Source organism: Mesorhizobium sp. A623 (assembly GCF_054489405.1).
Map to the genome: position 1 here is coordinate 1 of NZ_JBTMXB010000017.1, position 86,350 is coordinate 86,350.

Genomic DNA, 86,350 nt, shown 5'->3' on the forward strand with positions numbered 1-86,350 from the left:
GGATGCTGTCGCCCGTCGAATTCGAACGGCAGCAGAAAACGTAACCTGGGAGCGTCTACAAAACACGGGGCTATTCAAGGCGGTATCTGACAAGATGGGAGTAGCTTGCGGCATTGGTCACGTCCCCGACACGCGACCGGCTACGGCCATCGTGGAAACGGCAGACCAGCTCGGGTGCAGTCTGATTGTCATGTCGTCGCATGGTCGGCGTGGTATCAGCCGATTATTGCTGGGTAGTCAAACCACCGAGGTGCTGGCCACCGCCAAGGTACCTGTGCTTGTCGTGCGATAATGCCTTCAAATTCGGCGTGCCGTAGGAGAGTCCGACATGGTCATTTTGGAATTGAACAGATCTGAATGCGCGGCCTTGCTGTCGCCGACACGACCGGCCCTTATTGGCGATGCTGGTATGCTCATAACTTCGCCATGACCATACCGACGGTCGCTATGCTGAATCTGACTTGCGGCCAGTTTTAGCTTAACTCAGTGATGTGCGACGAGGTCACGGAACGATCCGGGGTGGCCCAGGCAGATTATGCCCACTTTCCAACGCATCGGCAAAGCTATGGTTGATGTCCCTGTGGAGAGCCTCGTCTTCCTGGATCGCAGCAATGGCATCGCTCAACTGCGCCTCGGGCGGCAGGTTCCAGTAGGCAATCGCCAACGCAGGCGCCGGCGGGTTTTCCTGCCGGCCATCGCGAATCTCATCGAGATACTGACCGTAGCCGCGCACGGCATCTTCGGCAAAGTAACCGGCGATGCGGTGGCCGGTGCGCGGGGAGAATAGATAAAGCAGGAAGTGGGCGTTGTAAAACAGCCCTTGCGCGATCAACACCACAAGGCGCTCGAACAGGTTAGGGCGGTCTATCGATACGAACACCATCAGATGGACCCGCTGGGTCTCGGCCTCATTCATCAACACCCGAATCCAGCCGCGATCGTCGATCATGAGGCGCAGGCATTTGAGATGAAGCAGTGTCGCCGCCACCATGCCGGGAACCGCCGTAATGGTTTCGAGCACGATCGTTCGGTGTCGGTAGCGCCGGCCGAACAGCGCACCGGCGACGAACTGCACCATGCGGACCAGACGATAGGCGATCCGGTCGGAAACAGTCCGGGGGACGTGATGGCGCGACAGATCTGTCTTGTCGATGGTCAGCATGGTTCGCAACAATATCCTTTGTCGTTTCCACATTATAAGCAGATCGACTGCCGAAAAAGGCCGACAACGATTTTTCGGGGCAACAATTGTTAACGCAGCAAGGTGGGATGCACCATGGCGGCACTACTAAGGCATCGTAGCGTATCTGGTTTTGCGGCAAAACAAGATATGCTGTTTATGCCGTGCGAAGCACCGCGTCGGGCACTGACCGCATGACCGTCATGTCGGATGGATAGGAGATCGGAAGCGCAGACGATGATGGACGGGCAAGCGGACCTGAATATACTGGCGGGTACCGAGATTTTCCGTTCTCTGCCGACGGAGATCCTCGACGAGGTGCGCCGGGCGGCTTCGCGCAAGCGCATTGCCAAAAGGGAGGTGCTTTATCACCAAGGCGATGCGGCGGCCGATTTATATGTCGTCATCGTCGGTCGCTTGCGCGCGACGCAGACCACGCCCGACGGCGTCCAGGTCGCATTGCGCTATCTTGGCCCCGGCGAATTGGCAGGCTATGCCGCGCTCGCGGGGATTCCCGACTATCCCGGGACGGTTTCCGCCGTTGACGACACACATCTGTTTGCCTGGTCCGCGAATACCATCCGGCAGTTGATGAGCAAGTATGCGCAGATCGCGATGAATGCGGTTGCGGTGCTTGGCACGCGCTACCAGGAAACACAGACCCGGCTGCGCGAGCTTTCCACCGAGACCGTCGAGCGCCGCATTGCCCACACTTTGACGCGCCTCGCGCATCAGGCAGGGCGACGAACGGCTCAAGGCGTCGAGATTTCCTTTCCGCTATCGCGCCAGGATCTGGCGGAGTTGGCGGGAACGACCCTCCACACCGTCAGCCGGACCCTGAGTGCCTGGGAGAAAGACGGCATCGTATCGAGCGCTCATCGATACGTCGTCATCCGTAGGCCGGATGCACTTGCAGAAATCAAGGAAGCCATATCCTAGCCGTCAGCGGTCCTGCTCTGTGTTGGCCGCAGAGGGTCGCGCCCGATGCGGCAGGGCGTCGCAGCCGCGAACAGGGTCGAAATGTTGCTCTGCAACAAAGAATCTGGAGGGGGCAAGCGTACGTCTGGTGACAATAAAAGCCACGAAGGAGAGTGGAAATGTTGACGAGACGCGAAGCCCTGTTTGGAACGATGACCGGGGTGGCCACGGCGGCCCTGCTGACGGCGGTGGCGGCAACGCCCGCAAACGCACGGTCCCCAATAGCGGATATAAGCACCCTGCCGCGCGAACGCGTAACGCTGGTGACCCCACCCTTCGTGCATGCGCATGAACAGGTCGCCAGCGGCGGCCCCAAGATCGTCGAGTTCCAGTTGATCGTGAAGGAACAGCCGATGATCATCGACGAGGACGGAACGACCATGCAGGCGATGACCGACAATGGCTCGATCCCGGCACCGATGATGGTGGTCCACGAAGGAGATTATGTAGAGCTGACGCTTATCAATCCCGAAACCAATGAAATGCCGCACAATGTCGACTTCCATGCCGCAACGGGCGCGCTGGGCGGTGCCGCGCTGACGGAGGTCAACCCCGGCGAGCAGGCGACGCTGCGCTTCAAGGCAACGCGCGCCGGTACTTTCGTCTATCACTGTGCCCCTGCGGGGATGATCCCCTGGCACGTCGTGGCGGGTATGAGCGGCACCGTCATGGTGCTTCCACGCGATGGGTTGAAGGATGAGAACGGCAAGCGGCTGAAGTACGATCGCATCTTCTATATCGGCGAGAACGAGTTCTACATCCCGCGCGACGAGAACGGTAAGTTCAAGGAGTACGCATCGCTTGGCGAGAGTTATGATGAGACGCTCAAAGTGATGCGCGGCCTGATCCCGACCCATGTGGTGTTCAACGGCAAGGTCGGCGCGCTCACCGGGGACAACGCTCTCAAGGCCAATGTCGGCGAAACGGTCCTGTTCGTCCACGCGCAGGCCAACCGTGACACGCGCCCGCACCTGATCGGCGGCCACGGCGACCATGTGTGGGAGTTGGGCAAGTTCCACAACCCGCCCGCCAGGGACCTCGAGACCTGGTTCGTACGCGGCGGTTCGGCCGGGGCGGCGCTCTACACCTTCCGGCAGCCGGGCATCTACGCCTACGTCAACCACAACCTCATCGAGGCGGCTGAACTGGGCGCTACCGCGCACATCATGGTGGAAGGCGAGTGGGACAACGACCTGATGGCGCAGGTGAGCGCGCCGGCTCCGATCGCCTCCCTCTGACGGGCAGAAGCGATTAGGCAAATGACGGCCCGGCGGGTTCCGGCGGGCCGTCATGTCTGGAGGATACGGTCATGCGATTGATGATCCCGGCGGCTCTCGCGGCCACGGCCGTGGCATTGGCCTTTGCCACCGGCCCGGCCCTGCGTCAGCACATAGATCAGGCTGCCTCGACTGTAGCGATGGTGTCTGTGGCCCCCGGTTCCTTTGATTTCCGGCTTCCGGGCGAATATCTCAAGGCCGACTGGCCGGTAGATGCGCCGAAGCGCAAGGTAACTTTCAGGCGCGGTTTCGAGATGATGAAATATCAGGTCAGTGCGGCCGACTATGCCGCCTGCGTCGCCGATGATGCCTGCGAGGCGCCGGATAGCGGGCGTAATGCCTACGGAGATGTTCCGGTCACCGGCGTCAGCTATCGCGACGCCACGGCCTATGCGGCCTGGCTGTCCCAAAAAACCGGAGAAAACTGGCGCCTGCCCAGCGATGAGGAATGGGCCTTCGCGGCCGCCGAACGCATGACCGACGATGCGCTCGGCCTCGAGCAGGACAACGCGAACCCGGCTGTCCGGTGGCTGGCCCGCTATCGCGCCGAAAGTGGTGTCGGCGAGCGTGACGCCGAGCCCAAACCGCTCGGTCATTTCGGGCTGAACAGCAAGGGCCTGGCCGACGTCGCCGGCAATGTCTGGGACTGGACGGCGACGTGCTACGTGCGTGCGACGGTGGCCGTCGATGGGCAGATCGCACAGAGCACCGAAAATTGTGGCGTTCGCGTAGTCGGTGGCCGTCATCGCGGCTACATGTCCAACTTCATCCGCGACGGCAAGAGCGGAGGTTGTGCGGCGGGCTTGGCACCAGACAATCTCGGTATTCGCCTCGTTCGCGAGGCACCTTCCCTCGTCAGTTTTGTCCGGCTGCTGTGGACGAGAAGCATGGGCTAAGCGCAGTGTTGCAGTGGGCGAACCTGGCTGATGTCGCCTAAATTCACGGGCGATCAGGTAGCCGTTCTTGATGGCAGTCAGGTGAGCGCATCCACTTGCTCCGCTGACACTGTCTTGATCAACATGGCGCCTTAGTCGTCCATGGATAAGCCGCCCATCCCACTCCTCGGCAACTTGATCAGGTTCTCGAAACGCTCACGTAGCCAGTCATCTGTTGTGCGCGGAACATGGCGAGGAAACCGCTCGGCCAGCACCCGCTTTTTCTCGGCAATGGCTCGCTGCAAGATATCGGGCTTGCCTTTCTCGTTCCATTCCTTGGGCGAAAAGCGATCGCCGACGGCGGGGTAGAAATACTCCGTCTGCATCAGCTTCAGCGTCTGCTCATGGCCGAGATAGTGGCCGGGGCCGTTCAGGCAAACATCTGATATGGTGGCGACCGAAAGCGCCTCATCCGTCACCTCAATGCCGCGAACGCAGCGCTGGCAGTGCCCGAGCATGTCGTTGTCGATAATCAGGCTTTCCAGGCAGAAGCCCAGCAGCGAAGCGTGCATCCCCGCCGATTCGTAGACGAGATTGAGGCCCGCCAGGCCGGCCATGACGTCGGTGATACCCTTTTCGTAGCCGGACTGGATGTCGGGCATTTTGGAATCCGTCATGCCGGCGGCAGAGCCGCCCGGCAGGTCGTAGAACTGCGCCATCTGTGCGCAGGCGGCCGTCAGCACGGCTTGCTCGGCCGAACCGCCGGACATGGCGCCAGTCCTGAGGTCCGACACGAACGGCCATGTGCCGAAGATGGCGGGATGGCCGGGCTTGATGGCGTTGACATAGACCAACCCAGCCAGCACCTCGGCCACCGCCTGGACGACGGCGCCGGCAATTGCAGCCGGAGCCGTAGCACCAGCCTGCCCGGCCGAGAGCAGCAGGATCGGAATGCCGCCCTCCACGCAGGCTTCCAGCACGCCGCAGGCATCCTCCGCAAACTTCATTGGCGGCACGACAAAGCAATTGGAATTGGACACGAACGGCCGCGCGCGGAAATTCTCCTCGCCGCCGGCAATCGCATAGAGCATCTCCAGCGCGGGCGCCACGTTCTCGCGCACGGTAAACGACGTACCGACATGCTTGGAGGTTCCCATGACACAGGCATAGAGCGTGTTGAAATCCATCTCCAGCGGATCGGGAATGTCGCGCGGCACCATCGGCCGCTGGAAGAAATGAATATTGTCCAGCCCTTCGACGAGGCGGGCGGCGTCGTAGATATCTTGCAGCAGCGATTCCCTGTACAGGCGCTTTTCGACATCGACGAGGTGAACCGCCGCACCCGCTGTGCCGTAATGCACGCGCTTGCCTTGGATCACCATGTCGTGCCTCGGGTCTTGCCCGTAAAGCGTGAAGTTGCGGGCGGCCTTTTGGATCGTTTCGAGAACAAGGTTGCGCGGGAAGCGGATGCGACCGTCCTCGCCATAGGTTGCGCCGGCACGGGTCAGCGCCTCGATGCAGGAAGGGATAGCATTGGCGAAGCCTACCGTCTCAAGCAGCGTCAGCACGGCTTCGTGGACGCGATCGAGGTCGTTGGGGCTGAGCGGCGCATAGCGGCCGCCCTCCATTCCGGGGCGCACCGGCCTGATGTCATCGGCGAGCGGTGCCGCTCGCATGGCGCGCCGCGCCTCGCGCCCACCGGAGCGGCGCGAACGGCTCTCAGGTGACGGTCTTTCCAACACTTCAGCGGACAAGCTCATTTTGACCTCCAAACGTCCCTGTCCCTGCCAATTTACCCAGCCATCAAGACAGTTGGGCACGCCCTGCCTGGACGAGATCGACAGTAGCCTCCTTGAATACCGGATTTTGTCCGTCCTGTTCCACGTGCTAAAAGGCCATGGAATCATACGCTGAGGTTATGATGCCTTCCATCCTTCCGTCTTTTTCCGACCTGTTGGCCTTCGATGCGGCAGCGCGGCATGGCACCTTCACGCATGCCGCGAGCGAGTTGAATGTCTCCCAACCCGCCATCAGCCGCAGGGTCGCCGCGCTCGAAGCCGATCTTGGCGTGCCGGTATTTTCACGAGCCCGCAGGCCGTTACGGCTGACCCCGGTTGGCCAGAGACTGTTCGACGTCCTGCGATCAGGCCTCAGCCGCCTGGAAGCCGAGGTCATGGATATTCGCTCGCGGCATGATGGCTCGAAGATAACGATCGCCGCCGCCCCCGGGTTCCTTTCGTTCTGGCTGGTGCCCCGCCTTACCGAACTGGAAGCCAGCTTTCCGGAATACAAGCTTAGCCTGATGACAGGCGACCAGATCGGCGAGGAACCCCAAGCCGACATTCATGTGCGTTTCGGAACAGGGAACTGGCCGGGCGTGACCTCAAGCCGGATTCTCGGGGAAAAAGTGTACGCCGTGTGCAGCCCGATCTATCTCCGTGACCGTCCCAGACCGATCGAACTTGCCGTGCTGAAGCAGGAACGCCTGTTGCAACTCGCCGATGGATCGGGACGGTGGCATGATTGGCAGACATGGCTGGAAGCTACCGGAGCGCCGGCTGTTGCAAGGCTCAACACCATCGACTTCGATAGCTACGCCTTGCTGATCAGCGCAGCACTCGCCGGCCAGGGAATCGCCCTGTGTTGGTCCGGCCTTCTGGATCAATACATCGAAACCGGCGCTCTGCTGCGCGTATCCAGCGAAGTCGTCCGATCGGATCGAGGCTACTATGCCACGTCTCGGAAAGGCACTGACCCTGAAAGCGCGACAAGCCGCTTGATGCGCTGGCTCGAACAGTCGGAGCCGACAAAGGCGTGAGAACGATGGAACCGCCGGTGACCGGCGGTGTTCATCTTGCCACCCAGGGCAAGATCACCATGCTGGTCGGCGGCGACAACGACCTGTTCGAGCTGCATCGCCCGGCTCTTGAAGCCATGGGCGACAAGATCTTCCACATGGGCCCGCTCGGCAGCGCATCGGTGATCAAGGTTATCACCAACATGCTGGCTTTCATCCATCTCGTCGCCGATGGCGAAGCCCTGATGCTGGCTAAGCGCGCCGGGCTGGACCTCGGCCAGGCGTAGGCGGCGATCAAGGCCAGTTCCGGCAGCAGCTTCGTGCATGAAACCGAAGGCCAGCTCGTCCTCAATGGAAGCTATGACGTCGCCTTCAGCATAGACCTCGCGCTCAAGGACCTTGGCTTCGCCATGGATTTCGGCCGCGAATTCGCCCGTCGGTCAGGTTGGTGGTATCGAGAGAAACCTCGGTCGGCAAGTCCCGGTCGACGATCGGCTGCGTCTCGTCTTCGAGGAGTAGCCACGCTCGTTTGCGGCATTCAGGTAAATGGCCAACGACCACCCGCGGCGCACGGTGACATCACGTGGGCTGTCCGATCGCTCCTCGGCTGCATTACATTCTGTCCAGAAACGTTATCTCGGGTGTTTCCGTTTGGGTGGCCGGCGAGCGACCCTACCCAAACCACGTTGCGCCTTTTCCGTGAAGACATGGAGATTCACCCACAGGGAGCAGGCGCAGGGCAAGAAAATGCTACTGAAACGCTCTCCGATGCGGGAACGCGCCTTTTGCGATATAGGCCTCCTCGGCAGCGGCCGATATCCGGCCGAGAACCGCATTGCGATGCGGGTGGCGGCCGAACGCTGCAATGACTTTGCGAACGTCGTGGGCTTGCATGACCAGGGACGCATAGATCGGCCGCAGCGGGACCGGAGTGTCTGCCATTATTTTCCCGCGAACACCGATCAGGCGGTCGAGGCGTTGCAAATGGTCGGGACCTTCGCAATGGCCTAACGGCAAACCAAAAACCACCTGAAACCACGGGGTTTCCAGCGAGGAATAGTGACCGTTCGAAAACCCCTCGGTCGCCAGCGCCAATGCGCGAACGTCGTGCGAATAGGCGCGCGCACTGTTTCGCCAGACAGAACGTGAGAACTGATCGAGGATGACGATCAGCGCCAGCCTTCCATGCGGGTCCAGCGCCCAGTGATCAAGCACACCTTTGGCCGCCTGCTCGGTAAGGCTGGCAAAGCGCGCCACGATCTCGTCATCCGCGCCGCCCTGCATCCTCCAGAACCAATGCGCGCTGTGCGCCTGCGCATCGACATCCAGCGAGCGTCCTTCGGGAAACCAGAAATCGAGAACATTGTCCCATTCACGACGATCTTTGACGGGCTTCATATCAAATTCCGGTTCCAAATTTCTGGCGCCATACCTCGTAACATGGAACCCGCACCGATGCGGCGCGGGTTTTAAGGCTTGTGCCGGCTCCTCTAGGCGGTAGCGCGTTCGGCTGTCGGCGCGATGGCCGTGCTTTCCCTCGCCGCAGATGGAACGCGCAGCAGGCGCATGCCGTTGAGGATGACGATCAGCACCGACAGTTGATGCACCAGCATGCCGCCCGCCATGTGGATGGAGCCGGTATAGACGCCGACCAGCAGGCCCAGCACCGTCAGGACGGCGATGACCAGGTTCTGGCGCATATTGGTCAGCGTAGCGCGCGAGATTTCCATCGCCTCGGCGATCTTGCCCAGATCGTCGGTCATCAGCGCGATGTCCGCTGTCTCGATGGCGATGTCGCTGCCGCTGGCGCCCATAGCGATGCTGATATCGGCGGCCGCCAGAGCCGGGGCGTCGTTGATGCCATCGCCGACCATCGCTACGCGAAAACCTTCGGCCCGCATGGCCCGGATTTGGTCGAGCTTGTGGTCAGGCATCATGGCGGCATGGACCTCGTCCACGCCGACGGCGGCGGCAATCGCCTCGGCGGCCGGGCGCTGGTCGCCGGTCAGCATCACCACCCGGCGCACGCCGAGCGCATGCAGCCGGTCGATCATCGGCTTGGCGCTGGCGCGTGGCATGTCGGCCAATCCCAGCAGGCCAACTATCTCGCCGTTATGCGCCACGATGACCACGGTGTGGCCAAGCCCGTGCAGGCGGGCAATGCCGGCCTTGGCCTCGGCGTCAAACGCAATGCCGAGATGGTCGAACAGGCGGTGGCTGCCGACGGCGATCTGCGCGCCGTCGTGGCGGGCGATCAGGCCCATGCCGGCGATTTCCTCCAGCGTCTCGGCGGTGGGTAGGTGCCCCTCTGCGCGCGCCGCCTCGATGATCGGCCGGCCCAGCGGGTGGTTCGAGCCTGTCTCGGCAATCGCCGCCCACAACAAAACGTCTTGCCTGCTCTTGCCCGCCAGCGCTACGATTTCCGCCAGGCGTGGCTGGCCTTCGGTCAGCGTGCCCGTCTTGTCGAGCGCCAGCGCGGTGATGCGCCCGGCATTTTCCAGATGCTCGCCGCCCTTGATCAGGATGCCGGCGCGAGCTGCCCGCCCGATCCCGGCCACCACGGAAACGGGCGTCGAGATCACTAGCGCACCGGGGCAACTGACGACGAGCAGCGTCAGCGCCAGCTCGATGTCGCGCGTGACAGTGTAGCTAACGACCGCCATCACGAACACGCCCGGCGTATACCAGCGACCAAAGCTTTCAATCATCCGTTGGGCCGGGGCCTTGGCCTCCTGCGCCTCCTCGACGCGGCTGATGATACGCGCCAGCGTGGTGTCGGCACCAACGCCGGTGGCGCGCAGCTGCAGCAAGCCGTTTTCAGCCAGCGTTCCGGCAAAGACGCGCGAGCCGGGCGCCTTTTCCGCCGGGATCGGCTCGCCGGTGATGGCCGCCTCATTGACGGCGGCGGTGCCCTCGATCACTTCGCCGTCGACCGGCAGGCGCTGGCCGGCTTTGACCAGGACCGTTTCGCCCAGCATCACCTCATGGGCGGCGACCTCGACCGGTTGGCCATCCCGCAGCACGGTTGCAGTCACGGGTGCGGCGTCAAGCAGCGCCTTCAGCGCGCCACGGGTGCGGCTCATGGTGCGCGTTTCCAGCCATGCTCCCAGCATGAACAGAAAGGTGACCGCGGCGGATTCCCAGTGATTGTCGATGAACAGTGCACCGATGGCGGCGACGACGACCAGCAGTTCGATGCTGAGATGGCGCAGTCGCAGCGATGCCCAGGCCCTGAGCGCAATGTCATAGCCGGCTAGGACCGCGGCAATCGTCATCAGCGGCGCCCAGGGGGCGGCCAGCCCGAAACCGTAAAAGGCAACCAGCGCGGCGGTGATGAACAGGCCACTGGCAATGGTCAGCCATTTGCGCCGATCGGCGGGGTTTCGGTAAACGGCGATCAACCGGGATAACATGGAACGTCTCCTTCACAGGTAAGCCCTGCCGCAGGAAACGACAGGGCTCGGAAGTATTGGGTAAGAAATGGAGTTCGGCTTTCGCGCCGCTGCTGGCACAGAAATCTGATCAGAATGCCGATGGCTTGGCGACATAGCCCACCTTGGCGACCGAATTGACCAGAGCGGCCACGTCGCTGAGTGCTGGATCATGCTCGATCTCGATGCGCCCGCTGGAGAATTTTACCACGGCCTTGGTTACGCCAGGCAACGCCAGCAGCGACTTCTCGATCTTGGGCACACAGCTTGGGCAAGACAGTTCGTCGCTGCGCAGCAGGGTCCGAATGGGTGTTGCGGTCATGGCTTGATCCTTTCGATTGATCGGCGTTGTTTGTGAGCTAAAGATAGGTATGCAATCCGCGCACAAGGATTGGCAAAAGCCGAAAGGTAGCTTTGCATGAATGCACAGGTTGCGAACTGGGACGATTTGCGGGTGTTTCTAGCGGTCGCGCGAACCGGAAGCCTGTCGGGCGCGGCGCGCAGCCTTGGCGTCAACCATTCCACGGTGTTTCGCCGGATTGCCGGCTTCGAGACGACGCTGGGCGTGCGATTGTTCGAACGGTTACCGAGTGGCTATGCGCTGACTCCGGCGGGCGAGGAAACGCTGGGTATCGTCGAACGTATTGAAGCCGACGTTGCTACTCTTGATCGTACCGTCACAGGCCAGGATCTGCGGCTGAGCGGTACCGTACGTATCACCGCCACCGACATTCTCGCATTCTGGCTACTGCCCGACCTCCTCGCCCGGTTCCGCACTGCCTATCCGGGTATCGAGATCGAGATGGTGGTCGGCAACGAAGCGCTCAATCTGTCACGGCGCGAAACCGACATCGCCTTGAGGATCGGCAACACGCCACCCGAAACACTGGTGGGGCGGCGGGTCGGGCGGTTAGATTTCGCGATATACGGTGCACCGGCCTACTGTTCCGCCCATCCCGATATGGAACTGTCGCAGCATGACTGGATCGGCCTCGACAGCGCGCATGCGCCCCTGGCCGGCCGCTTCGAGCAATTCCTACCGGGTGTGCAGCCGGTCGTCCGCTCGAACTCGGTTGCCTGCACTGTAAGGCTGGCCAAGGCGGGCCTCGGCCTGGCCGTGTTGCCCTGCGCCATTGCCGAGCAAAAGCCCGACCTGATCCGCGTCGCCGAGGTGCCCGACACGTTCAGCCTCGATCTATGGCTGCTCACTCACGAAGACCTACGCCACACCGCCCGCATCCGTGCAGTAGTTGAATTTTTGGCAACAACTCTTGCCGAAAAATTCAAAAATACTGGCGAGAACCGCAGAGCGTAGTTTGGTCAGAACGAGACAGAGGCAACCACGCCATTCAGATCGTTATGCAACACTTCGTCCGCTGCTTGGTGTGCTCGAGGTCGCTGCAGACTTGCATCGTTCGGGCATCGGGCGAAGTCGATGCTTCAGAACCCGCTGATCAACTCGATCTTCGAGCCGTCCGAAAAGCGGGAGAAGCGGAAGCTTTTCGGGTCGACCACGGGCGGGCGATCGGTGACGAGGTCGGCCATGAGCCTGCCCGCCGCCGGACCGATGCCGAAACCATGGCCTGAAAATCCGGTAGCGATATGAAAGCCGGGGATGCCGTCGATCTTCGAAATGACGGGTACCGCATCCGGCGTAACATCGATGTAACCTGCCCATCGCTGCGCAATCTCGGCCTTTTCAAACACTGGAAAAGCCTTTTTCAAATTGGCGAGAGCCATATCCGAATGCTTCGTCGCGGGCTTCGGATCGAGCACGCGGCAGTATTCGAACGGGCTGGCCTCATCCATCTTCCAGCGGTTGGCGATACGCGCTTCGTCGAGGAAGCGTCCGCCGAGCCGGAAGTTCAGCGACCGCCATTCCTTGCGCAAGGCGGGCAGGAAATCGCGCGCATAGCGGAAGGATTTCGGCACGATGTCAACGACGTTTTCATGGCCCGACGCAATCGTGTAGCCACCGTCCTGGCGCTTGCGCAAGGCAAAGTCGCTCGCCCATATCGCCTGCTCCGGGCCACCTTCGAGCGGCTTCGTTCGCAGCACCGAATTCATGACTTTCAGTTGCGGCAGATCGATGCCGAGCATGCCCGAAAACAAACTTGACCAGGCGCCGCCTGCCAGAACGACCGCCTTGCAGGCGATCGGTCCACGCTCGGTGACGACCCCGCTGACCGCGCCGCCGCTCGTCTCGATGCCGCGCACCGCGCATTCGGTCAGAACCGATGCGCCCTTCGCGCGGGCAGCCTCGGCGATGGCGGGCGCGGCCTTTTGCGGCTCCGCCCGCCCATCGGCCGGGGTGTAGAGCCCGCCCTTGAGTTTCATGGTCGAGTCCGGGAACATTTCCTGGAATTGTGATGCGTCGAGCATGCGCGAATCGAGCTGGTAGCCGTCGAGATTGTGGTTCCATGCCTCGTGATCCGCGTATTCCCGGTCGGTGGCGCAGGCAAAGACGATACCGGCGCGCCGGTAGCCCGTATCCCTGCCGGTACGCTGATCGAGATTGCTCCACAGCCGCAACGCTTCGGCCATCAGCGGCACTTCGCGCGGATCGCGCCGAGAGATGCGGACCCAGCCCCAGTTGCGGCTCGATTGTTCCTGCCCGATGCCGCCTTTTTCACACAGCGCCACGCGCAAACGCTGCTCCGAAAGTTCCAGTGCCGTCGACGCGCCAATGATCCCTCCGCCGATGACGACGACATCCACTTCCTTGGGCAATTCGGCATCCCCGTGGACGGGAACAACATAGGGTCCGGGCATTCAGAAAGACTCCTCCAACTGGTAGTTGACCGCAAACTCGGCGATGCTCGCGTCGCTTGGCAATTATAATATTTTCACTGGTAATGGTCGGTCTTTTGGAATGGATTGTGAACATTTACATTCCAGAGAAATCTTGACTGGTCATGGCCATCCCAATCGGTTCGCTCTGGCAGCAAAGGCTACGCGCAATGCGGTCTTGGTCGCTTCCGCTTATTCCCTACGCAGGTGCTCTAACGATGAAGAGGACAGAAGCCCCGAAAGGAAACACGTGTGAATGGCTGCCCGACAACACCACTTCGGCCTGACGCTTGATCGGTTCTGGATCGATGACGGCGCCGCATAATCCCGCCGTAAATCCGTCTGGCGTACTGAAACCAGCCCCGCCTCGAACCACAGCGTGATACCAGATCGCCTTGCGCCTGTTTGGCGAGCAACATCGCAAGTGTGTCCCGCTCGAGGCTCTGAAGGACGGCCATGAATGGTGATGGTCCGCGATCACACCGGGAGCATCGAGATAGTTCAGCAGAACGGCAATGGCATGCTTGTATGAGCCACCTCAATCGTAGGGGCAGGAGCGGCGCGCGCGCGCCGCCAACCAAAGGAAAATTGCCGCTTCCGCAGGTGGTCCGGCAGTCAGAGACTCTCGGCACTCGGGGTGACAACGGAAAATATGGCGCATCTGCGCCTCCGACAACCAGATCAGTTACGCATGGGTAACACGTCTTTGCGCAGCCAATGAATCAATCAGTCCCACCTTCGCAAGAGACGCTAAAGGCGAAATCCCAACCCTAATCAAACGAACCCCATAAACGACAGGATGACCACCAAGGCAACGGAGAGGCCGCCCAGATAAATAACGTAGTTCATTGCATCCCCTTGATTTCAAGTCGCGCATTTTGGAAAGCATTAGCTGCTCAGCAACAGAGTCGCTTTGCGCTGAGGCAAAGAAAAAAACAACGAAACGAGGCTGGAGTGTTGTGAACATCCGTGTGCCCAGTGGCCGGTGACACCCGCAGGTCCGCCCGAACTGGGATCATCGGCGGTCCAGAACATCAATAACACGCAAAGACCGACATTGAATTGGTCTCCAACCCGCACGTACCGGCTGCCACCAAGATCGAGCTCGATCAGGCCGGGTCGGCTACAGCCATTCGACCATCATATCGCTGGACGTCTCCGTCGCGGTACTCTTGTTGAAAACTCGCACCGCAAGAGCACGCAGGGTTTTTTGGCCCTGCCCCACCACACAAATTCGAGGCCCACCTATACACCGTGGAGCGATCGACGTCGTGGTGTCGCGCCGCCTCAGTCACCGTGCTCTCCACCGTGACGAGTTCCGAAATGATCTGCTCCTTATCGCCGCTGATCAGTTTCGTCATCGACCAGCCTCGATAATGATTTCCGTCCGGCGAATGGACACGTGGTGGTCCTCGTCGCTTGTATTGTGGCAAACGCTCAGAGGGAACCATGCCTAACATCGTGACGCACCTCGGAGCACACGAACGGAGGCGGAAGGAAACCAAGGCCGCGTTGAAGTGTGCCCTGAAGCGGAAGCTCCTCAGAGGCCCCATCTTCTGGCACGGCTCTCCCATCATCGGACTTTTCGAATATCTGCTAGCAATTGATGTTCTGCCCACCGTCATCACGCTCTATTGATTAGCAGCGCAGCACCACGCGACACACGCTCCCTGCCAGGACAGCAATGCGGCCGGTCTGCAGAAGGATGTCTCCGACCAGTTGCGGCAGAGGAAAAGCTTAGTTTATCTCGAGGCCGCGTGACTGGCTTGTGAAGGGTTTGAGTTCGCCCGTTCTCCCGGTCATTCTGTAGCAGGTGCGTGATGACCGTTCGACACGTCCCGTGCTAGCCGCTACGTGTCGAGGCAGGGTTGCAAGGAATAGGAAGGCAACGAAATGGAATCGGGAAAAAGTAAAATCGATCGACGGACCGCGCTTCTGATGGCGATAGCGGCAGCCGCCGCGATATTCGGTGGCTCTACCCAGGCCGCGGAAGTGAAATTCACGACGCTGACGAGTCTTCAGCTGGCCGTGATGCTGGAGAAAAAAGACTTCTTTTTTGTGAACGTCCACACGCCATATCAGGGTGAAATTAAAAATACTGATGCCTTTATCGTCTTCGATAAGATTGCAGACAACCTTGATAAATTGCCGAAGGATAAATCGGCAAAGATCGTCCTCTATTGCCAAAGTGGACGTATGAGCGAGATAGCAGCACAAGAATTGACAAAACTTGGATTCACCCAAGTGTCACACTTATCGGGCGGGATGATCGCTTGGAAAAAGAGCGGCTACGAGGTCATTGACAAATAACTCCTATCCGGAGAAACGCAGAGGCGGCCCCCCTAACAAGCACCGCTCGCTGCTAAACTGTCCAGCCAAACCGAGCTCTCTCCCCTCGATGGAAGCGCGTAATCGTCAACGGTGAAAAGCGCTGGCGAGGGCGGCTTTGGCATTACCGAAGCGATATAAGGCGGCTTGCTTGCCATCAGCACGAATGCTGTAACCCTAGACAACCATTCGTGGAACCGGAAGAAGCGCTACAATTCATTGAACGAGTATCTCGTCACATGCGACCGATAAACTAAATGTCGGATACGCCGGGGAGGCGCGGTTGTCACCAAGACGAAGGCTGGCAGCCGGGCGTTGTTCATCAATGCATTGGGCCGGCGAACGATTATCGTCCTCTGCCAGCGGCCTGACCGGAGAAGAGCGCGAAAACACGTTGCTTGTCATGAAAATTGCCCCTATCCTGCACACAACACTGGAAGCCCGGCGGCACTATGGCGACGTGCCTACCCTCGAAACCTAAGCTCCACGTAACCGCATCGGCTTCAGTCGAAATCAGCCCATCATTTGCCGGCACTTTACTTTCAAACCGATCGCGCCGATCAAGCGGTCTTGGGCAACGCCGATTTTTCTATTTGCTCAAGCGCGAGCGCGGAATGGGCATAGGCGCCGCCTGCCCGCATTTCCGCGGCGACCCAGATCGCTTCCATCAATTCCTGCTCGCTGGCGCCATGGCGCAACGCAGCCTTGGTGTGCCCCTTGATGCAATACGGACACTGCGTGACATGCGCCACGGCCACGGCGATGAGCTGCTTGACCTTTACCGGCAGCGCACCTTCGGCAAAAACTTTCTGGCTGAACGCCTGGAACGCCGCCTCGGTGTCCGGCGCGAGCTCGCGACGTTTCTTCGCAAATTCCCCGGTAGCAGCCGGATACAATCCCTCGGACATTTGTGTTTCTCCTTTCACGGCGCCATGAATAGTTGGAGGCCATGCGGCGCTTGGCGTCTGCCGTCATCGTAGATCACGCGACGCTATGCCACCAGGCCTCTATGCTCGGATGCAGGTGACCAATCCCTTCGCCAATCGTCGGCGCTTTATTCCTCGCCCGGCTTCTCGCTAAAGTAGGCATCGAACTTGTCGGCCACGCCATTCCAGGCGTCCGCATCGGCAGGCGGTATCTTCTTTCGAGGAATGTTCGGCCAGATCGATGCGTATCTATGATTTTGCTCAAGCCATTTAGGCTCGGCACGCAGATCGGTATCGGGAAAGATCGCTTCGGCGGGGCATTCGGGAACGCATACGCCACAGTCGATACACTCGTCAGGGTGAATGACGAGCATGTTCTCGCCTTCGTAGAAGCAGTCCACTGGACACACCTCGACGCAATCCATGTATTTGCACTTGATACAGTTGTCGGTGACGACATAGGTCATGGCTTACGCTCCGGGAGCAGCATACCGGGCGGCCGCTGCCTCCCGCTCGGCATCATTCCAGCACAAGGCGCGCAGCGGCTTAGAGTACAGGCGACCGTGCCGTCCCGCCGCGCTCGGCAACTCGATCACTCAGCGGCGACCAGCATCGGCGCCGCTTCGCGAAGAGCCTCGGCCCGGCCAGCCGCGATGGCCATCCAGTCGCGATAGAGGCCTTGGTCCTCCCTGGAGAACGGCATCCGCCGCTTCATATCGGCAAATGTCTCGCCGACGCGGCACCGATCGTAATCTTCACGGATAAGGGATTCCAGATATGTGCGTTCGCCGTCGTCTACCGGACGAACGAAATCATGGGAGTTGCTTAGCATGACAACTTCCTTTCTTCTACCTCCGCCACATGAGGGTCGCGACCCTCGGCCTGCCCGATTGCGATGAGCACCCATGAAGGGCATTCGCCAAGGGTCTGGCCGGCGACCCTGAAGAGCGTCTCCAGTTGCTCGGGGCGAGACGGTTCGAACCCTTGGCCCGCCGGAGCGAAGATCGATCGCGGTATGTCCAGGGTCCGCCGCATCGCGGCCATGACGGAGGCAGGCGAGCTACGCATTTGACGTCTCCTTGACGCGCTTGTTGCAAAGCCGGACGCGCCAGACATCCGGCCCCTCTTCCAGGTAGGTCCACCGGCAAATGGCCCCGTGTTTCGTCTCGAGCTGGAACCGCAACGGCTTGGGATCGTGATCCGCAACGAGCTGCATTGTCCGACTGGCAGGCAGGTGCTCGAACAGTTGAAGAACGACCATGTGGCGGTGCTGTGAATCGATCTGCCTGACGTCGATCACGCGCTCGTCGGCGGAAACCTGCTTGGTCATTGCCCTTACCCTTTAAGATGCATTACATATATATCTTTGAAGGCGTAACACTGCAAGGCAGGAGAATCAATTCTTCATCCACACGTCATGTGCCGCCGGCCAGCCCAATGGACACGCGCCTCGATGCCGGCCGCGCCCAGCCGCCAGTGCGCCGCGCAGGCGGGATCACGCAGCGGTCGTGGACCTACGCCGCCGGCCGGATTCCGAAGTCTTGCGGGCTGAGCATGAGGTCAGCCAGCGTATAGCGGTCGACGGTCGCCGAGAAAGCCGCCAGCGCCTCCGTCAGCACGCCGCGCAGGCGGCAGCGCGGCGTGATCAGGCAGCGATTATCGCTGCGAAAACATTCGACCAGGGCGAAATCCGGCTCCGTCGCGCGCAACACGTCTCCCAGGCGGATTCGTTCGGGCGGCATCGCGAGGGTGAGGCCGCCCGAACGGCCGCGCACCGCCCTCAGGAAGCCGGTGCGCGTCAACTGGTTGGCCACCTTCATCAGGTGGGCGCGCGAAATCCCGTAGAGGTTCGCGGTCTCCTCGATGGTAACCAGCCTATCGCCCTGCGCGCCGGCGTACATCAGCAGGCGCAGGGCATAGTCTGAAAAGTCGGTCAATCGCATCTCAAATTCCTCGGTAGTCGCAGGCACAGAACGATAGCGGCCGTGAGCAGACCGAAAGTCGAAAGCTTCGACATCCGGGAACCCCGGCAGCAGGCATGTCGTTCAAACATGCGTCTAAGCTATATGTTCTCGCGCGCCAATGCCGGGCCGGCTTCACCGCTGTCCGCTCTTATATGCCGATCGCGGACATTGACCGGCTTTGTTTATCGCTCAGTGGTGCCATTGCAATTGCCCAGCCATCGCTTAAGATGTAATTCAGGTATATCTTAAGAGCAATCCTCAAGGACAATGGCAAAGCATCTTGCGTTCCGAACTGGAGACGTTTCGACTGGGGCCCTGAGCCAGCGAGCGTTCATGAAGCCGGAGCCCAGTGGGACGAAGTAGTCCAGGCGTCGTGGTCCGTACCAACCCTCAACGTGGGCGGGCGCCCATAGAGAGCGTGAAAACGCGACCCGGACAGGGTTATCCATGGTCGGCAAATTCGGACAGGAGAACAGGACAATGACATCGAACGCTCGCCTGAAAACGGTTGAGGAAATGAGCCCCATGCCTTCGCCGGTTCAGACCGCGCTTGAGGCCCCGATCAGGACCTCGGTGCTGGCCTGCATCGGCAATACGCCGTTGGTGACGCTGTCGCCGGGCGTCTATGCGAAAGCCGAATATTTCAATCCGTCGGGTTCGATCAAGGCGCGAATGGCGAATTACATGATCGAGCGCGCCGAAGCCGAGGGCCTGATCAAGCCCGGCTATACCATCGTCGAAGCGACCAGCGGCAATACCGGTAATGCGCTGTCGATGGTCGCGGCGGCCAAGGGCTACAAGATGATCGTGGTCATGCCGGACGGTTACAGCAACGAGCGGGCTTGCATTTCGCGCGGCTTCGGTGCCGAGATCCGTCTCGTCGGGAATTTCCAGGTCAATGAAGCGCGCGCCGAAGCCACGCGTCTCGGCAAGCAGCCTCATCACTTCTGCCCGGCGCAATTCGATAACGAATGGAACGTCGATGAAAACCGCGATTGGCTGGGCCGCGAAACCATCGCGCAATTGCCGGCAGGGTTGAAGATAGACGCCATCGTGCAGGGCGTCGGCACCGGCGGCACGCTGATCGGGGTGGCGCAGGCGCTGCGCCGGTGGCACAATCCGGCCCTCAAGGTCTTCGCGATGGAGCCGAGCGAAAGCCGCACCATTGAATGCTGCATCGCCGCCGATCACAGCATCGAAGGCATTTCCGACGGCTTCATCCCGACGATCTACGAGCGCCACCGGGGCGAAATCGACGAGGTCATTTGCGTCGACAGCGCCATCGCCATTGAGGAAGCAAAAAGACTGGCAAGCGAACAGGGCCACTTCGTCGGCCCGAGCAGCGGCGCCAATTTCTGGGCGGCGCGGGAGGTGCAGCGCCGCCACCCTGCCCTGAAGAACGTCCTTACGTTCCTATGTGATCGTGGCGAAAAATACCTGTCCCTGATGTATGCGTCCAAGACGCCGACGAAAAACTGAGGACCGGCTAAAAGCTCCGGTACACTATCCAAGCCGGCCGATTTCACGGGGATTGTGGATTTGACCATGCAGGTTACCTTTGCCGAAGAAGATATCGTCGTCGATGCGGCCCTTGTCGGTAGCTTGCTGAACGTTGCGCCGCAGGAAATCCCGGAACTGAGGTGAATTCCGCGCCGCCTCCAGATCTTTGTGCTGTTCCTGCACACGAATATCGCCGACGTGCTGATACTTGTTCTCAAACGGCCACCTGTAGCAAAATCGCAATTGTTTGCGTTGGCGCAAAGCGATCCGTTAGAGTTTTGATATCTCTAGTCCGTTGTATGATTTGCGGTCGACCGTTGGGTCTCTTAGCCGACCTTCAGAGAAGTTTATCATGATAAATACTCAAGGTTTCGACATGATCCCAATTTGGCAATCCATAACTACGTTTGTAGGCCGCCTACGACGTAGCAATAAGGCGCGAAGGGAATTTCAGTCTCTCGACTATGACGAGACCAACCGGCTTCTGCGCGATTGCGTGATAACGCCCAACGAGTTTGTGGCCGCACTTCGAAATCCATTCTTCTCAGAGGACCTCCTCTCGCCCGCTATGCGGGCCGTTGGCCTCGACCCTAACTTGGATCGAACGAAACACGCGGCATGGCGCCGCGATATGGAGCGTACGTGCATGGCTTGTGACAGTCGGCGACGCTGCCTTCATGACATCTCGTCTAATCGTTTTGAATCCAGGCACAGAGGCTATTGTCCAAACGCCGAGAGCTTTGACGAACAACGACGCTCATCTCTTAGTACCGAGGGTTGATCGCCCTAATCCCCTAGCTATGACATGCCAGGGGGCCTTCCATTGACTCTACGTTGCGCTCAAGAACACGCGGAGTGCTACCGCCCCAACCAACGGCCGACGGTTAGTGTCGCTGATAGCCCGTCATTTCGAGATAGCCTTTGCCCGCGTGGGTGCCGGTTACCCGCATGGGACCCTCCCAATAGGGGATGCTAAGTCCCATCCAGGCCTGAGTGTTGAGCGCGCCGACGGTGACGTCGAGCGCACGGTCGGGCAAGGTGAGCCGCCAGCGCGTCGGGACGTCGTGTCCTTCCACCCGGCTCGTCTCCAACGGGATGGCGACGAACTTTCCGTTGCCGTAAGGTGTCGCGGTACCGTCCGCCTCGATCCAGGTAGCCGAGGTGAAGCTGCCGCCAGCGGCGCCGCGCAGGCTGAAACCCATCAGTTTCTCGCCTGTGTCGAACGAGAGCGAGAACCAGTCCCAGCCGGCCTGGTCCTGCGCCAGAGGTTGCGACGACCATTCGCGGTCGAGCCACGCGGTGCCGCGCACCGACACCTCGCCCTCCGGCAACGTGAGCGTTCCCTCGACCGTGAAGAAGGGCTGGGAATAGTAATAGCTCGCCTGCCCCTTCGCCGACTTCACCGAGTAGCCGTGGTCGCCGTGGAGAACGAGCGGGCCTTGGGCGTGCATCGCGATGTCGTAGGCGAAGTCCTTGCCGGCTGCGGTTAGCCGCAGACGGTCGAAGCTGTCGCCCGTCATTTGCCAGTCGTCGATCCAGGCAGCGAAGGGCGCGGCGGTCACGCCCGCCTGGCCTGTGCCGCCACGCGCGAAACGCTCCGTGGCGCGGTGGGTCGAGATGCTGGTTACGGCAGCATGGCCAAACCATAGTTGCGGACTCTCCCAGCCCTCGGCCCCGCCCGGCGCGAGCGCCGAGCGGAACAGCGTCCATTGCAAGCCGTAGTCTGCGCCATCGGGCCCGGTAAGGTTGGCGGTGACGTACCACCACTCGACCCGGTAGTCCGGATGGGATCCATGATCGCGCGGAAATTGGAACCGCTTGCCCGCTTCCGGAGCGGCAAAACCTCCGGCGTCGGTGCCCAGTCCGGCAAAGCCTTGGGCAAAGGCATTTCCGAGTCCCGACACCAGGAAGATGAGAGCTACGGCGCAATTCCAAGAAAAGTGCGCTGCGGTTTCCCGCCTGGAGTTGCGCGAAAGTAATAAGTCGGATCGTTTCACCGTTTCCGTGAAACCCTGAAACGAACTAGCGTTCATTGGCGAATATCCTGAGCAGCGCGGCCGGCTCCATGCGCGCGAGCCGCCAGGCAGGCCAAAGTGCCGCGAGCAACGCGGCGGCGAGCGCGAAGAGCATCAAGCGGGTGTATTCGGCGGGAAACAGATACATGGGCAGGCGCCAGCCGAACGCCTCGACATTGACGATGGCAAGCAGCACCCAGGCGAGTGCCAGGCCCAACGGCAAGGCCAGCACCGCAGTGACCCCCCGGCAAGCAGCACGGTGCGCAGGATCTCCAGCCCCGCGAGTCGGCGCTGGGTCGTGCCCATCGCCCAGACAGGCGCCATCTGCGGCAGACGCATCGCCGCCAGCGTGAGCAGGCTCATCAGGATCGCGAAGGCCGCGACCGCCAGCGTCAGCACGTTCAGCGCCCCGGTCACCGAGAAGGTGCGCTCGAACACCGATTGCGAGAACGCCTTCAGCGCCGCCTGGTCGACGATGCTGGCGGGCGGGAGGCCGGCCTCCTCGATCAGCGCATGGCGCAAGCCCTCCGGGTCGGAGGTGCGGACGCCGTAGCGGGTGGGCACGATGCCGGGGAAGCTCTGCCGGAACAGCGCCTCGCCGATGATGGCCTGGCCGATCGGGTTTCCGTAATCGCCGACGACGCCCGCGACCGGCAGCGACAGTCCGGGGCCAAGCGCAAGCATGGCGCCTACGCGCAGGCCAGCACGGCGGGAGAACTGTTCGTTGATAACCACCGCCTTGCCCTCTTCGACCTCGTCCCAGACATTGAGGACAGCGTCGAGGAAGCGCCAGTTCTCGCGGTAGGTGTAGCCTACGCGCGCCCCGAAAATCTCGGCCGGCAGGTCGGCGAGCGTCGCGTCAACCGACATGATCGGCAGCACGGCGTCGGCGCGCGCCGCAAGAAAGCGTTCCAAGCCCGCCCGGTCTGTGGTCGCATCCGCATTAATGTAGAGTTCGGCCGACAGGCGCTGGTCGAGAAAACCGGTAAAGGTCAGGCGGAAGCTCGAGACCATGGTGGAAACGCCGACATTGGCGGCCATGGCGAGAAGCAACGCCATCAGCGCAAGCCCGAGGCCGGGCAGTTGCTGGCGTGTGTCGGCCCAGAACCATTGCGCCATGACTCGGACGGCCCGTCCTTCACCAAGACGCAGGATCGCCGCCAGGCAAGGCGGCAGCGCAAGTGCCGCGCCGAGCAGCAGGCAGGCAAGCAGGACGAAGCCGGCGACCAGCCCGCCGCCGGTGATCGCCAGCGACCCTGCCGCTGCGAGCAGCACGACAGCGACTGCTGTTTGCAGCTTGCGCATCCGACCCGAGGCCAGCGCCCAGGCGCGCGCACCAGCGCTTACCAGGACCGGCATTCGCGCCAGCCGCCATACCGCGCTCGCGGAAGCAAACAATGTGCCGCCGAGAGCCATGGCCATTCCCGAAAGCCACCATGCCGGGCGGATGTGCAGCGTGCCTGCAACGTCGGCGCCATAAAGCCCCCGTATCGTCGCGGCTACGTCCGGCATCAACAGCGTTGCGATGAAATAGCCGAGAACGATGCCGAGCGCACCGGCAAGTGTCGCCAGCACGACAAGTTCCAGCACCATCAGGACGATCAGGCGCTGGAGGGGGACACCGAGTGCACGCAGGGTACGGACCATGCTGCGCCGCTGCTCGAAGGCAAGACCGATTGCGCCATGGACGATGAAGATGCCGACCGCGAAACTAAGGAAGCCGAAGGCCGTGAGATTGAGGTGGAAGCTGTCGGTCAGCCGGCCGACATCACTCGCGCCGTCCGCACGCCGGAGGACAAGGTCGGGTGCGATCTCGGCCAGCGGCCGTTGCCGCAGAGGCTGCTCCGGCAAGACAATCAGGCGGCTGATGCGCCCGGCACGGCCAAGCAACTTCTGGGCGACGCCGATGTCGGCGAGCACGGTGCCGGGCGCAACCGCCTGATCGCGCAGCACCGGGTTGGGCAAGTTCGCCACGAGCAGCGCCGCTGCCTCCGGGCCAGCGACCAGCGCGTGTGCGCGCAAGAAGCTGGTGAGGTCGGTGCGCGCCAGCGCAGCGCTCGCGGCCGAACCGGACGGCGCGGTCAGAGGATCGATCCCGACCAACCTCACCACCGTGCCGCCGACACGCAGCCTTCCATCCACCACCGGACTGACCAGCCAACCAGCGCGGCGCAGCGCCACGAAAAGCTCCTGCGCCATGGAATCCCCTTCGCGCGGCAGCAGTTGGTCGAAGCGGCCTTCGGCCAGCGTGGCGGCAGCCGCATCATAGCTGGCACGGGCCTCGGCGTTGATCGCCTGCACACCCGACCACAGGGAAGTCGCCAGCGCGAGGCCGAGCACCAGCGTCAGCAATTGAAGCCGGTTGCGCCGCCAGTGCGAAGCCAGTGCCGGCAGGATCGCGCCCGTCATGCGAGGCGGCCTTGCCTGAGATGCGCCTGCTGCCCAAGCCGCGCGGCAAGGCGCGGGGAATGCGTGACCATCAGAAGCGCCGCACCCGTCTCGGTCACTAGCGCCAGGAACTGCTCCATCACCTCGTCCGCAGTCGCTTCGTCGAGGTTGCCGGTCGGCTCGTCCGCGAGGATCAGCTTCGGTCGCGCCGCGAGCGCGCGGGCAATCGCCACGCGCTGCTGCTGGCCGCCGGATAGTTGTTCAGGATACTTCCGCAACTGTGCCTCCAGCCCGAGCGCACGGGCCAGTCGTGACAGCTCCCGCGGCTCCGCCGAGCCGTTCAGACGCGCCTGGAAGGCGATGTTGGCGGCGACGTCCAGAGAGGGAATGAGGTTGAACTGCTGGAAGACGATGCCGACCGCGCTTCGCCTGAGCCTCGCGCGGCCGTGGTCATCAAGCGCGGTGACCTCCTGCCCGTCGAGCCGGACGCGCCCGCCATCGGCAGCGTCCAGCCCTGCCACCAGGTGCAGCAACGTGCTCTTGCCCGAGCCGGATTCGCCGGTTAGCGCCAGTGTCTCGCCGGCGTCGAGCGAGAGCGTCACGCCGCGCAGGACGGGAACAGGGCCTTCAGGGCCGGGATATGATTTCTGCAAATCTTCAATCGAAAGCAACATGCACCACAGCTATCGTCTGTGGCGGACGGGGGAAAGCCCGCATAGGGGGTCACCACGGAAAATGGCTACTGGCTTGGCAATTCATGCCTTTCCATCTTAATGCGGTGGTCGTCAGCAGCGATTTCGTGGCCGGTTTGAACGATCTCTTGACGAGGCGGAAATCTCGAGCGTGTAGAGGCAGCTTACGGCTCGATCTACCTGCAACGCGCGATGCGTAAGCCAGCGCCGTTAACGCCGTCCGCTCGGTCTATGAGGCCTGTCGGTTTTTAATGTTGTGCCATTGCTATTTGACGACGAGCACCGGGATTTTCGTAAGTGCGAGAACCTCGGAAGTCTGGCTGCCCAGCAGAGCTCTCTTGATGCCCCGGCGCCCGTGGGAGGCCATGACAATCAGATCGCATCCACGTTCTTGAGCGGCACTGACGATAGCGACCGCCGGCAAGGCATCGGGAACATAAACGGTGGTGGTATCGACACCTATCCCCTCGGCCGAGGCCTTTGCCGTCGAGAGAATACTGTCCGCTAGTTTCCTTCGGCTGTCATCGTACCTCGCGAAATCCGTAGACGAACCCGCCCAACTCTCCACCATTCCAACAGACGGTATCGCCATCGGCTGGGTCGTCGTAATGATGGTGACTTTGCTGCCGAGCGCTTTCGCCAACGAAAGTCCATGATCAACGCCATGCTGTGCAAGTTCAGAACCATCGGTCGAGATGAGGATATGGGTATACATGGCGCACCTTTATGTTCCGGGGGACCGCCGTCACAGTAGCCCCCGAAATTTCCCCAAACAAGGCGGTGCAGGAAGACGTAGAAGCCAGACGACCAGTGACGATTCCCAATTTCGGGCCTATTACCGCGACGATTCTGGTAGTGCTGGCCTCATCAACTTGGACATTCACGAGAAGATGCGGCTTCGCAGCATGGCCTCACACCAGCACGGTAAGACGGTCTCCGTGCGGAAAGCAAAAACAGAAGCTTGGTGAGACGTCCCAAATGAGTGAACGAATACGGCGCCGTCTGCTGATCACTGACCCAGCCGCGCCAAACCGGATGACACGGACTCGGCAATGCTTGATAGCTCAATGCAAATTTAAGCTGGAGAACCCAATGAAAGAAACCCGCTCAGAGGCTGTTTTTCCATTCCTGTGACGCTTCCGGCACGGATGGCATAACCTCCGGCTCGGATGTCGCCTTCCTAAAGGAAACGCGCTCGTCCTCCAAAGAATGTACCTCAACCGGTGTGCCGTCCAAATCCACGCTGAGAATTCCGACGAGATCAACTGGAGCCGCGAGAATATAGCGCTCTGCTGAATCGAGCGTAGTGACAAGTCGCTCGCGGATGTAAGCGGCATCCCAGTCCGCAGGCAGCCCTCTCACGGTATCATACTGCTCATTCGAAATGGAAAGCCCACGACGCCTGATTTCGTCAACGATCTTCTGAGGGGAGAAGTGGGGCGGTTTTCCGGCGGCGGCCATGACGAGCGGACCCAGCGCGCACATGTTTTCAGCGATTGTGATGAGGTCGACGAAATCCCTCGGTTTGGTTCTCGAAGACGAAGCAATGATCTTGTTGACCGCAAGGTCAGTCTGGTGCAGACGCGCGCCCCACTCGTCGTCGCGGACCAAAGGGAAGTATCTGGTTCTGGATTCGCTCATCCACTGGATCAGAGTCGACTGCCCATCTTTCGACACCATAGCTTCGACACAACCGTATATCTCCACCTCCAATGACACGTGGTAGCCTGCGTTTCGGAGGGCATCAATGTCCGCGTCCGCTGCAGCCCCGATTTCCTCGTCGGTGTCATGGAAGATGTCCATGTCGTCCGACTCCCTCGGCCAATCCCGGTTCAGAACAAGTCCACCCGCGACATAGCTGGTGTCAGATCTGTTCACCGCGATGCATTTGACTATGCCTTTCTGAAGTGGTGTGAGTGCCATGTCTTACGGCTCCAGTTCCGCAAGAATCCTTCGGCCCATCGCGAAGGCCCTCGCGTCTCCGCGTTCCATAAGCGCGCCGGCGATCACCGGGGCCTGCCGGATAATATCCGGTAGGCGGCTGAGATCGACATTATCGAAGAGGCGGACTGCATAACGATCCATTGCCTTTGTACAGAGTGCCTGAACCCGCTGCTTTCTTGCCCGATGCTCTGCCCGCAGACGAGCTGCGTCGGCCACGATATTTGCACGCATCGATGAAGGCACCAGTACTTCTACCCTGATTAGGTCGGAAGCACCGCCAACCTCCCTGTACCTGCGGACACGGTCGCGCGCTGACATGACGAATTCTCCTTACGCGAAAATATAGGCGTATCCCGGTTACGGATCAAGGGTGGCGATCACAAGGGTATAAACAGACATTTCGAATTGGATTTCATCAGTCGATTACAACCTCCCTACTGAAAGAATATCAGGCGGTGCTGGATCGCATCGTCATAAGCGGAAGGTCCATCGAATTGGTTGCGCATTTCTTCGAAACGATGCTCGATCGTCGCTGGCGGTGATTTTGTAGCACCGATAAGAAGAGCATCTACGCTACTATGCTGCCGACTTTGAATGGCCTTCGGTAGACAGTCTGCCCCGTCGCGAACCGCCGGCCCGGAATTCCAGCCAGTTACAGATGCCATTCCAAAGCTTCGGTACCTCGACGATATTGTCACAGATCATGGTCGGCGTCTCGCCCCGGCCCTCGGGAGGCGCATGCTCGTCGCAGTAATTGATTTGTATCAAGGCGCAACCAGATCTGCGACTCCATACCTTGTTAACCTTCAGCTATGGAGAAGAACGTGATGAGCGAGCCTTCGAAGAACGGGGTACCCAGAAGGCTGCTCCTCGCCACCGACCTGACGTCAGCGTGTGATCGCGCCTTTGACCGGGCTGTTCAATTGGCCTCCGCATGGCGAGCAGACCTTACTATTTGTCATGTCGTCGCGTCCAGCTCGGTACGACCTTTGGGTGTGCACCGGAGAATTAGGAATGCTGAAATAGAGTTGGAGCGCCTTGTTCGACACAGCCCATCGGAGCAGAAAATCCCGCGCCATATTATCGTTGGTGATCCGGCCGAGCGCATAATCAAGCACGCCCGGCAAATAGAGGTCGATCTCTTGTTCACAGGGCCAGCCCATAGCAAAATTCTCGGAGAGAATTTGCTCGGCAGTACAGCGGCACGGATCATCCGGTACGTGAATCTACCTGTTCTTGCCGTGCGTCGTCGGGTAGACGGACCATATGCGACGGCCGCAGCGGGCATCGATTTCTCGACAGGGTCGCAGTCCGCATTGCAGACCGGAATGGCCTTATTTCGGTCGGCACAATTCACCCTGGTTCATGCCTATCAGGTTACGCCTGACTGGGGCGGCCAGAACGCCGACCGATCTGTTGATGTGATCGAGGCTGAGGAGAAGGAACGTGTTATACGCGCAGCAGAGTATGAGCTGACCGAGATCATTGCATCGGCCAGCCACGCAAACGGCGGGATCGGAACTTTTCTGCAGCAGGGAGAGCCTGAGGCAGTCCTGGCAGACTACGTCGACAAACATTGGCCCGGTCTTGTCATTGCCGGGACGCATGGTCGAACGGGCGACCAGCATGCAGCTATAGGAAGTATCGCCGAGCAACTGCTTAACTCACTGCCTTGCGACGTCCTCGCTGTGCCAACGCGCAAGTAATCCTGCCGGTAGCTATTGTGGCCAAATTGGCGGAAACAGGCAGATTAAGAAAATGTTGATTACTGTGCGTAGACGCGCTGACATTCAAGGGAATGCAGCGAACCAAATATGATCCGATCTAACGTCCGCATTTCAATTTGCCTTCAAACCACCCCTCTCGCGTCGAGGAGGGGCTTAGGTTGTACGACAGTTGAGAGGGTTTGTGCAGATGACGATTCGAAATCTGGAACACGCCGATCATGCCAAGTCGGTATCCGTCAACGTTGGTTCGGTCGGCCGCGTAGCGATGAACAACATCGTCGCAGTCGGCTTCGAAGGCAAGGTATTTCCCGTCAAACCGAAATACAAGGAAGTTGACGGAAGACGCTGCTTTCCAAGGGTCGCGGACATCCCAGGTGTTCCTAATCTGGCAGTCCCCGAGATACCGAAGGACGCCCTTGAAGTGTCGGCGGACTCGAAAAACAGATGTTATGGTCTCTGTCGTGGCCGAATGGCGGTTCTCGATGAAGGCGGTGTACGAGACACTGGGTGTTGCCCGCTCCAACATTGCAGAGCATTCCACCAAGTGACGCGATCCGGGACGGATTGGCCGTCCTCCCAAGCCAGACGGCGAAATGGTCGCCGCGTCGAGGAGGTCATCGCGACGCTGCCAACCTGTGGCTACCGCCGCGCTCATGCTGTGCTGCGCAGGAAGGCGCAGCACGTCGGAATAGCCTTCGAGCCACGGAAGGGGGGCCGGGTCCCGGGAAACACCCTGCCCTGGATCGCTGCGGTTGGGAGGAACGGCTGTCGCCATCCTCGGCTATCGATGGAGTGGGTCCGGTTGTCGCCCAATAGTAGAACGTGGTGTTGCGGAACGGCGAAGGTGCCAGCGGGCCCCGCTGGAATCGCGACAGAAGGCTCGACAAGGGGAACCTGATTGACCTGGATGTGACCGCGATCGTCAATGATGACCTGATCTCCGGGTTCTCCAATGACTCTCTTGATGATCATCTGGCCGAGTTCGGCCGAAGCGACGATAACGATATCTCCGCGGGCGACCGCTTTTGCCCGACGGACACGAGTGGTCAGGCACCACTCGCCTGGTTTCAGCGTTGGAAACATCGAACAGGACCGGACCATCGTCACGGAGACGATCCGCTGCCGCACCACCAGACCGACAGCGATAGCGCCAAGGACGGCCGCGATCCCAACAATCAGCATCGCACTCACGAGGACGATCCCTTCATTCACTCATCTGGACGTCAGCACCCGAGGGTGCTGACGTAATTCTAATGGTGGTGGGCGCCATGACCGTGATGGTGGCCATGGTCGTGATCCTCGCCTTCGGCAAACTTGAAGAAGCTTACGTAAGCCTGGACATAAGCGCGGCCAGCGTCGACATTGTCGGAATCATAATCTTTGAGTTTCAGAACCTTGACGAATCTTTTCTCCAGTTCAGGGACCAACTCCGAGGTCATGAGCTTAGCCAGCGGTGCAAGATCACCAGTTTCGATGCTCTTGTCGGCGGCGGAGATCTTCTCGTCGACGGGGACACCCGAGGGCTTTAGACCCTCAAAGGGAGCGCCCTCACCAGCGCGGTGAATTCTCACCAGGCTCTCCAGGAAGTATTGGTCGGCCAAGTCCCGAGCGTCTGGACCAAGGGCTCGCACCTTGATGCTTTGATCGAAGATTTTGCGCAACTCCTCCGCGCCGCCTGCCTCGATCCATTTGAGCGCGTAGTTGAGGTTCTTGCTCTCCAGCGCCAGCTTTCCGTCTTTGGCGGTCGGCCCGTCCATGGTGTCACAATGCGCGCTGGCCTGTTGCGGGTATAGTACGACGAAAGCGAAAACTACGATCGCCACCGCGATAATCATCAGCAAAGTCGGAGGGTCGTCTCCTATGATTCCTGAAATTTTACGAGGAGACGCGCCGGACCATATTGAGGTAGATCAAATCCGGTGAAAAACCATAGCGGCGCAGTATCAACCAGTCGATTGCCAAGCCGCGTTTCGAAGTTTCGCTATTCGATGATCTTGCCGTCTGATTGTCAGGCCACGGATCGGCACAGCGCTCGCTATGCTGCTCTGACGCGATTGCTAGTGGACCTGCCGCCTGCTGCGCTGACCGCCACGCGGCGAACCGCGCCGCTGCAGTGACGGCATCTGAAGCGACCGCCTCGGCATGGGCATCCAGATAGGTCTCGAGTGCACGAAATTCCAAACGAGATGGAGCCAGTCGGCCTACTGACGCAGCAGTTTCAGCAGGCTTGACGAAACTTCGCCCAGTGGAGCATCCGTGTCTACCCTGCGCCAATCGGGTACCTCCGCTTTGCACTGCAGCTGGCGCGATAGCACATCCACAGTGGCATCGGAGGGGCCACTACGGCGCGTAGAGACGCGCTGCCGCAATAGTTTCGGGTCCGCGTCGAGCCAGACGCCTTGAAACGAGGCGGCTGTGTCGCGTGCGGCGTTCTCGATCAGTTCACGGTCCGGCTTGCGGTCAAAAACCGCATTGGCGACCACCGTTCCCCCTCCCTTCAGAACAAGGCTCGCCCGCGCCGCCATTTCCCTATAGACCTTGGCCGAAATCTCGGGCCCATAGGCCTTGTCTGGCAGTCTTGTCTCAGCGGGAACACCGTGCATTGCCTTGCGGATGCGGTCGCTCTCGATGATGCGTGCGCCGGGAGGCTGGCCGAAATTCGCCGCAAGCGCCTCAGCAAGAGTGGTCTTGCCTGAACCGCTAAGGCCGCCGATCGCGATAAGGTGGGCGAGGCTTGGTTCAAGCAGAGATCCAGCGAGCTCGAAATAGGATCGAGCCTCGGCGGATAGCTTTCCGGACGGGTCCCCGGTCTCCTGCGCCTGCGTGGCTGTCACATGTGCGCGAACGGCCGCGCGAACCGCCATGAAGAACGGTAGGAGAATGAAACCATCCTCGTCGTCGGTCTCGTCCAGATAGCGGTTCGCCACCAGATTGGCAAAATCGTTCAGTCTGCTGTGCCAGAGGTCCATCAGGAGAAAAGCCAGATCGTACAGCGTATCAACCGTCGCGATTTGGTCGTTGAATTCGATGCAGTCGAACAGGCGCGGCTCGTGTTCGAGCATGCATATATTACGCAGATGAAGGTCGCCATGGCAGCGCCGAACCTTGCCCGCCCTCTCGCGTCTGTCGAGCAGATCCGCATGGCGTGCCAGAGCGTGCCGGAACGCGGCGCTAAAGGATGCCAGTTCCGATTTGTCGAAGACATCGCTAGTTGCGAAGCCGGCATCGTTGATGTCGAGCACGCCGGCCATGTTTTCCGCGCCGCTGCCAGCGTGAATGATGGGCGCTTCGCGGTGAAAATCCACGATTATGCGCGCGGTTTTGGTCATCAGTAGCGGAGTCAACTGGCCGGCCGCCGCCATCCGGTCAAAAAGGCATTCCTGCTTGAAGCGGACCATCTCCACAACCGCGTCGACCACTTCGCCATCGCCTTCGAAAACGATCCGGCCGTCATTTTCACGTGTGATGCGCCGCACGCCAAGATAGAGATCGGGCGCGGTTCGAGCGTTCAGCTTGACCTCCTTCCTGCAGGCTGCAACGCGCAGATCTGGCGTTGAAAAATCGACGTAAGGCAGTTTTACGCCGCGCTTCATCTTGAAGGCACGTTCGCCGGTCAGGAAAATCCGGGAGATGTGCGTTTCCATCGTCTCTACCTTCGCGGCAAGACCATAACTGGCCGGATCCATCAGGAATGCTGCCGTGGCAGTCTGCTCGTCCTCGGTCATTTGCCTCAGCATTGCTACTCTCCGGTGCCCACACGCACCCAGACACCATATCTGAGCCTCGATGCAGGGCGTTGATTTTGCTCAAATTAGGCACCGCAGCTTCGGAATGCCGATTCCTGACCCTCAGGTCCTTTATTTTCACGAACGGCGCCTGTTTTGCGCGAGATCAATCCCTCGCTCGTAGGCCTGTCCTAGTTTGCCGCAAGAGAAGGGGCATCGTCCCTTTCTCTGGTTGGCAGACTTGGGGGATACCATGAGCACTACTTCGCAAGAGACCGCAGCGCGACCATTCCGCTTTCCTTCAGCCTTCACGATCCTGTTTGGTTTGATCATTCTGGTGGCTGCGCTGACCTGGATCATTCCCGCCGGCCAGTATCAACGCGTGCATAATGCTGCGCTTGACCGTGATGTGCCGATCGCCGGTACCTATCAAGTCGTCGATTCGAGCCCGCAAGGCGTTTTCGACATCATCATGGCTCCGATCGCCGGCCTCTACAATCCGGCCACCAATCAGGCCAATGCCATCGATGTCGCTCTGTTCGTTCTGATCATTGGTGGCTTCATTGGCGTCGTCGCGTCGACGGGAGCCATCAATGCCGGTATCGGCAGCGCAATGACCTCGCTGAAAGGTCGGGAGAAATGGATGATCCCGGTGCTGATGGGATTGTTCGCGTTCGGCGGCACCACCTACGGAATGGCCGAGGAGACGCTGGCCTTCTACGTGCTTCTCCTGCCGATGATGATAGCGGCGCGCTACGACGCTGTGACTGCGGTCGCTATTATTCTACTTGGCGCGGGTGTCGGCGTGCTCGGCTCTACCGTCAATGCATTTGCCACAGTCATTGCTTCTGATGCCGCCGGCATTCCTTTTACGCAAGGGATTGTGCTGCGCTTCGTCATCCTCGGTCTCTGCTGGCTTGCCTGCGTTATCTACGTGATGCGCTATGCCGAGCGGGTGCGGCTCGATCCGACGCAGTCGCTGGTCTTCGACCGGAAAGCCGAGAATGAGGCACATTTCCTGGCCGCCCATCAGGGCGAGGGGCTCGACTTCACGGCCCTGCATAAACTCGTGCTCACGATCTTCGGCCTCAGCTTTGTCGTTATGATCTGGGGCGTTCTCAAGGGTGGCTGGTGGATGGGCGAAATGAGCGGTCTGTTCCTTGCGTCCGCCATCCTCGTCGGCCTTGTTGCACGCCCCGGCGAACAGGAATTTGTCGATTCGTTCGTTAATGGTGCGCGCGACCTCCTCGGCGTGGCGCTGATTATCGGGCTCGCCCGCGGCATCGTCGTGATCATGGATGCGGGCAAGATCACCGATACCATCCTGCACTGGGCCGAGGTCTCAGTTTCCGGGCTCTCAGAGGTCGTCTTCATCAACGTTATGTACTGGATCGAGGTGCTCCTCTCGTTCTTTGTGCCATCCTCCTCGGGGCTGGCCGTGCTGTCGATGCCGATCATGGCCCCTGTTGCCGACTTCGCCAATGTCGGGCGCGAACTTGTCGTCACCGCCTATCAGTCGGCCAACGGACTGGTGAACCTGATCAATCCGACCTTCGCCGTAGTGATGGGCGCGCTCGCCATCGGCCGAGTACCCTACGAGCGCTGGCTGCGCTTCATGTGGCCGCTGCTCGTGGTTCTTACCGTCATCATAATGGCGAGCCTCAGTGTCGCCGCCCTGTTTGCTTGAAGGAGAAGACCATGTCCATCACCTATGGCGTCCACTCGGAAGTGGGTAAGCTTCGACGCGTCCTCGTCGACCGGCCGGGCGCGGCTCTCGCCCGGTTAACCCCGTCCAACTGCCACGAATTGCTGTTCGATGACGTCATCTGGGTCAAGGAGGCCCGTGTCGAACACATGACCTTCGTCGATGCTATCCGCTATCGGGGAGCGGAGGTTGTCTTTCTGCGGGAAACCCTAGCCGAGACGATGCGTGATATGGAGGCCCGTCGCTGGCTGCTCGAGCGGCGGGTCAATGAGAACACGGTTGGCGTTGGACTCGCTGACGATCTCGGGGCCATGCTGATGGAGGCAGACGCCGACGCGCTGTCTCTCATCCTCATGGGCGGTATGAGCAAGGCCGAACTGAAAATCGATACGAAGGGTGTGCTTGCACCGGTGCTCCGGCCGGAGGATTTCATCCTGCCGCCGCTGCCTAATCATCTGTTCACGCGCGACACCACCTGCTGGATTTATGGCGGGGTAATGCTCAATCCGATGCACTGGAACGCCCGCAAGCTGGAGACCGTCAACATTGCCGCTGTGTACAAGTTCCATCCGGATTTCCGTGATGCAGACTTTCCAGTCTGGTGGGGCGATCCCGATAGCGACTACGGTCTGGCAACTGCCGAAGGCGGCGACGTCATGCCCGTCGGCAACGGTTTGGTGCTAATTGGCATGGGGGAGCGCACCACGCCGCAGGCAGTCGGGCAGATCGCGCGCGAGCTATTTGGGCGAGGCGGGGCTGAGCGGGTCGTGGCCTGCAGACTCCCGGAAAAGCGGGCGAGCATGCACCTCGATACGGTTTTCACCTTCTGCGACCGCGACCTGGTGACGCTCTTTGCCGATGTCGTCGACGGCATTACCGCTTATTCGTTACGCCCCGGCGAGAAGGAATGGGAGATCGACGTGCGGCAGGAGGGGGGACACCTGACTGAGGTCGTCGCCGAAGCGATGGGGTTGCCGAAATTACGCGTCGTCCCGACCGGGGGCGACGCTTATATTGCCGAGCGGGAGCAGTGGGATGACGGTAATAATGTCGTCGCTCTCGAACCCGGCGTTGTCGTCGCTTACGACCGTAACACCTACACTAACACCCAGCTTCGCAAGGCAGGCGTCGAGGTCATCACGGTGCCGGGTTCGGAGTTGGGGCGCGGACGAGGTGGCGGCCATTGCATGACCTGCCCGCTAATCCGCGATCCTGTATAGCCAGAAGGAAATCAGATATGCCGATCAATTTGCGCGGTCGCAGCTTCCTGACGCTGCTCGACTTCACGCCCGACGAGATCCGTTTCCTCCTGCGTCTGTCCGCCTCGCTCAAGCAGGCCAAATATGGCGGCTACGAAGAGAAGCGGCTGCAAGACAAAAACATTGCACTGATCTTCGAGAAGGATTCCACCCGCACCCGCACCGGCTTCGAGGTCGCCGCTTTTGACCAGGGTGCGCATGTCACCTATCTCGGGCCCTCGGGCACTCAGATAGGTAAGAAGGAATCCATGAAAGACACGGCCCGCGTCCTCGGTCGGATGTATGACGGCATCGAATATCGCGGCTTCGGCCAGGAACAGGCCGAGATACTTGCCGCTCATGCCGGCGTGCCGGTCTATAATGGGCTGACCGATGAGTTCCACCCGACGCAGATACTCGCCGATTTCCAAACCATGCGGGAATATACCCGCAAGCACCTGTCGCAGGTCGCATTCTGCTTCCTTGGCGATGCCGGCAACAACATGGGTAATTCCCTGCTGACGGGCGCGGCGCAGATTGGTATGGACGTTCGCCTTGCCGCACCAAAAGCCTGCTGGCCGGACGCAGCTATCGTGGACGAGTCACGGGCAATCGCCGAAAGGACCGGTGCCAGGATCACGTTGACAGAGGATCCCGAGGAGGCGGCAAGAGGCTGCGACTTCATCTATACTGATGTCTGGGTGTCGATGGGTGAGCCGGATTCCGTGTGGGAGGAACGCATAAAGCTGTTAACGCCTTATCGCGTGACCTCCCAGATCATGAAGGCAACCGGCAACCCGCACGCCAAGTTCATGCATTGCCTGCCTGCGTTCCATAACCGGGAGACGCAGGTTGGTGAGAAGATCTTCGAGCAATTCGGCATCGATTGCATGGAGGTGACAGAAGAAGTGTTCGAATCGGAAGCCTCAGTCGTTTTCGACCAGGCGGAGAACCGGATGCACACGATCAAGGCTGTGCTTGTTGCTACGCTGGGAGCCTGAGATGAGAATCGTCGTAGCGCTCGGTGGCAATGCCCTTCTCAAGCGCGGCGAGCCGATGACCGCCGATATCCAGCGTGCCAATGTGCGCAAGGCAGCGCTAGCGCTCGCCGATCTCGCCTGTGACCATCAGATCATTGTAGCACATGGCAACGGACCCCAGGTCGGCCTGCTCGCGCTCCAGGCCGCCGCCTATACGGACGTCCCGCCATACCCGCTCGACATACTCGGTGCCGAGAGCGTCGGTATGATCGGCTATCTAGTCGAGCAAGAGCTTGCCAATGCGCTTCCGAAAGGTGCTCGGATTGGCACGCTACTGACCCAGATCGAAGTTGATCGTAACGATCCGGCGTTTGACGATCCCCGAAAGCCCATCGGTCCAATATATGAATCGAACGAGGCGAGAGAAGTCTCGCGCCTTCATGGCTGGCCGCTCGTTGAGGAAAGCAAAGGCAAATGGCGCCGCGTCGTTGCCTCGCCCTTGCCGGGCCGGATCACGCAGGTCGAAACCATCCGTCTTCTCGTGGGGAACGGAGTTGTCGTTATCTGCGCCGGCGGAGGCGGCATTCCCGTAATCAGGAATGATGAAGGAGACCTCGTAGGCATCGAGGCGGTAATCGACAAGGATCGTGCGGCAGGTCTTCTCGCCAAGGAGTTGGCTGCCGATGCTTTCCTGATGCTCACAGATGTTGAGGCGGTTTATGAGAACTGGGGAACCCCGAGGCAGGCTCCTATTCAAGAGACGACGCCGGCTGCTCTCTCCAATATGTCGTTTGCCGCTGGCTCAATGGGTCCCAAAGTCGAGGCTGCATGCGCCTTTGCTTCGACCGCTGGCCGTGTCGCCGGCATCGGCCGGCTCGAAGACGCTCGGGCAATCCTTGAGGGTCGAGGGGGAACAACAGTCCGACTGCCGGAGGCTTGATGGTGGACTTACCGAGAAACCATCCGGACGGCAGCCGGGTCAGTGATGATTGGCATATTGGGCGCTGGTTCGACTTTTCAGCGGGATGAAGCTAGGTTTGGCCCGTTGGACAAGAGGTATAATGAAGCGAACGGAGCTTGGAGCTTTCTGACTATTGTTCGAAGCAGGTAGGGGCGATCTTCATGACTGACAGGGTGTTTCCCCGTTCCACCTTACTACCATCGCAGGCGGGCGGCAGTAGTCCCTCACGGGCACCGAATGTGCCTTTTGATGCCCAGCCCGCTGCCATGCAACGCGAACGTGCGACCCATCGACTTGCAGCTATCGGTGAAATGACTGGCGGTATAGCTCATGACTTCAGAAGCCTTCTGTCGGTGATCGATTCCGGCCTGCGCCTCATTGAACGGAGCGTGGACGATCCTGAAAAGATTCATGCCCTTATTGCTTCGACGCGCGAGGGTATTGATCGCGGCGTGGAATTGACCTCGCAACTGCTGACATTCGCCAAGCATCAGGTTCTCGACGCGCATGCCGGCAATCTGAACGAGTTCCTCAGAAGCTTCGAGCCGTTCCTAAGGTATGGCGCCGGGCCTAATGTCCGCGTCCGGCTCGTACTCGGGCCCGATATTCCAGCCTGCCTCATCGACCCCGCCTTTTTCGATGCTGCGATACTCAATCTTGTCGTGAACGCCCGGGACGCTATGCCGAATGGTGGGGAGGTGCGTATCATCACAGAGCTGTGGGAGCAAAATTCGACGGTACCTGGTTCGGCAGCGCCGAGGAGATATGCGCGCGTTCGCGTCGAGGACAACGGTTGCGGTATGCCGGAGGAGGTTTTGCGAAAGGTGTTCGACCCATTTTTTACTACCAAGGGCGAGACCGGCACCGGTATTGGCCTGTCGCAAGTTTATGCATTCGCCACGATGGTGGGCGGCCAGGTCAGCATCGTGAGTGAGAGCGGGCTTGGAACGATGGTCACACTTTTGTTTCCAGCCGTTCAGAAGGAAGTCTGAGTGCTGATCTCGAACCGGTCGGCTAGAGCCGTGGTGTTCTCCGATTTCGGGCATGAATATATCAGCGCGATCCACTGGTCTTCCATCGGCACAACTATCTACACGGCACACGGTACTGTTCGCCTCATGGCCACCGGCTTCGCGTTGGGTCATAGTGAATATGTCGTCGAGATGAGGTTTGCATGAAAAAGAACACGCAGTTCCATATCGGATATTGGATCGCGGCTGCGGCCGGCCTGCTGTTGTTCCAATACGTCGCGGCTATGTCGCAGCAGGTCGCGGAATTGCCCTACAGCGAGTTCGAGACTTACCTCAAGGATGGAAAGATCGCCGAGGTCGCCGTTTCCGACAATTATCTCCAAGGCACTTTCAAACAACCCTTGTCGACGGGCGCGACACGTTTCGTGACGACCCGCGTCGATCCTGATTTCGCCAAGCAGTTACAAGACAGCGGCGTGAAATTCACGGGCCGGATCGAAAGCAACCTTCTCGGCAATCTGCTGTCCTGGGTGGTTCCGATCGCACTCTTCTTCGGACTTTGGTATTTTCTGATGAAGCGTATGGGCGCCGGCGCCGGCGGACTGATGCAGATCGGCAAAAGCCGGGCGAAAGTCTATGTCGAAACCGATATCAAGGTCACTTTCGATGATGTCGCGGGCGTTGACGAGGCCGTGGACGAATTGCGTGAGATCGTTGAATTCCTTCGACACCCGACGGAATACGGCAGGCTGGGTGGGAAGATGCCGAAAGGCGTGCTGCTCATTGGACCTCCCGGTACCGGAAAAACGCTCATTGCGAGGGCTGTGGCCGGGGAGGCCAAGGTGCCGTTCTTTTCAATCTCCGGATCGGAATTCGTCGAAATGTTCGTCGGCGTTGGCGCAGCCAGGGTACGCGATCTCTTTGAACAGGCGCGGGCCAAGGCTCCTGCCATCATTTTCATAGATGAACTCGACGCGCTCGGCCGCGCCCGCGGCGCTGGCCCTATGATGGGCGGCCATGACGAAAAGGAGCAGACGCTCAACCAGCTTCTTGTCGAGCTCGATGGCTTCGATTCATCTACCGGCGTGGTCCTGCTAGCCGCCACCAACCGCCCCGAAATTCTTGATCCGGCGCTCTTGCGTGCTGGGCGCTTCGATCGTCAGGTGCTGGTTGATCGTCCGGATAAGCCCGGACGAATCAAGGTTCTCGATATCTATATGAAGAAGGCGAAACTAGCCGCCGATGTCGATGCCGAACAGGTCGCGGCTCTGACGCCTGGGTTTACCGGCGCCGACCTTGCCAATCTAGTCAACGAGGCCACGCTGCTGGCGACGCGACGTAAAGGCGACGCCGTCGCTATGGATGATTTCAACAACGCCATCGAGCGTATCGTGGCGGGTCTGGAAAAACGCAACCGCCTGCTCAATCCGAAGGAGCGAGAGATCGTCGCCTACCATGAAATGGGCCATGCGCTGGTAGCCATGGCGCTTCCTGGCTCCGACGTCGTACATAAAGTCTCGATCATTCCGCGCGGTGTAGGTGCGCTTGGATATACGATCCAGCGCCCGACCGAGGATCGGTTTCTGATGACCAGGGAGGAGTTGGAAAACAAGATGGCGGTTCTGCTTGGTGGGCGAGCCGCCGAAAAGGTCGTCTTCGATCATCTTTCGACAGGCGCGGCTGACGACCTGGCCAAGGTAACGGACATCGCGCGCGCCATGGTGATGCGCTACGGCATGTCGGAGAGGTTGGGGCATGTCGCTTTGGAGAAAGACCAGCGCTCTTACCTCGGCACCAATCTGATGACCGGTGCGAGCGAGCGTGACTATGGCGAGGCTACCGCCAATGAGATTGACGACGAGGTACGCGAAATTATCGAAAAGGCATTTCAACGCACCGTGTCGCTGCTGGCGGAACGCAGGGAAATCCTTGAGCGTTCCGCTCGTCGCCTGCTGGAGAAGGAAACCCTGGATGAAGCAGACCTGACCGCGATTGTAGCGGGCCCAGCCTCGCCCGGCGCTGGCAAGCCGTCTGCTGCACCAGATGCACCGGCTGCGCGCCGTCGACGTTGAAGGTTTGATCTGTCGCGAATGAGATGAGGTGCCGTTTTCAACGGCACCGGTATGCCGAGCCGGTCGGAGATCTGGCTACGAACTGGGCCGGCGGCAGCGTCGTGTCGATCCTTTCCAAGACGGGATCTCTCGCATGCATTCCGCGGTAGGCCTGACGATCCAAAACCATAGAAGGCACTGACATGTACACGCATATCCTCATCCCCACCGACGGTTCAGAACTGGCACAGATAGGGGTTGCTCACGGTCTTGCGCTGGCCAAGCAGCATGGCGCTAAGGTCACGATAGTGACCGTAACGGAAGCTCCCGGTGGCCAGTTCGCTTATTCCTCCGAGCTGTGGACACCTGACGAGGCAGGGATCGCAGCCTATGAAGAAGCCCAGGGCCGCGCGGCGCAGACCATCCTGGCGCCGGTCAGGGCAATCGCCGAGCAATTGGATCTTGAGATCGAGACGGTACACGTCCCTAACCGCCGGGCAGCACCCGCCATTCTCCACACAGCCAGCCGTTGTGGTTGCGACGCTATCGTGATGGCGTCGCATGGCCGCAGTGGCATGAGCCGGATTCTTTTCGGCAGCCAGACGGCCGAAGTGATGGCCAATGCCACGATGCCGGTGGTTGTCGTTCAGTAGCAAATGCGATCCGTCAACGAGCACCAAGATCAGCCACGATTCCGGAGCCGGCGCGAGGAAGTGTCGCGATGACGGCAGGGTCCGGAGCACCTGGTAGCTTCCGCTCATAGTGCAGTAAAGCCGACAGGCAATGCCGTCAGATTCCAGGTTGATCATCCAGGCATCACCCCCAAAGCCGACATCGCGAATGTTACGATATGGCCCACCGAGCCTCGGCGAGACGGGGCGCTAAATCCGGTAAGGGCTTGCGACGGACGGAATGATCGAGGTTGCGTATCGTCATTGAGGGTCGGCACGCCTGCTGCCATTGCCGAGGTTCGGCTTCGCCTTTGATATCGATCAAGGTAGCGCAAGGTTGAAAGCGCTATGCGAACGAGTGGAAAGGGTATTTGCCATGATCAGTCTAACGGACCTCACCCCGAATTTCCGGCATGTACGCTTGCTGCGCGCACGGGGAAAAACCAAACCAGCGGGGGAGCCCGATGAGGGTTACGACCTGCTCGTTCCGCTTGATGCGAGCGGATATCTCCATGCCAAGGACTGGGGAACCCATCGCGCCTTTTGCCGCGTCAGACGTTTCGCACGCGGCGGCGAGGAGCGCGTGGGCCTATTACAACATACGCCTGACGGGCAATGGTTCTTCGACTACGAAGCGGGTGAAGACGACGATGAAATCGGCTTTCGGCTCGGCGAAGAACAATTTGTGACGGGCGAATACGTTTCAATCTGGCATGACGATGTGATGCGAACGTATCAGGTCGCGCGCGTTGAAAGACCGTAGCTAATTCATTGCTCGAGGAAATATTGATATCCTCTTGATATAGCATTGATAATGCGAAGGAATATAATATGTACAAGCATATCTTGATTGCGGTAGACGGATCCGAGCTGGCCGACAGGGGCGCTCGGCATGGGCTGACATTGGTAAAACAGCTGGGGGCGAAAGCCACGATCCTGACCGTGACGGAACCGCTCAGTTCTGTCGCCAGGGAAGCAGCACTTGCCGGTGGCGTTCGCGATCCATTGGTATCGTACGACATGCAGATGGACGAGCACGTCCGAAAGATCACCAGCGTGGTTGCCTCGCATGCCAAGGAGCTTGGAGTGGATATCGATCTTGCGCGGGAGTCTGACGATTCCGCCGCTGATGCGATCTTGCGGGTCGCTCAATTGAAGAATTGCGACCTGATTGTGATGGCCTCGCACGGACGTCGCGGGCTCAACAAGCTCTTGCTCGGTAGCCAGACCGCTAATGTGCTTGCGCACACGACGTTACCGGTTCTGGTCATACGCTGACCGATCCGTGAGGGCACCAAACGCCCGTCACCATTTCCCACAGAATTGGCCAGCTCCGCTTCGATCGGAGGATGCCGGTCCTCAAAAGTATATCAGAAAGAGTACACATGCTTTACGTCGATATCCCGACCCACAACGATATTGTTCATCTAGGCAAGCAGCGCGCGGATGGGTGTGTTTCGATCTATCTCGAGACGACACCGCAAACACAGCATATCGATGCAGCTCGTATCAAGTTCGGCAACCTAACAAAGGAAGCACTGCAGCAGCTGGAGGCTATTGGTTTCGATAAGCGCAGTAGCGCGGCGATCGCCGATCAGTTGCAGGATATTGGCGCCGATGACGATTTCTGGGCTCATCAGGCACATAGCCTGTGCGTGTTTGTGACGCCTGTGAGCTTGCGCTCCTATCGGGTGGCCAGTCGCCTGAGTACCGGCGTACATGTTTCGGACCGCTTCCACCTGAAACCGCTTCTGCGCAGCGTGACTTTCCATAACGGTGGGTTCGTGCTGGCGCTGGCGGAAAACGGCGTGCGGCTGATTCAGGTTCATGCCGACCTGCCGGCTGAGGAAGTCCGGGTCGCCGATATGCCGAAGGACGCCGCCTCGCATGCAGGTAAATCGACATTGAACGACCGTACGGACTTTACGCGATCCGGCGGACCGGACGGCCAGAAGATGCGCCTGAGGCAGTATGCGAGAAAGATCGACGAAGTAATGCGGCCTGTTCTGCGGCGAGGAGAGATGCCGCTTATCCTGGCCGCAACCGAGCCCCTGGCCTCGATCTATCGTTCGATCAATTCCTATCAGTACCTGGCGGAACAGGGGCTTGCAACGAGCCCCGGCGAACTGACGCCAGCGCAGCTTTCAGACGCTGCGCGTCCGCTACTCGACGCAATTTTCGTCGAGGACGTAGCGGCAGTTCGCAACCTCATGGACGAACGCTCCAGCCAGGGTCGGACCATTCTGGATGTGGCGCATGCCGCGCGCGCGGCGGTGGCCGGGGCTATCGACACGCTGTTGGTCGATATCGACAAGGTAGTTCCAGGTTTTGTCGACGATGCGTCAGGTCTCGTGACTTTTGCGCAAAAGGACGATGCACGCGCCTATGACATAATTGACGAGATCGCGGTTCGGGCACTTCTTGCTGGCGCGCGAGTTATGGCCGTGCGGGCGCAAGATCTTCCCGACGGCGCTGTCGTCGCGGCGATCACCCGGTATGCGATCTGATGGCGTGACGCTGCAGGAGCGGATGAAATACGCGTTGCGCCAGACGACAGTTTATGGAGGTTTGAAAAATGGTGGACGGCAACCGGTTTCGGAGCCTGCTCGTTGGAATTGCCGCCGATGAGGAGCACGCACAGGATCCGGCGTTGAACCATGCAATGGATCTGGCGCGGGCATATCGGTCCAGGCTGACCGTCTATGTGTTCGCGCCGGCTTTGTTACAACCGTTTCCATTGACGCTCGGCTCCTCATCGGTGTGGATCGCGCAGGAAACGGATCGGATCGAGCAACTGTCAGGACAGACCGCCCAAACGGTACGGCAGCTTGCATCCCAGGCAGGCATACCCGTTACGGTGGAACATGCCCATTCACCGTTTGATGGGCGCTATCAGCGTTTCATCGACCTGGCGCGCCTGCATGACCTGACAATCTTGCAGGCCGCAATATCATCCGGCGCCGGGGATAGAATAGCTATCGAGCACGCGCTTTTTGACACGGGCCGCCCGGTGCTTGTGACACCGCAAAAGAACTTTGCAGTGCCCAAAAGGGTCGCGATCGGATGGGATGGCAGCGCACGGGCAGCACGTGCGGTTCGAGATAGCCTGGATTTCCTGATCGGCGCCGATCATGTGGCAATTGCTACCGTCATCGACACCAAGGGTTCGCAAGGGCTGCGATCGGCTGACGGACTTGCGCTATATCTCGCTCAATACGGGATCGGGACGACTGTATGTGTAATCGCGGATGAACAAGGTGACGATGAAGGTCATCCTTTACGGCAATTCGTGGCCAGTGAACAAATAGAATTGTTGGTCATGGGTGCGTTTGTGCATTCCCGTCTACGCCAGGCAATTTTGGGCGGCATGACGCGATCACTGCTCGACGAGTGTCCCATTCCTATCATGATGGCTTACTAAATTTGTCGGCAAATTCATCGGTTTATCGAGGCAGAAGGGATTGACAATGGTTCAGAAAATGAAGGCGGCGGTATTCGTCGACAAGAACAGGATTGTTCTCGATGAAAAGCCCATTCCAGACGTTGGGCCGCTCGATGCGTTGATGCGTATCACGACGACCACGATCTGCGGCACGGATGTGCATATTCTCAAAGGCGAATATCCGGTCGAAAAGGGACTTACCATCGGGCATGAGCCAGTAGGCGTGATCGAGAAGCTCGGCTCGGCCGTCTCGGGCTATGAGGAGGGCCAGCGGGTGATTGCCGGAGCCATTACCCCTTCTGGCTACAGCTACGCCTGCCTGTGCGGGTGTTCTTCGCAAGATGGCGCCGGCACGAAGCACGGTTTCAAGGCGATGGGCGGCTGGAAGTTCGGCAATACCATCGACGGGTGCCAGGCGGAATATGTTCTGGTGAAGGACGCGTTGGCCAATCTCAGCCCTATTCCGGACCATCTCAGCGACGAAGAAGTGCTGATGTGCCCCGACATCATGTCGACTGGATTCTCCGGCGCCGAAAGAGGCGAAGTGAAGATCGGCGACACGGTGGTGGTCTTTGCCTTGGGGCGATCGGCCTGTGCGCGGTTGCCGGCGCGCGCCTGATGGGTGCGACGACCATCATCGGGGTGGACACGCTGCCGGGTCGCATGGACGTGGCGCGGCAGCTTGGCGCGGATCATGTGATCGATTTCAAGGCAGGCGACCCCGTCGAGCAGATCATGGCGCTTACGGACGGCCGCGGCGTGGATGTGGCCATCGAGGCGCTCGGGACGCAGGGCACGTTCGAATCTGCCTTGCGCGTGCTGCGTCCGGGCGGAACGCTGTCCAGCCTCGGGGTCTACTCCAGCGACCTAAAGATTCCGCTCGGGGCCTTCTCGGCCGGTCTTGGCGATAACCGCATCGTGACGACCTTGTGCCCCGGCGGTAAGGAGCGCATGCGGCGACTGATGGAAGTATGCGGTTCGGGGCGTATCGACCTGAAACCGCTGGTCACCCATCGTTTCAAGCTGGATGACATCGAAGAAGCCTATGATCTTTTCGCCAATCAGCGTGATGGCGTTTTGAAGGTGGCGATCACGCCTTGAGCGGACACCGATCTTCACGATGTTGATACCGACAAACCACCGGCGCTTAAACGGATCTGCAAGACGCTTTGAGGGCAGCGCGACCAAAGCCCAGGAGAGAGTGATGTACAAGCATATTCTGATTTCGACTGACGGCTCAGACGTGGCGCAGAAGGGCGTAGATCACGGCCTGTCGCTGGCCAAGAACCTCGGTGCACGCGTGACCATCATCACAGTTACCGAGCGTCTTCCAGGTTATGCCGGGATGGGGGAATGGATTCCGGCGCCCCAGGAAATAGCTGGATACGAAGCGAGCCAGAAGGAGATGGCTGAAAGGATATTGGCTGCAGCGAAGGCTTTGGCTGACAGAATGGGCGTCGCGGCTGAAACTCTTCACGTTTCCGACACGGGGCCTGCCGATGCAATCATCGAGACCGCAGAGGCGAAGCACTGCAGCCTGATCGCCATGGCATCCCATGGCCGTCGCGGCCTCGGACGGCTCCTGCTGGGGAGCCAGACGGCCGAGGTCCTGGCACGCAGTCCAGTTCCGGTCCTGGTGGTACGGTGACACATCAAGGGTAGATCGAGGAGTATAGCTGATCCGGCCTGCATCAGCCGCGCATGCGGTGGCCTCTTTTTCACTCCGCTTCTCGCAAGCCTTTTGTTGCTTACGTCAAGCTGATGACGATTGCCGTCTTTCTTCAGGGGCGTGTCAGCTTCGAGGTACAGGGTTTCCTGTGTGAATAAACGTAACTCAGGAGTCGGACTCATGAAAATGACACTGGCAATGCTTGCCTTACTTACAGCTCTGCCGACAACCGCTGCTCTGGCCGATGACGAATGCCCTGTCCCGACCGGGCAGAGGCAGTCCCGAGAAGCCCTGACGAAGCTTACGGACAGCTTTGGCTGGACCATCGACAAAATGAAGATTGACGACGGCTGCTACAAACTCCGGATAATGGATGTCAGCGGCAACGTTCTCAAGGTAAAGATCGACCCCGCGACGCTGGAAGTCATCGACGGCAAAGTCATAAGCTTCGCGGACGACGGCAATACGCCAACGGGTGAGATGAACGATGGCGCTACGCCGTAGAAGGGCCAGGCGGACTTAGACTGGGTGTACCGTGACGTCTGCCGGATCACGCGACCTCTCAAGCGGAATCCGCCGCGGTCCGCCATCGCAGGACATCCATACAGAGACCCCCGCTCTATCGGCGGGGGTCCTTTCGTTGCCGACGATAATCGCCACCGTTCTTGGGTGGCGCGTCAGCTTCGAGGTACAGGGCTTCCAAAGTGGATAAACGCAACTCAGGAGTTGGACCCCTAAAAAAGCACTGGCAATGTTTGCCTTGCTTGCCGCTCTACCGGCTACCGCTGCTCTGGCCATTGATGAATGCCCTGTCCCGACCGGGCAGAGGCATTCCCGGAAAACCCTGACGCAGCTTGCGGGGCGGCTTTGGCTGGACTATCGACAAAATGAAGATTGACGACGGCTGCTACGAACTCATGGTTGTCGGAAGCGACGTTTTTCAAGGTAAAGATTGATCCTGTGGCGCTGGAAATCGTCGATGGCAAGGTCATAAGCTTCGGAGGCGGCGGCAATGCGCCTGGGTAGGATGAACGATGGCACCACGCTGCAGAGAGACTAGACAACCTGTTAAAGTGGTCGTGTCGGCAGACTGATTCTTACGGACAAGCCGCCAAGATCGGATCGGCCGAGCGATAGCGTCCCACCATAGGCCTCCGCAAGGTCCCCGACGATCGCAAGGCCCAGCCCGGTCCCCGGCTGGGTCTCGTCCACCCTGCCTCCGCGGGCGAGCACCGTCACCACCTGGCTTTCCGGAATGCCCGGCCCATCGTCATCGACGGTAAGGATGAGCGCGTCAGCTTCATGCCGGCCGGCGATGCGTATCTTTTCGGTGGTCCATTTCATGGCATTGTCGATAAGGTTGCCAAGCATTTCGGCAAGGTCCTGCGTGTCGAGCGGGCCCGCCAGGGTGGGCGCGATCAGAATTTCCCACTCGATGCCCTCTCCTTTCGGGATGCGGCGCAGCGCGGCGACGATCCTCTCGGCCACCGGTCGCACGGGATGCAGCGGATCGGCCCAGCCGGTGGCGCCCGCTCTGGCCCGCGCCAGCTCGCGTTCGATATGGCGCTGCATGTCGTCGGCGATGGATTCCACCTCGTCGGCAATGCGGGTCTCACCTCTCCGGCGCAATTCCTCCATGTCGGAACGCAGCACCGTCAACGGCGTCTTGAGCCCATGCGCCAGGTTCGCCGCGCGTTCGCGCGCCCTTTCGATAGCCGCGTCACGGGCGTCGAGCAGATGATCAACCTCGGCCGCTAGCGGTCGGATCTCGTCGGGAAAGGCGTGCCCCAGGCGGGCGCGCTGCCCGGCCCTCACTTGCGCCAGCCGGTGTCGGACAGCGTCCAGCGGCTTCAGCCCGATCGAGGCCTGGAAGCAGGCGGCGACAACGAGGAGGACCGCTAGTACGGCCAGCGACGGCGCAAGGTCGGCGGTAAAGGCGAGGCCGGCGGCATGCACTTCAGCGCGGTCTATCGCAACCACCGCCCGGATGCTTCGGCCGCCGGCCAGAGCGGAAAGCTCGATCCGCCGCTCGACCGCGAGCAGCGACGACCCTTGCGGCCCGGACAAGCGATGCACCTGCATCTGGCCCGGTTGTGGCATGTCAACCGGCAGGGCGAGCGTTTCGCCGTTGAGCGAGCCCGAGCGCAGAACGGCCCCTGAGGACGCCAGGCCAATTTGCCAGTAGAGCCCGCTGAGCGGCTCGCCAAAACGCGGCTCGACGGGCTCGCGGCCCAGCCGCAGCGTCCCGTCTCCGGCCAGTTCGATTCCGCTGGCAAGTGGGCGAAGATGCGCGTCGAGTTCCAGGACCATCCGCCGCTCGACATGGCGCTCGAACAGGAGCAGCAGCCCCAGCCCCGCCACGATGGCGATAAGCAGGGCGGCCGCGACGCCGACGGCCAGCACCCGGAACCGGAGCGAGCCCCTGTTCATGCGTCTTCCGGCACGAAATAGCCAAAGCCGCGCCGCGTCTGCACGACGCCGGCGCCGATCTTCTTACGCAGGCGCGCCAGCAGCGCCTCGACCGCATTGGCGTCGCGGTCGTGATCGTGGGCGTAGAGGTGCTCCATCAGTTCGACAGCCGACACTACTTGCCCGGCATGGTGCATAAGATAGCTGAGACAACGGAACTCTAGCGGCGAGAGGTTGATCGGCTCCCCGTCCACCAGCACCCGCATGGTACGCGTGTCGAGTGTCACCGCGCCCGCCTGCAGCACCGGCACGGCACGGCCCGCCGCGCGGCGCAGCAGAGCGCGAGCGCGCGAAAGCAACTCTTCCATGGCGAAAGGCTTCGTCAGATAGTCGTCGGCGCCGGCATCGATGCCGTCCACCCGCTCCAGCCAAGTCCCTCGCGCGGTGAGGATCAGGATGGGAAAGAGGCGCCCGCCCGCGCGCCATTTCTTCAGCGTCGCCAATCCGTCCATCCTCGGTAGCCCCAGGTCGAGAATAACGAGGTCGTACTCGTTCGTATCGCCCTGGAACCAAGCCGTCTCGCCATCCGTGACATGGTCGACCGCATAGCCGGCCTGTTCCAGCGCGGCACATATCCTGCCGGCGATACGGGCATCGTCCTCGACAACCAGAATGCGCATGGACTTGCCCCTCCGTTCCGCTCGCGTAAGCCAGGCCTTGCCCTGCGGCCCATCTATCAAACATGCCTTAACTGACATTTCGCTGACATGGATCAACGGGATGGTGACATGCAGCCTGCGCTAGGTGACGGGCAGTCCATTTCGGACCCTAAGTGCACAGGAGACAGAAAATGCTCGTATCCAGAACCTTCGCCGGAGCCCTGCTCGCCTTATCTATTGCGTTCGTCCCGGTGAGTGGCGCGCTTGCCGAAACCGCCCATGACCACAGCACATCCGCAGCTCCGCCCGAACTGGTGCTCGACAACGGAAGCAAGTGGCAGACGGACGACCCTCTGCGCACGGGCATGAGCGCAATCAGGACCGCACTCGAAAGCTCGCTGCGCGCCGTTCACGACGGCAAGTTCGCGGCCCAGGACTATGTCACCCTGGCAAGCAGCTTGGAAAAGGAGGTGGACGGCATTGTTGCCAACTGCAAGCTGCCCGAGGCGGCGGACGAACAGCTCCACATCGTCCTGGCCCAGCTTCTCGAAGGCACCGGAATGATGAATGACGCAGGCGGCCAGGAAGAGGGCGTCGTCAAGGCGGTCGAGGCCGCCAATGCCTATGGCGAGCATTTTGATCATCCGGGCTGGCAGAAGTTGCCGCTTTGACAGTGGCAATAACGGGAGCGGCGGACGACCCGCCGCCCCCGGTCCTAGTTTCCCCATCCTGGTTCCCAGTCCTGGCTCATTGCAGAATCGCGAATGACGAAAGGATGATTTGCGGCGCGCGAAGACGGCCAGTCGCCATGCCCACATTCCCAGCTTGCAAAATCCGTTCGTGACAAGCCGGAGGCCGAAAGCGCAGTCCGGCGCAGACAAATATGCATGAGGCCCTGTGAGCAGATATCCAGCGCAACCCCCGTAATCCTGGATATTGTGAGATGGGTCGCCCTATATCAGGCGAACATGTAGTCTAGGTTGCAAGTTGAGAATACTAGCAAAGAAGGCCGTCTCGTTCCTCAGCTTCTCCAAAATTGCTCAGAGTTCGCTTTAGAATAGCCAGATATTGCAATACCCTCTTCCTCGTTGGACATCTGGCAGAGTAGAACCTGTGCGGCTCGCCTGGATAATTCTGCGAACCATCATCCGGACCGTCAGCGTAGCGGCAACAGTTACAAACTAAAGATCGCGCTGAGATCAGGTCGCAGCTCTCCGGAAAAGAGCGACCCGACCGCTTCGGGCCGTATCCCGGCTTCACCCTCGCGCAGGAGGAACAATGCGTCGAGACCCAGGCGACGCGCAAGCTTCGCTCCGGCTTCCGGGCCGAGAACCATCAATGCAGTTGCCCAGGCATCGGCCTCGGCGCAGGTTCGTGCTACGACGGTGACTGAGGCAGGCGGCGTCAGAAGAGGCGCGCCGCGGCGTGGGTCCATCGTGTGCGCCAGGCGGCGGCCTCCGACGAGGGCCCAGTGTCGGTAGTCGCCCGAGGTGGCGACTGCGGCATCCTGTAGCGCGAGGATCGAATGCGGCGCACGGCGGTCGAGGTCGGGCTCCTCGATAGCGATTGTCCAGGGGCTGCCGTCAGGACGAAGGCCAAGCGCCCGCATCTCGCCGTCTATGCCCACCAGTGCGGAAGAAATGCCGAAGCTATGCAGCGTCTCGGCCAGCCGGTCCACACCGTAACCCTTGGCGATGCCGTTGAGGTCGAGAGTGATTAGGGCCGCCTTGCGCGCCCTCACGTTTTTCGAATCCAGCTCCAGTACCTCGTGGGCGGGCCGGCGTGGCGCATCGAGTGCCCGGCGGATAAGGCGCTGGTCGGCCGCCGCCGGGCCGAAGCCCCAGGCCTGCACTGCGTCACCCATGCCGATGTCGAATGCGCCGCCCGATGCGCGACCGATGTCGAGGGCGAGACGCAGCACGTTCATCAGCCGATCCGGCACGGCCATCCATTCGCCGACCCGTCCGACGTTCAGGCGCATCAGGTCGCTGTCGGGTTTCCAGGTGGACATCTGTGCGCCTACCTCGTCCATCGCCGCTTGAAGCGTATCGCGGACCGGCCCGGGATCGAACGCTTCTGCTGCATAAAAGAGCGCCGACCAGCGTGTGCCCATGGTGTGGCCGTTCAGCGCCTGGCGCTTCGGTTCAATAGATATCTTCGACATAGCGTCCCTGAGCCTTGAGCAGGGCCGGTGTCAGCCCTGCGGGAGCGAGGATGTCGGTGAGCGCGGCGGAGACACCGGCCGCCATGTTGCGCCCGCCGCAGACCATGATCTGCGCGCCCTTGGCGACCAGGCGCGCAATTTCGGCAGCTTCCTCGCGCAGCGCGTCCTGCACATAGCGCGGCATGCGCTCGCGCGAGCAGGCCGTGACGAGTTGTCGGAGACGGCCCTCCCGCTGCCAGCCTGCCAACTCCTCACCATACAGAAAGTCGCTGTCGGGATGGCGCATGCCGAAGAATAGGTGGATGGGGCGGTGCCGCGCATTGGCGCGCACAAAGCCCGCCAGCGGCCCGATCCCCGTCCCAGCGCCGATCAGGATCAGCGGCGCGCGGCCGCGGCTGGCGTGGAAGCCGGGATTGCGGCACAGGAAGGCGGTGACCGTGTCGCCGGTCTCCAGTTCAAAAAGCTGGCTGGAGCACAAGCCGGCCAGGTGCTTCTTCACGACGATTTCGATGAAGCCGTCGTGACGCTCCGAGGCGAACGAATAGAAGCGGGGAACGGTCGAGCCTTCCGGCAGAATGCCGAGGAGGTCGCCCGCACGGAAGCGGCTGAAGCTACGACCTGCCAGCCGCCGCCACAGCGGGATTTTAGGCAGGGCAAAGCGCAGGATGGCCGTCGGGGCCTGCACCTCGGCGCCGTAGTCGCGGCGCGAAAGCAGCGTCAGCGGCAGGGCGGCCGGCGGAACCGGCTGGTGGGTGAGAGTCAGATCGATGCGCATCGCCGCGCCGAGCGAGCGGCCCCAGCGGGCAAAATCCTGCGTCGATTGGCGGTCCACCGTATCGAACGGAACCAGCGTGAGCCACCCCTGGGCTTCCGCCGTTTCCGCCACCGCCTGCGCGAAGGCGCAATAGGTGAGGAAGCCGCGATCGCCGAAGCCGAGGACCACTAGCGGGAGAGCCGGGGGCGCCGGCTGTTCTTTCAGTCGGTCGAGGAAGTCCCCGGCCGAGGCCGGTGCGTCGCCGTTGCCATAGGTGGCGGCGAGGACCAGGATGCGCCGCGCCTGCCGGTAGCGTGCCGGGTCGAAGGCCGACAGCGGCGCGGCATGCACTGTCTGGCCGGCGTTCGACAGCGCGGCATGCAACGTCGCAGCAAAGCCCCAGGTGCTGCCGCCTTCGCTGCCGACCAGCAGGATCGTCTCGGCATGCCCGGCGGCAACATTGCCGCGGATGCGCGGCCGCCCGCGCCGGCGTGCGAACCACAGGACAAAGCCCGTGCCTGCCATCGCCGGTACGCCAAGTGCCATGAGCCCAAGAACCAGGCCCAGCAGGGAAGCCCCCTGCCCGGTGTGCAGCATGTAGATGGTTTCTGAGACGCGTTGCCAGCCGCTCAGATCGGCCCATGCCAGCAGCGCGCCGGTGCCTTGGTCGAGATAGCCGGTGCCGCGATCGGTCTTGAGGGTGAAGACGTCCGTCGCGTCGCCGGGGTCGGGGAACGACAGGCTGCGCAGTTCAAGGACGGGCGGCCGCTTCAGCATGTCCAGTGCCGCGACAGACGCACCAGTTCGGCCGCTTGCATCGTTGAGGAGGGCTGGCGATGTTGGCCCGTCGGGCAAAAGATCGAAGGTCGAGGCGGTCATCCATAGGGCCGTGGCCGAGGACAGCAGCAGGCCGGCGACGGCGACACGGGCGATCTCGACATGCAGCCGTCCCGAAAGCGACCCACGCAGCGGTGCGAACCAGCGCCGCCAACCGCCGGCCCGGCGCGCCACAAGGCCCACGCCGGACAAGGCCAGCACCAGCATGGCGGCGGCGCCGGTCGCCATCGCCATGCGGCCGCTGTCACCGAGAAAGAGCGATCGATGCAGGCCGGTCAGCCAGCGTTCGAACGGGTTGGGGTCGGCGGCGGCAATGCCTTGTCCGGTCGCCGGATCGATGGCCGCCGCCTGCGGCGCACCGTCCTCGAACCAGTAGGCGGTGATCTTGCCCGAGGGCGCCCGCCGGATCTGCTCCACTTGCGGGTGGGCGGCTTGAATGCGCATCGCCAGATCGGCGGTCGAAAGCGTGGCGGCCGCCTGCGGCGAGGACAGCCGCTCGGCGGCGGGGAACAGCGACAGGGCCGCTCCGCTCAGGCTCAGCACCAGCAAAAGAAGTGCGGCCAGAAGGCCCGGCCAGCGATGAAGGGCGCGCATCATGGCCGTCTCCGGCTACATAGCGTAGGAGAAATTGGCGATGTAGCGCTGCCCGGGCACCGGCGTGCCGACTCCATCGGACGTCAATGGCACGGCGACCTCGTTCGGGCTGTCGCGCATATCCTCGACAGCGGCATCGACATGCAGCGTATAGCCGGCGTCGAACAGCGCGTCGGCCAGATCGAGCGTGATTTCCAACGTGCGGCCCGCGCCGACGCTGGCGCCGGTGATGCCGTTGATCTCCGCGACATTACCACCGGTGGCGCGATACCAACCGGACAGGTGTTCGTAATATTTCGATTTGGCCCCGGCCATCCACAGGCTGCCAACATACGCACCCCGCGCATCGGTGACATAGAGCGCGAGATAGGCGCCGTCGCCGCCATAATTGTTCAGCGTCGTAGTCAGCGTGACAGGTTTGGCCATGGCGAGGCCGGGAAGCGTAAGCGCTGTGGTCAGGGCGAGGATTGCAAGAAAGGATTTCATGTCGGCTCCATCTTTTTCGCACGGCGGTGCACGGGAAAGTACCGGCCGATTTTCGTTGAACCGGACCCCAGGCACTCTTTCTGCCGGTCTGATATCCTCAACGTGAAGCATGTGGCTGAGCGTTTGCTGACGGCATGGAAGCTTTTGCTTCAGCTCATCGTCAGGAAGGGACGGTGCATCCGGCAACGTCTCGCCGCTGCCCGGCGTATCAGCCAAAATGTTCGGCCCTGCCCCGTCATGCCATATCGGCACAAACAGAACAGGGCCGTCTTGAACGGAAGGATGCGTTCGCTCAGCGTGGGCTCATGCGCTGGAGGGTTCCATCGCGCAGCACGAACTGGTGCCAGATGGCCATCAGGGCGTGCAGGCCGGCAAGGATCAGGATAAAAGTGCCGGCATTCTCGTGGAGGTCGGCGATCAGGCCGGGGTGTCCCTGGACCGGCACCGTGAGCGCCGGAAGCTCGACGCCGAGAAATGAGACGGACACACCCATGCGCGATGCGGCATACCAGCCGGTGATCGGTAGACCGATCAGAAGCAGATAGAGCAGGCCATGACCGGCCTTTGCCGCGGTCGCGAGCCAGCCGCGCTGCGCATTCATATCAGGTGCCGCGCCAAACAACCGCAGGATCAGGCGCGGTACGACTAAGGCCAACACCGCCAACCCCATCGCAAAATGCAGCACGGGTGGATTCTGGATCACCTCGCGGCCGCCCTCAGCAGTCAGCCAGGCGCCGAGCACCAGAAGGGCGGTCAACCAGTGAATGACGATCATGCTTTTCGAATAGCGGGTGGGACTGCGGGACATGGTCTGCTTTCCTGTCAATGAGAGCGGCGTTCGCAGGATATGCGAACGATATCCGGTCACTTCACGACGCTTTTCGGCAGGTTGCCTGTCTCGAACAGCTTGTTCGACGGCAGCGCGCCGGTGGTGCCGCTCATACCGGGTTCGTATGATTGGCGTCGCTCACCTTCGTGATCGTCATCAGGCCGGTCTTTGCGCTTCATCTTGACGATCGAAAGCGTAGCCGGGTCGATCTTGGCCTTGAATGCCTGCCCGGTTTCGTCGAGGCCTCTGACCTGATAGCAACCGTCGTCGATCTTGATCCGGCCTACCTGCCAGCCGCGTGCTTGCGCCATCTTCTGTACCGCTTCGCGCGACTGCCACTGATCCATTGGCACAAGGCAATCATCGTCGGCCATAGCTGTACCGGCTCCGGCCATGACGAGGAAAAGCGAAGCTGCTGCAATATTTTTCATCATGTCATTTGTCCTGCATCAGCGTTTACATGAAGAAAGAGTGGCATTCATTCCTGACGAACAGCTGAAGCTGCAAGGTTCTCTCCGTCAGCTGGCTGACAGGTTTCGCAGGCAAGAGGTTAGAAATACGCAGGGTGACCCACTCATGAGAATCCTTCTGGTGGAAGACGACATGATCCTTGGCGCGGCGGTGCAGGATCACGTCATCGCCGACAATCATTCGGTCGATTGGGTAACCCGTCTCGATGCGGCGTCTGACCATATCGACAGCGCCGCCTACGATCTCGTCCTTCTCGATCTCATGCTTCCTGATGGGCGAGGCATCGCGTTTCTGCGCGATCTGCGGCGGAAAGGCAGCGTCACGCCGGTCATCATCCTCACGGCGCTAGATCAAATCTCGGACCGCATCAACGGGCTTAATGCGGGAGCGGATGATTACCTGACCAAGCCCTTCGATTTGTCCGAACTGTCGGCGCGGCTGAACGCGGTCGCGCGTCGCTACAGCGGTAATCCCAACCCGCTCATAGGGTTTGGCGATCTTCTGGTCGATCTGTCCGCAAGAACGGTCCTGCGCAATGGCCGGGCTATCGATCTGACGGCGCGTGAGTGGGCGCTGTTCGAGGCTTTCGTCCAGCACCCCGGTCAGGTTCTGTCTAAAATGCAGTTGGAGGAGCGGCTCTATGCCTTCGGCTCGGAAGTGGAGAGCAATACGATCGAGGTCCATGTCAGCCGCTTACGCAAGAAACTGGGGCGCGCGGCCATCGATACGGTGCGTGGCATCGGCTATCGCCTGGGAGGGGCGCGATGATCGCGCCCCACAGCCTGCAATGGCGTCTGTCGCTCTGGCTGGGGTTGGGCATTGCTATTCTCTGGGCGGTCGCGGCCGCGGTGACATCGCAGAAGCTGCACCATGACATGGACGAGGTCTTCGACAGCGCGCTTGAGGAAACCGGGCAGCGTCTGCTGCCGCTGGCCGTTCGCGACATTATCGGCCGGGACAGCGACGACGACGCCAGCCAGAGCGTCGCGACGATGCGAGAGCACGATGAATACTTCACCTATGTGGTGAGGGATGCCGAAGGCCAAGTACTGCTGCGCTCACACAAAGCCGACTTGTCCGTCTTTCCACCATTCACCGGCATGGGATTTGCAAATACTCCCACCCACCGCATCTATTCCGATGCAGCGCTTCAGGGCACGATTACCATCTCAGTTGCCGAGCCGTTGGCCCGCCGCCATACGGTGGCACAGGAGATATTGCTTGGACTGGCGCTTCCCTTGGGCCTGCTTATCCCGATCAGCCTGGTCGGGGTCTGGGGCATCGTGCGCCTGTCGATGATGCCGCTGCGGCGATTTCGCTCCGACATCGAGGTCCGAGGTGCGGGCGACCTGACGCCCATCTCCGCGGAAGGCTTGCCTTCAGAGATCCAGCCGAATGCGCTGGCGGTGAACCACTTGCTGGAACGGCTGAGGCGCACGCTGGAAGCCGAGCGCAGCTTCACAGCCAATTCCGCACATGAACTGCGCACGCCGGTCGCTGCGGCGCTCGCGCAGACGCAAAGGCTGATCATCGAAACATCGGACAAGGCCGCACGCGACCGCGCGCGCGAGATCGAGACGGCATTGCGGCGGCTTTCCAGACTGTCGGAAAAGCTGATGCAGTTGGCAAGAGCTGAAGGTGCGCGCCTCCAGGCGGCAGAAGCGGTTGATATCGTGCCGATCCTGCGGATGCTCGTGCTGGAGATGACGACAAGCGCCGACGGCGCGGACCGTATCGAACTGACAATACCCGACGCCCCGGTGTTCTCCCGCATTGATCCCGACGCCTTCGCAATTCTGACACGAAATTTGATAGAGAACGCACTGAAGCATGGTTCTCCGCACGAACCGGTGTCCGTAACGCTCTCAGCCGAAGGTGCACTGCGCGTCGCTAACGCAGGGCCGGTTGTGCCGCGGGATCTGCTTGCCCGCCTGTCCGAGCCGTTCGAACGCGGCCGTGCGCAGGCGGAGGGGGCTGGGTTGGGGCTGGCCATCGCAAAGGCGATCGCCGCCGGCACTGGTGGCAGAATCGAGCTGCACTCGCCGCGAGAGGGGCAGCAGGACGGTTTCGAGGCCAAATTCTTCATCGACAGTTGACGTGACCATACACCTCGACAAACTGTGAACCAGCGTCCTGGACAATTACGCTGCAAGCAGCATCATAATGACTTCTCTTCGATTTTGGATACCCCTACAGGGCCGCTATCACGCTCTTCATCGGCGCGATCCAAAGAGTGTCGTGCAAGCCATTACTACCGATCGGCAAAGCGCATTTGTGCAAACATGCCCAGAGTGTCTACGCTGTATCAACGCACCGCCGAGGCGGCACTGTGTGCGATCCACATAATCCACTCGGCACTTCCTCAATACGATCCCTCCGAGCAACGCTCATGGCCGATGCCGCTTATACCCTTTGCTCAGACCGCCTTCCAAAAATGCGTTCCTTCTGACCTCCGAGCCAGATAGCGCATTTATCAATTCAACGAAGCGATTGTGATTTGTTCTGTCTGGGGCGGGTAGAGCTGACAAATTGACGATTTCGATAGCACCGTCTGCGATTATCTTCTGCACTGCCGCATTCGCTTCGTCGATCGACCCTATTCTTGCGCGCGAGCCGCCGATGTGGCTCGAGATAGCAAGTGCGCGGTCATCTGTGGAATTGAGCACAATCATCGGACGGGCTAATGGCCCAATCGTATCAACCTGCCGCTTGAAAAGATCGACGTCGATATCCGGAGCGGCCAAAACCACCTGGTTTATTCGGTGAAGGACGTCATCTTGACCTGAAATCTTGAGTTGCCGGAGCGCTTCGACAACAAGCCAGGCTCCCATACTATGTCCAAACAGCGTAACGTGGCTCTTTGCCCGATGCCTCTCGAGGTCGCGAAGCAGTTTCACAAGGTCGTCGCGCGCGTAGATAGCGGCGTCCTTGTCTGCAACATATCCCGTGACTGATCCTTCCGATGGCCAACTGAAGAGGATCGGCGTTTCCGTCAACTTTCCGTCCGCGACGACTTTCGCAACCTGAAACAGCGACTCCTGGAAACTATAATTGTACCCATGGACGTAGATAAGGATATCGTTGGCCAAGTCGATATCTTTGGCGACGATCGGTTCCCGCCCCATGACGGTGTATCTTTGGTGAGAGTTCGCCTGCATTTGTGGTTGAGCCTTGTCCAGCTCTTTATGGGCGGCGGGTATTGCGACTGTAAAATTTTCAAACCGCAACTGCGGCGATCTCGCCGCAGTGTACCCAACACCAGTGGCGTCTCGTTGGCGATCGGTCGCCGTGATTACCGTTATTTCTTGATAAGTTTCGGAGCCTCGTACCTGACGGTCAAAGTGTCGGCACCGGGTCGTGCAGCGCATGCCGACAGACCAACGGCCACGACGAAACAAATCGGCCATTGCCTCACCCCGGCAACGGCTATCCTAAAGAGATTATCCATTAGGCGTTTGATTGTCGTTGGCTTGGCGAGAAGCTGCCTGTCCGTCATGAATGGAATTATTGAACGCTAGATCGTTGTGTTTCGTTGACAGCGCCGCCAAGGAGCGACCTCGGATGACTGAAACGGCACTGACGCTCCACCAGAACGCTGCTCGCAGGCTCATAGCGGCGACGGTTCGCATTTCATAAGCGTTGCCTGCCAATATCCAGGCTCCAAGACCTACAAAGACGACCGTGGTTGCCAAGGCAATGGCGACTGCAAATGAGGGTGACCATGGGCGGAACAGGATCAATCCTGCTCCGGCAACGATATATGCGAAGCCCGCAGCAAAGTTGAAATACAATACAAAAGGTACGATATTTGCTGTGGGCTTCGCTATTCCATGCAGTACAAAAAGCGCATTTCCCCCGGAAATAAGCGTGACTATTCCGAACAGGATTGCAATCCCGCCAAGCACTTTGATCACCAGCTTTGATACCCAGGCCGACATCCTGCTTCCTCCTCCCCGCCCCATTTCGAAATGGTGCTCGCTAACGTTCCAGTTTGAATATCTGCTTGCTGCCTTTCATGCCGAGATAGCCATTTTCGGATCGAACCAACTTCACGCACCGTTCGGGGAGCAGCGCCCCCGGCTTGAGACACAGTCCATTCGCTGTCGGTCTCCATTTCGGAGACAAATCCATGGGCCCGCCGGTCATCTTGCCGGTTCCGTTCTCGAAAAGCACAAGGGTTCCAACGCGGCCATTCTCCATGGCTATTTTCCATGGACGCCCATCTGTGATCGTTTGGACCGCAGACGCATCGTCTGCCTTGCCCGGAATTGGCGTCGCTACCACTATGGCGGCGAGCGCAAGAAGTGAAAGCGGCAACAAGAATTGTCTCTCTTGCCTGTCTGCACGCCGATTTCTTTCTGGCTTCTCCATTTATCTGCTCCCGTGACTGGAACCGGGATAGGGGCTTGGTGCACGCTACCGATCGGGAGCGCGCAGGCCGTACCATTTATCCTTGACTGCGTAGTAATGGTCTTTGGTTCGTATCTGAACGCTTGTTTCCACTGTTTTGAACTGATGATACTCCGCTGTGATCGGCACCGAATCAGCGGGCCGGATGATCAATCAAAGCCGCGCCCCTCTCCTGCTTCTTCATGGGTTACGCCGTCCCGGATGTGATAGATGCGCTTGAAGGTCGGGATGATCTTCTCATCATGCGTGACAACGATGATCGCCGTTCCAAATCTGGCTGCCATGTCGTTGAGAATCCGGACCACAGCGAGCGCCCGTACGCTGTCGAGAGGCGCAGTCGGCTCGTCGGCAAGGATGACCGGCGGCCGGTTGACCAACCCGCGCGCGATCGCAACCCGCTGCTGCTCACCGCCGGAAAGCTGTGAGGGCATGGCGGCGGCGCGATGCTCGACATCGAGCGCCTTCAGCAGATCGCGCGCACGCCGTCGCGACTCATTATTGGGAACACCCGCCAGCATCGGCAGCAGGGCGACGTTGTCGGTGACGTCCAGAAAGGGAATGAGATACGGCGCCTGGAAGACAAAGCCAATCTTGTCGCGCCTCAGCGCGCGAAGATCGCGGATCTTCCAGCTATCGTCATAGATTACAACGTCACCCAGCGTCATACGCCCGCCACTCGGGTCGATGACCGCCCCCAGGGCTTTGAGCAGCGTACTTTTGCCGGAACCTGATGGGCCGATGAGGCCGACTACTTCGCCAGGGGCGACCTGCATGTTAACATTCTTGAGGGCATCGACCGCAGTATCGCCACTGCCATATCGCTTTCTGATCCCTTCGATGAGGATTCCGCCGCTGCCCATGTCAACCTCCAATCGCTTCGGCGGGGTCGATCTTGAGAGCCATACGGATGGCGACGACGCTGGCGAGCGCGCATATGACAATGACTGCGACAAGCCCGATCATCGTGTCTTCGGACAGAAGCAAAACAAACTTCGGAAACAGAGGCGCTGCAAAGGTCGCCGTGATCTTGCCGACGACGAAGCCGATCAGCCCGAGCACGAGTGCCTGCTGCAAGATCATGGACGCGATGGTTCGATTGCGAGTGCCGATCAGCTTCAACACAGCAATCTCACGTATTTTGTCCATCGTCAGCGTATAGATGATGAAAGCAACGATAGCGGCGCTGACAATGGCCAGGATGGCCAGGAACATGCCGATCTGCTTAGCCGAGGTTGCGATCAGCTTGCCGACGAGGATTTCTTCCATCTGCGGGCGCGTATAGACCGTCAGCCGCTTCCATCTCTCTATATCCGATGCGATCAATTCCGGGTTGTAACCGGGTTTGATGCGCACCAGAACAGCGTTCACATAGGGGTTGATGTTTTGCGAGGCGATCACGGCGTCCAGTAGACCCGGCACTCCAGGCCTGTTGAACTCCGGGTTTTCGCTGGTGCGCCGGCGCTGGCGGACAATGGAATCGTTATCCTTGACGAATTGCGCTCCCTGCGCGTCCTTCAGCGGAATGAAGACCATCGGGTCGCCGCCCGACGATACCGCCCGCCGCGTCAGTCCGACAACAGTATAGCGGTTCCGCCGGATCGTGAGGGTATCGCCGAGGATGAAGCCGGTCGCGGCATCCGCCACAGCCTCGTAATGACCACGCGTGATCTGGCGCCCGGCCACCAGAAACCGCGGCCAGCCCGGTGTCGTCATGTCGCCGGGAGCGATGCCTACCACCATCGCCCGCACATCCGTGTTTCCTTTTCGGACCTGCATCGTCAGATAGGTGACGTTGGCAACCCGCTCGACGCCAGGGGTGGTCAGGATCATCCGATAAATGTCGTCATTGATGCTCGAGGCTTCGGCGTAGGGGCCGAGTGTATTCTGCTGGACGACCCACATATCGGCACCGCTGTTGTCGAGCAGCACCTTGCCGTCGTCAACCATGCCCCGATAGACTCCGGCCATGGTGAAGGTTACGCCGATGAGCAGGCCAAGCCCGATTCCGGTGAAGACGAACTTGCCCCATGAATGCAGGATGTCGCGGCCGGCGAGGCTGATCATTTGAGAAGCTCCGTAGGATTGCCGGTCACGTGGATGCGGCTCACACTCGTCAGCCTCGAGGCGCTGTGAACAAGGACCTCGTCACCGGCCTGCAGACCTTTTGTGACCTGGACGGTACCCTCCAGATCCGATGCGCCGAGTTGAACGGCGGTGAAGCGAACTTTTCCGCCCTCGATTCTCCAGACACCGGTCTTGCCATCGACATTCTGGACAGCAGCGTTCGGGATTACCGGCGTGACGGGAAGATCGGGCAGAGCAATCGTCACTTCGGCCAGTTCCCCGATTGGAGGCAGCGGTTCGGGTAGCGTTTCGAATTCTACCTTGGCCAGGGTTTCTTCTGTCACCGAGTCCGCAAGCACCTCCACGCGAGAGACTCGTCCTGCTACGCTATTGCCGCCATGAGACCGCAGCGATATCTGGGCAGGAAGCCCCTTGCGCAGGCCGTTTGCTGCAATTTGATCGAACCGCGCATTGATCCAGAGGTTCATGGGGTCGATCATTTCGATGACTGCCTGACCAGCTACCATGGTCGTTCCCGCCTCCGCATTGCGTGCGGCAATCACCCCGTCGACCGGAGCACATAGAACCAGATTTTCCTGCTGCTTGACCAAGCCATCGCGATCCGCACGGTTGCGCTGCAGATCCTGTTGCGCACCCACGAGATTCGACTGAGCCGCCGCAAGAACGGCGTTCGCCACCTGGCTGTCCTGCCGCTTGGTTTCCACCGCGACTTCACTGACAGAGCGGCTCTTCCACAGTTGCTCATGGCGACTGGCCTGCGTATCGGCATAATCCTTACGCGCCAGAGCATCGTCCACCTGGGCTTCGGCAGTTGTTACCGATGCTTCCGCACGGCCGATCGCCGCATCAAGCGCAGCGATACGCTCATCAAGGTCCACAGGGTCCATTTTCGCCAGAACCTGCCCGGCATGCACCTTGTCGCCAACATCGACAAATATCTTGCCGATACGTCCCGCGCTGGTAGGGCCAATCTTGTACGCGAAACGGGCCTCGACCGTCCCGATACCGAAGAGCGCAGGTGAGATCGTCCGGCTCTCAACACTGGCCGTCATGACGGCGACCGGTGCCAGCGGTCCTGATCTCAGCACCACGTAAACGAATAGGGCGGCGATTGGAATTGCGACTGCCAGAAGCATTAAGGTGCGGCGCTGTATTGAAGGCAGTTTCACGGCATTGCCTCCACACATGCGCGATGTGAAATGAACTCACCAGGAGCCGCATCGCGGAGGCTACCGATCTCTCCAGAGATCAACGCCCGGAACATCAAGTGCTGGATTGTCGCGATGAACAAACGAGCAGCCATTTCCGTGTCGAGTGTGGGGCGTATTTCGCCGCGCTGCCGTGCTTCTTCAATCACCCCGCAAAGACGGCGCTCATAGCGTTGGATAAGTGCCTTGATCATCAGTCTGAGACCGGACTGGTCCGCCCTGCCGAGCGCACCGAACAACAGGCGGGGGACGCTTGGATGATCTGCAACATAGGCGACATCAGCCATGAACATGGCTTCGAGAGATTGCATTGGAGATGCGGCGGCTGAGGAATGCGAATGGGTCATTACATCGCCTCGACCGCGCGGCGATACAATTCAAATACCCCCGGTGCACTTGCACGAATGCGCTTCACGTCGCCAGCGAGAAGGGACTGCATGACAAGACCCTGGATAGTGCCGATGAAGAGCGTGACAGCGGCCTTGTCATCTAGCGACGCAGACAACTGACCGCACTCCTTACCTTCCGTGATCAGCCGGCCGAGACGCTCGCCATAGCGCTGGATCAATGTCTGCGCCATACGTTTGGCCACGGTCTGTTCCGCACGCTGCAATTCACCAAACAACATCCGTGGAACGCCCGGGTGCTCCGAGATGAACTCGATATGCGTCATGAACGCGGCTTCCAGAGCGTCAAGCGGAGAGGTCGCGGCGGAAGTCGCCTTGTCGATGCGTGCCAGCAAACGTTCCGAAACCCATTCCATGACGGCTTGGATAATGGCGTCCTTGGACGGGAAGTGCCTGAACAAGGCGCCTTGGGTTACTCCCATTCGCTTGGCGATAGCCCCGGTCGTGATGTCCGCCGGGTTCTGTTCTGCGGCAAGGTCGATAACGGTTTCGACCGTCACTTCACGCCGCGCTTCCGCGGGAAGGTAAGCAGGTCGCGAGATCATAACGTCACTCTCCAAAGATAGTAATTAGTTACTCACTATTTATATCGGGAACTCGGGGTTCGCAAGAGGGGAATTCAGAAATTAACCCGCTGCGTGCATGCAATGTCACGGCGACATCGTCCTGCGGCAGGAGGATATGGAAGGGTCCGGCCCCGTGAACCCCACAAGCTCCCAGTGATCGGCTCGCCGACAATCGGGGTGCCGCTAAAGTCGATCAGAGATCAGCCCGGTGCCCGGTCCCACCAGCGTCTCAGGCTTTTCCGAACTGGTCGAATGCTTCCAGCGCATGGCCTGCATACATGACAGCCGGCCCGGCGCCCATGTAGATCGCCATACCGAGCGTCTCCAGGACTTCCTCACGGCTTGCGCCCCGCTCGACAGCCGCCGCAGCGTGAAACCCGATGCAGTCATCGCAACGAATGGCCACGCTGATGGCAAGCGCGATCAATTCCTTGGTCTTGGTGTCGAGGACATCGGCCTTCAAGGCCACCTGCGATATTGCCGAGAACCCTTTCATCACCTCTGGCGCGCCGCTACGCAATTCTCGCAGCCCGCCAGAGAGCCCATCGATGAACGCCTTCCAGTCGTTATGCATTCCATATCTCCAGGGTGTTCGTTTCAGAGCCGTTCGATAACGCCGATCAGCATGTCGCGAATCTTTTGTGCGGAGCCGCGCAAGACTTCGTTTTCGATCGCTGCCATCGATGCCACCGGATCAACAGCGGCAATCTCGATCTCGCCATCCCCGAGTTCCTGAGCGACGACATTGCAGGGTAGCATCGTACCGACCTTGTCTTCGATCTCGAGCGCCTCGTGTGCCATGGCTGGATTGCAGGCACCCAGGATGCGGTAGTTACGGAAGTCAATGCCGAGCTTCTTCTTGAACGTTTCCTTCACGTCGATCTCGGTGATGATACCGAAGCCGGCTTCCTTCAGCGCAGTCGTGACGCGCTCGACCGCTTCGTCGAAGCTGCAATGCAGGGTTTTGGCAAAGTAATAATTCATGGTTTTCGTCCTTTGCGGGTTCAGGCGGAAGAATGGTCGGCGCCGCGCCGGCGCGATACGTTATTGATGTTGCCAGGAGGGACGTCTTCTTTCCCCCTACCTCGCAGCACCACATAGATAGCCGGGATGACGAGCACGGTAAGCGCTGTGGATGAGATCAGGCCAAACAGCAGCGAGATCGCCAGGCCCTGGAAGATCGGGTCGGTCAGGATCACCGCCGCTCCGATCATGGCGGCGAGCGCCGTGAGCAGGATCGGCTTGAAGCGGATGGCGCCAGCCTCCAGCAGAACCTCCACCAGCGGCCGCTCCGGTGTGCGGGCGTGGCGGATGAAGTCGACCAGCAGGATGGAGTTGCGCACGATGATGCCGGCGAGCGCAATGAAACCGATCATCGAGGTGGCAGAGAAAGGTGCGCCGAACAGCCAGTGACCCAGCAGGATGCCGATGAAGGTGAGCGGGATGGGCGTGAGGATGACCAGCGGCAGCTTGAAGGAACCGAACTGCGCCACGACCAGTATATAGATGCCCAATATAGCCACCAGGAAGGCAGCGCCCATGTCTCGGAATGTGACCCAGGTCACCTCCCATTCGCCGTCCCACAACAGCGTCGGTCTGGACTCGTCGTCGGGCTGGCCATGCAACGCGATCACCGGCTTTGGCAGATTGCCCCAGTCGGCCTTGTCGATGGCCTCCTGCACCGCCAGCATGCCGTAGATCGGCGCTTCGTAGGCGCCGGCAAGCTCAGCCAGCACCATCTCGGCGGGGCGGCCGTTGCGTCGGTAGATCGGCCATGACGCCGGCTCGTGACTGACCGACACCACGTCCCCCAGTTCGACCACGCCGCGTCCACCCGGCAACGCGTTAGCTGGCACTGGAGTTGCCAGCGCGCGCTGGTCGACCAGGGTCTTGCTCTTGGCAAGCGCCACGCGGATCGGAATGGGTTGGCGACCGCCGCCGCGGTGCGAATAGCCGACGGTGGCACCGCCGTAGAGCGCGCTGAGCGTGTCATAGGCATCGGCTTGCTCGACCCGGTAGTATTCCAGATTGTCCTGGTCGATGGAGACGCGCACGCGCTCGGGCTGGTTGTGAAAGCTGTCATCGATGTCCACTATGAAGGGAATGCCTTGCATTAACTCCCTGACCTTACTGGCCACCGCGCGCCGCGTTACGGCGTCCGGTCCGTAGATTTCGGCCAGCAGCGTGCCCAGCACCGGTGGCCCGGGTGGTGGCTCCACTACCTTGATTACCGTGCCTTGAGGCAGGCCAAGACCCTTCAGGTGCTGGCGCATGTCGAGGGCAATGGCATGGCTTTCCCGGCCGCGGTCGCTCTTTGGAGTAAGGTTCACGGCAATGTCGCCCTGCTCCGGGCTGGCGCGCAGGTAGTAGTGCCGCACCAGCCCATTGAAGTCGAACGGTGCGGCGATGCCGGCATAGGTCTGGAACGAGATGATCTCAGGCACCGGCGCCAGCCGGCCAACCATCTCCTGTAGCGCCCGGTCGGTGTCCTCCACGGACGAGCCTTTCGGCAGATCGAGCACGACCTGCAGAGTTGCCTTGTTGTCGAAGGGAAGGAGCTTCACCGTTACGTGCTTGGTGTAGATCAGCGCCAGCGAGGCGAGCGTGGCCATACCGACCAGCAGCAGGAAAGTCCAGGCGCGCGCCCGGCTCTTCAGAATTGGACGAGCCGCCGCGACATAGATGCGACCGAGCCGCCCGCCCTCGGCGGCGTGGCCGCCAGCTTTTTCAGCGCCGGCATGAGCCGCGCCAAACTTCATCATCAGCCATGGCGTGACGATTACGGCGACGAAGAAGGAAAACAGCATCGCCGCCGAGGCGTTTGCCGGGATCGGGCTCATATAGGGGCCCATCATGCCGGACACGAACAGCATGGGCAGAAGCGCGGCCACCACCGTCAGCGTGGCCACGATAGTGGGGTTGCCGACCTCAGCGACCGCGTCAATCGCCGCCTGTACGCGCGGCCGGCCGTCATGCATCGCCCAGTGGCGGGCGATGTTCTCGATTACGACGATGGCGTCGTCCACCAATATGCCGATGGAGAAGATCAACGCGAACAGACTGACGCGGTTCAGCGTATAACCCATCACCTGCGAGGCAAAAAGCGTGAGCAGAATAGTAGCGGGAATGACAACGGCGACAACCATCGCTTCGCGCCAGCCGATGGCGACCGCTACCAAAACCACGATCGACAGGGTGGCTAGCCCGAGATGGAATAGAAGTTCGTTGGCCTTTTCGTTGGCGGTCTCGCCATAATCACGCGTGACCGTCATTTCAACGTCCTTAGGGAATATCTGGCCGCGCACCTGCTCCAGCCGCTTGACGATCTCGTCGGCGATGACGACGGCGTTGGTGCCGGGTCGCTTGGCGATGGCGAGCGAGACGGCCGGTGCCCGCTCCAACCCGGTTTCGGTCTTGCGGATGTCGCTCACGCGGTTCTCGGCCGGCTCGGTCGCCAGCACGACGCTGGCCACGTCTCGCACATAGACCGGGCGGCCGTCGCGCGCGGTGATCAGGATGTTGCCGATCTGGGGCAGTTCCTGCAGCGTCTGGCCGGCGACGATGGCACGCTGGCCGCCGTCCTCGCGCACGGTGCCTATACGGAATGAGCGGTTGGCGCCGGCAATCTTGGCCGAAAGCTGCTGTAGCGTGATGCCGTAGAGCGACAGCTTCTCGGGGTCCGGCTCGACGCGGATCTCTTCCGGTTGCTGGCCGACGATGTAGGTCAGGCCGATGTCCGGCAGCTTGGCAACCTCCACCTGTAACTCGCGCGCCAGCCGGGTCAGCCCATTCGCTGTCCAGCGCTCAGCCGCCTGCGGGGCGGGTCGCAACGTCACCACCACGATGGCCACGTCATCGATACCGCGCCCGACGATCAGCGGCGCGGGGACGCCGACAGGAATGCGATCCATATTGGCCCCGATCTTCTCCTGTACCCTGAGCACGGCGGTGTCGGCATTCGTGCCGACGTCGAAGCGGGCCGTGACCACGGCGCCATCGTCTTCGGTCTGCGAATAGACGTGCTCGACCCCATCGAGGCTCTTGACGATGGTCTCCAGCGGTTCCGTAACGAGCTTGACCGCATCCTCGGCCTTCAGCCCGTTGGCGCTGACATGGATGTCCACCATCGGTACCGAGATCTGCGGCTCTTCCTCGCGCGGCAGCGTCAGCAGCGAGATCAGGCCGAGCGCAAGCGCCGCAAGCAGGAACAGCGGGGTCAACGGAGAGGCGATGAAGGCGCGCGTCAGGCCGCCGGCGATGCCGAGCTTCATGGCAGCACCACCCGGTCGCCGTCGGTAAGGCCGGTCAGGATGACGGTTCGCAACTGGCCGTCCTGGTCGAAACTATCGCCGGAAATGACGGCGACGTCCCCCTCGCTGTCCGCGCCGGCCACGCGTACATAGTCGATACCGTGCAACGTCCGGATCGCTTCGGACGGCACTGCCAATACCGAGCGCCGGCCGACCGGGATTGAAACCAGCGTGCGCTCATTGACGAAATAGTCACCAAGACCGGCCACGTCGACGTCGGCAATGACGCGCCCCTCAGCAATCTCTGGATAGACTTTAGCGATGCGCCCGTGGCGCATGGCCGTCGTACTATCCGGCCCTAGTCCTCGCCCGCCGACGAGGACCTCCGCACCCTCGATGATTTCGGCGGCATGACGTTCGGGCAGGGAAAGTCGCAGATAGTAGGGTCCGCCGGCAATACGCGCGATTGTCTCGCCGGCCATCACTACCGAGCCGAGCGTGACCGGCACGGTCAGCACCCGACCGTCAGAGGGCGCCAGCACCTTGCCCTCGCGAGCGCCCTGCTCGATTACCGTCTTTTCGGCTTCCGCCGCCGCGACCTGGTTGGTGAAGACGTCCAAAGCCATCGTGGCGGCATCGAGTTGGCTCTGCGTGGTGACACCGCGCGACAGCAGGCGTTGGACGCGCTCCAGATCGGTGCGGGCGTTGGCAAGCTGCGAGCGCAGGGCGCCTATCTTGGCTTCCGCCGCATTGAGCTGCAGCGCAATCTTGTCATCCACCACCACAGCGACCACGTCGCCCTTCTTCACCTCGCTGCCTTCAACAACGCTGATGTCGCTTATGATACCGGTGATGCGGGCGCGAGCGGGCACGATGGTGCGGCTCTCGACCTGGCCGAAGACGGCCTTCATTTCGAGAATGGTGGTGGCACGAACCACGAATTCAGCGGCAAGAGCAGTCTGAGGAGCTACTGCCGCCGCAATCAACAGGATAACCGAAAAGAAACCACGGAACATCGCAAACCCGGAAGGCTGGAACATGTGGACGATGGCCGGCCCCACGGACGAAGTACGAGGGGCCGCCGCTGCGTTACTTGAAGGCCACGCCCGGCTTGCAGCCTAGCCGCCTGAACAGCATGGCTGCCGGGCAAAAGCCGGTGATCGAGGCCTGGAACATATTGAGGCCCGCAAAAGCGGTCAGAAGGTACCACCAGGGCGACACGAAGAACCCGAGTGCCAGCGAAGCCAGCACCATGCACCCGGCAAACATCAGAACGGCACGGTCGAGCGTCATTTCATTCTCCTTGCGAGTGGCCGGCGGGTCATTCCGTCGGCTCCAGATGGATGTCCTTGAGCTTTCTGATCCCCAGCAGGTCGAGCGTCAGGTTCTCGTAGAAGGCCTCGCTCTTGCCGGTGCGCACCTTGTGCAGAAAGTATTTCTCGAAGCCGACCTTGGCGGCTTGCAACCATTCGCCCTGCGAGGACCGGTTGATGTTGGGCGGTGGGATCTGCGGCTGCGCCACGAAAGCGATACCCTCGTCGCCGAAATCGGCCAGGCACACCGCGTTCCAGGTGGCGATGGCGCGAGGCTGCTCACCACGCAGCAGCGCTGCGATGTTTGCGGCTGTTGCGGTAACCATGGATTCGATCATAAAACCCGTTTTGGGCATACCGACCGGCACCGGTCCCTTATTGACCGGCGGGATGGCCACGCAAACCCCGATGGCAAACACGTTCGGGAAGGCCGCGTTGCGCTGATACTTGTCGATGGCGACGAAGCCTCGCGGATTGGTCAGCCCCTCGATGCCGTGGACGGCCGCAACACCGCGGAAGGCCGGCAGCATCATGGAGAAGGCAAAGGGCAGGTCGAAGGAATAGGTGCTGCCCTGGTTGACGACGGTCAGCCTGTCTTCAGGTCGCATATTCTCCTTCATTTCGAAGGGTATGATGGCACCACCAAGCCCGGCGCCGAGAACGACGATCTGTGCCATGGGCTATTCCTTCTATCCTGCATGCCCTATATCTACGTTGCACGGCCTCACCTTGATCTGGCGCAAAGCCGCATTGTTATGGGCTGCATCTAACATTCAGAGATTATAAATTCAACACTATGAATGTAAAAGAAATGACCCCAGCCGCTGAGGCTGCCAGCGACCTCATGCGCAGCCTCTCCCATCCCCAACGCCTGCTGGTGCTTTGCGCCTTGGTGGCCGAGGAAAAGTCGGTCGCCGAACTGCGCCAGGAACTCGGTATCGAACAGGTGCCGATGTCGCAGCAGCTCATGCGACTGAGGGCTGACGGCTTAGTAGAGGCGCGACGTGAAGGCACTACCGTCTTCTACCGCATCGCTCGGTCTGAGGTGCTTACCGTGGTGGAGGCTCTGCACGACGCATTCTGTAGGCCTCGATCTAAGGCCTAGATGTCCGGTAATCATCATTCCGGTTAGCGCCTTTGACCCAGCACCACTTTGATCTACGTCAAAGACGTGGCGAGTCATGCTGCGCGTTCGGGAACCTTGCGGCGGTGGTTCTGCTTCGCAGGCGGCAGCGGGTGCCCACCTTTTGGGGTCGGAGCAGCAGAGGTTGTCTTTGCCTTGTCCCGACGGATCGGGTCTGACAGAAGACGCAGCCCATTTAGCACGACTAGGACCGTGCCGCCTTCATGGCCGACGACCGCCAGCGGAAGCGGCAGATCGAAGAACAATCCGCCGGTGACGAGCACCACCATGGCGCCGATCGCGATGATGAGGTTCTGTCGGATGATGGCGGCGGAACGGTGGGCCAGGCGATGGGCGTCGGCGAGCCTTTCCATGTCCTCTGACAGGAGTGCTACGTCGGCAGCCTGAAGAGCCACATCGGAGCCAGCCGCGCCCATCGCAATGCCTACATCGGCGCGGGCGAGGGCTGCTGCGTCGTTCACACCGTCGCCGACGAAGGCTACCTTGCCGCTTTCGGCAAGCTCGCCGACACTGCGAACCTTGTCCTCGGGTAGCATTTGGGCGTGGATCTCGTCGGGTTTAAACCCAAGCTCGATCCCAACCCGCAGTGCCACCGGCCTGCGGTCCCCGGTCATCATGACGATCCGGCGTATGCCACTGCTGCGCAAGGCGGCCAAGGCTGGAGCGGAACTGGCCCTTGGCTCGTCCGCCACGCTCACGGCGCCGAGCACAGTTGCACCACGCCCAAGATAGACAACCGTGTGAGCACCGCCTGCGAGCTCTTCTAACGCGGCGTGGTCGACGCGCGCACCCATTTCCTTGGCCAGATGCAGATTTCCGGCCCATAACGGGCCAAAGGCATCAAAGCCGGTGATGCCGAGACCTGGGCGTGCGTTAACGTCCACTACTATTACCGGATCAAGCCCGCGTGCGGTACCCTCCCTGCGGATTGCCGCGGCAATATGGTGTTCGGAATGTGCCTCAAGCCCGGCAAGCAAGGACAGAAACCGGCTTTCATCTCCATCCAGCACAACAACCTGGGTTACTGCGGCTCGGCCGGTCGTTAATGTGCCCGTCTTGTCGAATGCGAAGGTGTCGACCGCAGCAAGCGCTTCGAGTGCCGTACCTCCCTTGAACAACACGCCCCCGCGCGCGGCGGCCGAGAGCGCCGACAGGATGGCGGCGGGCACCGATATGACGATCGCACAGGGGCTGGCCGCAACCAGAAGCGTTGCGGCCTTGTAGAGAGCCTGTTCCCAGTCGCGTCCCAACCAATAAAAGGCGGCGAAGGCAAGAACCGCGCCCGCCATAACCGCAACGGTGTAGCGCTGGCCGAACCAGGAACTGAACCGTTCGGAGGGAGCCTTTGCCGCCTGCGCCTCCGTCACAAGCTGGATCATGCGCGCGATTGTGCTGTCGCCGACCGTCCTGGTGACAGACACTTCCAGCACCCCGTCGAGATTGACGGTGGCCTCGAAGACCTGTTCGCCGGACTCCTTGGAGACGGGCATGGACTCGCCGGTAATGTTGGCCTCGTCGATGCCGCCACGGCCATTGACGACCATGCCGTCGGTCGGTACCCGGGCGCCAGGGCGTAACACCACCACATCGCCGACGGAAAGTTCGACGGCGGCAACCTCCTCCACCGCACCGTCCCTGCCCTTTCGCAGTGCCGTTTCCGGACGGAGTGCCATCAGCGCCTCTATGGCGCGGCGCGCCCGCCCGAGCGCCCGATGCTCGAGTGTGGTGGAAATGCTGAAGAGTGTCAGCAGGACTGCGCCCTCGAAAGGCGCGCCGACCACGGCCGCCGCGACGGCGGCAACCACCATCAGCAGATCGATGTCGAGGATATGGTCTCGCCAGAGCGCAGACAAGGCCCGCCATGCGGCTGGCAGTCCGCCGGCGAGATAGACGAGCACAAGGCCAGGCAGGTTGAGGAAGTAAAGCTCTCCGTCGAAGAGCCAAGTCCCTGCGGCGGCGAAAAACATGCCAAGGACGGTTGTCAGGGACATAGCCGACGAAAAATCGAATAGCAAAAATTGCTTCACGTCATCCCTCACCATGTCTGGTTCCCACCGTATTCTGCCGACAAATCTTTTGTTGATGGCATGAGACGTCTTGTCCAGCGCGATGCCCATCACCTGTCGATCAGAAAACTGGCTTCAAATCCGCCAGCCCTGCCCTGCAGCGGAGAAGCAAGTTCCAGCCTGCCGCCATCGCCGGCGGTGATCGCCTTCAAAATGGCCAGCCAGCCCGGCACTGACCGCCTGCCCGGCCACGTGCGAATAATTCGGAAAACCGGCCAAGCAGATCCGGAGGCGCCAAAGGTCCTCCACTGGCGAAGCGAGGCACACTGTCCACCGACAGCGCCGCGCGAGCCGCTTCCTGCTGCGAACCGTGCTTCAACACCAGATCGATATGGCTGATATTGTTCGCACTTGTCGTCATTTTGCATGTCAACACCCTCGGAATGACCACGATATCAGCCGGCTCTGCCGCATGAAGGCGGCCCCTTCGGTCGGCGCCACTCGAACGGGCGGTAGTCGTTGAACATACGATATATCTCGCGTCGAATGCTTCGAAGGAGCTCACTCTTTGACTTTCGCGGGTACAGGCGACAGTCTGACGGTGGCATCAGTCATGATTAATCCTTTGGGTGGAATGAACCTTCCGCAGATACCGCCGATGCCCCGCTCTCCCGCTTTCAGGTTTTCCATAGGTACGAGAGCCGGCGGGCAATAGATCCACCTGCCGGTTGTCGTCGCCGATCCATGGGCTCTCACTCGGCCGATCGCGCGTGGAAATGCTTCGTTCGCCTAGGTTCACCCATCGGCTCGATCCAGTAGGGATTGCAGTTAACCGCCTTCCGCAACGTCTGTCATTGACGCCGATCAAATGTACCGGCATCAGTTTCATATTGCTCCAAGCCGGAACCATTCACACGTCGGCATTTCCGATAGTGGCTTGGAAACTGGCCAAAGAGCGCTGGCAAGAGTTCCTCTCTGTTAAGCCACAGAGGAGGATATGCACAGCCGTCTAACCGCCGGTGCCGTCCGTGCCGACCTTCCCATGCCTATCGAGGATATCGACATTTGTATTGCGGCCCAACTGCTCAAATTGAGTCAGCGATGATCATAGCGAGAAATGACCCAGTGGTTCGATGATCACCGAGGCTGCGATCGACGAAAGAGCCGCTCGCCTGCGGCGCTCCGCCGGCTTTCTTTCCGATGCAGACAAATGTAGTTTTCGCGGCTGTCGACGATGCTTTTGTCAAAGACGTATCAGATACTTCGGATTCGTGTTTCGAGTTGTGTAACAGCGCGTTGACGATCTGCTTTCCAGTTTTTGAGAGAAGGCCATGCCAGCCAGAGATCTACCAGGGTTGCAACGACGCTTCCTTCAAGCCGTCCTGTCCAGGCGTTTCGAAGGATGGGCCGGCTATCTCCTGGCCGCGGCAGCGACCGCCGTTGCTTTTGCGATCCGGCTGCCTCTGCAAGAGACGCTCGGGAACGCTGCCCTTTTCATCCTTTTCGTTCCCGCTATTCTTGTTGCTGCCATCGCCGGAGGCATAGGCCCGGCGCTCTTCGCCCTGGCCCTATCGATTGTCGGAACGTTCCTGATCGCAGGCGCAGATCCGACGTTCTGGATACAGATCATCGTTTTCATAGTCGCGGGACCGGTTATCGCCTGGATGGGTGAAATGCTGCATCATGCGCGTCGGGCACTCGACAGGATCGAGAGCACGCTGCGGGCGAGCGAAGCGCATCTGCGCTCGATCCTCGACACCGTCCCCGACGCCACGGTGGTGATTAACGACAAAGGAATCATTACCTCCTTCAGCGCCGCAGCGGTTCGGCAGTTCGGCTATGCCAAGGAGAAGATCGTGGGTAGGAATGTGAACCTGCTGATGCCAGAACCCTACCATAGCGAGCATGATGACTATGTTCACCGTTATCTCTCCACCGGCGAAAAGCGGATCATCGGCATCGACCGGGTCGTGATCGGACGCAGGAAGGATGGCTCGACATTTCCTATGAAGCTCGCGGTCGGCGAAATGAGGTCCGCCGGCAAGACCTACTTCACCGGTTTCATCCGCGATCTCACCGAACGCCAGCAATCAGAGGCGCAACTACAGGAGATCCAGGCCGAACTGGCTCGTTTGGCTCGTCTGAGCGAATTGGGCGAGATGGCTTCCACGCTTGCGCATGAACTCAACCAGCCGCTGGCGGCGATCGCAAACTATTCGCAAGGCTGCGTGCGTCTGCTCAAGGACTTGGACGCCACAACGGCTGAACGGCTTAAGGACGCGCTCGATGAAACCGCGAGACAGTCGCTTCGTGCCGGCGGCATCATCCGACACCTGCGTGAATTTGTTACGCGAGGTGGGGCCGAAAAAACGTCACAGGATATCCGCAAGCTGATTGAGGAGGCCGGTGCGCTGGCGCTTGTTGGCTCCCGCGAGCAGGGCGTGCGTACAATTTTCGAGTTCGTTCCAGATACGAGACATGTCATGGTCGACAAAGTCCAGATCCAGCAGGTCTTGATCAACCTGATACGCAATGCCGTGGAAGCCATGCGCGATAGCGAACTGCGAGAACTGGTCGTTCGCACGACCCGTGAAGGCGATGACTATATCGTAACCGAAGTGGTCGATACAGGCAGCGGAGTTTCGGAAGAGATTGCCGCCCGCCTTTTTCAACCGTTCGTGACCAGCAAAGCCAACGGGATGGGAGTCGGCCTGTCGATTTCTAAACGTATCATCGAAGCCCATGGTGGCGTCATCACAGCCGGACGAAACGACAAGGGCGGGGCGACTTTCCGCTTTTCACTCCCCGTGACCACCCGAGAGGCAGCCAATGCAGATTGACGACTATACCGTGCATGTCGTCGACGACGAGGAACCGGTCCGCAAGTCGCTTGCCTTCTTGCTGACCACGATGGGGTTCACCGTCCGTCTTCACGAATCCGGGAAAAGCTTCCTCGCCCTAACGCCGACGAATGGCAGGGTCTGTCTCGTCACTGACCTGAGAATGCCCGATATGAATGGCGTAGAATTGCTGGAACGCCTACGGGAAAAAGGCGCAATGGTGCCTTCCATCGTCATTAGCGGCCACGGTGACGTGCCGATGGCCGTTGCAGCCATGAAGGCTGGGGCGGTGGATTTCATTGAAAAGCCGTTTGAGGACGATGTCCTTGTCGAGGCCATCAGGCGGGCTGCCGCCCATCTCGATGAGTTGGCCATCATCGACAATGTTACAGCCCTCAGATCCAAGCTCGCTCAGTTGTCAGACAGGGAACGCCAGGTCTTGTCCGCAGTCGTCGCAGGCTTGCCCAACAAAACAATCGCGTATGACCTCGACATCAGTCCGCGCACCGTGGAGGTTCATCGCGCCAACATCATGGCTAAGATGCAGGCAAGGAGCCTCCCCGAATTAGTGCGGATGGCAATTGCCATGAACCTTTGAAATGGGGAAATGAGGGCCGACATTTGGCCGGATTGTGTTGGTATGCAATCGCCGCAGGGTTCCTAACCTGTCGACGTTCCCAGATTATTTTTTCGACGCTCCTATTGCGCGTTGATCTTGCTCAATGTGACGAATCTGGGAACATGTAAACGCCTTCATGACCGGACGCAGAAGAAGGACCGGTTGAGGTCTTCAGGTGACAGAAACTGAAATCATACTGATCGCAGCCCCGGATAAGGGCTTCAGGCGCTCGCTCGAATTCGCGCTGGAGAGCGACGGCTTCACGGTATGTGCCCACCCTTACGCAAGCGACGCCTTGGCGTCGGCGGACGCACGGCGGGCTGCGTGCGCTGTTTTGGATGACGATGCCATCGACGATTGGGAACAGGCCAGGAAACAGCTTATCGATTTCGCCAGGCCTGTCATCCTTCTTGTTGGTCTTTTTCATGCCGCCCCCGACCTTCCTTTCGTAAAACCCGTCATGAAGCCATTTCTGGGCGAGCCCCTCATAGAGGCCGTACGTAGTGCCGTGGCAGGATTGGTGTGACGGCTACTACGTAGTTCCCCTTACGGGCATCACCGAATTTCCACGCGTTCGAATTTGGGCGATTGGTCTGTCGACGGTATCAGGAGACGGTCATGGCCCTTGTTGCACCGCATCGCAGTTCCTACTCCCCGTATAAGTCATCGCATGTCTGCGAATCCATAGGGGGTTACCCACGCAAAAGCCTTCAGGCATTGACTTTCTTTCGTCCGGGCGCCGAGATTTATGCCCCGGGTGAGAAAAGCGGAAAGCTATATCAGGTCGAAATCGGCGCGGTCCGAATCCATCGCTTGCTTACCGATGGGCGTCGCCAGATTTCGGCATTCCATTTACCCGGCGAGGCGTTCGGCCTAGAGGCCGACGTAACCCATCACTTCTTTGCGGAAGCGATTTGCGGCACGGCCGTCCGCGTCATGCGTCCCTCTTCGTATCAAGATGAGACCGCTGCCAAATTGCTACCAATGGCACTTCAGACCTTGGTGAGAGTGCAGGAGCATCTCCTCGTTCTTGGTCGGCAAAACGCCGATGAGCGTATCGCCGCCTTCATGACGGACATGTCCGAACGGCAGGGTGGCCTGACGCAGATAGAGTTGCCGATGTCCCGCCTGGACATTGCGGACTACCTTGGCCTGACAATCGAGACCGTCTCCCGCATGTTCACCAGGCTACGGCAAAAAGGTATCATCGAGTTACCCACGCTACGCAGCGCAAATATCATTAAATTGCAGACCTTGAAGGCGATGGCGTCCTGACGCCTTCGCCATCCCGCGTTGCCAGATTGAAGTGACCCGGAAAGGAAAAACTGTCTTGAACCTCCAGGCGTTCGTTCCCCTCGTCACCTATCCGGAAGCAAATGTGGACGTGCTTGGCGCTCACGTAGCCTTCGTGGCTGCCGAGATCGGTGCGGCAATCCATGCCGCCGCCATCAATGCCGACATCCCTGATACATCCAATACACTTTCCAGGCTGCTGATCAACACCCCCAAGCTGATCCGGGAAGCCCAAACAGCCAGTCGTCATCGAGGAGAGCATCTACTCACTGTTCTGAAGGAAAAGGCCGAGACGGCAGGCGTGCAACTCACGACCGCAGCCTTATCCGCACCGCTCGCTCTGTTAGGCGAGGCTGCGGCGCTGCATGCCCGCTACTACGATCTCAGTCTTGTGGGGTGGGAAGCCGGCAATCAGACGTCGAGAACGACCGCCGAGGCAGTCATTTTCGGTTCGGGGCGACCAACCCTGCTGTTGCCCGAACTATGGGATATCACATCCTTCGACCACGTCGCGATTGCCTGGGATGGGAGCCGAGTTGCCGCGCGCGCGATTGCCGACGCCCGTTTCGCCTTGAACCGCGCCGAGCGTATATCGATCCTTACGGTAGTCGATGAAAAGCCACTCAAGGAGAATAGCCCTGGCGAAAAGCTGGCTAGTCGACTGCGCGAGAGCGGTCTGAACGCCGAAGCCATCGAGATCAAGGCGCAGAGCTGCCCCATTGCAGCAACGCTGCAGCAGACGGCGATCGAAAAAGAGGCTCAGTTACTCGTCATGGGTGGCTACGGCCATTCGCGGCTGCGCGATTTCGTACTGGGCGGAGCGACGGAAGGTATCTTGTCGAACCTTCTGATACCTGCTCTCATTTCGCATTGATGCAACATAGTGGAAGTTAGCTAAGCCAGCCAGCTCTTGTAAAAAGGCCGAATCCGGAGAAGAAGTCATGATTATCAGGGAAATGACCCGCGAGGAATGCATCGAGTTGCTGGAGGTCTCACGTCTTGCCCGACTGGCTTGCTCGCGGGAAAACCAGCCATATCTCATCCCCATCCAATATGCGTATGAACAGGGCTATTTCTACAGCTTCTCGATGCAGGGGCAAAAGATCGACTGGATGCGGGAGAACCCTTCCGTTTGCCTGCAAGTGGACCATTTAGGCGGGCATCGAGAATGGCGCAGTGTGATCGTTTACGGGACCTTCGAGGAACTACCGGATCGGATCGGCTGGAAGCGCGAGCGTGATCACGCCTGGTCATTGCTGGAAAAGCACGCCAACTGGTGGGAACCCGGTGCGCTGAAGCCAGTCCTGGCGCCGATGGCTACGCCGTCCACGCATCTATTCTACCGCGTTAAGGCCACGCGCATAACCGGGCGGCAAGCGATTGAGAAATCCCTGCCAAGCCAGTCGAGTGCATTTTGAACCCTGGCCTGAACGGCTTGCCAATTCATGCTGCCTTGCATGAATCGCTTGTCTGATGGCGCTCGCCCCAACCGAAAGCGGGCAAGAGATCGACGAATGCCTTGATTGGCAGATGGTCCGAAGCGACGCGCGCCAGCGGCGTGTCGTGAACCGTGACAGGCGACAGAATATCCTCGCGGTTCGTGATGATGCGGTCGAGCGCAAGCAACGGCAACCTGGACGGAAAACTCGGGACGGCCGGCGAGATAGGGCCGAAAGCTGTATTGAGAGTACTCAGCGCCGACCGGTCATTGAAACGCCATTCGTTAAGATCGCCCATGAGCAATGTGGGCGTGTCATCATCCGCGTTCACGATCTCGGATATCATGTGGGCCTGCCGCTTGCGCGAATGGCGAAGCAAGCCGAAATGCGCCGCTATGATTCGGATTGAGGCTCCCGCGTCGAGGTCGATTTCGGCAACGATCGCGCCGCGCGGCTCCAGCCCTGGAAGTGTGACCTGATGAACGCCACGTACAACCCCGCGCCTGAAGAGCAGCACGTTCCCGTGCCAGCCATGCGACTTCGTCTTACCGGAGACAGGGACCAGTGCAAGGCCGGCTTCACGTTCAAGACGAACCAGATCCAATATCCCGCTACGGTCCCCAAAGCGCCGATCGGCCTCCTGCAATGCAATGATGTCAGCGTTGATTTCCCGGATGACCTGACCCGTACGCAGCGGGTCGAACTTGCCGTCGGTGCCAACGCATTTATGAACATTGTAAGATGCTACATGCAACGCCGACAAGTGCGGGCCATAGCTGACGGTCTTCGGTGACGCATGTTCATCGCCTCGCCGAATCCGCTCGAAGATATCCGCAGAAAGCCGCCCATTCATTCTCCGTATAGCCCTTTCCTTGCTCCCCTCGTGTTTGTGGAATCATGTCGACGGATCTTCTTGTCTGGAATAGGGTGAGACGATCCCTCACACAATCTTCACGCACGAAACATTTGATTGATGTCCCTGAATGGTGACTCTGTCAAAGATAAGGCGACCCGAGCCACAGAATGCGGTCGATCAGCCGCACAAGAAACGGACGGGCGCGCAGTCCGGCGAGCGTGACCGAAGTGGATGACTCAATGGCCGATCGGATTCGCGCATCGATCTTACCGGCAAAGTCCCGATCAAGCACAGCAAGATCGATCTCGAAATTCAATCGCAACGAGCGGGGATCGAGATTCGAAGAGCCGACGAATGCCCAGGTCGCATCGACAGAAAGTAGCTTGGAGTGGTCGAACAAGCCTTTGGCGCGCCAAACGCGGCAATAGCTTCTCAGGACCTGGTCGAACTGGGCCGTCATGGCACGATCGACAAGGACGAGGTTGTTGGCTGACGGGACGACAATATCAATATCAACCCCGCGCCGGGCGGCAGTCGTCAAGGCAACGATCAACTCACGGTCGGGCAGGAAATAGGGTGACATGATAAGGATCGACTTGCGCGCAACGGAGAAGGCTCCCATCAGCATCTTCTGGTTCGCTTCGACGCTGTCATCCGGTCCAGAGGGGATGGCCCGCACGAGCATCCCCGTCCCCGGATCGCCGGACAGCATCCCGGCTCGCCAGGCATCACCGTGCAATCGCTCTCCTGTCGTGAAATGCCAGTCTTCGGCGGCAACTGCGAAGACGTCGGCGACTACCGGTCCCGTGATGCGAAAATGTGTGTCGTGCGCGCAATCTGGACCAGCGAATTCCGAAGTGAAGCCTTTCCTGATGTTCATGCCTCCGACAAACGCCGTCGTTCCGTCGGCCACGAGAATTTTCCGGTGTGTCCTGAGATTGGCGTAGGGCAGCCGCAATCCCATGATGATACGGCCGTTGAATACGTCCGCCGAGACGCTGCCCTGGCGAAGATAAGGCACGATACTGGGAACCGAATAGCGCGCGCCCACAGCGTCGATCAGAACCCGCACCTCGACACCACGTTTCACGGCTTCGATAAGGGCGTCGGCAATGCGTAATCCGATCGGGTCGCGGTCGAAGATGTAGGTTTCTAGAATGATGCTGCGGCGGGCACCCATGATCGCCTCGACCATCGAGGCGTAGGCTTCGTCGCCGGTCTTCAGCATGTCGATGGTATTCGCGGCCGTCTGCATATGGTGTGTTATCCTGTCGCCTACGGTCTTGAGGGCAGCGAATCGGCGGCCGAACCGTTCGGCAACAAGGTCATTTGTGACGTCAAAACTCGGGTGCGCCGGAGTCTCGTGCCCGGCCATCGAGCGTTCCGCCGCGATCGAGCTGCGCCGGATCCTGTTTATGCCCGCAACCGCATAGATCAGCGCGCCGACGATCGGCGACAACATAATGACCCCCACCCATCCGATCGCCGAGCGTACTTCGTCCTTAGTCATGGCCGCGTGCACAGCGGCAACCGCCGCGACCATCACGGACACGACAGCAAGAAAATGGGGCCAATGGGTCAGAAACAGGGTCCACATGGACAGAGAAGCTACGCGTTCATTTGGCCAATGTCGTTACTCCGGTGGAACGATCCAGGTCATCGTGGGCTGCATCGCTCCGGTGTCATAGACGTTCGATGGCATACAGGCATTGTAGCTCTGTTGGCGCCATTATCGACGGGACTGCATCTTCTGGCCGAGATCGAGGGCGGCAAGCATGAGGCCGGGCTCGTCAGGATGACGGCTGAGTGTGAAACCGAATTCGCGGCACATACGTAGCATTCCGCTGTTCTCCTCCAGGACAATACCTTCGATCTGTCCGATCCTCTCGGCCTTTGCATAGTCGACCAGCAGCGTCAGGAGTTGCCAGCCGATGCCATAGCCTTGCAGATCGGTTCGGACGAGCAGTGCGTACTCGGCCTTCTCCTTGTCCGGATCGCAAGAGAGCCGCCCCACGCCAGCTAGCGCGCCACTTGCCTTTTCCAGTACGACGAAGGCGATATCGCGGTCGTAATCAAGCTGCGTGAGGCGCTTTAGCATCTGGTCGGGAAAATGCTTGCGTGGTCCAAGAAAGCGCAGCCGAATGTCCTCAGGGGCGATCTTTGCCAGGAATTCCGGATAAAGCTCGATGTCGCCCGGCTTGATCGGTCGAATGTGATAGCCGGCGTCACCGCCCACGAATTCTTTCTCCCAGCCGGCCGGATAGGGCCGAATTGCCAGCATAGGGTTCGGCCCTCGCTCTTCGACGGCCTGGAGATCGATCTCGATACGTGCATCAAGTGCGATCGTTCCGTTTGCGTCGGCGAGCAGAGGATTGATATCCACCGCGAGGATGCAGGGAAAATCCACGATCATCTGTGACAGGCTGTTGAGCGCGTGGGCAATCGCTCTGCGGTTGGCGGGCGGCCTATCGCGAAACCCCGCAAGCAGCCGGCCGATGCGCGTGCGTTCGATCAGGTCTCCTGCGAGTAGGTCGTCAAGCGGCGGCAAGGCGACTGCGGTGTCGTTCATCATTTCGACTGCGACACCGCCAGCCCCGAACAAGATGGTCGGGCCGAAGATGGGGTCGCGACTCATACCGAGGATGAGTTCCTGCGCCATTTTGCGCATCACCATCGGCTGTACGGCATAGCCTTGAATGTCGGCTTCGGGCGCTCGCTGGCGTACACGGTTTTCGATTAGCCTCGCAGCCTCTTCGGCGGCTTCCGCCGTCTCAATATCGAGAATAACACCTCCCACATCCGACTTATGCGAGATCGCCTTTGACAGCAACTTTACGACTACCTTTTCCGACGTTTCGAGCAGCTTCGCGGCAACCGCGCCGACTTCCCGGGGCGAATGCGCGACGACGACCTTCGGCACCGATATGCCATAGCTGGCCGCCACCGCCTTGGCCTCCGGCTCGGTCAGCAGGCTCCGGCCTTCCGTTGCCGCCTTGCGGAAGATGGCTAGGACGGCTTCCCGATCCCTTACAACGTCCTCGCTACTGCTTGACGGCACACGCATCAGCGCCTTTTGCGCTTTCGACCAGTCTGCGAGGTAGGAGACGGCGTGTGCCGCCTCTGCGGGCGTCTCGAAACTCGGAATGCCGGCGCTTTGCAGCACGCGTCGAGCCTCCCGTGCCGTATGCTCTCCAAGCCAACAGGTGAGCAGCGGCTTGCCCGCAACGTGTCCGGCCTCGGTCAGCCCGACCACGGCAATAGCGGCGTCCTTAGGCGAAGCCAGGCCCGTTGGGCAGTTCAGCACCATCACGACATCGACATCGGCATCCGAGGCGACAGTCTTGACGGCACGCCTATAGCGTTCGGGTGGCGCGTCACCGATGATGTCGACAGGGTTAGCGTGCGACCATGTCGATGGGAGCTGGCGGTTCAGCTGCTCGACCGTTGCGGCAGAGAGCGCCGCCAAGGAGCTCTCGCTTCCGGCAAGCTGATCCAGAGCGAGGACCCCGGCCCCGCCGCCATTGGTGACGATGCCGACATTGGTGCGATCCAGTGGTCGGAACCGCGCTGTAATCTCGGCCGCATCGAACAACTCTGCCAGTCCGTCGACACGCAGGATGCCAGCCCGCGAGAGTGCAGCATCAACGACCCGGTCGGCGCCCGACAGCGCTCCGGTATGGGTCGCGGCAGCCTTGGCGGCGGCCTCGTTCCGACCTGCCTTCACGGCGATGACAGGCTTGAGCCGGGCGGCCGCGCGGGCGGCAGACATGAACTTGCGGGGGTTGGTGATGGTCTCGAGATACATGACGATTACGCGCGTCTGTGCATCGCCCGCCAGCAAATCAAGCCAGTCGCCGACATCGACATCAGCCATATCGCCAAGGGAAACGATGTGGGAAAAACCAACAGCGTTTTCGGCCGCCCAGTCGATAAGTGAGGTGGCGATCGCACCTGACTGTGACAACAGAGCGATATTGCCAGGGTTCGCCGCCATATGCGCGAAGCTGGCATTCAGTTTCGCAGGCGGAATCGCTAGTCCAATCGTATTGGGCCCGATGATGCGGAACAGATGCGGCTTCGCCGCATCAAGCATCGCCTGCCGCAAGCCGTTCTCACGCGTCAGCCCGGCAGTGATGACGACGGCCGCACGACAACCTTTTTCCCCAAGCGCCGCTATGATGTCCGGCACCGTTTCCGCCGGCGTCATGATGACAGCAAGATCCGGAACGCCGGGAAGCTCTTCTACCCGGCTATAGCATTGATATCCGGCGACCCGCCCGTACTTCGGATTAACCGGCCAGATGTCGCCTTCGAAGCCATCGGTGATGATGTTCTTCATGACAATGCGGCCGACGGATCCCTCGCGTTCGGAAGCGCCGAAGATGGCAAGAGATTTTGGGCGGACGACATACTCCAGATTGCGTATGGTCACGACAGCTCTCTCCAATCAAACGCATCTTTGGCCGATCCGTGGCCTCTGTCTTTGATGTTAATCAAGGTGCTATCGGCATATGCAGGGTCAGGAAGGAGGGGCCACAATAGTCGATGCAAGGGATTTGACGCCGAAACACAGCCAGAGCTCACCCGCCGCGCCAGCAATATCAAGTCAAAGATCCGCTCCCGTGTCGAGTATGTCTTCGCCGAGCAGAAGAGCCGCATAGGCATGTTCATCCGCACCATCGGCATCGATCGCGCCACGACCGAGATCGGTATGGCCAATATCCTCTACAACACAAAGCGCCTCATCTACCTGGACCGCATCGCAGCCGTATGAACGGTTGCCGTAAGGGCTGACGACGGCGCGGCGCAAGCCCAGCAATCGCCGCCGGATAACCTGTTTGCACGCCAAAAGGGTCGGTTAAGCCTCAGAAAGAACGTTGATCGAAGCGTCCAGTTTTATCGCAAAGTCATGGACCTGTTGCCAATCGAACCAAGGTCAAGCTTCGGTGCGGGTTCACGAGTGGAAAAGATCTTTATCGAAATAATTTCGGCCTATAGAAACAAGCTCGAAACGCCCACGGCCAAGACGGCCAATATCGTGGAGACCATCGTAACACCCAACATATAATAAAGTATGGTCCATGCGATCGCGACAACAGCAGCAGATATCGCCGATCTAATAATCATATTATAAATGCCACGTTTAGACCCACTCATGGAATTTATCCCTCATGTAGAATGAAATTATTGATACCGACCATGCAAAATATCCGTTCAATTTGTGCGATTCTTGCGATCTAGCCGAGGAACACCTCGCTCCTCTCCTTCGGGTTAGAACAACTCAAGATCGTTCAACGAGCAGATGTCACTTGAGGAGGGACTTCTCGTCCCAACCTCGGCCTTTGATTATCATCGGATGTTCGCGTTGCCGCCGGGCAAAGGACGTCACTCTTACATGGTAGTCTACGGCGGCAGCGTTGGTATGGATTGTTACGGATGCCTCCTATGTCGATTCCGAAGCCGCTACTGGCCGGGCACGCTTACCCTCGCCACGCGCCAGCCGAACCGCGTCTGCGAGTGTCTTCCTGAAGTGGACCCGCGGCGGCTTCACACCGTGAATCAGAAGAACTCGACGAACCGGTCGCGTTGTGCCGGCAATGTAGACCGCTGCTCCATGGCGGTGAGCCTTGCGGACGAAACCCTCGATCGTCGCAGCACCTGTCGAATCGAGAAAAGGCACCGCGGAAAAGTCGACGATATAGGCTTTCGGGTGCTCGCCGATCCGATCCAGGGCCGCCCCGACTGCAGCCGCAGCACCAAAGAAGAACGCCCCGGATATCCGAAAGATCACGATGTCGGGATCCGTTGCCAGATCGACGTCATACGGTCTTCGACCATTGCCGTTGGTGCTATCGGCTACATCATCCTGCGCGATAGGCCGTACGTTCTCAACTTCGATGGACTGGGCCATGCGATGCAGGAACAGCAGCACGCCAAGCGCAAAACCGACGAGGATACCTTCTGTGAGATCGCGGAATATGACGAGCAGGAAAGTTGCCAGCAAGACGACCGCATCGCCTCGCGACGCCCGGATCAGCGTTGCGAATTCATGCTTTTCGGCCATGTTCCAGGCGACGATGACCAGCACCCCTGCCAGCGCCGACAGCGGAATATAGGAAGCCAGCGGCGCGGCAATGAGCATGAACGACAGGAGAAAGACCGAATGGAGCATTCCCGCAACCGGACCATGAGCGCCAGCGCGAACATTGGTGGCCGTGCGGGCGATGTTGCCCGTCACGCAGATGCCGCCGAACAATGGCGAGGCTATATTGGCGACACCTTGAGCCACCAGTTCACAGTTGGAGCGATGTCGTCGGCCGGTCATTGAATCGGCCACGACCGCCGATAAAAGGCTTTCGATGCAGCCCAGCAGCGCGAAGGACAGGGCGTTCGGAAGCACGTCGATAACCTTCGCGTAAGACATCACCGGCAAATGGGGCATCGGAATTGACTGGGGGATGCCGCCGAACCGCGTTCCGATCGTCT

General features: G+C 60.2%; 84 protein-coding genes and 4 pseudogenes. 38 read left to right on the top strand and 50 right to left on the bottom strand.

Features of this window, described 5'->3' with window-relative positions:
* Positions 1-292: universal stress protein (locus ACX3P1_RS17390; protein ID WP_459080865.1), on the top strand; the 292-nt coding region annotated here is incomplete at its 5' end.
* 210 nt (positions 293-502) lie between these two features.
* On the opposite strand, the gene ACX3P1_RS17395 is transcribed toward ACX3P1_RS17390, so the two are convergent.
* Positions 503-1,162 (bottom strand): alternative oxidase, encoded by a 660-nt coding sequence (locus ACX3P1_RS17395; protein WP_459080866.1) that lies wholly within the window; start codon positions 1,160-1,162, stop codon positions 503-505.
* Positions 1,163-1,417: 255 nt separating this feature from the next.
* On the opposite strand from ACX3P1_RS17395, the gene ACX3P1_RS17400 reads away from it, so the two are divergent.
* From ACX3P1_RS17400 to ACX3P1_RS17410, 3 genes are all read left to right on the top strand, one after another.
* Positions 1,418-2,119: a Crp/Fnr family transcriptional regulator gene (locus ACX3P1_RS17400; protein ID WP_459080867.1), complete on the top strand. Its 702-nt coding sequence runs from the start codon at positions 1,418-1,420 to the stop codon at positions 2,117-2,119.
* 158 nt (positions 2,120-2,277) lie between these two features.
* The gene (gene nirK / locus ACX3P1_RS17405; RefSeq protein WP_459080868.1) at positions 2,278-3,396 is read left to right on the top strand and encodes a copper-containing nitrite reductase; all 1,119 of its coding nucleotides are present in this window, start codon (positions 2,278-2,280) and stop codon (positions 3,394-3,396) included.
* Positions 3,397-3,467: 71 nt separating this feature from the next.
* Positions 3,468-4,331: an SUMF1/EgtB/PvdO family nonheme iron enzyme gene (locus tag ACX3P1_RS17410; RefSeq protein WP_459080869.1), complete on the top strand. Its 864-nt coding sequence runs from the start codon at positions 3,468-3,470 to the stop codon at positions 4,329-4,331.
* 131 nt (positions 4,332-4,462) lie between these two features.
* Here the strand turns inward: ACX3P1_RS17410 and ACX3P1_RS17415 are convergent, their stop codons facing one another.
* Positions 4,463-6,070 carry a trimethylamine methyltransferase family protein gene (locus ACX3P1_RS17415; RefSeq protein WP_459080870.1) on the bottom strand — a complete coding sequence of 536 codons (1,608 nt, stop codon included), beginning with the start codon at positions 6,068-6,070 and terminating at the stop codon, positions 4,463-4,465.
* A 161-nt stretch (positions 6,071-6,231) separates the two neighbouring features.
* Between ACX3P1_RS17415 and ACX3P1_RS17420 the strand changes: the two genes are divergently transcribed.
* Entirely contained in the window at positions 6,232-7,128 is an 897-nt protein-coding gene (locus tag ACX3P1_RS17420) for a LysR substrate-binding domain-containing protein (RefSeq protein ID WP_459080944.1), read from the top strand.
* Positions 7,119-7,538, top strand: a pseudogene (locus tag ACX3P1_RS17425) (NAD(P)-dependent oxidoreductase); the annotation flags it as partial. The gene ACX3P1_RS17420 and the pseudogene ACX3P1_RS17425, both read left to right, overlap by 10 nt.
* 319 nt (positions 7,539-7,857) lie before the next feature.
* Here the strand turns inward: ACX3P1_RS17425 and ACX3P1_RS17430 are convergent.
* From ACX3P1_RS17430 to ACX3P1_RS17440, 3 genes are all read right to left on the bottom strand, one after another.
* Complete coding sequence (locus ACX3P1_RS17430; RefSeq protein ID WP_459080871.1) at positions 7,858-8,505, bottom strand: DUF924 family protein; 648 nt, start codon at positions 8,503-8,505, stop codon at positions 7,858-7,860.
* Between the two features lie 92 nt (positions 8,506-8,597).
* Entirely contained in the window at positions 8,598-10,520 is a 1,923-nt protein-coding gene (locus ACX3P1_RS17435; RefSeq protein WP_459080872.1) for a heavy metal translocating P-type ATPase, read from the bottom strand.
* 109 nt (positions 10,521-10,629) lie between these two features.
* A complete protein-coding gene (locus tag ACX3P1_RS17440; protein WP_459080873.1) occupies positions 10,630-10,860 on the bottom strand; it encodes a heavy-metal-associated domain-containing protein in 231 nt (76 codons plus the stop codon).
* A gap of 96 nt (positions 10,861-10,956) precedes the next feature.
* Here ACX3P1_RS17440 and ACX3P1_RS17445 point away from each other — a divergent pair, with 96 nt between their 5' ends.
* A complete protein-coding gene (locus ACX3P1_RS17445; RefSeq protein WP_459080874.1) occupies positions 10,957-11,853 on the top strand; it encodes a LysR family transcriptional regulator in 897 nt (298 codons plus the stop codon).
* 125 nt (positions 11,854-11,978) lie between these two features.
* Here ACX3P1_RS17445 and ACX3P1_RS17450 read toward each other — a convergent pair whose 3' ends face one another.
* Positions 11,979-13,310, bottom strand: coding sequence for an NAD(P)/FAD-dependent oxidoreductase (locus ACX3P1_RS17450; RefSeq protein WP_459080875.1), 1,332 nt, complete (start codon positions 13,308-13,310; stop codon positions 11,979-11,981).
* Between the two features lie 1,911 nt (positions 13,311-15,221).
* Between ACX3P1_RS17450 and ACX3P1_RS17455 the strand changes: the two genes are divergently transcribed.
* Positions 15,222-15,638, top strand: coding sequence for a rhodanese-like domain-containing protein (locus ACX3P1_RS17455; RefSeq protein WP_459080876.1), 417 nt, complete (start codon positions 15,222-15,224; stop codon positions 15,636-15,638).
* Between the two features lie 578 nt (positions 15,639-16,216).
* Here the strand turns inward: ACX3P1_RS17455 and ACX3P1_RS17460 are convergent.
* The 5 genes from ACX3P1_RS17460 to ACX3P1_RS17480 all read right to left on the bottom strand — a co-directional run bounded on the left by ACX3P1_RS17460 (position 16,217) and on the right by ACX3P1_RS17480 (position 18,525).
* On the bottom strand, positions 16,217-16,564 hold the full coding sequence (locus ACX3P1_RS17460; protein WP_459080877.1) for a carboxymuconolactone decarboxylase family protein: 348 nt from the start codon (positions 16,562-16,564) through the stop codon (positions 16,217-16,219).
* 146 nt (positions 16,565-16,710) lie between these two features.
* The gene (gene fdxA, locus ACX3P1_RS17465; RefSeq protein ID WP_459080878.1) at positions 16,711-17,049 is read right to left on the bottom strand and encodes a ferredoxin FdxA; all 339 of its coding nucleotides are present in this window, start codon (positions 17,047-17,049) and stop codon (positions 16,711-16,713) included.
* Positions 17,050-17,174: 125 nt separating this feature from the next.
* Entirely contained in the window at positions 17,175-17,414 is a 240-nt protein-coding gene (locus ACX3P1_RS17470) for a hypothetical protein (protein WP_459080879.1), read from the bottom strand.
* A gap of 228 nt (positions 17,415-17,642) precedes the next feature.
* On the bottom strand, positions 17,643-17,912 hold the full coding sequence (locus ACX3P1_RS17475; protein WP_459080880.1) for a DUF2249 domain-containing protein: 270 nt from the start codon (positions 17,910-17,912) through the stop codon (positions 17,643-17,645).
* 184 nt (positions 17,913-18,096) lie between these two features.
* A complete protein-coding gene (locus tag ACX3P1_RS17480) occupies positions 18,097-18,525 on the bottom strand; it encodes an RrF2 family transcriptional regulator (protein WP_459080881.1) in 429 nt (142 codons plus the stop codon).
* Between the two features lie 501 nt (positions 18,526-19,026).
* On the opposite strand from ACX3P1_RS17480, the gene ACX3P1_RS17485 reads away from it, so the two are divergent.
* Positions 19,027-20,025 (top strand): PLP-dependent cysteine synthase family protein, encoded by a 999-nt coding sequence (locus ACX3P1_RS17485; protein ID WP_459080882.1) that lies wholly within the window; start codon positions 19,027-19,029, stop codon positions 20,023-20,025.
* 24 nt (positions 20,026-20,049) lie between these two features.
* Here ACX3P1_RS17485 and ACX3P1_RS17490 read toward each other — a convergent pair whose 3' ends face one another.
* From ACX3P1_RS17490 to ACX3P1_RS17525, 8 genes are all read right to left on the bottom strand, one after another.
* Positions 20,050-20,307 (bottom strand): hypothetical protein, encoded by a 258-nt coding sequence (locus tag ACX3P1_RS17490; protein WP_459080883.1) that lies wholly within the window; start codon positions 20,305-20,307, stop codon positions 20,050-20,052.
* A gap of 623 nt (positions 20,308-20,930) precedes the next feature.
* Positions 20,931-22,079, bottom strand: coding sequence for a lipocalin-like domain-containing protein (locus tag ACX3P1_RS17495; RefSeq protein WP_459080884.1), 1,149 nt, complete (start codon positions 22,077-22,079; stop codon positions 20,931-20,933).
* Positions 22,069-22,257, bottom strand: coding sequence for a hypothetical protein (locus tag ACX3P1_RS17500; RefSeq protein ID WP_459080885.1), 189 nt, complete (start codon positions 22,255-22,257; stop codon positions 22,069-22,071). Before ACX3P1_RS17500 ends, ACX3P1_RS17495 begins: the two co-directional genes overlap by 11 nt.
* Positions 22,176-24,470, bottom strand: a complete 2,295-nt coding sequence (locus ACX3P1_RS17505) for an FtsX-like permease family protein (RefSeq protein ID WP_459080886.1) — start codon at positions 24,468-24,470, stop codon at positions 22,176-22,178. Before ACX3P1_RS17505 ends, ACX3P1_RS17500 begins: the two co-directional genes overlap by 82 nt.
* Complete coding sequence (locus ACX3P1_RS17510; protein ID WP_459080887.1) at positions 24,467-25,123, bottom strand: ABC transporter ATP-binding protein; 657 nt, start codon at positions 25,121-25,123, stop codon at positions 24,467-24,469. The genes ACX3P1_RS17505 and ACX3P1_RS17510 overlap by 4 nt, the downstream gene beginning before the upstream one ends.
* Positions 25,124-25,406: 283 nt before the next feature.
* Positions 25,407-25,856: a universal stress protein gene (locus tag ACX3P1_RS17515; RefSeq protein WP_459080888.1), complete on the bottom strand. Its 450-nt coding sequence runs from the start codon at positions 25,854-25,856 to the stop codon at positions 25,407-25,409.
* A gap of 392 nt (positions 25,857-26,248) precedes the next feature.
* Positions 26,249-27,064, bottom strand: a complete 816-nt coding sequence (locus tag ACX3P1_RS17520) for a hypothetical protein (protein WP_459080889.1) — start codon at positions 27,062-27,064, stop codon at positions 26,249-26,251.
* A gap of 3 nt (positions 27,065-27,067) precedes the next feature.
* Complete coding sequence (locus ACX3P1_RS17525; RefSeq protein ID WP_459080890.1) at positions 27,068-27,403, bottom strand: hypothetical protein; 336 nt, start codon at positions 27,401-27,403, stop codon at positions 27,068-27,070.
* A 509-nt stretch (positions 27,404-27,912) separates the two neighbouring features.
* Between ACX3P1_RS17525 and ACX3P1_RS17530 the strand changes: the two genes are divergently transcribed.
* The gene (locus ACX3P1_RS17530; protein ID WP_459080891.1) at positions 27,913-28,791 is read left to right on the top strand and encodes a universal stress protein; all 879 of its coding nucleotides are present in this window, start codon (positions 27,913-27,915) and stop codon (positions 28,789-28,791) included.
* A gap of 286 nt (positions 28,792-29,077) precedes the next feature.
* On the top strand, positions 29,078-29,710 hold the full coding sequence (locus ACX3P1_RS17535; RefSeq protein ID WP_459080945.1) for a hypothetical protein: 633 nt from the start codon (positions 29,078-29,080) through the stop codon (positions 29,708-29,710).
* Here the strand turns inward: ACX3P1_RS17535 and lepB are convergent.
* From lepB to ACX3P1_RS17555, 4 genes and pseudogenes are all read right to left on the bottom strand, one after another.
* Positions 29,599-29,994 (bottom strand): annotated as a pseudogene (lepB, locus tag ACX3P1_RS17540) (signal peptidase I); the annotation flags it as partial. The gene ACX3P1_RS17535 and the pseudogene lepB overlap by 112 nt on opposite strands.
* A 68-nt stretch (positions 29,995-30,062) precedes the next feature.
* A complete protein-coding gene (locus ACX3P1_RS17545; protein WP_459080946.1) occupies positions 30,063-30,647 on the bottom strand; it encodes a DUF6448 family protein in 585 nt (194 codons plus the stop codon).
* 40 nt (positions 30,648-30,687) lie between these two features.
* A complete protein-coding gene (locus tag ACX3P1_RS17550; RefSeq protein ID WP_459080892.1) occupies positions 30,688-30,993 on the bottom strand; it encodes a hypothetical protein in 306 nt (101 codons plus the stop codon).
* A 20-nt stretch (positions 30,994-31,013) separates the two neighbouring features.
* Positions 31,014-32,537: a bifunctional aminoglycoside phosphotransferase/ATP-binding protein gene (locus ACX3P1_RS17555; RefSeq protein WP_459080947.1), complete on the bottom strand. Its 1,524-nt coding sequence runs from the start codon at positions 32,535-32,537 to the stop codon at positions 31,014-31,016.
* 253 nt (positions 32,538-32,790) lie between these two features.
* Between ACX3P1_RS17555 and ACX3P1_RS17560 the strand changes: the two genes are divergently transcribed.
* From ACX3P1_RS17560 to ACX3P1_RS17635, 16 genes and pseudogenes are all read left to right on the top strand, one after another.
* Positions 32,791-34,224: a YfcC family protein gene (locus tag ACX3P1_RS17560; RefSeq protein ID WP_459080948.1), complete on the top strand. Its 1,434-nt coding sequence runs from the start codon at positions 32,791-32,793 to the stop codon at positions 34,222-34,224.
* 11 nt (positions 34,225-34,235) lie between these two features.
* Positions 34,236-35,462 (top strand): arginine deiminase, encoded by a 1,227-nt coding sequence (locus tag ACX3P1_RS17565; RefSeq protein ID WP_459080893.1) that lies wholly within the window; start codon positions 34,236-34,238, stop codon positions 35,460-35,462.
* A 17-nt stretch (positions 35,463-35,479) separates the two neighbouring features.
* A complete protein-coding gene (gene argF / locus ACX3P1_RS17570; RefSeq protein ID WP_459080894.1) occupies positions 35,480-36,481 on the top strand; it encodes an ornithine carbamoyltransferase in 1,002 nt (333 codons plus the stop codon).
* A gap of 1 nt (position 36,482) precedes the next feature.
* Positions 36,483-37,400, top strand: coding sequence for a carbamate kinase (gene arcC / locus ACX3P1_RS17575; RefSeq protein WP_459080895.1), 918 nt, complete (start codon positions 36,483-36,485; stop codon positions 37,398-37,400).
* A gap of 137 nt (positions 37,401-37,537) precedes the next feature.
* Positions 37,538-38,413 carry an ATP-binding protein gene (locus ACX3P1_RS17580; RefSeq protein ID WP_459080896.1) on the top strand — a complete coding sequence of 292 codons (876 nt, stop codon included), beginning with the start codon at positions 37,538-37,540 and terminating at the stop codon, positions 38,411-38,413.
* Complete coding sequence (locus tag ACX3P1_RS17585) at positions 38,414-38,599, top strand: hypothetical protein (RefSeq protein ID WP_459080897.1); 186 nt, start codon at positions 38,414-38,416, stop codon at positions 38,597-38,599. It begins immediately after the preceding gene.
* A complete protein-coding gene (ftsH, locus tag ACX3P1_RS17590; RefSeq protein WP_459080898.1) occupies positions 38,596-40,464 on the top strand; it encodes an ATP-dependent zinc metalloprotease FtsH in 1,869 nt (622 codons plus the stop codon). Before ACX3P1_RS17585 ends, ftsH begins: the two co-directional genes overlap by 4 nt.
* A gap of 182 nt (positions 40,465-40,646) precedes the next feature.
* A complete protein-coding gene (locus ACX3P1_RS17595) occupies positions 40,647-41,096 on the top strand; it encodes a universal stress protein (protein ID WP_459080899.1) in 450 nt (149 codons plus the stop codon).
* 394 nt (positions 41,097-41,490) lie between these two features.
* Positions 41,491-41,877, top strand: a complete 387-nt coding sequence (locus ACX3P1_RS17600; protein WP_459080900.1) for a hypothetical protein — start codon at positions 41,491-41,493, stop codon at positions 41,875-41,877.
* 68 nt (positions 41,878-41,945) lie between these two features.
* On the top strand, positions 41,946-42,392 hold the full coding sequence (locus tag ACX3P1_RS17605; RefSeq protein WP_459080901.1) for a universal stress protein: 447 nt from the start codon (positions 41,946-41,948) through the stop codon (positions 42,390-42,392).
* 107 nt (positions 42,393-42,499) lie between these two features.
* Complete coding sequence (locus ACX3P1_RS17610; RefSeq protein WP_459080902.1) at positions 42,500-43,621, top strand: baeRF11 domain-containing protein; 1,122 nt, start codon at positions 42,500-42,502, stop codon at positions 43,619-43,621.
* A gap of 68 nt (positions 43,622-43,689) precedes the next feature.
* The gene (locus ACX3P1_RS17615; protein ID WP_459080903.1) at positions 43,690-44,535 is read left to right on the top strand and encodes a universal stress protein; all 846 of its coding nucleotides are present in this window, start codon (positions 43,690-43,692) and stop codon (positions 44,533-44,535) included.
* Between the two features lie 46 nt (positions 44,536-44,581).
* A pseudogene (locus ACX3P1_RS17620) lies at positions 44,582-45,657 on the top strand (NAD(P)-dependent alcohol dehydrogenase).
* Between the two features lie 103 nt (positions 45,658-45,760).
* On the top strand, positions 45,761-46,204 hold the full coding sequence (locus ACX3P1_RS17625) for a universal stress protein (protein WP_459080904.1): 444 nt from the start codon (positions 45,761-45,763) through the stop codon (positions 46,202-46,204).
* Positions 46,205-46,405: 201 nt separating this feature from the next.
* A complete protein-coding gene (locus ACX3P1_RS17630; RefSeq protein WP_459080905.1) occupies positions 46,406-46,729 on the top strand; it encodes a PepSY domain-containing protein in 324 nt (107 codons plus the stop codon).
* A gap of 350 nt (positions 46,730-47,079) precedes the next feature.
* Positions 47,080-47,181 (top strand): PepSY domain-containing protein, encoded by a 102-nt coding sequence (locus ACX3P1_RS17635; RefSeq protein WP_459080906.1) that lies wholly within the window; start codon positions 47,080-47,082, stop codon positions 47,179-47,181.
* 112 nt (positions 47,182-47,293) lie between these two features.
* Here ACX3P1_RS17635 and ACX3P1_RS17640 read toward each other — a convergent pair whose 3' ends face one another.
* Together ACX3P1_RS17640 and ACX3P1_RS17645 are read right to left on the bottom strand one after the other, a co-directional pair.
* Entirely contained in the window at positions 47,294-48,655 is a 1,362-nt protein-coding gene (locus ACX3P1_RS17640; RefSeq protein ID WP_459080907.1) for an ATP-binding protein, read from the bottom strand.
* Positions 48,652-49,314 carry a response regulator transcription factor gene (locus tag ACX3P1_RS17645; protein ID WP_459080908.1) on the bottom strand — a complete coding sequence of 221 codons (663 nt, stop codon included), beginning with the start codon at positions 49,312-49,314 and terminating at the stop codon, positions 48,652-48,654. Before ACX3P1_RS17645 ends, ACX3P1_RS17640 begins: the two co-directional genes overlap by 4 nt.
* Positions 49,315-49,484: 170 nt before the next feature.
* Between ACX3P1_RS17645 and ACX3P1_RS17650 the strand changes: the two genes are divergently transcribed.
* Positions 49,485-49,964 carry a hypothetical protein gene (locus tag ACX3P1_RS17650; RefSeq protein WP_459080909.1) on the top strand — a complete coding sequence of 160 codons (480 nt, stop codon included), beginning with the start codon at positions 49,485-49,487 and terminating at the stop codon, positions 49,962-49,964.
* A 503-nt stretch (positions 49,965-50,467) separates the two neighbouring features.
* Here ACX3P1_RS17650 and ACX3P1_RS17655 read toward each other — a convergent pair.
* The 5 genes from ACX3P1_RS17655 to ACX3P1_RS17675 all read right to left on the bottom strand — a co-directional run bounded on the left by ACX3P1_RS17655 (position 50,468) and on the right by ACX3P1_RS17675 (position 55,391).
* Positions 50,468-51,457, bottom strand: coding sequence for an FAD:protein FMN transferase (locus ACX3P1_RS17655; protein ID WP_459080910.1), 990 nt, complete (start codon positions 51,455-51,457; stop codon positions 50,468-50,470).
* Positions 51,438-53,645, bottom strand: a complete 2,208-nt coding sequence (locus ACX3P1_RS17660) for a PepSY domain-containing protein (protein WP_459080911.1) — start codon at positions 53,643-53,645, stop codon at positions 51,438-51,440. The genes ACX3P1_RS17655 and ACX3P1_RS17660 overlap by 20 nt, the downstream gene beginning before the upstream one ends.
* 12 nt (positions 53,646-53,657) lie before the next feature.
* Positions 53,658-54,128, bottom strand: coding sequence for a DUF2271 domain-containing protein (locus tag ACX3P1_RS17665; RefSeq protein ID WP_459080912.1), 471 nt, complete (start codon positions 54,126-54,128; stop codon positions 53,658-53,660).
* Positions 54,129-54,420: 292 nt separating this feature from the next.
* Positions 54,421-54,936, bottom strand: coding sequence for a cytochrome b (locus ACX3P1_RS17670; RefSeq protein WP_459080913.1), 516 nt, complete (start codon positions 54,934-54,936; stop codon positions 54,421-54,423).
* A 56-nt stretch (positions 54,937-54,992) separates the two neighbouring features.
* Entirely contained in the window at positions 54,993-55,391 is a 399-nt protein-coding gene (locus ACX3P1_RS17675; RefSeq protein ID WP_459080914.1) for a PepSY domain-containing protein, read from the bottom strand.
* Between the two features lie 142 nt (positions 55,392-55,533).
* On the opposite strand from ACX3P1_RS17675, the gene ACX3P1_RS17680 reads away from it, so the two are divergent.
* Both ACX3P1_RS17680 and ACX3P1_RS17685 read left to right on the top strand, forming a co-directional pair.
* Complete coding sequence (locus ACX3P1_RS17680) at positions 55,534-56,196, top strand: response regulator transcription factor (protein WP_459080915.1); 663 nt, start codon at positions 55,534-55,536, stop codon at positions 56,194-56,196.
* A complete protein-coding gene (locus ACX3P1_RS17685; protein WP_459080916.1) occupies positions 56,193-57,524 on the top strand; it encodes an ATP-binding protein in 1,332 nt (443 codons plus the stop codon). The genes ACX3P1_RS17680 and ACX3P1_RS17685 overlap by 4 nt, the downstream gene beginning before the upstream one ends.
* A gap of 291 nt (positions 57,525-57,815) precedes the next feature.
* Here the strand turns inward: ACX3P1_RS17685 and ACX3P1_RS17690 are convergent, their stop codons facing one another.
* From ACX3P1_RS17690 to ACX3P1_RS17755, 14 genes and pseudogenes are all read right to left on the bottom strand, one after another.
* Positions 57,816-58,835 (bottom strand): alpha/beta hydrolase, encoded by a 1,020-nt coding sequence (locus tag ACX3P1_RS17690; protein WP_459080917.1) that lies wholly within the window; start codon positions 58,833-58,835, stop codon positions 57,816-57,818.
* A gap of 33 nt (positions 58,836-58,868) precedes the next feature.
* Positions 58,869-59,366 (bottom strand): hypothetical protein, encoded by a 498-nt coding sequence (locus ACX3P1_RS17695; RefSeq protein WP_459080918.1) that lies wholly within the window; start codon positions 59,364-59,366, stop codon positions 58,869-58,871.
* A gap of 40 nt (positions 59,367-59,406) precedes the next feature.
* The gene (locus ACX3P1_RS17700) at positions 59,407-59,799 is read right to left on the bottom strand and encodes a hypothetical protein (RefSeq protein WP_459080919.1); all 393 of its coding nucleotides are present in this window, start codon (positions 59,797-59,799) and stop codon (positions 59,407-59,409) included.
* A gap of 188 nt (positions 59,800-59,987) precedes the next feature.
* Complete coding sequence (locus ACX3P1_RS17705) at positions 59,988-60,698, bottom strand: ABC transporter ATP-binding protein (RefSeq protein ID WP_459080920.1); 711 nt, start codon at positions 60,696-60,698, stop codon at positions 59,988-59,990.
* Between the two features lies 1 nt (position 60,699).
* Entirely contained in the window at positions 60,700-61,902 is a 1,203-nt protein-coding gene (locus tag ACX3P1_RS17710; protein WP_459080921.1) for an ABC transporter permease, read from the bottom strand.
* A complete protein-coding gene (locus ACX3P1_RS17715) occupies positions 61,899-63,092 on the bottom strand; it encodes an efflux RND transporter periplasmic adaptor subunit (protein ID WP_459080922.1) in 1,194 nt (397 codons plus the stop codon). Before ACX3P1_RS17715 ends, ACX3P1_RS17710 begins: the two co-directional genes overlap by 4 nt.
* The gene (locus ACX3P1_RS17720) at positions 63,089-63,478 is read right to left on the bottom strand and encodes a TetR family transcriptional regulator C-terminal domain-containing protein (RefSeq protein ID WP_459080924.1); all 390 of its coding nucleotides are present in this window, start codon (positions 63,476-63,478) and stop codon (positions 63,089-63,091) included. The genes ACX3P1_RS17715 and ACX3P1_RS17720 overlap by 4 nt, the downstream gene beginning before the upstream one ends.
* On the bottom strand, positions 63,478-64,083 hold the full coding sequence (locus tag ACX3P1_RS17725) for a TetR/AcrR family transcriptional regulator (RefSeq protein ID WP_459080925.1): 606 nt from the start codon (positions 64,081-64,083) through the stop codon (positions 63,478-63,480). The genes ACX3P1_RS17720 and ACX3P1_RS17725 overlap by 1 nt, the downstream gene beginning before the upstream one ends.
* A gap of 250 nt (positions 64,084-64,333) precedes the next feature.
* Positions 64,334-64,678 carry a carboxymuconolactone decarboxylase family protein gene (locus ACX3P1_RS17730; RefSeq protein WP_459080926.1) on the bottom strand — a complete coding sequence of 115 codons (345 nt, stop codon included), beginning with the start codon at positions 64,676-64,678 and terminating at the stop codon, positions 64,334-64,336.
* Positions 64,679-64,701: 23 nt separating this feature from the next.
* A complete protein-coding gene (locus ACX3P1_RS17735) occupies positions 64,702-65,088 on the bottom strand; it encodes a DUF302 domain-containing protein (protein ID WP_459080927.1) in 387 nt (128 codons plus the stop codon).
* Positions 65,089-65,108: 20 nt separating this feature from the next.
* Positions 65,109-68,375 (bottom strand): efflux RND transporter permease subunit, encoded by a 3,267-nt coding sequence (locus ACX3P1_RS17740; RefSeq protein WP_459080928.1) that lies wholly within the window; start codon positions 68,373-68,375, stop codon positions 65,109-65,111.
* Positions 68,372-69,370, bottom strand: coding sequence for an efflux RND transporter periplasmic adaptor subunit (locus ACX3P1_RS17745; protein WP_459080929.1), 999 nt, complete (start codon positions 69,368-69,370; stop codon positions 68,372-68,374). The genes ACX3P1_RS17740 and ACX3P1_RS17745 overlap by 4 nt, the downstream gene beginning before the upstream one ends.
* Before the next feature lie 73 nt (positions 69,371-69,443).
* On the bottom strand, positions 69,444-69,647 hold the full coding sequence (locus ACX3P1_RS17750) for a YgaP family membrane protein (protein ID WP_459080930.1): 204 nt from the start codon (positions 69,645-69,647) through the stop codon (positions 69,444-69,446).
* Positions 69,648-69,675: 28 nt separating this feature from the next.
* Positions 69,676-70,221, bottom strand: a pseudogene (locus tag ACX3P1_RS17755) (NAD(P)/FAD-dependent oxidoreductase); the annotation flags it as partial.
* A 257-nt stretch (positions 70,222-70,478) separates the two neighbouring features.
* On the opposite strand from ACX3P1_RS17755, the gene ACX3P1_RS17760 reads away from it, so the two are divergent.
* Complete coding sequence (locus ACX3P1_RS17760; protein WP_459080931.1) at positions 70,479-70,772, top strand: ArsR/SmtB family transcription factor; 294 nt, start codon at positions 70,479-70,481, stop codon at positions 70,770-70,772.
* 74 nt (positions 70,773-70,846) lie between these two features.
* Here ACX3P1_RS17760 and ACX3P1_RS17765 read toward each other — a convergent pair whose 3' ends face one another.
* On the bottom strand, positions 70,847-72,853 hold the full coding sequence (locus ACX3P1_RS17765; RefSeq protein ID WP_459080932.1) for a heavy metal translocating P-type ATPase: 2,007 nt from the start codon (positions 72,851-72,853) through the stop codon (positions 70,847-70,849).
* Positions 72,854-72,927: 74 nt separating this feature from the next.
* Positions 72,928-73,245 (bottom strand): hypothetical protein, encoded by a 318-nt coding sequence (locus ACX3P1_RS17770; RefSeq protein WP_459080933.1) that lies wholly within the window; start codon positions 73,243-73,245, stop codon positions 72,928-72,930.
* A 903-nt stretch (positions 73,246-74,148) separates the two neighbouring features.
* Between ACX3P1_RS17770 and ACX3P1_RS17775 the strand changes: the two genes are divergently transcribed.
* The 6 genes from ACX3P1_RS17775 to ACX3P1_RS17800 all read left to right on the top strand — a co-directional run bounded on the left by ACX3P1_RS17775 (position 74,149) and on the right by ACX3P1_RS17800 (position 78,987).
* On the top strand, positions 74,149-75,657 hold the full coding sequence (locus ACX3P1_RS17775) for a two-component system sensor histidine kinase NtrB (protein WP_459080934.1): 1,509 nt from the start codon (positions 74,149-74,151) through the stop codon (positions 75,655-75,657).
* Positions 75,653-76,255 (top strand): response regulator FixJ, encoded by a 603-nt coding sequence (fixJ, locus tag ACX3P1_RS17780; RefSeq protein WP_459080949.1) that lies wholly within the window; start codon positions 75,653-75,655, stop codon positions 76,253-76,255. The genes ACX3P1_RS17775 and fixJ overlap by 5 nt, the downstream gene beginning before the upstream one ends.
* Positions 76,256-76,451: 196 nt before the next feature.
* Positions 76,452-76,802 carry a response regulator gene (locus tag ACX3P1_RS17785; RefSeq protein ID WP_459080935.1) on the top strand — a complete coding sequence of 117 codons (351 nt, stop codon included), beginning with the start codon at positions 76,452-76,454 and terminating at the stop codon, positions 76,800-76,802.
* Positions 76,803-76,894: 92 nt separating this feature from the next.
* A complete protein-coding gene (locus ACX3P1_RS17790; protein WP_459080936.1) occupies positions 76,895-77,551 on the top strand; it encodes a helix-turn-helix domain-containing protein in 657 nt (218 codons plus the stop codon).
* A 55-nt stretch (positions 77,552-77,606) separates the two neighbouring features.
* On the top strand, positions 77,607-78,443 hold the full coding sequence (locus ACX3P1_RS17795; protein ID WP_459080937.1) for a universal stress protein: 837 nt from the start codon (positions 77,607-77,609) through the stop codon (positions 78,441-78,443).
* A gap of 82 nt (positions 78,444-78,525) precedes the next feature.
* Positions 78,526-78,987, top strand: a complete 462-nt coding sequence (locus ACX3P1_RS17800; RefSeq protein ID WP_459080938.1) for a pyridoxamine 5'-phosphate oxidase family protein — start codon at positions 78,526-78,528, stop codon at positions 78,985-78,987.
* Positions 78,988-79,012: 25 nt separating this feature from the next.
* Here the strand turns inward: ACX3P1_RS17800 and ACX3P1_RS17805 are convergent, their stop codons facing one another.
* The 3 genes from ACX3P1_RS17805 to ACX3P1_RS17815 form a co-directional block, all read right to left on the bottom strand.
* On the bottom strand, positions 79,013-79,861 hold the full coding sequence (locus tag ACX3P1_RS17805; protein WP_459080939.1) for an endonuclease/exonuclease/phosphatase family protein: 849 nt from the start codon (positions 79,859-79,861) through the stop codon (positions 79,013-79,015).
* A 142-nt stretch (positions 79,862-80,003) separates the two neighbouring features.
* Positions 80,004-81,461: a phospholipase D-like domain-containing protein gene (locus ACX3P1_RS17810; RefSeq protein WP_459080940.1), complete on the bottom strand. Its 1,458-nt coding sequence runs from the start codon at positions 81,459-81,461 to the stop codon at positions 80,004-80,006.
* A gap of 132 nt (positions 81,462-81,593) precedes the next feature.
* The gene (locus ACX3P1_RS17815) at positions 81,594-84,296 is read right to left on the bottom strand and encodes a bifunctional acetate--CoA ligase family protein/GNAT family N-acetyltransferase (RefSeq protein ID WP_459080941.1); all 2,703 of its coding nucleotides are present in this window, start codon (positions 84,294-84,296) and stop codon (positions 81,594-81,596) included.
* 54 nt (positions 84,297-84,350) lie between these two features.
* Between ACX3P1_RS17815 and ACX3P1_RS17820 the strand changes: the two genes are divergently transcribed.
* A complete protein-coding gene (locus tag ACX3P1_RS17820; protein WP_459080942.1) occupies positions 84,351-84,638 on the top strand; it encodes a hypothetical protein in 288 nt (95 codons plus the stop codon).
* A gap of 669 nt (positions 84,639-85,307) precedes the next feature.
* Here ACX3P1_RS17820 and ACX3P1_RS17825 read toward each other — a convergent pair.
* The coding region (locus ACX3P1_RS17825) for a SulP family inorganic anion transporter (RefSeq protein WP_459080943.1) at positions 85,308-86,350 on the bottom strand (1,043 nt) is incomplete at its 5' end.

Bases quoted from the DNA above. Each gene is read 5' to 3' on its own strand.
- ftsH (WP_459080898.1), top strand. From the start codon at position 38,596: ATGAAAAAGAACACGCAGTTCCATATCGGATATTGGATCGCGGCTGCG.
- ACX3P1_RS17690 (WP_459080917.1), bottom strand. From the start codon at position 58,835: ATGGCCGATTTGTTTCGTCGTGGCCGTTGGTCTGTCGGCATGCGCTGC.
- ACX3P1_RS17700 (WP_459080919.1), bottom strand. From the start codon at position 59,799: ATGGAGAAGCCAGAAAGAAATCGGCGTGCAGACAGGCAAGAGAGACAA.
- ACX3P1_RS17790 (WP_459080936.1), top strand. From the start codon at position 76,895: ATGGCCCTTGTTGCACCGCATCGCAGTTCCTACTCCCCGTATAAGTCA.
- ACX3P1_RS17440 (WP_459080873.1), bottom strand. From the start codon at position 10,860: ATGACCGCAACACCCATTCGGACCCTGCTGCGCAGCGACGAACTGTCT.
- ACX3P1_RS17720 (WP_459080924.1), bottom strand. From the start codon at position 63,478: ATGACCCATTCGCATTCCTCAGCCGCCGCATCTCCAATGCAATCTCTC.
- ACX3P1_RS17670 (WP_459080913.1), bottom strand. From the start codon at position 54,936: ATGTCCCGCAGTCCCACCCGCTATTCGAAAAGCATGATCGTCATTCAC.
- ACX3P1_RS17760 (WP_459080931.1), top strand. From the start codon at position 70,479: ATGACCCCAGCCGCTGAGGCTGCCAGCGACCTCATGCGCAGCCTCTCC.
- ACX3P1_RS17520 (WP_459080889.1), bottom strand. From the start codon at position 27,064: ATGGCACTCACACCACTTCAGAAAGGCATAGTCAAATGCATCGCGGTG.
- ACX3P1_RS17695 (WP_459080918.1), bottom strand. From the start codon at position 59,366: ATGTCGGCCTGGGTATCAAAGCTGGTGATCAAAGTGCTTGGCGGGATT.
- ACX3P1_RS17535 (WP_459080945.1), top strand. From the start codon at position 29,078: ATGAACAACATCGTCGCAGTCGGCTTCGAAGGCAAGGTATTTCCCGTC.
- ACX3P1_RS17445 (WP_459080874.1), top strand. From the start codon at position 10,957: ATGAATGCACAGGTTGCGAACTGGGACGATTTGCGGGTGTTTCTAGCG.
- ACX3P1_RS17560 (WP_459080948.1), top strand. From the start codon at position 32,791: ATGAGCACTACTTCGCAAGAGACCGCAGCGCGACCATTCCGCTTTCCT.
- ACX3P1_RS17470 (WP_459080879.1), bottom strand. From the start codon at position 17,414: ATGCTAAGCAACTCCCATGATTTCGTTCGTCCGGTAGACGACGGCGAA.
- ACX3P1_RS17630 (WP_459080905.1), top strand. From the start codon at position 46,406: ATGAAAATGACACTGGCAATGCTTGCCTTACTTACAGCTCTGCCGACA.
- ACX3P1_RS17775 (WP_459080934.1), top strand. From the start codon at position 74,149: ATGCCAGCCAGAGATCTACCAGGGTTGCAACGACGCTTCCTTCAAGCC.
- ACX3P1_RS17800 (WP_459080938.1), top strand. From the start codon at position 78,526: ATGACCCGCGAGGAATGCATCGAGTTGCTGGAGGTCTCACGTCTTGCC.
- ACX3P1_RS17400 (WP_459080867.1), top strand. From the start codon at position 1,418: ATGATGGACGGGCAAGCGGACCTGAATATACTGGCGGGTACCGAGATT.
- ACX3P1_RS17750 (WP_459080930.1), bottom strand. From the start codon at position 69,647: ATGACGCTCGACCGTGCCGTTCTGATGTTTGCCGGGTGCATGGTGCTG.
- arcC (WP_459080895.1), top strand. From the start codon at position 36,483: ATGAGAATCGTCGTAGCGCTCGGTGGCAATGCCCTTCTCAAGCGCGGC.
- ACX3P1_RS17805 (WP_459080939.1), bottom strand. From the start codon at position 79,861: ATGAATGGGCGGCTTTCTGCGGATATCTTCGAGCGGATTCGGCGAGGC.
- ACX3P1_RS17555 (WP_459080947.1), bottom strand. From the start codon at position 32,537: ATGACCGAGGACGAGCAGACTGCCACGGCAGCATTCCTGATGGATCCG.
- ACX3P1_RS17680 (WP_459080915.1), top strand. From the start codon at position 55,534: ATGAGAATCCTTCTGGTGGAAGACGACATGATCCTTGGCGCGGCGGTG.
- ACX3P1_RS17435 (WP_459080872.1), bottom strand. From the start codon at position 10,520: ATGTTATCCCGGTTGATCGCCGTTTACCGAAACCCCGCCGATCGGCGC.
- ACX3P1_RS17460 (WP_459080877.1), bottom strand. From the start codon at position 16,564: ATGTCCGAGGGATTGTATCCGGCTGCTACCGGGGAATTTGCGAAGAAA.
- ACX3P1_RS17725 (WP_459080925.1), bottom strand. From the start codon at position 64,083: ATGATCTCGCGACCTGCTTACCTTCCCGCGGAAGCGCGGCGTGAAGTG.
- ACX3P1_RS17645 (WP_459080908.1), bottom strand. From the start codon at position 49,314: ATGCGCATTCTGGTTGTCGAGGACGATGCCCGTATCGCCGGCAGGATA.
- ACX3P1_RS17605 (WP_459080901.1), top strand. From the start codon at position 41,946: ATGTACAAGCATATCTTGATTGCGGTAGACGGATCCGAGCTGGCCGAC.
- ACX3P1_RS17705 (WP_459080920.1), bottom strand. From the start codon at position 60,698: ATGGGCAGCGGCGGAATCCTCATCGAAGGGATCAGAAAGCGATATGGC.
- ACX3P1_RS17675 (WP_459080914.1), bottom strand. From the start codon at position 55,391: ATGATGAAAAATATTGCAGCAGCTTCGCTTTTCCTCGTCATGGCCGGA.
- ACX3P1_RS17735 (WP_459080927.1), bottom strand. From the start codon at position 65,088: ATGAATTATTACTTTGCCAAAACCCTGCATTGCAGCTTCGACGAAGCG.
- ACX3P1_RS17655 (WP_459080910.1), bottom strand. From the start codon at position 51,457: ATGTCGAAGATATCTATTGAACCGAAGCGCCAGGCGCTGAACGGCCAC.
- ACX3P1_RS17820 (WP_459080942.1), top strand. From the start codon at position 84,351: ATGTTAATCAAGGTGCTATCGGCATATGCAGGGTCAGGAAGGAGGGGC.
- ACX3P1_RS17410 (WP_459080869.1), top strand. From the start codon at position 3,468: ATGCGATTGATGATCCCGGCGGCTCTCGCGGCCACGGCCGTGGCATTG.
- ACX3P1_RS17395 (WP_459080866.1), bottom strand. From the start codon at position 1,162: ATGCTGACCATCGACAAGACAGATCTGTCGCGCCATCACGTCCCCCGG.
- ACX3P1_RS17615 (WP_459080903.1), top strand. From the start codon at position 43,690: ATGGTGGACGGCAACCGGTTTCGGAGCCTGCTCGTTGGAATTGCCGCC.
- ACX3P1_RS17770 (WP_459080933.1), bottom strand. From the start codon at position 73,245: ATGCAAAATGACGACAAGTGCGAACAATATCAGCCATATCGATCTGGT.
- ACX3P1_RS17740 (WP_459080928.1), bottom strand. From the start codon at position 68,375: ATGAAGCTCGGCATCGCCGGCGGCCTGACGCGCGCCTTCATCGCCTCT.
- ACX3P1_RS17660 (WP_459080911.1), bottom strand. From the start codon at position 53,645: ATGATGCGCGCCCTTCATCGCTGGCCGGGCCTTCTGGCCGCACTTCTT.
- ACX3P1_RS17450 (WP_459080875.1), bottom strand. From the start codon at position 13,310: ATGCCCGGACCCTATGTTGTTCCCGTCCACGGGGATGCCGAATTGCCC.
- ACX3P1_RS17495 (WP_459080884.1), bottom strand. From the start codon at position 22,079: ATGAACGCTAGTTCGTTTCAGGGTTTCACGGAAACGGTGAAACGATCC.
- ACX3P1_RS17745 (WP_459080929.1), bottom strand. From the start codon at position 69,370: ATGTTCCGTGGTTTCTTTTCGGTTATCCTGTTGATTGCGGCGGCAGTA.
- ACX3P1_RS17525 (WP_459080890.1), bottom strand. From the start codon at position 27,403: ATGTCAGCGCGCGACCGTGTCCGCAGGTACAGGGAGGTTGGCGGTGCT.
- nirK (WP_459080868.1), top strand. From the start codon at position 2,278: ATGTTGACGAGACGCGAAGCCCTGTTTGGAACGATGACCGGGGTGGCC.
- ACX3P1_RS17530 (WP_459080891.1), top strand. From the start codon at position 27,913: ATGAGCGAGCCTTCGAAGAACGGGGTACCCAGAAGGCTGCTCCTCGCC.
- ACX3P1_RS17455 (WP_459080876.1), top strand. From the start codon at position 15,222: ATGGAATCGGGAAAAAGTAAAATCGATCGACGGACCGCGCTTCTGATG.
- ACX3P1_RS17595 (WP_459080899.1), top strand. From the start codon at position 40,647: ATGTACACGCATATCCTCATCCCCACCGACGGTTCAGAACTGGCACAG.
- ACX3P1_RS17625 (WP_459080904.1), top strand. From the start codon at position 45,761: ATGTACAAGCATATTCTGATTTCGACTGACGGCTCAGACGTGGCGCAG.
- ACX3P1_RS17600 (WP_459080900.1), top strand. From the start codon at position 41,491: ATGATCAGTCTAACGGACCTCACCCCGAATTTCCGGCATGTACGCTTG.
- ACX3P1_RS17640 (WP_459080907.1), bottom strand. From the start codon at position 48,655: ATGAACAGGGGCTCGCTCCGGTTCCGGGTGCTGGCCGTCGGCGTCGCG.
- ACX3P1_RS17565 (WP_459080893.1), top strand. From the start codon at position 34,236: ATGTCCATCACCTATGGCGTCCACTCGGAAGTGGGTAAGCTTCGACGC.
- argF (WP_459080894.1), top strand. From the start codon at position 35,480: ATGCCGATCAATTTGCGCGGTCGCAGCTTCCTGACGCTGCTCGACTTC.
- ACX3P1_RS17665 (WP_459080912.1), bottom strand. From the start codon at position 54,128: ATGAAATCCTTTCTTGCAATCCTCGCCCTGACCACAGCGCTTACGCTT.
- ACX3P1_RS17685 (WP_459080916.1), top strand. From the start codon at position 56,193: ATGATCGCGCCCCACAGCCTGCAATGGCGTCTGTCGCTCTGGCTGGGG.
- ACX3P1_RS17650 (WP_459080909.1), top strand. From the start codon at position 49,485: ATGCTCGTATCCAGAACCTTCGCCGGAGCCCTGCTCGCCTTATCTATT.
- ACX3P1_RS17610 (WP_459080902.1), top strand. From the start codon at position 42,500: ATGCTTTACGTCGATATCCCGACCCACAACGATATTGTTCATCTAGGC.
- ACX3P1_RS17430 (WP_459080871.1), bottom strand. From the start codon at position 8,505: ATGAAGCCCGTCAAAGATCGTCGTGAATGGGACAATGTTCTCGATTTC.
- ACX3P1_RS17505 (WP_459080886.1), bottom strand. From the start codon at position 24,470: ATGACGGGCGCGATCCTGCCGGCACTGGCTTCGCACTGGCGGCGCAAC.
- fdxA (WP_459080878.1), bottom strand. From the start codon at position 17,049: ATGACCTATGTCGTCACCGACAACTGTATCAAGTGCAAATACATGGAT.
- ACX3P1_RS17415 (WP_459080870.1), bottom strand. From the start codon at position 6,070: ATGAGCTTGTCCGCTGAAGTGTTGGAAAGACCGTCACCTGAGAGCCGT.
- ACX3P1_RS17765 (WP_459080932.1), bottom strand. From the start codon at position 72,853: ATGGTGAGGGATGACGTGAAGCAATTTTTGCTATTCGATTTTTCGTCG.
- ACX3P1_RS17810 (WP_459080940.1), bottom strand. From the start codon at position 81,461: ATGTGGACCCTGTTTCTGACCCATTGGCCCCATTTTCTTGCTGTCGTG.
- ACX3P1_RS17485 (WP_459080882.1), top strand. From the start codon at position 19,027: ATGACATCGAACGCTCGCCTGAAAACGGTTGAGGAAATGAGCCCCATG.
- ACX3P1_RS17475 (WP_459080880.1), bottom strand. From the start codon at position 17,912: ATGACCAAGCAGGTTTCCGCCGACGAGCGCGTGATCGACGTCAGGCAG.
- ACX3P1_RS17510 (WP_459080887.1), bottom strand. From the start codon at position 25,123: ATGTTGCTTTCGATTGAAGATTTGCAGAAATCATATCCCGGCCCTGAA.
- ACX3P1_RS17420 (WP_459080944.1), top strand. From the start codon at position 6,232: ATGCCTTCCATCCTTCCGTCTTTTTCCGACCTGTTGGCCTTCGATGCG.
- ACX3P1_RS17545 (WP_459080946.1), bottom strand. From the start codon at position 30,647: ATGATTATCGCGGTGGCGATCGTAGTTTTCGCTTTCGTCGTACTATAC.
- ACX3P1_RS17730 (WP_459080926.1), bottom strand. From the start codon at position 64,678: ATGCATAACGACTGGAAGGCGTTCATCGATGGGCTCTCTGGCGGGCTG.
- ACX3P1_RS17480 (WP_459080881.1), bottom strand. From the start codon at position 18,525: ATGCGATTGACCGACTTTTCAGACTATGCCCTGCGCCTGCTGATGTAC.
- ACX3P1_RS17515 (WP_459080888.1), bottom strand. From the start codon at position 25,856: ATGTATACCCATATCCTCATCTCGACCGATGGTTCTGAACTTGCACAG.
- ACX3P1_RS17710 (WP_459080921.1), bottom strand. From the start codon at position 61,902: ATGATCAGCCTCGCCGGCCGCGACATCCTGCATTCATGGGGCAAGTTC.